This is a genomic window from Stappia sp. ABD4_338 (assembly GCF_056312175.1).
Genome location: NZ_CM149982.1, coordinates 4,101,349 through 4,212,063, shown reverse-complemented (window position 1 = coordinate 4,212,063; position 110,715 = coordinate 4,101,349). Strand labels below are relative to the sequence as shown.

Genomic DNA, 110,715 nt, shown 5'->3' with positions numbered 1-110,715 from the left:
CGGCGCTCGTGCACATGCTGGCCGAGCGTTTCAAGTGCACCCAGAAAGTGGGCCTGCTGAAGGCCCGACACCAGCTTCCGCCCGCCGATCCGGCGCGCGAGGAACGGCAGATCGAACGGCTGCGCGCGCTCGCCAGGGACGCCAACCTCGATCCCGACTTCGCGGAGAAGTTCCTGACCTTCATCGTCAAGGAAGTGATCCGCCACCATGAAGCCCTGCGTCGCTGAGCGACGTCATTCTACCGACAGGAGTACCCAGATGGCCCTCAAGATTCGTCTCGCCCGTGGCGGCGCCAAGAAGCGTCCGTTCTACCGTATCGTCATCGCCGACGTCCGCTCTCCGCGCGACGGCCGCTTCATTGAGAAGGTCGGCCTCTACAACCCGATGCTGCCGAAGGACGACGAGAACCGCGTCCAGCTCGACCTCGAGCGCATCCAGCACTGGATGAGCCATGGCGCCAAGCCGTCCGATCGCGTCCTTCGCTTCCTCGACGCCGCCGGCGTGTTGAAGCGCGATGCACGCAACAACCCGAAGAAGGCCGAGCCGGGCCAGAAGGCCAAGGAGCGCGAGGCTGCGCGCAAGCAGGCCGAGGAAGAGGCTGCAGCAGCGGCTGCCGAAGCCGCCGCCGGTGGCGAGGCCGAAGAGGCCGCGGCCGAGTAAGGTCGATTTTCGGAACCCCGCCGCCTGAGCGATCCGGCGGCGGGGCTTCCCTGCCGAAAATGGTCGGCTCTTTTTTCCGGGGCTGCCTGCGCGGCCCATCAAAGAACAGGACGGACCGGTGTCCAGCGACCGCATCCTGATCGCTCGCATCGGCGCGCCGCACGGCGTGCGCGGCGAGGTTCGCGTCAAGCCTTACGGCGACGATCCCCTTTCCTTCACGGACTACGGCCCCCTCGAGACCCTGGACGGCAAGCGCCGCTTCGAGGTTATTTCGGCGCGCGTGCAGAAGTCCGTGGTCGTGACCCGCTTCAAGGGCGTCGACGACCGCAACGCGGCCGAGGCCCTCAACGGGCTCGACCTCTATGTCGAGCGCGAGGCCCTGCCCGAGCTCGATGACGAAGACGAGTTCTACCACACCGACCTCCTCGGCCTCGAGGCGGCCGCTCCCTCGGGCGAGCGCCTCGGCGAGATCGTCGCCCTGCCCGATTTCGGCGCCGGAACGCTGGTCGAGATCAGGCCCGGGGCAGGCCCGACGTTCTATGTCGCCTTCACGCGCGAATGCGTTCCCGAGATCGATCTGGAAAACGGCCGGGTGGTCGTGATCCTGCCGGAGGAAACGGAAAGCCCGAAGGAGGGCGAGGCCGAGGCCGCCGGCGATCAGGCGGAGGGTGGCGCCGAGGGGTCCGAGCGCGCCTGAAGCGTGGTGTCCGGCTGCGCCTCGCACGGCGCGTCGGCGAGCGCGGCGCGGGTTTCGGACCGGACCAGCAGAATGGCCACCACGACGATGGAGACGCCCACCGAATTGGCGACGATATCGAGCAGGGATGCCTCATGGTTCGGCATGAAGCCCTGAACGACCTCGCCAAGCATGCCCATCGCCATGGCCGCGCCGGCCGAGATCCTCAGCCGGCAGCAGAAGAAGGCGTGAATGGCGAGCGTCAGGAGCCCGAAGAAAACAAGATGCTGCACCTTGTCCCAGGGATGGCTGATGCCGGTGTTGAACACCAGTCCGGCCAGCGTGCCATAGGCAAGCAGGACGACGAGCGGCAGCACCCGCGAGACCGACAGATCCATATAGTGCCGCTCGACGGCACGGCGAACGAGACCGATGAGCGTTGCAAGGGACGGCATGGCAGGCTCCACTGACGAGACCGCCGCACCCTAGCGCCCGCCGTCTTAACCATTCGTTGTCCTGAAACTCCGCATCCGGTGATCCCTGGAGACCGCCATGGCCTTCGACGCGACCGTCCTGACCCTCTACCCTGAAATGTTTCCCGGCCCCCTGGGGCTGTCATTGTCGGGGCGCGCGCTGGAGCGCGGCGACTGGTCGCTCGACGCCCGCCAGATCCGCAATCACGCCACCGACCGGCATCGTTCGGTCGATGACACGCCCGCCGGCGGCGGCGCCGGCATGGTTCTGCGCGCCGACATTCTCGCAAGAGCGATCGACGCGGCCGCGCCCGAAGGCGACCCGCGCCCGAGGCTGCTGATGAGCCCGCGCGGACGACCGCTCGACCAGGCTCGCGTCCGCGAGCTGGCCGCCGGGCCGGGCGCGCTCGTCGTCTGCGGCCGTTTCGAGGGCGTCGACCAGCGCGTCATCGACGCCCGCGGTCTGGAGGAGGTTTCCATCGGCGACTATATCCTCTCCGGCGGCGAGCTCGGCGCGATGGTGCTCCTGGACGCGGTGGTGCGGCTTCTCCCCGGCGTCATGGGCAATGCGGAAAGCGGAGAGACGGAGAGCTTCGAGACGGGGCTTCTCGAGCATCCCCACTACACCCGCCCGCGCGAGTTCGAGGGGCTCGGCATTCCGGAAATCCTCACCTCGGGCGATCACGCCCGCATCGATGCGTGGCGCAGACGCAAGGCCGAGGAGCTGACCCGCGAACGGCGCCCCGACCTTTGGGAGCGTCACGAGGAGCGCGACGACCGGCCTCGGCGCTAGGAACGGCACGTTCTGGCCGAAAATCGCCAGAAACCACATGACAAGCGCCGCGCATTGCGGTATGGAGCGCACCACTCGGGTGCCGAAATGGGGCCGCGAGCCGTCTTGGCTATGCGCGTCCCGCTGCGGAACCTGAATTCCCTTTCACCACCGGCCTCCGGCCGGATTGGCCAAAACGCGGTGAACCCGCCCCTGCGGCTCGATCGTCAGCGGGCGCTCTGACCGGCTCATAAGACAGAAGGCAGTGCCATGAACATCATCGAGCAGCTCAACGCCGAGGAAATGGCGAAGGTCGAGGCGGCCCGCAAGCTTCCCACCTTTTCCCCGGGCGACACGATCCGCGTCAACGTGCGCGTGACGGAGGGCAACCGCACCCGTACGCAGGCCTATGAGGGCGTCTGCATCTCGCGTTCGGGCGGCGGCATCAACGAGAACTTCACGGTCCGCAAGATCTCCTACGGCGAGGGCGTGGAGCGTGTGTTCCCGGTGTTCTCCCCGATGATCGAGGGCGTCGAGGTCGTGCGTCGCGGCAAGGTTCGCCGCGCGAAGCTCTATTACCTGCGCGGCCGTCGCGGCAAGTCGGCCCGTATCGTCGAGGCGACCAACACCCGCGCCCGTCGCCTGAACGACGAGATCAAGGCCGATCTCGCCGCCGCCAAGGCCGCCAAGGAGGCCGAGGCCGCCGCGGCGAAGGCGGCTGCCGCCGAGGCCGCTTCGGAGTAATCCGGCGCCCGGCGCCGCCACGGGCGGATGCAAGCGTTACAGGGTAACGAAAACGACAAAACCTCCGGCAGGATCTGCCGGAGGTTTTTTGCATTATTGCGCGAAAGTTTTTCCGTTTTGCCGCCCCTGCGGGACGCCTGTCAGTCGAGCCGGCCGAGATGGGCGCGCACCGCCACGCGCGACGTGGCCGCCGTCAGCACCGTCACCAGGAAGATGATCGCCAGCACGCCCAGGTATCCGGCGACGCCCACCGTCACATCCCCGAAGAGACCGACCGCCTCGGTAATCCCCGCCGCGCCGACCGGGCTGTCCGACAGCAATCCGATCACGATGAAGAGCACGCAGGCGGTCAGGCCGCCAGCGAGCCCGCCCTTGAGACCGAGCAGCAGGAAGTGGCGCTGGAACTCGCGGGCGATGAAATTGTCTTCCGCGCCGACGAAGTGAAGCACCTCGACCACATCCCGGTTGCCGGCCATCGCCGCACGGGTGGCAAAGACCACCGACAGCACCATCGAGGCCAGCACCAGGATCAGGATGGCGATGCCGCCGCCGACGAAGGCGCGGGCCATGGCCGCGAGCCGGTCGGTCCAGCGCGCGTGATCGTCGACGCTGGCGCCGCGCACGTCGGCGGCCACCGCCTCCCGCAGCGCCTGCAGGCTGAAGGCACGACTGTCGGTGATCTGGACCTGGATCAGGCGCGGAATCGGCAGGGTCTCGAGATCCAGCCCCGACCCGAGCCAGGGCTGGAGGAGATCGCGGGTCTGTTCGTCCGACAGCGCGTGCACGGCACCGACGCCGGCCTGCGCGCGGGCCGCCGCGATCGCCTTGTCGATCTCGCGCAGCATGTCGACCCCGTCCGCCGGGCGGATCTGGATCGTGACCTCGCGCAGCAGGTCGTTCGACCAGGATTCGGCGGCATCGTTGACGACGGTCACCGCGCCCACGGTCAGGCAGGCCAGAAAGCTCATGATGGCGACGACGAGCAGCAGCGCGCGACCGGCGACCGCCTGCGGCGGCACGATCTGCGCCGAGGGGCGCAACCCCTCGGAGTTGCCCCTTGCCCGGGCCTTGCGCTTGCGCGCGCCATCGGCCACCGCCTTCACCCGGCCCGGAAGCCTGCCGCGCCGCCCGGGACGGGGGGCCTGCGGTTCGCGCCGCTCTGGTGTGATCTTCTCAGTCATGGATCTGCAGCCGTCCGTCCGCGAGTTCCAGGCGCCGCGCGGAAACCTGCTCCATCAGGCCCAGGTCGTGGGTCGCGATGACCACCGAGGTGCCGAGCCGGTTGAGTTCGATGAACAGACGCAGCAGACGGCGCGCCAGCGGCGGGTCCACGTTGCCGGTCGGCTCGTCGGCAAGCAGTATCTCCGGGCGGGTGATGAGCGCGCGCGCGATCGCCGCGCGCTGCTTCTCGCCGCCCGACAGGACCGGGGGCAGCACATGCATGCGCTCGCCGAGCCCCACCCACTTGAGCAGTTCGACCACGTCGCCGCGATACTGGCTCTCTTCCTGACCGAGCACCCTGAGCGGCAGGGCGACATTCTCGTAGGTGGTCAGATGATCGAGCAGGCGGAAGTCCTGGAAGACGATGCCGATGCGCCGGCGCAGCGCAGGGATCTGGCCCTTCTGCAGCGACGACGTGTCCTTCCCGAACGCCGAGATCAGACCGCGCGTCGGGCGCAGGGACAGGAACAGGAGCCGCATCAGGCTCGTCTTGCCGGCGCCCGAGGGGCCGGTCAGGAACTGGAACGATTGCGGCCGGATTTCGAAGGTCAGGTCGCGCAGGACCTCCGGCCCCATGCCGTAGCGCAGCCCAACATTTTCGAATCGGATCACGGAGACCTCTTGATGACGGAACCTTGCGGGAGCCTATCGGACCCGCGCTTAACGCTTCATTAACGTTATCAGGGCGTGATGGCGGGACGGTGTCCGCGGAACCGCGCGCGCTCTCGCGTGTCGGGTGTCCGCCGCCGTTTGCCGCGTGTTTACGCTTCCGGTGCAGACTGTAGCCGATCCTGGGGTTCCTGGCAGGAGCCATCCCCGTTCCGCTTTGTGGATATGATGAGGCCCTTTCCACAATGAAGATCACCTGCCCGGAATGCTCGACGTCCTATCAGGTCAAGGATTCGCTCATCGGATCCGAGGGGCGGAGTGTGAAATGCGCCCGCTGCGGCGCCCGCTGGCAGGCCCACGCAGAGACTGACACAACCTCCATCGAGACCGAGCTTCCCAACCAGGCGGACAGTGCGGCCGAGGACGCGCGCGTGCCGGAGATGGCCGACGCGACCGCGATGGACGACGTGTCTAAGGACGCTTTTGCCGCGACCGGACCGGACGACATGGACTGGTCTGAGTCCCTGCCCGACGCCACCGACATCTCCGACGACGACAAGACGACCGACGACACCACCTTCGACTTCGACGCCTCCACCGACCTCATGTCCGCCGACGATCCTTTCGCAAGCCTGCAGGAGGGAAGCGGCGAAGAGGCGGAAGACGAGGACGAAGGCACCCAGCCCGTCGACATCGAGACGCTGGCCCGCCGCCCGAAGATCCAGGTGAAGGAGAAGTCGGAGGAGCCGGTCTACAAGCGCGTCGCGCGAGCGACCGCCCATCGCGTCCGCCAGGTGCGGCCACGGCGCGTCGTCGGCGCGGGCCTCTTCGTCTTTGCTCTGGCGCTTTTCGGTTTCGCATTCCTGTTTCGCACGCCAATCGTCGCGCGCGTCCCGGACCTCGCCGGCCTCTACGCCCTGGCCGGGTTCGAGGTGAACCTGCGCGGTCTCGAATTCAAGGACCTGCGGACCTTCCGGGAGCTCGAGGACGGGTCCATCGTTCTGGTGATCGAGGGAACCATCCGCAATGTCAGCGGCGAGCCGGCCTATGTGCCTGCCGTCCGTTTCGCGCTGCGCAGCGAGGACGCCCAGGAAATCTACGCCTGGATCGTCGAGCCCCGGGCCCGCCGCCTGGAAACCGCCGGCACCACACGTATCCGCACGCGCCTTGCATCCCCGCCGGATCTGGCCGCCGACATCCATGTGCGCTTCGTCGAGCGGGCGCGCGACAAGCAGGCGAGCATGAAATGACGTCCGATCCCGAAATCCTGCCTCTTTTCGACGAGGCGTCCATCGCCGATCGCGTGGCGGAGATGGCGCGCGACATCGCCGCCGACAGGCCCGAGCGCCTGCTCGTCGTCGCGGTCCTGAAGGGCAGCTTCATGTTCGCCGCGGACCTGGTTCGCGCCCTGCATCGCGCCGGTCTTGAACTGGAGATGGAGTTTATCCATTTGTCCAGTTACGGCGCGGGCACGGAGTCAAGGGAAATCCGGGTGTTGCGCGACGTGGAAAGCGACGTCGCCGGGAGAGATGTGATTCTCGTGGATGACATCCTGGAAAGTGGACGCACGTTAACCTTTGCGCGAGACCGACTCACCCAACGGGGCGCAAGATCTGTTCGTGTCGCGGCGCTACTGGACAAGCCGTCGCGCCGCAAATCCGCCATTTCTGCGGATTATGTGGGATTCGAGTGTCCGGACAGGTTTGTGGTCGGCTACGGGATGGACATGGGGCACAAGTGGCGCCAGTTGCCCTTCATCGGTCACGTCGTCCAGGAAACGGCCGCCGACGCGGACGCTTGAGAAGCGGAGAGGGACATGGCTCACATTCTTCTTGCCGAGGACGACGAGGCGGTACGCAGCTTCGTGAAGCGCGCGCTTGAACTGGACGGACATACCGTGACCGCCCAGGAGGACGGGGCCGCGGCCTCGGAAACCTTGGCGCGCGAGAACGGGCGTTTCGACCTGATCCTGTCGGACATCAAGATGCCGATCATGGATGGCATCGCCTTCGCGCTGATTGCCGCACGTGACTTTCCGCAGGTTCCGATCCTGCTGATGACGGGCTTCGCCGACCAGCGGGAACGCGCGAACGGGCTCGACGCCCTGATCCACGATGTGGTCACCAAGCCCTTCTCGCTGGCCGAGATCCGGCGTGCGGTGCATGACGCGCTCAACGGGATCCTGCGCGAGGAGCCCACGGTTCTGCGTCGTTACGCCTGACGCGACGGACCTGCCAACCCGATTTTGACCGGACCGGCCCGAGGGCCGCTCCGCCTGTCATGCGTGGCGCCTGTCCCGCACGCCCGCATGTGGGCGAACCGCGCACAGGCGAGCCTCCAAGAGGCGAGACCCCAAGCGCCACCGTCACCGCTGACGACCGACAGCCCCCTCTCTTTCCCTGATCTTCACCGGTCCCGGTTTTCGGCTCACGCCAGAGCGTTTTTCGGCTCGCGCCGGAGCAGACCATTGCGCGCGTGTCGGTTCAATACCGCCGCAGCAGCCGCTCGAGATAGTCGAGCTCGATCGACGGTCGGCCCGGTTCCGAGAAGCGGCGGCGCAGTTCCTCCAGAATACGCCGGGCCCGCTGCACATCGATCTCGTCCGGCACTTGGACACGCTCGCCGAAGTCGGGCCCTTCCGTCCGCCGCGGCCGGCCGAGCGGATCCTGATCGCGCGGCCCGCCCCGGCGGCCGGCCATGCCCGGCCCCTGGTTCTGACCCATCATCTGTTCGGCAAGCCCCTGGGCGCCCTGGCGCAGCGCGTCGAGCGCATTGCCCTGCCGGCCGACCGCCTGTCCGGTCTCGCCCTCGCCCAGACTGTCGCGCGCCTCGCCCATTTCCTCGCCGGCGCGGCCGAGGTTCTCGTTCCCCTCCATGCCGTCGCGCGCCATCTGGTCGAGAAGCTGCTGCAACTGGTCGCCAAGCTGGCCCTGCCCCTGCTGGAGCTGGCGCAAGGCCTCGGCCAGCTCTTCCGGCGACATCTGTCCGCCGCCGTTCTGCTGCTCCCGGCGCTGCTCGCCCCCCTGCCGCCGCTCGCCGTCCTGTTCGGAGCGCCGGTCCAGACGGTCGGTACGGTCCATGAGCTCCTGCTGGCGCTGGATCATTTCGCCGAGCTGGTTCAGCGCCTCCATCATCTCCTGCGTCATGCCCTGCGGCATCTGCTGCGGGCGGCCCGCCTGCAGGTTCTCGAGCATCCGCTGCATCTCGGCCAGAAGCTCGCGCGCGGCATCATTGGCCCCCGAGCGCGCCAGTTCCTCGATCCGCGACAGCATCTTTTCCAGATCCTGCGGGCTCAGCGTCTGTGCGTTGGGGTCCATCTGCTGCATCGCCTGCGGCGACTGCTCGCGCATCTGCTGCGCCAGCGCCTGCATGTAGTCCTGCAGCGCCTTGCGCAACTCGTCGGTCAGACGTGCGATTTCCTCTTCCGGCGCCCCGTCCTCGAGCGCCTTTCGCAGCGCCTCCTGCGCGTTGCGCAAGGCCCGCTCGGCCACCGAGAGATCGCCGTCCTCGATGGTCAGCGCAAGCTCCCACATCAGGTCCACGACCTCGCGCAGGGCGTCGTCGTCGGAAGCCCGCGAAAGCTCGCCCCGCACGAAACGCATGCCGAGATAGGTGCGCGCCTTCTCCTGAAACGCTTCCGGGGCGAGCATCAGCGCATCGAAGGCGTCGAGCACGCGCACGCGGGTGTTGGCGTCAAGCGCGAGATCGCGCCGCTGCTCCACGATCGCGCGCGCCAGCGGATTGGCGAAGCGGCGCTGGGGCAGGACAAAGCGATGCGCCGGGGATTCTCCCGTCTGGCCGGCATGGTCGTCGGCGCTCAGCACGAGATCGACCTCCGAGCCCGCATAAGGATGGCTGGTGAGATCGCGGATCGTCTCGCCCTTGCCCTGCCGCCCGCCACCGGCGGGGAGCGACAGGGGAAACACCGGATCCTCCAGAAGGGGACGGCGCGGCTTGTCACCGTCGAGCGCGACGATCCTCGCCGGCGTGATCCGCCCCTCGCCGGACACGATGCCGTAGTCGTCTTCCATCAGGTAGGTGAGCTTGACCGCGCCGCTGAGCTGCTCTTCCGGGTCCTGCAGAAGGCGGACCGTCGGAGCCTCGTCGGGCTCGACCTGGATCCGCCAGGCGTCGACGAGACGCTCGCCGTCGCGGATCTCGACCTCCCCGCTCGTCTCGAGCAGGCTGCTGAAGCGCACCGCTCCGGCGCGCTCGCCGGTCGCCGCGTCCACCGGAGCGGAGCCCGCCTCGCCGGACACCCGCACGGACGCCTCGGGCAGGCCAAGGGCGCGCACGGTAAGCTCGCTCCCCTGCGGAACGCTGAGCGCCTCGCTGCGATCTCGCAGGGCCGCCGTTGCACCGGTCAGAAACACCGGCGGGCGGCCGGTATAGTCCGGCGGCGTGATCCAGGCATCGATGCGAAGGGCGTCCGCCGCCGCATCGCCCGTGGGCGCGGCAAGCGGCGACAGGCGCTTCAGCCGTTCGCCGTCGGCGACGAAGAACCCGACGATCAGCAGCATCGCCGCGACGGCGCGAAGCCCCCAGGGGTCCTTGCGCCAGGCACGCGGATCGGGACCGCCGGAGCGCACCGAGGTCAGCGCGGCGCGCGCGCGCGCCAGATGCGCCTCCCACAACGCGTCCGTTCCCGGAGCCCGCGCGCCGGAAAACAGCCGGTCATCAAGGGCGGTCAGAGGGTGGTGCTTCAGGCCCGACGCGCGTTCGATGCGCGCCAGCGCCTCTCCGCGTCCCGGCAGTCGCAGGGACAGGAGCGGGCGGGCGAGCCAGAGCGCGGAAACAAGGAAGACCAGGCTTGCGGGAACCGAAATCCAGCCGGGCAGCAGCGTCCACAAGCCGACCCAGGACAGGCCCACATAGAGCCCGGCCACGATCAGGGGGCCCTGAACCACGGGCCAGACGCGTTCCCAAAGCAGGGCCGCGCGCGCAAGAAGGACGGCGCGACCGATGCGGCTGTCCGCCGCCGACGCGCCCGCCTGTGTCGTGCGGGTGCCGTTCGCCTCGTTCACCTTGTTTGCCTCCGCGGCCCGATCCGCCGGCCTGACGTCAGCCCCCTCCAGGGATCGCCGCACCCGGCACCGATCATGCCGGACGCCTTTCGCGATCCCGTGAAGGTAGGGTGGGGCGTTTCAGGTCGTTTGGCAAGGCTTCGCGCCCGCCCGACCCGCGAAAGCGGCCTCCCGGCTCAGCCCTCGTCGAGCCAGTCCGGCAGCCGGTCGGCCTCGATCATGTCCTCGTAGGACGGGCGCGGGCGCACCACGGCAAAGCGGTCGCCCTTGACCAGCACCTCGGGAACGAGACGGCGGGTGTTGTAGGTGGATGCCTGCACCGCGCCATAGGCACCGGCGGAGAAGACCGCGAGCAGGTCCCCGGCGGCGACCGCCTCCATCTCGCGGTCATGGCCGAGATAATCGCCCGTCTCGCAGACCGGGCCGACGATGTCCGCCTTGATCCGGCGCGTGCTCCCGGGCGCGCGCACCACGGGACGGATCTCGTGCCAGGCGTCGTAGAGCGTCGGGCGGATCAGGTCGTTCATGGCGCCGTCGACGATCACGAAGGTCTTCTCGGCCCCTTCCTTCACGTAGACGACCTGGCTGACGAGAATGCCGGCATTGCCCGCGATCATCCGGCCCGGCTCGAAGATCACCTTGCAGTCCAGCGGCTCGACATGCTTGCGCACGACCGCCGCATAGGCCTCGGGGTGCGGCGGCGGCTCGTTGTTGTCGCGGTAGGGAATGCCGAGCCCGCCGCCAAGGTCCACGTGATCGATCGCATGGCCGTCGGAGCGCAGGTCCGCGATCAGCCCGCCAAGCCGCGAGAAGGCCGCGTCGAAAGGCTCGAGATCGGTGATCTGCGAACCGATGTGCATGTCGATGCCCGACACCGCGATGCCGGGCAGGCCGGCCGCCTCGGCATAGACCTCGCGCGCGCGGCCCCATGGAATACCGAACTTGTTCTCCGCCTTGCCGGTCGCGATCTTGGCATGGGTGCGAGCGTCCACGTCCGGATTGATGCGGATCGAGACCCGCGCCGTCCTGCCCTTCTCGCTGGCGATGCGAGAGAGCTGCACCAGCTCCGGCTCGCTCTCGACGTTGAAGCACAGGATGTCCTGGTCGAGCGCATAGGCCTGTTCCGCCTCGGTCTTTCCGACGCCGGAGAACATGATGCGGTCACCGGGGACGCCGGCGGCGCGCGCGCGGCGCAGCTCGCCCTCCGACACCACGTCCATGCCCGCGCCCAGACGCGCCAGCGTGGTCAGGACCGCCTGGTTGGAGTTCGCCTTCATCGCGTAGCAGACCAGCGTCGGAATCCCGGCGAAGGCCTCGCTGAAGACCTTGAAATGACGCTCGAAGGTCGCGGTGGAATAGCAGTAGAACGGCGTGCCGACCTCGGCCGCGATCTTCTCTACCGGGACATCCTCCGCATGGAGGCGGTCGTTGACATAGGTGAAGTGATGCAAGGGACGTGTCCTGTCCGTATCGGTCCCGGGCCGAGCGGCCGGACCGGAAAAGCCTGTCCTGCGCCGTCAGGCTCAGATGATGGCGTCGAGGAGGAAATCGTTCCGCGGCCGGGGCGCGGCGGCGGGTGCCGTGCCGGTCGCCGGGTCGCCCGGAGCCGCGGACACGGCCGGATCGACGGCGCCCGGGGTTTCCAGAGAACCGCGCCGGCCGCAGGCGCCCACCGAGAGGGCCAGCACGGCCGCGATCACGATGCCGCGCCGCGCGAGAGGGGAAAGCGCACCAGTCGCCATGATCCGAAAATCTCCTTCACACGGGCCCCGATCGTCCGCCCCGGCCATCCGCGAGGCCGCCGGACCCGGTCGCGTTTTCCTCGCACGCGCCGGGTCGCTCCGCAAGCCCTTCGGGCCCCGTGCCGGGCTCAGCCCCGGTCCTTGTCCTGACGCGCTCCGGCCTTCGCCGCCTCGCGCTCCAGTGTCTTGAGCCAGCGCCGGGCCTGCTTGCGCACGTTGACCGGCGACGTCCCGCCATAGCTGGTGCGCGAGCGCACCGACTTGTCGACCGACAGCACCGAGAACACGTCGGCAGTGATGCGAGGCTCGATCTCCTGCAGCGTCTCGAGCGGCAGCTTGTGCAGCACGCAACCACGCTCCACGGCGGCCGCGACCGCCCGGCCCGTGACGTGATGCGCCTCGCGGAACGGCATACCCACCACACGCACCAGCCAGTCGGCGAGATCGGTCGCGGTCGAATACCCCGACCCGGCCGCCGCCTTCATGGCCTTCGTGTTGGGGGTCAGGTCGTGCACCATGCCGGTCATCGCGGCAAGCGCCAGCGACAGGCTCGCCAGCCCGTCAAACGCCTGCTCCTTGTCTTCCTGCATGTCCTTCGAATAGGCCAGCGGAAGCCCCTTCATCATCACCAGCAGGGCGTTGAGCGAACCGTAGATGCGGCCTGTCTTGGCGCGGACGAGCTCGGCGGCGTCCGGGTTCTTCTTCTGCGGCATGATCGAGGAGCCGGTCGAGAACTTGTCCGACAGCGTCACGAAGCCGAACTGCGCCGAACACCAGATCACGATTTCCTCGGCAAGACGCGACAGGTGCATCGCCGTGATCGAGGCCGCCGAAAGCGCCTCGATGACGAAATCGCGATCCGAAACCGCATCGAGCGAATTGGCCGTGGGCCGGTCGAAGCCGAGCGCGGCGGCCGTCATCTCCCGGTCGATGGGGAAGGACGTGCCGGCGAGCGCCGCCGAGCCGAGCGGGCATTCGTTCATGCGCGCGCGCGCGTCGCGCATCCGCGAGCGGTCGCGGGCGAACATCTCGACATAGGCAAGCAGATGATGGCCGAAGGTCACCGGCTGGGCCGACTGGAGATGGGTGAAGCCCGGCATCACGTCGCCGGCGTGCTCCTCGGCACGGGTCGCCAGCGCCTGGATCAGATCGCCGAGCTGCTGGTCGAGCGTGTCCAGCGTGTCGCGCACCCACATGCGGAAGTCGGTGGCGACCTGGTCATTGCGCGAGCGCGCCGTGTGCAGGCGTCCGGCCGCCGGGCCGATCAGCTCCGCAAGGCGCGATTCCACGTTCATGTGGATGTCCTCGAGCGCACGGGAGAAGGTGAACTCGCCCGCCTCGATCTCCGCGCGGATCGCGTCCAGACCGCCCGCGATCTTCTCCGCGTCCTCGCCAGCGACAATCTCACGCGCCGCCAACATGCGGACATGAGCCTTGGAACCCTCTATATCCTGCCGGTAGAGCTTGCGGTCGTAGTCGATGGAGGCGTTGATCTCCTCCATGATGGCGTCGGGTCCTTCGGCGAACCGGCCTCCCCACATGCGATTGCTCATAAGCGTGCCCCTCTGGCGCCTCAAACGGACGGATACGTGACTGATGACCAACGAAGAGAAACCGCGCACCACCCGACGTCTGGCATTTGCCGGCGTGGCCGCGGCCGCGCTGGCGGCCGGACTGGCCGGGATATACGTGATCGGCGGGGAGGATGGCAACACGCAGCAGGTCGCAGCCTGCGCCGCGAGTGCCGAAATCGCCGATGCGGTCGCCCCCTTTGCGACGGGAGAGCTCGCCGCCTTCCTCCCGGCACGGGAGCGCCGCTCCTTCGCGGACCTCGGATTCCAGGATGACACCGGCGCGGAAACGACGCTTGGCGCACTGCCGCCCAAGCTCCGCCTCGTCAATCTCTGGGCGACCTGGTGCGCGCCGTGCCGCAAGGAAATGCCGGCCCTCGACGCGCTTCAGGCGGAACTTGGCGGCGATGACTTCGAGGTCACCACGATCAGCGTCGACCAGGGCGGCACGGAAAAGCCGAAAGGCTTCCTGGACGAGATCGGCGTGAGCCACCTCGCCTTCCGCCAGGACCCGACCATGAAGATCTTCCATGACGTGCGGGCGATGGGGCGCGCGCCCGGCCTGCCCTCCACGCTGCTTCTCGATCGCAACGGCTGCGAGATCGGCGCGCTCATGGGGCCTGCGGAATGGGCTTCGGAAGATGCCAAGGCGCTGATCCGCGCCGCGCTCGAGGCCGCCGGCAAACAGACGCAGGAAAGCGGCAGCTAGCGCGCCAGGCGAGCGGACACGAAAAAGGCGCCGTCCTCGCGGGACCGGCGCCTTTTTTCATGACGGCGTGAAGGCCGGTCAGACGGTGACGTCGACCCTGCCGCCCATGCCCGCGCCGGCCGGCGGCTGCGCGGCAAGCGCCTCGGCATTCTGCGCATTCGCCTCCAGAAGCGCCGCGATGCCGGCCTCGGCATTCGCGTTCTGCTTCATGAAAGTGGTCTGGAGCGACATCTGGGTCTGCGCGGCGGAAGCTCCCGCCATCGCGGCAGCGACGCTGGACATGGCATCTCCCTGCGCCCTCGCGGGCACTTCGAATGGATCTTGCGCATGATCCTAGCCGCACGGCGTTAACGCCCGATTAAGACAACCGGAAGAGGTGGATCGCCCCCCACCTCACGGGCCTCGTGCGGAGTGACGTACCGGGGAGAAACCGTGCGGATCCGCAACAACGCGAAAGGGCGACCCGAGGGCCGCCCTTTTTCAAACCGTTCGGGCCGGGTCGCCGGCCTCAGCGGGTCGGGACCGGCGTCTCGCCGCGATAGTCGTAGAAGCCGCGCTGGGTCTTGCGGCCGAGCCAGCCCGCCTCGACATATTTCACCAGCAGCGGGCACGGGCGGTACTTGGTGTCCGCGAGCCCCTCGTAGAGCACCTGCATGATCGAAAGGCAGGTGTCGAGGCCGATAAAGTCGGCAAGCTGCAGCGGACCCATGGGATGGTTGGCACCGAGCCGCATGGCCGTGTCGATGGCCTCGACCGAGCCGACGCCCTCGTAGAGCGTGTAGATCGCCTCGTTGATCATCGGCAGCAGGATGCGGTTGACCATGAAGGCCGGGAAATCCTCGGCGACCGCGGTCGTCTTGCCGAGCTTGCGCGTGAACTCCTTGGACGCCTCGAAGGTCTCGTCCTCGGTCGCGATGCCGCGCACCAGTTCCACGAGTTCCATGATCGGCACGGGGTTCATGAAGTGGATGCCGATGAACCGCTCGGGCCGATCCGTCGAGGCGGCAAGCCGCGTGATGGAGATCGACGAGGTGTTGGTGGCGAGGATCGCCTCCGGCTTCAGCAGCGGGCAGAGCTGCGAGAAGATCTTGCGCTTGATCTGCTCGTTCTCGGTCGCGGACTCGATGACGAGATCCATGTTGCCGAGTTCTTCCATGCTCTCGGCGGCGACGATGCGCTCCAGCGCCGCGCTGCGCACGTCCTCCTCGAGCTGGCCCTTGGAGACCTGCCGCGCCATGTTGCCGTTGATGGACGCCAGACCGGACTGGATCCGGTCGCGGGAGATGTCGTGCAGCGCCACCCGAAATCCGGCGACCGCGCATACATGCGCGATGCCGCTGCCCATCTGGCCGGCACCGATAACGCCAACCGTCTTGATTTCGCTCACCATCTTGCGTTCCGATTTCGTTGGGCGGTCGCGGGCGGCGCCCGCGTCGCTGAGTGGGCTATTCATGGCAATTTCGGGCCGCCGCCGCAAGACGTCAGCCCGGGCCGTGCAGATAAAGAAGGCCCGCCGGGGACGACGGGCCTTCCAGATCGCGTGCCGTTGTGGCCGCCGGCTTCACCGGCGCGCGGCCGGTCAGCCCTTGGCGGCCTCGACGGCGGCCTTGAACTCCGGCAGGGCCTCGAAGAGATCGGCGACAAGGCCGTAGTCGGCGACCTGGAAGATCGGCGCCTCCTCGTCCTTGTTGATCGCGACGATCACCTTGGAATCCTTCATGCCGGCCAGATGCTGGATCGCACCGGAAATGCCGCAGGCGATGTAGAGGTCCGGCGCCACGACCTTGCCGGTCTGGCCGACCTGCCAGTCGTTGGGGGCGTAGCCCGCGTCGACCGCCGCGCGGCTGGCACCGACGGCAGCACCGAGCGCATCCGCCACCGGCAGGATGACTTCCTCGAACTTCTCCTTCGAGCCGAGCGCGCGACCGCCCGACACGATGATCTTGGCCGAGGCCAGTTCCGGACGGTCGGACTCCGAGAGCTCCTGACCGACGAAGCTGGACAGGTCCGACGAGGTCGCGGCCACATCCTCGATCGAGGCGGAACCGGTCTCCTCCGCCGCGGCGAAGCTGGCCGTGCGCACCGTCACGACCTTCTTCGGGTCGGACGACTTGACGGTCTGGATCGCGTTGCCGGCGTAGATCGGACGCTCGAAGGTCTCGCCGTCGATCACGGCGGTGATGTCGGAGATCTGCATCACGTCGAGCAGGGCGGCGACGCGCGGCAGCGTGTTCTTGCCGTTGGCGGTCGCGGCGGCAACGATGCCGTCGTACCCGTCGGCCAGCGACAGGATGAGCTCGGCCATCGGCTCGGCGAGCTGGGCGGACAGGCCCTCGCCGTCCGCGAGGAGCACCTTGGCGGCACCGGCAAGCTTCGCCGCCTGCTCGGCCACCGCGCGGCAGCCCGATCCCGCGACGAGAACATGGACGTCGCCGCCCATGGCCACGGCGGCGGTCATCGCCTTGTTGGTCGCCTCGTTCAGCGCCTCGTTGTCATGCTCGGCAACAAGAAGAATGGTCATGTCTTTCTCTCCTTCCCGTCTGCTTCAGAGCACGCCGGCTTCGGACTTGAGCTTGCCCACCAGCTCGGCGACGTCGGCAACCTTGACGCCGGCCGCGCGTGCCGGCGGCTCCGCCGTCTTCAGCACCTCGAGACGCGGCGAGACGTCGACACCGAAGTCGTCCGGCGACTTCTCGTCGATCGGCTTCTTCTTCGCCTTCATGATGTTGGGCAGGGACGCGTAACGCGGCTCGTTGAGGCGCAGGTCCGTGGTGACGATCGCGGGAAGCTTGACCTTCACGGTCTGCAGGCCGCCGTCGACCTCGCGGGTCACGTCGGCCGTGCCCTCGCCCAGGTCCACCTTCGAGGCGAAGGTGCCCTGCGACCAGCCCAGCAGCGCGGCGAGCATCTGGCCCGTCTGGTTGCAGTCGTCGTCGATCGCCTGCTTGCCCAGGATCACCAGGCCCGGCTCCTCGGCCTCGACGATCCCCTTGAGGATCTTGGCCACGGCGAGCGGCTCGGTCGTGGCGTCGGTCTTGACCAGGATGCCGCGGTCGGCGCCCATGGCGAGACCGGTACGCAGCGTCTCCTGAGCCTGCTGCGGACCGACGGAAACGACCACGATCTCGTCCGCCTTGCCGGCTTCGCGAAGGCGGATCGCCTCCTCGACGGCGATCTCGTCGAACGGGTTCATCGACATCTTGACGTTTGCAAGATCGACGCCCGACCCGTCCGCCTTGACCCGGACCTTGACGTTGTAGTCGATCACCCGCTTCACAGGCACAAGGATCTTCATCGGCTGTGCAACCTCCCGCTGGCGCGGCCGCTCGCTACGGCCGCCGGTCGTCATCGTGTCACATCATCGTGCCACATCCGCCCGTGGCTTCCGTCCGTCCCGTGCGGGCCGCCGGACATTCCCCAAGGGCACCCGAATTCGGCGCAAAACCGCCGGTCTGGTCTCTTTGGCGCGCGACCGTACTGGGGTGGCGGAAACCTGTCAATCTCGCGTCCCGCACCGCCGCAAACCCTGAATCGCCCGCCCGCGCCCGCGCTTACCCCTGCAGGCCGCGATCAAGAAGTGGCACGCCCCGCCGGCGCATGGGCACCACGAGAACGGCGCCCGCGATCGCGCCTGCGACATGCGCCCACCAGGCCACCTGCCGGTCGCCGCCGCCCAGCGCCATGAAGACCTGGAACGCGATCCATCCCGCCAGCAGAAGCCACGCGGGCAGGCGCAGCGGAACGCGCCCGAGCGCCAGCACCCAGACCCTCACCTTCGGATGCAGGACCAGATAGGCGCCGATGACGCCCGCCACCGCCCCCGACGCGCCGATCAGCGGCACGATGGACGACGGCTCCAGCAGCGCATGGGCAAACCCGGCGAACGCCGCGCACAGGAGGTAGAAGACCAGAAAGCGGACATGGCCCATCGCGTCCTCGACATTGTCGCCGAAGACCCAGAGGAACAGCATGTTGCCGCCCAGATGAACCCAGCTCCCGTGCAGGAAGGCATAGGAGACGAGCGAGACGCCGTCGGGCGCGATCGCCAGTTCGGGCGCGAGTTCACGCAGGTCGAACAGCACCGCCGGCACCAGCCCGAACGACAGGCTCGCCGCCTGCATGGCCGGTTCGCTGAGCCCGCCGCCCTGCACGAACACGAAGACGGCCACGTTGAGCGCGATCAGCCCCCATGTGACAAATTGTCGCCGCACGTGGCGCAGCGGATTGTGATCGTAAAGCGGCAGGAACATCGGATCTCGCTCTTGTCCGCACCCGCGGGCGCGGCCGCCTCAGCGGTTCTTGCCCGGCACCCAGAGAACGTCCGCCTGGCCCCGGTCGTTCGCATGGCGCGCGGCGACGAAGAAGAAGTCGGACAGCCGGTTCATGTAGACCAGCGCCTCGCGCGTGACCGGCTCCTGCTCGGCCAGCGCCGTAATGAGCCGTTCCGCACGCCGCGACACCGTGCGGGCGTGGTGAAGATGCGCCGCCGCCTGTGAACCGCCGGGCAGCACGAAGGAGCGCAGCGGCTCGAGACCGGAGTTGAGCCGGTCGATCTCCGCCTCGATCGCCTTCACCTGCGCCTCGACGACCCTGAGCGGCGGATAGGCCGGGTTCTCGCTCTCCGGCGTCGCCAGGTCCGCGCCGAGATCGAACAGGTCGTTCTGGATGCGCGCCAGCACCGCGTCGAGATCGGGATCGCTCTCCGCCACCGCGAGCCGGGCGAGCCCGACCACCGCGTTGGTTTCGTCGACGGTGCCATAGGCCTCGACCCGCAGGTCATGTTTGGGCCTGCGCTCGCCGGAGGCAAGGGCGGTCGTGCCGCCGTCGCCGGTCTTCGTGTAGATCTTGTTCAGGACAACCATACGGACCTCCTCTGGTTCACCTGTCAGGGACGGGAGCCGGTCAGGTAAAGCACCGTCATGACGATCAGGATCGCGAGAAACTGCAGGCCCACGCGCCAGCGCATGAGGGTCTGCGACCGCGAGGACGAGCCGCCGCGCATCATGTTCCACAGGCCCAGCAGCAGGACGACCGCCACCGCGCCAACCGCGAAGGGAATTGCCGCCCGCAGGATTTCAGCCATTTCCAGTCCTTCCAGTTCTGTCTCGCCGCCCGTTTCCGGGGCGCGTCGTCATCTGCCGGCGGGGCCGGCCTGTTCCTCTCCGCGCGCGGCGCGCGCCAGCACCCGGTCCATCATGCGCGTGCTCAGCACCCGCCGCGCCACGGCCATGACCCGCGTCGGCACCGTCGTGCGATAGCGCGGCCTCGGACGCGACGCCTCGAGCGCGTGGACGAGCTGGCGCACCACCGCCCGGGGCGGTCGCTTGAACGGCGAGGGCTCGCCGGCGGCCATGCGCGCGAGCCGTGCCTCGTAACTCGCACGATGCGGCGAGGCGGCAAGCCCTTCCTCGCCGATCACCTCGTGAAACTTCGCCATGGCGTTTTCGGTGAAGCGGGTGGCGATCGGCCCCGGCTCGATCAGCGACACGTGAATGCCGCTTCCCGCAAGCTCCAGCCGCAGGGTGTCGCTGTAGCCCTCCAGCGCGAACTTGGACGCGTTGTAGGCGCCGCGATACGGCATGCCGATGAACCCCAGGATCGACGAGCACTGCACGATCCGGCCGCCGCCCTGCGCCCTCATGGCGGGAAGGATCGCCCTCGTCAGCGTGTGCCAGCCGAAGAAATTGGCCTGGAAAAGGTCGCGAAGCGCGTCGGCGGGAAGATCCTCGATGGCCCCGGGGATCGCGAAGGCGCCGTTGTTGAACAGCGCGTCGAGGCGTCCGTCCGTTCTCTCCAGCACCTCGCGCGCACCGGCGACCAGGCTTGCTTCGTCGTGATAGTCGAGACGCAGGCTCTCGAAGCCCATGGCCTGCAGCCGGGAGACGTCCTCGTCCCGGCGCGCGGTCGCGAACACCCGCCAGTCGCGCCCGCGCAGGGTGTGCGCGGCCGCCTCGCCGATCCCCGACGAGCACCCGGTGATGAGCACGCTGCGCTGCCGCCGGTCCATCGGACGGTCCGGGCGCGGCGGGGCCGGAGCGGTGTCGGCCATGAAGCGGTTGTCCCTCCTCCGCCGGCGGAACGCGCCGGCGCGGTTTCCTACCTAGTCCGAAACGGCCGCCGGATGAAACGACTTTCGCACGAATAGCATGTTCAGATGGCCTGGCCCGCGAGCAGTCTGGGCGCCGGACCCTCCAGGCCGGCGGCCTGGCGAATGAACATCCGCTTCAGGCCCGGCATGCGGTCGACGAGGCCGAGCCCCATGTCGCGCACGGCACGCACCACGTCGAGATCGTTGGAGAACAGCCGGTTGAGCACGTCGGTCACGACCCCCATGCGCCAGGTGTCGAACCGCCGCCAGCGCTGGTAGCGCTCCAGCACGTGCTGCGCGCCGATGTCCTCGCCAAGGCGCCGTGCCTCGACAAGCACCTGCGCCAGGGCCGCCACGTCCTTGAAGCCCATGTTGAGGCCCTGCCCCGAGATCGGGTGAATGCCATGGGCGGAATCGCCGGCAAGCGCGAAGCGCGGGCGCACGAAATCGCGGGCCAGCGTGAGACCGAGCGGAAAGGCATGGCGCGGACCGGCCAGCTCGACCTTGCCGAGATGGTGGCCGAAACGGCGTTCCAGCTCGAGCTCGAAGGTGAAATCGTCGCCCTTGACCAGCTTGTCGGCATCCGCGCGCCGCTCCGACCACACAAGCGACGAACGATCGCCGATGAGCGGCAGGATGGCGAAAGGTCCCGCCGGCAGGAAGTGTTCCTCGGCGCGGCCGTTGTGCGGGCGCTCGTGCCGCACGGTGGTGACGATGCCCGACTGGTCGTAGTCCCAGCGCACCACGCCGATCCCGGCAAGATCGCGCAGTTTGGACCGCACGCCGTCCGCCGCCACCAGCAACCGCGCATGCCGGGCCGCGCCCGACCCGAGGCGAATGTCCACGCCGGAGCCGGTCATGGTGAAGCCGGTGACACTGTCGCTGGTGAAAAGGTCGACGCCAAGCGCCACCGCCCGGCGCGCCAGCGCACCCACCATGGTGCCGTTCGGCACCATGTGCGCGAAGGGCTCACCCGGCTCCACGTCGCCGTCGAAGGTCAGGAAAACCGGACGGACCGTGTCGCGCAACCTGGAATCCGTCACGATCATCTCGGTCATCGGCTGCGCCTGCGGGCGGATCTCCTCCCACACGCCAAGATGATCGAGCATCCGCGAGGCGGCGGCCACGATGGCCGAGGCGCGCGGGTCGCGCTCCATCTGTTCGATCTCGCGCAGGTCGACGACGGCGATTTCCATCGCCGGATCCGCCTGCTTCAATGCCACGGCGAGCGACAGTCCGACGTAGCCGCCGCCGGCGATCAGGACGTCGATCGGTGTGTCTTGCGCGCTCATCCGCTTCTCCTTGCGCTGTGCCGGGCTTTCGTGTCCGGCCGGGGCCTTCCCCTGCGACAGTCTTGACTTTGGGCCCGCCCGGCACTCAGGTTCGCCCACCGCCGGAGCCCGACGACCGGCCGCCCGTTTCCCCGAAGAGGTCCCCGAACATGCCTTCCGCCGTGGACGCCCTGCTCTCGATACTCGATCTCGAGCCCCTGGAACACAATCTCTTCCGCGGCATGAGCCCGCAGGTGGGATGGCAGCGCGTGTTCGGCGGCCAGGTCATCGGCCAGGCGCTGGTCGCCGCCTCGCGCACCGTGCCGGAAGAGCGGATGGTGCATTCGCTTCATGCCTACTTCCTGCGCCCCGGCGACCCGGCGGTTCCCATTATCTACGAGGTCGACCGTATCCGCGACGGCGGCAGCTTTACAACGCGGCGGGTCGTCGCCATCCAGCACGGACGGGCGATCTACTCCATGTCGGCCTCCTTCCAGAAAATGGAAGAGGGGCTGGAACATCAAACCGCGATGCCTGACGTTCCGGCGCCGGAAGACCTTCCCAGCGAGGCGGAGCTGAAGGAAAAGTTCCTCGCCCATGCCCCGGAAGCCGTGCGGCGCTACTGGGAGCGCGAACGCCCGATCGAGCTGCGCCCCGTCGACCTGACCCACTATTTCAGCCGCAAGAAGCTGGTGCCGTCCCAGAACGTCTGGGTGCGCGCCAGCGCGCCGCTTCCCGACGATCCGCGCATCCACACCTGCGTCCTGGCCTATGCCTCCGACATGACGTTGCTCGACACCTCGCTCTTCGCGCATGGCACCAGCGTGTTCGACACCGGGCTCCAGGTGGCCAGCCTCGACCACGCCATGTGGTTCCACCGCCCGTTTCGCGCCGACGAATGGCTGCTCTACGTCGAGGACAGCCCGTCTTCGTCCGGCGGTCGCGGCTTTACCCGGGGCAGCCTCTACACGCGCTCCGGCGAGCTCGTCGCCTCGGTCGCCCAGGAAGGCCTCATCCGGGTGCGGGACGGCAAGGGCGACTGAGGCACCGGCCGGCTGGCCCGTGTAGGCGTACGTTACCCGAAGCGGCCGCTGAAGCCGGTGATCGCGAGCGGATTTCCCGACAGCGCGGCCTCGTCCGGCGTGTCGGTCTGCACGTTGCCCACGAAGGCATCGAAGAGACGGCGCACGAAGCCTTCCGGCAAATCGCGGGTGATGAAGACCAGCCGCGTGGTGCGGTCGGCATCCGGCCACGCCTCGAGGCGCGTCGGCGGATGAAACACGTGCTGCACCCCATGCAGCACGACCGGATGCTCGGGGTCCTCGGCGATCCGCACGATGCCCTTCATGCGCAGGAGCTTCGGCCCGTGCGCCGAGCGCAAGAGGTCCAGGAACATCTCCAGTCCGGACGCGCTGATCGCCCTGTCGCTGGTCAGCGAGAAGGCACGAATGTCGTCGCCATGCCGGTTCGGATCATGGCCGTGATCATGCCCGTGGTGGTGGTGGTGGTGCTCATGGTCGTGGTCGTGATGATGGTGATGCCCGGCATCGCCCTCGTAGGCTTCCGCGTTGAGCCAGCGGCGCACGTCGGCGGTCTTCGTGTCGGGATCGTAGAGCCCGAGGCCGATGAGATCGCGCGCCGTCGCCTCGCCCGCCTGCGCAAGCAGCACCGGCGCCGCCGGGTTGAGCTCGCGGATGCGCCGGCGCAGGGGCGCGTCCTCGTCGAGCGCGGCCGCGCCTTCGGGCAGGTCGGTCTTGGTGAGCACGATCCGATCGGCAACCGCCACCTGCTTCACCGCCTCTTCCTGCGCGTCAAGCGTCCCAAGCCCGTTCGCCGCGTCGACCAGCGTCACCACGCCATCGAGGCGGTAGCGCATGACCAGATAGGGATGCTGCATCACCGTGTGCAGGACGGGGGCCGGATCGGCGAGACCCGTCGTCTCGATCACCACGCGCGCCAGATGCTCGGTGCGTCCGTTGTCGACCCGGCGCAGCAGATCCTCCAGCGTCGTGACGAGGTCGCCCCGGATCGTGCAGCACAGGCAGCCCGACGACAGCTCGATGATGCCCTCGTCACCGCCGGCGACGAACAGGTGGTCGAGGCCCACCTCGCCGAACTCGTTGATGATGACGGCGGTGTCGGACAGCGCCGGGTCGGCGAGAAGCGCGTTGAGCAGGGTCGTCTTGCCCGAGCCGAGAAAGCCGGTGATGACGGTCAGCGGGATCGGAGGCTTGGGCCCGCGCGCGGCGGGCGGGGAGGAAGCGGTCACGACAGGTCCTCAAGTAGGCGCGCGGACGGACGCGACGCCCGTCCGCGATCAGGCGGTTTGCATTGACGCGATCAGGGGCGCGGGGCCGCCAGCGGTCTCGGTACGATCACGAGCGGCTTGCCCCGGAAGATCGAGCCGGGTTTCGGGGCCGCATCCGCGGAAGAGGGGCTGGAGGGAACCAGGATCGCCCCCGCGGCCGGGCCGTCGTTTCCAGCCGCCACGGCGAAGGGCTTGGGCGTCGGCAGCGGAATGCCGGGCGCCGCGACCCCGCCGGAAACGGTCGCGATCGCGGACGCCGGAACACCGGCGACACGCGGCGGCGTGGCCCCCGCCGGCACGGCGACCGAAACGCGGATCGGGGCGTTGTCGCGCTGGCGCGGGCCGATGACCTCGTCCATCACCTTGGCCCAGTCAGTCTTGCCGTTCTCCTTGGTGGGCACGTCGTCATCGTCATCCCCCGCGACGGGCGCGGCAAGCCCCTGGAGCGCGGGCGGACGCGACACGCCAGCCGCCGCGAAGGACAGGACCGACCCGCCGGAACGGCTGCCGCCGCCGGCATAGGCCGCCATCAGGTCCTCGGCGCTGGGCCGCTCGTTGCGCTTGCAATATCCGTCCGCCGGAGGACGGCCGGAGACGCCCGTGAGCTGGTCGAGGCTGCGTCCCGAGCGGGAGCGGAAGCCATCCTCGAGAAGAACCCGCGCCTTCGCCGCCCGCTCCACGCCGGACGCGGCGCCGAGAATGACGGCCATCACCGTGCGCCCGCCACGCGTCGCCGTGACGACCACGTTGAGCCCGGAATTGCACACATAACCGGTCTTCATGCCATTGGCGCCGGGCACCCGGGCCAGAAACTCACGGTTGGCGGACTTCAGCAGCTTGTTGCCAAGCCGCAGCCCCGCGACCTGGAAGTAGTGCCGGTGTTCGGGAAACTCACGCCAGAGCGCGCGGGCAAGAACGGCGAGATCACGCGCCGAGGAAACCTGCCCGTTGTCGGGCAACCCGTGCGGATTGACGAAATGGGTGGCGCTCATGCCGAGCCGGCGCGCCTCCTCGTTCATCATGGCGATGAACCCCGGCTCGCTGCCGCCGATCGACTCCGCCACGGCCACCGCGATGTCGTTCGCCGACTTGACGATCAGCATCTTCAACGCCGTGTCGAGGGTAATCCGCGTGCCCGGCTTGAAGCCGATCTTGCTCGGCGGCATGGAATGCGCATTGGCGCTGACGGTCACGACCGAAGTCTTGTCGGCCCGGCCCTCGCGCATGGCCTTGAAGGTCAGATAGGCCGTCATGAGCTTCGTGATCGAAGCCGGATACCACTGGCGACGCGCGGCCTGCTGGTCGAGCACGGCCCCGGTCTCCATGTCGACGACGATCCACGCCCCGATGCCGGCCCGCGCCGGGGCGGATCCGGCCGCGAGCACGCCGGCGAACAGGACCATGGCCAGAACGAGGGACAGGACGCCCCTTCCGGCACCCATCGCCAAATGGATCACCGCATTGCTTGGCACTGATACACCTCCAGGCGACGACGAGCAGGGCGCGGGCAGCCTCTTGCGCGCCCGCGTGTCCCTTTTCTTTCTAGCCGATCCGGGCCCCGAATTGCAAAACTTCGCAAGCTCCGCGTCTCTTCGGCGGCCGCGAGGTTTCAGGATGCAAGCGCCGCCTTCGCCAGCGCGCTGGCCCGTCCCATGTCCATCGTGTCGGCATGGCGCGCGCGCAGCTCCGCCATGACACGGCCCATGTCCTTCGGCTCGCTGGCGCCGACCGCCGCGATCGCCTCGCGAACGGCCGCTTCCGTCTCCTCACCGCTCATCTGTCGGGGCAGGAAGCGCTCGATCACCGCGAGTTCGCCACGCTCCTTCTCCGCCAGGTCCTCGCGGCCGCCCTTCTCGTAGAGCGCGATGGAATCGCGGCGCTGCTTGATCATGCGCTTGAGCACCTCGATCACGATCGCGTCGTCGTCACCCGCCGCCGCCTCGCTGCCGCGCCGCTCGATGTCCTTGTCGTTGATGGCCGAGATCATCAGCCGCAGCGCGCCCAGTGCCGCCGTGTCCTTTGCCTTCATGGCGTCCTTCATGGCGCCCTTGATGTCGTCGCGGATCATTGCCGTCTCCTGGAGAGCCAGCGCGCCGGACCTGCCGCACGCGCGAAATCGGCGGCGATCATGACCGCGCGCGCCGCCAAATGCAAAACCCCTGACGACGCCTTCCGCTTGGGCAAATGCACAATATGTGGGCAAATCCGCACGCCCGGCCCGATCCGCGCGCCACGCGGCGGGAGCACCGCGACCGGCGCCCCACGGCAGCCGACGGCCACGCGGGCACACCTGGCCCTGCCGTTGCTCCACACTTGGCCCCGCTCTTGCTAACGGCATGATGGAGCGGGTGAGATACCGTTCTTCCAGAGCATAACAAAAGAGTCCGCACGATCATGCTGCCCGACCCGGCTTCCCCCAGAACGACCAGTCCGCCCGCCCTCCAGCGTGCCCGCGGGCGCGCAAGGGTGCGGTTTCTCTCCCGCGACGGCCAGACGCGGCTTGCCGACCTGGAGCAGAGCGGCTCGGCCAAGGCCCGCCTGCCGCGCACCCATGACACGATTCCGGTCGCCGTCCTGCTCAACACGGCCGGCGGCCTGACCGGCGGCGACCATCTCGAGTTCGACGCGGAGGTCGGCGAGGGCGCCCGCGCGGTCGTCACCACACAGGCGGCGGAACGCGTCTACCGCAGCGCGGAAGGCGCCGCCCATGTGGAGAACATCCTGCGGGTCGGCGACAACGCGTGCCTGGAATGGCTGCCGCAGGAAACGATCGTCTTCGACCGGGCCGAGCTGACCCGTTCCTTTTCCGCCGATCTCGCGCCCACCGCCTCCCTTCTGGCGCTGGAAAGCGTCGTCATGGGCCGCGAGGCCATGGGCGAGGTGGTGCATGGCCTGACCTTCCGCGATCGCTGGCGCATTCGCCGCGACGGACGCCTGGTCTTCGCCGACGAGACCCGCATCGCCGGCGACGCGGCGGACATTCTCGCCGGATCGGCGACCGCGGCCGGCGGGCGCGCCTTCGCGACGCTGGTCGACTGCCGCCCGGGCGCGGGCCAGGACCTGGAACGCGCGCGCGGCCTGCTCGAAAGCCTGCGCGCCCGCCTCACCGGGCTCAGGTGCGGTGTCAGTACGCTGCCCGACTGCCTCGTGCTACGCTTCGTCGCCGACACCGGCCAGGAGCTTCGCGACGGTCTCATCGGATTTCTGGAGACCTGGCGGGGCATGACCCTTCCCCGCACCTGGCATTGCTGAGCACGCATCGAGCGAAAAGGGACTTTCCATGAGGTTCGAGCCATGAAACTGACCCCGCGCGAGAAGGACAAGCTGCTCGTCGCCATGGCGGCGGAGGTCGCCCGCCGCCGCCTCGCCCGCGGCGTGAAGCTGAACTATCCCGAGGCCATCGCCCTGATCACCGACTTCGTGGTGGAAGGCGCGCGCGACGGACGCACCGTGGCCGACCTCATGAGCGCCGGCGCGACCGTTCTCACCCGCGACCAGGTGATGGACGGGATCCCGGAGATGGTTCACGACGTGCAGGTCGAGGCCACCTTTCCCGACGGCACCAAGCTCGTCACCGTCCACCATCCGATCCGCTGAGGTGCGCCATGATTCCAGGTGAGATCCTGCCCGCCGAGGGCGAAATCGAACTGAACGCCGGGCGCCGCACGCTCGAGATCGAGGTCGCCAACACCGGCGACCGGCCTGTGCAGGTCGGCAGCCACTATCATTTCGCGGAGACGAACCCGGCGCTCTCCTTCGACAGGGCGGCGGCACGGGGAATGCGTCTCGACATCCCGGCGGGAACGGCGATCCGTTTCGAGCCGGGACAGGCACGCAAAATCACGCTCGTCCCCTTTGTGGGGGATCGCGCGGTCTACGGGTTCAATGGCAAGGTGATGGGATCATTGTGACCCCGCCTGCAAAGGACATGCGACCCATGACACGCCTCGCCACCCTGTTCCTGCCCATAGCGTTCGCCGTCGCGCTCGCGGCCGCTCCCGCACGTGCCGAAACGCCCGAAGTCGATTGCGACGACCCGCAGGTGCAGATGGAAATGACCTACTGCGCGGAACAGGACTGGCAGGAAGCCGACAAGGCCCTCAACGAGGCCTACGGCGAGGCGATGGCCACCATGCGCCGCATCGATGCCGACCTGCCGGCGGATCAGGCGGGCGCCGCCGACATGCTGCGTGACGCCCAGCGCGCCTGGATCGCCTATCGGGACAAGGCCTGCGCCGCCTACGGCTACCTCGCCCATGGCGGCACGATGGAACCGATGCTCATCTACCAGTGCAATGCCGACCTGACCGCGCAGCGCACCGAGGAACTGGAACAACTCGCCGCCGGTCTCGGAAACTGAGAGACCGGCCGCCAGCGTTGCCGGAGGGGACATGGCTTACAAGCTGTCGCGTGCCGCCTATGCGGACATGTTCGGGCCGACCACGGGTGACCGGGTCAGGCTCGCGGACACGGATCTCGTCATCGAGGTGGAGCGCGACTTCACGCTCTACGGCGAGGAGGTGAAGTTCGGCGGCGGCAAGGTGATTCGCGACGGCATGGGCCAGTCCCAGCGCACCCGGGCGCGAGGGGCGGTCGACACCGTCATCACCAACGCGCTGATCGTCGATCACTCCGGCATCTACAAGGCCGACATCGGACTGAAGGACGGACGCATCGCGGCCATCGGCAAGGCCGGCAACCCGGACATCCAGCCCGGTGTCGACATCATCGTCGGGCCGGGCACCGAGGTGATCGCCGCCGAGGGCAAGATCGTCACCGCCGGCCTCATCGACGCCCACATCCACTTCATCTGCCCGCAGCAGATCGAGGAGGCGATGACCTCCGGCGTGACGACCATGATCGGCGGCGGCACCGGCCCGGCGACCGGCACCAACGCCACCACCTGCACCCCCGGCCCCTGGCACATGGAGCGCATGCTGCAGGCGGCGGAGGCCTTCCCCATGAACCTCGCCTTCGCCGGCAAGGGCAACGCGGCCCTGCCTGCGCCGCTCGAGGAACAGGTCCGTTCGGGCGCCATGGCGCTGAAGCTGCACGAGGACTGGGGCACCACGCCGGCCGCCATCGACTGCTGCCTGTCGGTTGCCGACGCCTACGACGTGCAGGTGATGATCCACACCGATACGCTCAACGAGAGCGGCTTCGTGGAAAACACGGTCGGCGCCTTCAAGGGACGCACGATCCATGCCTTCCACACCGAAGGCGCGGGAGGCGGTCACGCCCCGGACATCCTGAAGGTGGTCAGCTTCCCGAATGTCATTCCCTCGTCGACCAATCCGACCCGCCCCTACACGGTGAACACCATCGACGAGCATCTCGACATGCTCATGGTGTGCCACCACCTCGACCCGTCGATTCCCGAGGACGTGGCCTTCGCCGAGAGCCGCATCCGGCGCGAGACCATCGCGGCCGAGGACATCCTGCACGACATGGGGGCGCTTTCCATCATCGCCTCCGACAGCCAGGCCATGGGCAGGGTCGGCGAGGTGGGCATCCGCACCTTCCAGACCGCCCACAAGATGAAGGTCCAGCGCGGCCGTCTGGAGGGCGAGACGGGCGAAAACGACAATCTCCGCGTTCGCCGCTACATGGCCAAGATCACGATCAATCCCGCCATCGCCCATGGCCTTTCGGCCCATATCGGATCGGTGGAGACGGGCAAGCTCGCCGACCTGGTGCTCTGGGACCCCGCCTTCTTCGCCATCAAGCCGGACCTGGTTCTCAAGCTGGGAACGATCGCGGCCGCGCCCATGGGCGATCCCAACGCCTCGATCCCCACGCCCCAGCCCGTGCACTACCGTCCCATGTTCGGCTCCTACGGACGCGCCATGACGGCTTCCTCGGTGACGTTCGTGTCCCAGGTGGCCCATGAGGCCGGGATCGCGGAGAAGCTGAGCCTCGACCGGCTCATTCTGCCGGTCGAGAACACCCGCGAGGGCATTTCCAAGGCCTCCATGATCCTCAACGACGCGACGCCCCAGATCGAGGTCGACCCGGAAACCTACGAGGTGCGCGCGGACGGCGAACTCATCACCTGCGAGCCGGCGGAGAGCCTTCCCATGGCACAGCGCTATTTCCTCTTCTGAAGGAGCAGTCGCAACGCAGGCCGGAAACGCGCCGAAGAGCGCGCGGGACGACACGGGAGAAACGCACATGACCGCCACGCCCTACACCGTCATCGGACATCCGCAGTCGCGCGCCATGCGTGTCATCTGGATGCTGGAGGAACTCGGCGAGCCCTACGAACTGCAGCCCTTTCGTCCGCAGAGCGACGAGGTGCGCGCCCTCAATCCGCTGGGAAAGATACCCGTGCTGAAGGAGGGTGAGGCGTTGCTGACCGATTCCGTCGCGATCTGCACCTATCTCGCGGACAGGAACGGCAGGCTGACGGCTCAAGCCGGAACCCTGGCCCGCGCGCGCCAGGACGCGCTCACCCAGTTCGTCGTCGACGAGGTGGAGGGCGCGCTGTGGACCGCCGCCAAGAACAGCTTCATCCACCCCGAGGAGCTGCGCGTTCCCGAGATCAAACGGGTCTGCCGCGCGGAATTCGCCAAGGCCATGGAGCGTGCGACCCTGTTGCTTGGCGACCGCACCTGGCTGAGCGGAGACGACTTCACGCTTCCGGACCTGTTGCTCGGCCATTGCGCGGGCTGGGCGCGGGCGGCGAAATTCGATCTTCCCGCCGACGGGCCGCTTGCGGAGTATTTCGCGCGCGTGACCAGGCGCCCCGCGTTCCTGGCCGCCATGAAGCGCGCAGCCTCGGCACTGGAGAGCGCATGATTCCGGTCGCGGAAATCCTGCCCGCCGGCACCTGGGAAGGCGCGCCCGCCGACAGCGTCGTGCTGGACCGCGAGGACCGGCACCGCCGCCGCGCCGTGCTCGACTGCGCGGGCGGCACGAAGGTGCTTCTCGACATGCCGAAGGCCGTGCACCTGCACCATGGCGACGGACTGAGGCTCGGCGACGGGCGCATCGTCGCCGTTCTGGCGGCGGCCGAGGACCTTGTCGAGATCGAGGCCGCGACGCCGGACGAGCTGTTGCGCATCGCCTGGCATCTGGGCAACCGGCACCTGCCGACCCAGCTCGTCCCCGGCGCGCTGCGCATTCGCCGCGACCACGTGATCGAGGACATGGTCTCGCGCCTTGGCGGGAAGCTGACCCCGCTCGTCGCTCCCTTCGATCCCGAGGGCGGTGCCTACGGGCATGGCAGCGTGCAAGGGCACGATCACGGGCATGGCCATGCGCACGGACATGGTCACGGGCATCATCACCACGACACGGCAAGCGGATAGGCGCGTCTCATGAACGCCTCGCCCGACCTTCGCGCAGCCAGCCGCCCGGACGCGCTCTACCTGCTGCTCGCATGGCTCTCGCCGTCCTTTCCCGTGGGCGCCTACACCTACAGCCACGGGCTGGAGTGGGCCGTCGAGGAGGGAGCGGTCACGAGCGCGGACACGCTGCGGGACTGGCTGTCGGGCATCCTCGGCCACGGCGCCGGGCGCTCCGACGCAGTCCTGCTCGCCCGCGCCATGGACATGGCGCGAGGCGGCGACGAGACCGGCGTGCGCGCGCTTCTGGACCTGTCGCTCGCGCTCCAGCCGACCAGCGAGCGGCGGCTGGAGACAACGGCTCAGGGCGATGCCTTCATCACCGCGATCCGGGCCGCCTGGCCACCCGAGCAAAGGCATGACGCGCCGCCTGCGGTCAGCGTGTTCCATGGGCTTTGCGACGGTGACCGCGCCGTGCCGCGCGGCGGATGGAGCTACCCGCTCGCCCTGGCTGTTTCGGCCGCCGCCTGGGAGGTGGGCACACGCGAGACGGTAGAGGGCTTCCTTCATGCCCTGGCGGCGAACCTCGTCTCGGCCGCGATCCGTGCCGTTCCGCTCGGCCAGAGCGACGGACAGCGGGTCATGAACGCCCTGCGTCCCCTCGTCCTGACACTCGCCGACGAGGCCATGGCCGCACCGCTCGACGACATCGGCGGCTGCAGCTTCCTCGCCGACATCGCCTCCATGCACCACGAAACCCAGTACACGCGGCTGTTCCGGTCATGAGCCACTTGCCAATAATCGGCCTGCGCCAGACACGCGGCCAATGGATCGCAACCCCGACCGACGCGCGCTCGGCTCGGATCCTTGGCGTCCAGCACTGCGCGGTACTGCGCGACTTTCGCGACGGGAAATGGTCCTGGCGAGGGACGCCGACGCTCACCGACGAGGCCTTGACCTCGGGCGTTGGCGCCTGGTGGATGCTGCCACGCCACGAGGTGTGGCGTTTGCTGCTCAAGCCTGGCTTCGCCGTCGCCTTGCGCTGGGCCACAAACGCGACAGCGGACGCGCCGACCGGGTCGGTTGGAGCATGGATCGGACTGTTCCAGCTTGGATCGATCATGCTCGCCCCCCACCGAATGCATCTTACCCTGACGGATCGGATAGCGGAGATATCCCAATGACCTCACCGAACGGTCCCCTGCGCGTCGGCATCGGCGGCCCCGTCGGCTCGGGCAAGACGGCCCTGATGGACGCGCTGTGCAAGCGCCTGCGCGCGCACTACGACATCGCCGCCATCACCAACGACATCTACACCCGTGAGGACGCCGAGTTCCTGACACGCTCCGGCGCCCTGGAGGCGGCGCGCATTCGCGGCGTGGAGACGGGCGGCTGCCCGCATACGGCGATCCGCGAGGACGCCTCGATCAATCTCGCCGCCGTGGCCGAGCTCGAAGCCGCCTTCCCGAAGCTGGACCTGATCCTGATCGAGTCCGGCGGCGACAATCTGGCGGCCACCTTCTCGCCCGAGCTCGCCGATCTCACGATCTACGTCATCGACGTCTCCGCCGGTGACAAGATCCCCAGGAAGGGCGGCCCCGGCATCACCCGTTCCGACCTTCTGGTCATCAACAAGACCGACCTCGCCCCGCTCGTCGGCGCGTCGCTGGAGGTGATGGACAGGGATTCCCGCATCATGCGCAAGGAGCGCCCGTTCGTCTTCACCAACGTGAAGGCGGGAACGGGCGTGGACGAGGTTCTGGAGTTCATCGTCGCGCGCGGCGGTCTCGCCCGCGCCGCCTGAGGCGGAACGCGACCGGTTCAGGCGCCCGACAGCCGGTGCCCGAGCGCCTCGAGGCCCACATCGCGAATGCCGAGCTGGTGCAGGTGATTGACGGTGTTGATCACATAGTCGGGATTGGGGCCGGACTGGCCCGCCGCGCCGCGCACGATCTCCACCTGGCGCTCAAGCGACAGGACGCCGGCGTACTGCGGATGCTTGCGGTCGGCCACATAGGTCAGGGCGGTCACGGTCTCGCGGCTTCCGCCGGAAAGCCGCACCGGACGTTCCACCTCGCGATAGACCATGGTGGCCTGCTCACGCTCGCGCAGATAGGCGATCACCTCGTCGCGGTTCTTCTCCGCGACGCGAAACGCCATGCCCCGGCAGGCACCGCCCCTGTCGAGCCCGAGCACCAGGCCCGGCCGCGTCTCGGTGCCGCGATGGACCCAGGAATAGATGCAGAGCGAGCGATGGGACCCGCGCAGGAGACCCGGAACCGCCTCCTCGAACGCAAAGCCCGGCCGCCAGATCAGCGATCCGTAGCCGAACACCCACAAGTCGCGCATGCAAAGCCCTCTCCTGTTCGCGGGCAAGGCTTTAGCAACCGCCGCACCGCCACACAAGGTTTCCGCCTTGAAACCGCCGGCGTGACATGGTTGTGAAACGGCAACGGCGCGCCGGGCGCGCCCTCACCGAAGATCCATCGCGGAGCCAGACCCCACCATGACAGACCCCACGACCGAAGACGGCCCCGCCCCGGATTCCGGAAAGGCGCCTGCGCGCAAGTCCCGTTCGCCGCGCCGTCGCTATGTCTGGCTCGCCGTGATCGCGCTGGTCGTGATCGGCCTGTGGAGCACCTATTGGGCGATCGCCAGGGGCATGGCGCAGGATCTGCTGCACAACGCCGTCGCCGTTGCCCGCGCCAACGGCCAGGAGATCGCCTGCGGCCGCGAGTCGCTCTCCGGCTTCCCGTTTCATTTCGAGCTTTCGTGCGCGCCGCTGGGGCTGGATGACGGACAGGGCCGCACGCTGGAGGCCGAGGGGTTCCGTGCCGTGGCACTGGCCTATGACCCCCGCCACGTGATTCTGGAGGCCGATGCCCCGCTCACCGTTTCCGGCGTCTCGCCGGCGGGGCTGCCGGGACGCGACCTTCTCGCCACCTGGCAGAACGCCCGCGCCAGCGCGCATTTCGGCGACACCGGCATCGACCGTGCGGCCATGGAGCTGAGCGCGCCGCAGATACTCCTCGCCGAAGGCGCTGAAGACCCCGCACCGATCGCCCTGATTGCGGCCCAGGATGCACAGGTGCACCTGCGCGCCGCGCCGGACGGAAGCGGCGATGCCGATATCGCCGTCTCGGGCAGCGAGGTGGCGCTTCCCGCCTTCAACATGCCGCTGGAGATGGCCCTTGTCGCGCGGCTTGACGAGGGCACCCGCCTGCTCGACGGCTCGGGCGCTGATCTTGCCGCGCTGCTGTCGCGGCCCGACGCGCTGAAGGTCACCTCGATCGACGTGACGGGCGAGGGCTTCGCGCTCAGGGCGAGCGGCACCCTGTCGCTCGACGAGAAGCGCCGCCTGCAGGGCGAACTGCCGCTCACCGTCACCGGCGCCGACCGGCTTCCCGCGCTGCTCGCGCCGCTGTTCCCGGAAGGCTCCAACGCCTCGGTCGCGCTCGCCGGCGCGATCATGGCCTTCGGCCGGCCGGCGGAGCTCGACGGCGAGCAGGCGGTGACCGTGCCGCTCGCCTTCCGCGACGGGGTCGCCCGTGTCGGCCTGATCCCCATCGCCCCGCTCAGGCCGATGATGTAAGCCACGGCACCTGGAGCCGGAAACGGGAAAGGCGCCCCGAGGGGCGCCTTTTTGTCTTGTCAGGTCCAGGAGCCGGAAGCGCGGGCCTCAGCCCTGGGCGCCACGGTCCACCTGGATGATGTAGCCCTTCCAATCCGCCGGTTCGGCGATCTTGTCGTAAAGCGCGACGGCGGGCGCGTTCTTGCCCGGCACGATCCAGCGCAGTTGCGCCCAGCCGCGCCGCGAGCCTTCCGACACCAGCCATTCGATCATGTGCCGGCCGATGCCCTGGTTGCGGGCGTCGGGATGAACATAGATCTCGTCGAGCTGGCCGGTCCGCAGGCCCGTGATGATCTCCGGCAGGTCGAAGAAGATCGCGAAACCGACGAGCCCGCCGTCCGTCTCCGCGCCGATCACCTGGGCGGTACGGTCGCCCAGGATGCGCTCGGCATAGTACTGGTCAGGACGGCGGGGGGCGCCGCGCTTCAACGCCTGCGCGTATTCCGCGATCAGCGGAGCGAGGGCCGGCGCATCGTCCGGTCCGAGCGTCTTGATCGAAATCTTGCTCATGCAGTCTCCGACAATTTGGGCCGCTGCCGGACCGGATCCGCTGACGGCGGGTCCGGCAACCGGCGAATGGGCGCTCACAATGCCCCGAACGCGCAAGGCATTTCAACTGCGCATCTTTGCGGGCGGGCGCACCGAGCCGGGGAGAGGCGATTGACGCGGCCCGCGTGCATTTCGCATAGTCTGCACCCGCCTCCAGTCTGGACACCCTCCCGAATGACAGCAGATGCAAAGCGCCGCAACGCGACCCTGATCGGACTCACGGCGGTCGTCATGTGGTCGACGCTCGGCCTGTTCGGCGCGGCCTCGGGAGACGTTCCCCCGTTCCTGCTCAACGGGCTCTGCTTCGGCGTCTCGGGCCTTGCGGCAACGCTCTGGCTGGCGGCGCGCGGCCGGCTTCACATGCTGCGCCAACCCGTGGGCGTCCTGGCGTTCGGCACGCTCGGCCTGTTCGGCTTCCACTTCTTCTATTTCACCGCGATCCGCAACGCTCCGCCGGTCGACGCCAATCTCATCAACTACACGTGGCCACTTCTGATCGTGCTCTTCTCCGCCCTTCTGCCGGGCGAGAAGCTGCGTCTGCACCATGTGGCCGGCACGCTTGTCGGGCTCGCGGGCGCCGCGCTTCTGGTCGTCGGCGACCAGGGGCTCGAACTCGATCCCGCCCATCTGCCGGGCTATCTCGCCGCCGTTGCCTCGGCGCTGTTCTGGTCGAGCTACTCGGTGCTCTCGCGCCGTCTGGGCAAGGTGCCGACGGAGGCGGTCGCCGCCTTCTGCCTGGCGACCTCGGCGCTCTCCTTCGCCGCCCACGCCATGGTCGAGGAAACGGTCTGGCCGGCGGACGCCGGCGAGTGGAGCGCCGTGCTCGCGCTTGCCGCCTTCCCGGTCGGCCTTGCGTTCTTCGTCTGGGACCGCGGCGTGAAGCAGGGGGACATCCAGGTGCTGGGCGCCGGCGCCTATGCCGCCCCGGTGCTCTCCACGCTGCTTCTCATCGCCTTCGGCTTCGGCGATTTCTCCATGCGCGTGGCGCTTGCCTGCCTGCTGGTGACGTTCGGCGCGTTCATCGCCGCGAAGGACATGATCTTCCGCTCTCCGCCAAAGGGCGAGGTGGCGCCCACCCCGGGGAAGACGTAATCGGAAGGAAGGCCCGGCGCGCGATCCGCGCCGGCTCGCAGATGAAGGAGAGCGACCATGGTGACGAAGGCCCCGATCCGTCCGCGACGCAGCGTGCTCTACATGCCGGGTTCCAACGCCCGCGCTCTTGAAAAGGCGAGGACGCTCGACGTGGACGCGCTTATCCTCGACCTCGAGGATGCGGTCGCGCCCGACGCCAAGGGCACCGCCCGCGACCAGGTGCGCGAGGCCGTCGGCTCCGGCGGCTACGGCCATCGCGAGCTGGTGATTCGCGTCAACGGGTTCTCCACCCCCTGGGGCGCGGAGGATCTCGACATGGCGATCGCGGCCCGGCCCGACGCGATCCTTCTGCCCAAGGTGTCGAGCCCCGCCGACCTCGACCGGGTCGCCCACCGGCTGAACGCGGCCCGCGTGCCGGGCACGACCCGGATCTGGGCGATGATGGAAACGCCGCTCGCCATGCTGAACGCCGGCGCCATCGCGGCCGCCGCGGCCAATCCCGAAACCCGCCTCGACTGCTTCGTGATGGGCACCAACGATCTGGCCAAGGAAACCCGTGCCGCACTCGTCCCCGGACGCGCGCCCATGCGCGCATGGCTTGCCACCTGCGTCGCCGCCGCGCGGGCCTATGGCATCGACATCATCGACGGGGTTTGGAACCACCTGGACGATGACGAGGGCTTCGCCACCGAATGCCGCGAGGGCGTCGAGGCGGGCATGGACGGCAAGACGCTGATCCACCCGCGCCAGATCGCGCCCTGCAACGCGGCCTTCACACCGGCTGAGGACGACATCGCCTGGGCACGCAGGATCATCGCCGAGTTCGAGCGCCCGGAGAACGCGGCACGTGGCGCCATCCAGGTGGACGGACGAATGGTCGAGCGGCTTCACGCGGAGATGGGCGCGCGCCTCGTGGCCATTGCGGATGCCCTTGCCGCGCGCGATATGTGAGCTATCGGGGCCGCCAGTGGCGCCCCCTTGCCGAACGGAGACAGCCGCCTTGAAACTCTATCGCTTCATCACCGGACCGGACGACAGCGCGTTCTGCCACCGCGTCACCGCCGCTCTCAACAAGGGCTGGGAGCTGCATGGCTCGCCGCAGCTCAGCTTCGATGCCGTGAAGGGCGTCGTCACCTGCGGCCAGGCCGTGGTGAAGGAGGTCGAGGGCCACGAGTACACGCCGGACATCAAGCTTGGCGAATACTGAGCCCCGAGCACGGCCGGCCCGGATCGCGGCGCCGGCCGTTTCCGCCTCAGCGCGGAACCAGAACCCAGTAGTCAAAGTCGAGAACCACGGACGGGTCGTACGCCCCGTCCGCATCAGAACCGGGGAAATCCGTGCAGGGCCGGTCGCGCGTCGCGATGGTGCGCACCCGCAACGCGCCCACATCCTCGCGGCCGGAGATCGTGGCCGCTTCGAGGATTTCCGACCAGGCATGAACCGTGTCGCCGGCGAAGAGCGGCGCCACGTGGCGCCCGCCGTTGATGCCGGCCACATGGAACGCCGCGCCGAGCCCGTTGAAGCTGAGCGCGCGGGCCAGCGAAATCACGTGACCACCATAGACCAGCCGGCGTCCGAACCGACCCTGCCCCTCGCTGAGCTGGTTGAAGTGCACGCGCGCGGTGTTCTGGTAGAGTCGCGTCGCAAGCTGGTGCTCCGCCTCCTCGACCGTCATGCCGTCCACATGGTCGATGCGTTCACCCACCTTGTAGTCGTCGAAACGCCAGGGCGTGCCGGCAAGCGCCTCGTCCCAGCCGGAGGTGTCGAGGAACGGGCAGGCATCGCCCAGCCCGTCCGGCTCGATGGCCTCGGGCAGGTCCGGCACCACCGGCTCCGGCGCCGGGGAGGACGGATCGCGCTTGCGCACCATCACCCAGCGCACGTAATCGAGCACCTCGGTGCCATCCTGCCGGTAGCCCGTGGAGCGCACGTAGACGACACCGGTCTTGCCGTTGGAGTTGGCCTTGAGGCCGATCACCTCGGACACCGCGCTGAGCGTCTCTCCGGGATAGACCGGGCTGAGGAACCGTCCGCCGGCGTATCCGAGATTGGCGACCGCGTTGAGCGAGATGTCCGGCACGGTCTTGCCGAAGACGATGTGGAAGACGAGCATGTCGTCGACCGGCGCCTGCGGATAGCCCAGCGCGTGCGCGAAACGGTCGGAGGACTGGACTGCGAAACGGGAGCCGTAGAGCGCGGTGTAGAGCGCCACGTCACCGCTCGTCACCGTTCGCGGTGTTGCGTGCCGAAGCACCTGACCGATCTGGAAATCCTCGAAAAAATTGCCCGCATTGGTCTTGCTCACGACCTGCCCTTCCCTTCGCGCTTCGGTGCGCTGCAATACAATCGCGCATGGCCGGTCCGTGCAAGCCGTACCTTGGACCGAATCCGGCGTCCCGGCGAAGGGACGCAACGGAACACGCGCCGGAATCCGGAGTGGACCCTCGCCGGAGGCGCAACTAGGGTGTGCTCCACGAACGAGGCGTCTACGCGGAAGTGCGTAGTCAGCCGACGAAGGTTCCCTGGAGACACGCAATGACCAGCAACAATCAGACGTCGGGCGACAGGCCCGCCGCCAATGCCACGGCGGCGTCCGGCTTTCCCGACGCGCTTCTCAGGGGATACCTGGAGTATCGCGACCAGGCCCACCGCTCGCAACGTTCGGAGTTCGAGCGCCTTGCCGTCTACGGCCAGGAACCGAAGGTGATGGTCATTTCCTGCTGCGACAGCCGCGTGACCCCGGAGAGCATCTTCGGTGCCGGACCGGGCGAGCTTTTCGTCGTGCGCAATGTGGCCAACCTTGTGCCACCCTACGAGCCCGACATGCAGCATCATTCCACCAGCGCGGCGCTGGAGTTCGCCGTGCAGGCGCTGAAGGTGAAGCATATCGTGGTCATGGGTCACTGCCTGTGCGGCGGCGTGAAGGCGTTCCTCGACCAGGAATCCAAACCGCTCTCGCCGGGCGATTTCATCGGCAAGTGGATGACGCTCCTGGAGCCGGCGGCCAACTTCCGCTGCGATCCGGTCGAGCGCGCGCAGGACCCACAGCTTGCCATGGAATATGCCGGTGTGCGTCAGTCGCTCCTCAACCTGCGGACATTTCCCTGCGTGAGGATCCTGGAGGAAAAGGGGCGGCTGAGCCTGCACGGGGCCTGGTTCGACATCGGCTCCGGCGAGATGCGGCTGCTGGATACTGAAACGGGCGAATTCCACTCCGCCACGGATCTCGCCTGAGCCCCGCGCCGATCCCATCGCTCCCGAACGGCCCGTCGGGGCGGGGCCGCAGCCCTGCCCCGTCAGGCGTCAGTTGAAGAAGCGATAGCCGGCCGGTTTCCTCGGCCCCTCGTCATCGTCGTCCCCGTCGGGACCGGGATCGTCCGGCATGTGCTTCAGCGGGAATTCGATCGGCCGGGACAGGTCCTTCTCCCGCTTCGTCCCGCCCGGCTCCGCCGGTTTTGCGGCAGCAGCCGGAGCCTGCGGCTTGCCGACGTCCGGGCCCGTTCCGCTTGCGTCTTCGCCCGTTGCCGTGTCCGCCGCGGTGCCGGCGCTCGCCCTTGCCTCGTCCCCGGCCCCATTGTCGGACGCGCTGTCCTCGCCCGGGGCGGCCGGCCCGCTCTTCGCCGCCGTTTCAACAGGCTCGGGAGCCTGCGGAGACGTCTCCGCAGGTGCGGTCTCCGTCTTTTGCGACAAAGCCGGGTCGGGAGCCGCCGACGCGGCGTCCGTGCCGGACGCGTCCTCGGCCTGCGTCACGTCCCTGAGCGTCCCCTCGTCCGGATACGGGTGGCTGACCGTTGCATCGCTGAGAATCTCGAGCGCCTCGGCCGGACGCGCGGGCTGGGCGGGAAGGGCCTCCAGAAGACTGTCGTCGATGGCCTCGACCGCCTCGCCGTTTCCTTCGCTCGCCGGCGGCAGTGCCCAGACGAAGGCGTCCAGGCGTCCATCGACCGGCGACACCGGCGCCCAGGTCTCCGCGACCACGCCGTCCGCGATCCAGGTCGGGTCTGCCGGGGCACGCACGGCCCGCGACAGCCACTCGCGCACACGGCCACGGTCGCCGTTCTCCGCATCCTCCAGATCCGCCATGAGCAGAAACACGCGCCGGGTCGGCTCCAGCGTCAGCGCCGCCTTGAGCTTCTCGCGCGCAAGGGTATGGTCGCCCGCCTCGATGGCGACGCGCGCCAGCGCGACGGCGCCCTCCACATTGTGCGCGCGAAGGGCGGCGAGCGACTTCACCCGCTTCAGCCGGTCCTGCGCCGAATCGCCCGTGCGGGCGTTGGCATAGGCTTCGGCGAGATCTGGATGCGGCGACAGCTTCCAGGTCGCCTCGACCACCTTCATCGCCTTGCGCACATCGCCGCGCCGGGTCGCCAGACGCGCGGCCAGAACGCTTGCGGGCACCAGATCCGGCGCCAGCCCGTGCGCCTCGCCGGCAAGCGAACGCGCCGCATCCGGATCACGGTCCTCGAGTTCCAGCGCATGGGCAGTCAGCAGCACCGCCTTGTGGCGGCGGAAGGTCTTCTTGTCGACCAGCTTGGCGGCGTAGTTGCGCTCAAGCGACTTGACCGCATCGTCCCAGTCGCCGGCGACCGCCTCATAGGCCAGAACCGCATGGCCGGCCCAGGGCAGGCCCGGCACGAGGCGGGCGGCCTCGCTGGCGTAGTGACGGGCGGCCACCGGCTCGCCCAGCCGTTCCGCCTCGATGTAGAGCCCGTGCAGCCCGACCGGCTTGAGCTTGGGGTCTTCCAGCATGGCCTCGAAGCGCGCGCGCGCCTCGTCGTGACGCCCGGCGAGCTGGGCGCTCTGGGCAAGCACGAGATCGGAGGCCGGATCGTCGGCAAGCAGCTTGCCCGCCTCCTTGCCGTAACGACTCGCGGTCACCGCATCGCCCACGCCCAGCGCGATCATGGCGCGCGACAGCGCGTCATAGCCGCGATCCCGCCGCCGGCGGCGGAAGAACCGGCCGAGCAGGCCCGGTGAACGCAGGACGAAGAGAAGGAGGTTCCACAACGCGATGCAGACCGCAACGAGCAGCGCCAGAGCGACCGCTGCCGTCATCAGGCCGACCTCGATGCGATACCCCTGCCAGTCCAGCGTCACCAGTCCCGGACGATCGGCGATCCAGGCCGAACCGAGCGCCGCGACGAACAGCACGGCAATGAAGATCAAGAGGCGAATCATCCTGTCCTACTCCCCCCTCGGGCGCTGGCGTGAGCGCCGTTGCCCCGGGCTTTCCAAGCTCATTGTCCGCACGTCAGCCCGCAGTGGTGTCGCCCAGCGATTTCAGCACGTCGCGCGTGACCGCGTCCACAAGCGCATCGGCCGCGAGCCGGGCACGGGCATCGCCCGCCCAGTCCGCGCCGGCGGCCTTCGCCGCCTCCGGCAAGGTGTCATAGGCCTCGACCGCGCCGACAAGATCGTTCGCCTCGACCCGCGCCTCCATGCGCCCGAGCGCGGCGGACGGCGTCGACGCACCACTTTCGCCAGGCGTGCGGATGGAAACCAGCGAGCGGGCATTGGCAAGGAGGCTGTCCACCATGTCGCCGCCCTCGGGCTTGTCGAGCGTGGCGCTCATCGCGCGTGCCGCCGCGCCGAAGCGCGCACGCAGCTCGGCGCGTGTGGGAATGCCGCTCTCGGCACGGGCCTGCAGGGCGGAAAGGTCGGTCCCCTGAGGCAGAACACCCGCGACCGCCGCAAGTTCGGTCCGGTAGGGCGCGCCCCGGTCGATCGCCGCCTTGAGCTGGGACACGGCCACGGCCCGCGAGGCGATCTCGCGCGCGCCCGCATCGCCCATCTGCTGCTCGATCGGATCAAGCCGGGCGGCAAGCTCGGAAAGCCGGCTCTCGAGACCGGACCGCACCGTGCCGATCTCCTTTTCCATCGCGCCGATGCGCTCGCGAACATCGGCAACGGACCGGCGGATCTCGTCCACCGCGCCGTTCAGGCCCGCCAGGCTGTCGGGAACGCCGGACAGGGACTGGGCGGTGTCTTCTAGCGTCGCGATGCGCCCCTCGATGCCGGAAAGGTCCGGCGCCGCCTGCGGCTCGGGCAGGTTCGCGACCTTCTGTGAAAGCTCGGACAGCGAGGACTGCAGGCGCTCGACCGTTTCCTGCAGGCTGGCGAGGCCGGCTGTTTCCCCGGCTCCGCCGGAGGAGACGAAACGGCGCAGGTCGGCAAGACCGCTCTCCACCTCGCCAATGCGGGCCGCCGCCTCTTCCGAGATACCGGAAGCGGCCTGCGTCGACGCGGACCGCACGCTGCCCTCGAGCGTGTCGAGGCGATTGCGAAGGCCGTCGAGCGTCGCTGTCAGGCCCGAGGCCGCATCCTGCCGGTCGGCAAGGCCCGCGATCTTCTCCTCAAGCCCGGTAAGCCGGCTCTGCGCCGCCTGAAGGGTCGAGCTGACCTCCGGTGTCGTCTGGCCGGCCCCGATCAGTCCCGCCTGCTGGGCGCCATAGACGCCGCCAAGCGCCACGGCCGCACCGATCAGCGAGGCGGCGAACAGCCCGCCGAAGCCCGTGCCGGACCTGTCCTCCTCGCCGGTTGGCGCGGAAGCGGTCTTTTTTGCCGTGTCGGACACGTCCGCCTTCGAGGCGCTCGCGCCGCCGGCGGACGTCTTTTCGGAGCCCGGCCTGTCGGCAAGAATGCTCTCGCCCTTGCCGGGCTGGGCCGCGCCCGGTGTCGCGGAACCTTCCGTCTCACCCGCCTTGGAGGCGAGCGGTCCCGTCGCCCCGGAGGCGGCGAAGGCGGCCGACGACGGCTGGGGGGACGCCGGCTTCTCGCCGGAGGTCTTCGTATCACCGGAGGTCTTGGTATCGGACGTTTTGCCGTCGGACGGTTTTGTGTCGGCTGCCTTCCCGCCGGAAGCGGTCGCTCCGGCCGGTTTCGCATCGCCGGCCTTCGGCGTGTCGGTCTTCGGTCCGTCGGTCTTCGTCGTGGACGACACACCGGCCCCGCTCTTCGCGCCCGCCTGCGCCGAAGCCCCGGAAGAGGCCGTGGAGGCGGACGCTGCGGATGTCGCTCCCGTCCTGGATGTATCCGGCTTCGAGGACCCGCTCGCACCCTTTTCGGCTGCCGCCTTCACTTCCCTGGCCTCGAGATCGATCGTCACCGCCTTGCGGGAGGACGCGCCGGAGGGGCGAGTACCGCCCGCGCCGGCCTTGCCCTGCCCGGAGCCAGCCTGGGCCTTCGGGTCCGGCCGGCCACCCGGCTTTGCTCCGCCTTTCGCGCCCTCGGACGTCTTGTCGTCGGCAGCCATCGTCGCTCTCCCTTGCACGCGCCCGCCGCTTTCGCGGGCCACGGGCCGATCCGGCCCGGTGGTCAACCGTTTTTCCGGCACGCCTGCGCGCCCCGGTCCCTTCACCGGCGCGGCCCGGCCCGGTCATGTTGGCCGGTTTCGCGCCGCAACACAAATCGCGTATCGCTTAGCACGTCTTGGGCAAAAGCGCGACGAGAGCATCCTCGTCCGGCCGTTCCGCCACAAGACAACGTCCAAGTCCCGCAAGAGGTTCGCCGACCTGTTCCGACAGGACGAGAAAGGTTGCCGGCGGACGATCCGGCCAGTCGGAAAGCGCGCTCGCCAGCGCCTGTGCCGAGCGGCGCGAGTAGCACGGCGCGATCAGCTCCCCCGCGCCCGAAAGCGCGGCCCGCGCTCCGGCGTCGAGCACCGGCCGCGCGATCATGTCGTAGACCTCGACCATCTTCACGCGCACGCCGTGCGGCGCCAGAAGGCCGGCAAGGTCGCCCGAGCGCTCGCGGCCGGCAAGATACAGAACCTCGCCCGCCGGCGGCCGTGCCGCGATCAGGGCGACAAGGCTTTCAAGCGTCCCCTGCGCGACACGCACGTCGCGCGCACCGGCACGACGTGCCGCATCCGCCGTGCTCTCGCCGACGGCGTGGACGCACAGGTCGCGCAGGACCTGCCAGTGCCGCGCGAGCGCCGGCGTTCCGGTCATGGCCTCGACGGCCCGTGCGCTCGTGAGCGCGACGACCATGCCGGGCGCCGGGTCGGGAAAGCTGTCGGGCACCAGGGTGACCGGCTCCATCAGCGGCGCCACCACCACCTCATGGCCGAGCGCGGCGAAACGCCGCGCCGAACGCGAGGCCGCCGGTTCCGGCCGGGTAACGAGGATCATGGCCTACACCGTGAAGAAGCCCGGGCCGCCGCGCGCGCGCAGGTCCAGCCCGGCATCGCGTCCCATCTCGGCCGCGTCGGAGAGTGCGCCCGAGCGCCTCGTCTCGTGCACTGTCTGCCCGTCCGGGGTGAGGATGAGACCGCGAAAGTCCAGCCGGTCGCCGTCGATGGTCGCAAGGCCGCCGATGGGCGTACGGCACGAGCCGTCGAGAACGGTAAGGAACGCCCGTTCGGCGGCGAGACAGATTTCCGTCGCCCGGTCGTGGATCGGATCGAGCAGCGCGCGCGCCGCACTGTCGTCACCGCGCGCCTCGATGCAGATGGCCCCCTGGCCGACGGCGGGAAGAAAGTCCTCCGGCTCGATCACCGAGGTCACCACGTCGGCCATGTCGAGACGCCGCAGCCCCGCGTAGGCGAGCAGCGTCGCGTCGACGACGCCATCGGCCAGCTTCTTCAGCCTCGTCTGCACGTTGCCGCGATAGGTCACCACCTCGATGTCCGGGCGCATCCGCTTGATCATGGCCTGGCGGCGCAGGCTCGAGGAGCCGACCACCGCGCCGTGCGGCAGATCGGCGAGCGTCTTCGCCTTCGGAGAGATGAAGGCGTCCCGCACGTCCTCGCGCGGCAGGAAGGTGACGATCTCCAGGCCCTCGGGCAGGACGGTCGGCATGTCCTTGGAGGAATGCACGGCGATGTCGATCTCGCCGGCGACCATGGCCGCCTCGATTTCCTTGGTGAAAAGCCCCTTGCCGCCGACCTCGGACAGCGGCCGGTCCTGGATGCGGTCGCCGGAGGTCTTGATGACGATGACCTCGAAGGCCGCCTCGGGCAGGTCGTGCGCCGCCATCAGCCGCGCGCGGGTCTCGTGCGCCTGGGCGAGCGCCAGCGCGCTTCCGCGCGTGCCGATGCGAAGGATCGGGCGGGTTCCGTCGAATTCTGCGGCGTGTTTTGTTTGCAAGACGATCGGTCCTGGTGCTAGGCGAATGCGGGTTCGGAAGGTGCATCTTCCGGCCTCACGGGCAAGGCCCGTTGTCGAAACATGCGGCGAGACGAAGGAAAAGAGCGCCCGGCCCGGACGATCCGGCGTTGCGGGCGCGCTCGGCGAAGCGCGATGATAGACCCTGAAAGCGTCATGGCCAATGGCGGCGCACCGGCCCGAGGAACCGTCCACATGTCCAGCACCGCGTCGCCCTCCCCGGATCAGGCCCCGGTTCCCGCGCTGACCGTTCTCGGCATCGAGACGAGTTGCGACGAGACCGCCGCCGCCGTCGTCCGGCGCGAGCCCGACGGCACGACCACGATCCTGTCGGACGTGATCCGCTCCCAGGTCGCCGAGCACGAGGCCTTCGGCGGCGTGGTCCCGGAAATCGCGGCCCGCGCCCATATCGCCCTGCTCGACCGCCAGATCGAGCAGGCCCTCGACAAGGCGGGCCTGGCAATCGAGGACATCGACGCGGTCGCCGCCACAGCCGGGCCGGGGCTGATCGGCGGCGTGATCGTCGGCCTGATGACCGCCAAGGCCATCGCCATGGCCGCGGGCAAGCCGCTCGTCGCGGTCAACCACCTCGAAGGCCACGCGCTCACCGCCCGCCTGACCGATGCGCTGTCCTTTCCCTATCTCCTGCTGCTCGTGTCCGGCGGCCACACCCAGTTCCTGCTCGTGGAAGGCGTCGGGCGCTACCGCCGCCTCGGCTCCACCATCGACGACGCGCTCGGCGAAGCCTTCGACAAGACCGCCAAGCTGCTCCAGCTCGGATTTCCCGGTGGCCCCGCCGTGGAACGCGCGGCGGCATCGGGCGATCCCGCACGCTTTCGCCTGCCCCGCCCCATGCTCGACCGGCCGGGGCTCGAACTTTCCTTCGCCGGCCTCAAGACGGCGGTCCGCAACGCCGCCCATGGCGCGGCGCCGCTGCGGCCCCAGGACGTCTCGGACCTTTGCGCCGGGTTCCAGCAGGCGGTCGCGGACGTGATCGGCGAAAAGAGCCGGCGCGCGCTCGCGGCCTTCGCCGAAGCCCATCCGGAGGCCGAACCGGTGCTCGTCGTCGCCGGCGGCGTCGCCGCCAACGCCGCGATCCGGGAGAGGCTCGCCTGCGTGAGCGAGACGGCCAGCGCCAGGCTCGTCGCTCCCCCGCACCGCCTGTGCACGGACAATGCAGCCATGATCGCCTGGGCGGGCATCGAGCGCCTCGTGGAGGCCGCACATCGCGGCGAGAGTGTCGATGACGGCGCGGTGCCGCCGCGGCCCCGCTGGCCGCTCGACGACAGGGCGGAGCCGGTCTTCGGCTCCGGACGCAAGGGAGCCAAGGCATGAACGACGTCACGGGCGATCCGCGTTTCGAGGAAGGCGTGCTTTGCGCCGAGCGTCCGGCGCGTTTCGACAAGCTCAAGCACAAGGCCTATGTCTATCTGACGTCGGGACGCGAACTGCTTGTCTTCCGCCAGCCCGACCAGCCCTATGTGGGCCTGCAGGTGCCCGGCGGCACGGTCGATCCCGGCGAAAGCCACCTCACCGCCGCGCTGCGCGAGTTCGGCGAGGAAACCGGCCTCGCCCTGCCCCATGCGCTGGAACAGATCTGCGCGCAGGTGCTTCTCTTTGACAACGCGCTTGGCCGCGACGTGCACGACCGGCGCCTTTATCACGCGATCACCCCGGCGACCGGCCCCGCACGCCGGCGCCGGAGCTGGGAGCACTTCGAGATGAGCCCGTCGGGCGGAGGCGACCCGATCCGCTTCGAGCTGTTCTGGATCGACATCGACGAGGCGCTCGCCCTCGGCGAGGAGCGTTTCTTCACCGGCTTTCATGCCCCGCTTGCCGAAGTCGCGCGCCGCATCGACGCGAACGCGGGAGCACGCGCATGACCGTGCCGGTTCCCTTTTCCCGGCTGGCCGTCATCGGCGGCGGCGCCTGGGGAACCGCGCTCGCGCTTGCCGCCAGACGCGCGGGGCGCGACGTGCGGCAGTTCGCCCGCGACCCAAGTGTGGTCGAGGCCCTCGGCGCGCGGGGTGAAAACCCCGCCTATCTGCCCGGCATCTCGCCGGGCCTGCCGATCCGGGCGACAACGGATCTGGAAACCGCGCTTCAGGGCGCCGAGGCGGTGCTCCTCGTCACCCCGGCCCAGACCACCCGGCAGATGGCGGGCGAGATCGCGGCCCGAGTGCCCGCCGGCACGCCGATCGTTCTCTGCGCCAAGGGGCTGGAACGCGAAAGCGGGCTTCTCCTGTCGCAGGTGCTTGAGGAAGCCGCCCCCGGCTGCATCCCGGCGGCGCTGTCGGGACCGAGCTTCGCCGCCGACGTGGCGCGCGGCCTGCCCACGGCCGTCACCGTCGCCGCCGACGATGGGGATCTCGCCGATCGCCTGTCGCTGACACTGGCGAGCGCCCAGTTCCGCCCCTATGCGGCCACCGACCTTCCCGGCGTCCAGATCGGCGGCGCGCTCAAGAACGTGCTGGCAATCGCCTGCGGCGCGGTGGAGGGCAAGGGCTGGGGCGCCAGCGCCCTTGCCGCGCTGACGGCGCGCGGCTTCGCGGAGCTGTCGCGTCTCGGGCTCGCGCTCGGCGCCAGAACGGAAACACTGGCCGGCCTTTCCGGCCTCGGCGACCTGGTCCTGACCTGTTCCTCGCCCCAGTCGCGCAACTTCGCCTTCGGCATGGCCCTTGGCCGTGGCGAGGCGGCGCTTTCCGGCGGCAAGCTCGCCGAAGGCGTGCACACCGCAAGCGTCGCGGTCGCCATCGCCTCCCGCCACGGCGTGGAGGTTCCCGTCTCCGCAGCGGTCGCGGATGTGCTCTCGGGCGGCATCTCGGTGGACGGCGCGCTCGAGGCGCTCATGTCGCGGCCGCTGCGCCGGGAGGCGTGAACGCGTCCCGCCGCCTCTTGCCCGCCTCCGACAAGCCTGTATCTATGGGCAAATCCGAAAAGCCTTTCCAGATATCGAGGACCTTCATGCTCTATGCGCTGATCTGCACCGACAAGACCGGAGCCTCCCAGATCCGTCTCGACAATCGTCCCGATCACCTTGCCTGGCTGAAGGCCATGGGCGACCGGCTCAAGGCCGCCGGCCCCTTCCTCGACGACGACGGCGGCATGACCGGATCGCTTGTGGTGATTGAGGCGGGAAGCCGCGACGAGGCGCTCGCCGTCTCGCAGGAGGACCCCTACGCCCGCGCCGGCCTCTTCGAGAACGTCGAGATCCGGCCGTGGAACTGGGTCATCAAGAACCCCGAGGCCTGACCATGCGCTACTGGCTGTTCAAGTCCGAGCCGGACAAGTGGTCCTGGGACATGCAGAAGGCGAAGGGCGATGCCGGCGAGCAGTGGGACGGCATCCGCAACTATCTCGCGCGCAACAACATGCGCGAGATGAAGCTCGGCGACCTCGGCTTCTTCTATCATTCCAACATCGGCAAGGAGGTCGTGGGCGTCGTCGAGGTGTGCCAGGAGATCCACCCGGACACGACGACCGACGATCCGCGCTGGGAGTGCGTCGACGTCAAGGCCGTCTGCGACATGCCGAAGCCGGTGACACTGGCCGACGTCAAGGCCACCGAGAGCCTGTCGCAGATGTCGCTCGTCACCTCCATGCGCCTGTCGGTCCAGCCGGTGACGCCCGAGGAGTGGGAGATCGTCTGCCGCATGGGCGGGCTCGATCCGGCGGACCTGCCCGGACGATGAGGACCGGCGCGGAGCGGATCGCCTTCATCCGCGCCAACACGCGCGTCCATCCGGTGCCCCACGCTCCGGAGATCCGCCTGCATCTGGCCGACGAGGCCATGGAGCTCTGGCAGAAGACGGAAGCCGAGCTCGAGGAGATGAACCTGCCGCCGCCGTTCTGGGCCTTCGCCTGGGCCGGCGGCCAGGCGCTCGCGCGCTATCTTCTCGATCACCGTGAAACCGTTGCCGGGCGGCACGTTCTCGATTTCGCCACCGGCTCGGGGCTTGCCGCCATCGCCGCCGCGATCGCCGGCGCGGCGCGGGTCACCGCCTGCGACATCGATGCCCATGCCCAGAGCGCGACGGAACTGAATGCCGCCCTGAACCGGACAGAGCTGGAAATTCTCCACGACGACCTGCTGACGCAGGCGCCGCCGCCGGTCGATGTCATCATGTGCGGCGACGTCTTCTACGAGGAGCCCATGGCCGCGCGCGTGCTGCCCTGGCTTGAGCAGGCGTGCCGTTCGGGAACGCGCGTGCTCGTCGGCGACCCCGGCCGGACCTATCTTCCAAGGGAGCGGCTGCGCCTGCTTGCCACCTACGACGTGGAGGTCAACCGCTCGCTGGAGGACCTGTCGGTCAAGCGAACGAGCGTCTTTGACCTTCTCGTGCCTGACGCAACGTGAGATTCGCCCTCCCCGGCGCGGCCTCCCGAAACCGCTTGCGCCGGCCGGGCGTTCTGGAGTGAGATACGCGCCTCGCCTGGGTCGTGTCACCCGTTGCGACCGGCGCCGACCGGAGGGTCGCGCCGCGGACTTCGCCTGACACGACATTCCCGGACATGACAAGCCAGAAACCCACAAGACCGCATTTCCAGAGGACAATCATGCCGACGATCAATCGTTTCGCCGATCTTGCCGACGAGATCACCGAGTGGCGGCGCGACATTCATGCCCATCCGGAGCTTCTGTACGACACCCACCGCACCTCCGAGGTCGTGGCGACGAAGCTGAAGGAGTTCGGCGTCGACGACGTGGTGACCGGGCTCGGCAAAACCGGTGTCGTGGGCGTCATTCGCGGCAAGAACACCGGCTCCGGCAAGGTCATCGGCCTGCGCGCCGACATGGACGCGCTGCCGCTGGAGGAAATCACCGGCAAGCCCTACGCCTCCACGACGCCCGGCAAGATGCATGCCTGCGGCCATGACGGACATACCGCCATGCTGCTCGGCGCGGCCAAGTATCTTTCCGAGACCCGCAACTTCGACGGTACGGTCGTCGTGATCTTCCAGCCCGCCGAGGAGGGCGGCGCCGGAGCCAAGGCCATGATCGACGACGGCCTGATGGATCGCTTCGGCATCCAGGAAGTCTACGGCATGCACAACATGCCGGGGGCGCCGGTCGGCACCTTCCATCTCCGCAAGGGCGGCATGATGGCCGCCGCCGACCACATCCGCATCGAGATCGAAGGCGTCGGCGGTCATGCGGCGAAGCCCAACGAGGTCGTGGACACGATCCTCGTCGGCGCGAACATTCTCCAGGCCGTGCAGTCGATCGCCAGCCGCAACGTGGATCCGCTGAAGTCCGTGGTCGTGTCGATCACCGCCTTCAACGCGGGGTTCTCCGACAACGTCATTCCGCAGACGGCCGTTCTGCGCGGCACGGTGCGCACGCTCGATCCCGATGTGCGCGATCTCGCCGAGCGCCGTCTCAAGGAGATCGTCCCGACCATCGCCCAGGCCTATGGCGCCAAGGCCGTCGTGAACTACAGCCGTGACTACCCGATCACGAGCAATCATGCGGACCAGACCGACTTCGCCGCCTCCGTCGCGGCCTCGATCGTCGGCGCGGAAAACGTGGACACGGACGTGGCCCCGACCATGGGTGGCGAGGACTTCTCCTTCATGCTCGAGGAGCGTCCGGGCGCGTTCATCTTCACGGGCAACGGCGATTCGGCGAACCTTCACCACCCGGCCTACGACTTCAACGACGAGCTGATCCCGGTCGGTTGCTCGTACTGGGTGAAGCTGGTCGAGACGGCAATGCCGGCCGAGTAAGGACCATATCGGGAAGGCGGCCCGCCGCCTTCCCGTCCAACCGGGCCGCCGCACGGCCTTCGGGAATCCGCGATTGGACGCGCTCCTCGCCAGCCTTCCGCCACTCTTCGCGCCCGGTCTCGCTCCCTGGCTGCAGATCGGGCTTGTGCTGCTCAGCATCGTCACATCGGCGGTGTCGGCGGCCTTCGGGCTTGGCGGCGGCATCATGCTCATCACCGTGATGGCGCTGGTGATGCCCATCCCGGCGCTGGTTCCCGTCCATGGCGTGGTGCAGCTCGGCTCCAATGCCGGTCGCTCGCTGGTGCTCCTGCGTCACGTCAACTGGCCGGCCGCCCTGTGGTTCGCGTTCGGCGCGGTGTTCGGCGCACTCGCCGGCGGATCGCTCGCGGTGAACCTGCCGGCCCCACTGGTGCGCATCGGCCTCGGCCTGTTCGTGCTGTGGATGGTCTGGTCGCGCGCGCCGCGCTTCGCCCATGCTCCCAAGCGCGCCATGGCGGTCGCGGGCTTCGTCGCCACCGGCCTGAGCATGGTCTTCGGCGCAACTGGGCCGATCGGTGGCGCGGTGCTTTCCGCGCTCGGTCTCGACCGGCAGGCTTTCGTGGCGAGCCAGGCCGTCACCGCACTGACCATGCATGTGTTCAAGATCGCGGTCTTCGGACTGCTCGGCTTCGCCTTCGCGCCCTGGGCCGGACTGATCGTCATGATGGTGGTCTCGGGCTTTGCCGGCACGCTGATCGGCACCCACCTGCTGGCCCGGATGCCGGATACCGCCTTCAGAACCGGTTTCCGCGCCATCATGAGCGCCCTCGCCCTGATCCTCGTCTGGCGCGGCATCGCCGGCGCCTGATCCACCCCCGTTTTCGGAGTTTCCCATGACCGACCCCGTTTCACGCGACGACGTCGCAAACGCCGCACTCCGCATCAAGGACCATGTCCGCCGCACGCCCGTCATCGAGAGCGGCGCGGGAACCTTCGGCCTCGCGGCATCGCTGACGCTGAAACTGGAGGAGCTGCAGCATTCCGGCTCGTTCAAGGCGCGCGGCGCGTTCAACACGCTTCTGTCGAGCGACGTTCCGGCGGCCGGAGTCGCCGCCGCATCGGGCGGAAACCACGGCGCGGCGGTCGCCTATGCGGCCCGCGCGCTGGGATATCCGGCCGACATCTTCGTGCCCGAGACCTCCTCGCCCGCCAAGATCGAGCGCATCCGCTCCTACGGGGCCACCCTTCACGTGGGCGGCGCGCGTTACGCGGATGCGGCCGAGGCCTGCGCCCGTCATCGCGAAACGAGCGGCGCCATGGACATTCATGCCTATGACGCGCCGGGCACCATCGCCGGACAGGGCACGGTCGCGCTGGAATGGCTGGAGCAGTCGCCCGACCTCGACACGGTGCTCATCGCCGTTGGTGGCGGCGGCCTGATCTCGGGCTGCGCGCTGTGGCTCGCGGACAAGGTCAAGGTCGTGGCCGTCGAGCCGGAGGGCTCCTGCGCGCTGCATGCCGCCCTTGACGCCGGCGCCCCTGTCGATGTCCCGGTGGAAAGCGTCGCCGCCGACAGTCTCGGCGCGAAACGCTGCGGCGATCTCGTCCACCGGATCTGCGCGAGCCGCGTGTCCGAAAGCGTGCTTGTCGGCGACGACGCGATCCTGGAGGCCCAGGCCCGGCTCTGGAGCGAAATGCAGGTGGCCGCCGAACCCGGCGGCGCGACGGCGCTGGCCGCACTCGTGGGTGGCGCCTACCGCCCGGCCCCGGGCGAACGCGTCGGCGTGCTCGTGTGCGGCGGAAACGTCGATCCGCGCATGCTTGCCCGCGACGAGGCGTGAGCCGCGCTTGCCAAGCGCCGGCCAAGCCATTAGCAGGATTGGCGAGCCGCACGTGCCGTGCCGATCAAACCAAGCTCAGATCATGAAACCATCCGAGGAAACGCGTCCATGACCACCAACAAGCTCCTTCTCCTGCCCGGCGACGGCATCGGCCCGGAAATCATGGAAGAGGTGAAGAAGGTCGTCGCATGGTTCGACGCCCGCGGCACCGCGAAGTTCGAGACCGAGACCGATCTCGTGGGCGGCTCCGCCTATGACGCGCACGGCCAGGCCATTTCGGACGCCGCAATGGAAAAGGCCATGGCCTCCGACGCTGTCATCTTCGGCGCCGTCGGCGGCCCGAAGTGGGACGGCGTCCCCTATGAGGTGCGCCCCGAGGCGGGCCTTCTGCGCTTGCGCAAGGACATGGAACTCTTCGCCAACCTGCGCCCGGCGATCTGCTACCCGGCGCTGGCCGATGCCTCCTCGCTCAAGCGCGACGTGATCGAGGGTCTCGACATCCTGATCCTGCGCGAGCTGACCGGCGGCGTGTACTTCGGCGAACCCAAGGAGATCACCGACCTGGGCAACGGTCAGAAGCGTGCCGTCGATACGCAGCTCTACGAGACCTACGAGATCGACCGCATCGCCCGCGCCGCCTTCGAGCTGGCCCGCACCCGTCGCGGCAAGGTCACCTCGATGGAGAAGCGCAACGTCATGAAGTCGGGCGTGCTGTGGAACGAGGTCGTGACCCAGACCCATTCCGACGGCTACGAGGATGTCGAGCTGGAGCACATGCTGGCGGATGCCGGCGGCATGCAGCTCGTGCGCTGGCCGAAGCAGTTCGACGTCATCGTCACCGACAACCTGTTCGGCGACATGCTCTCCGACGTGGCCGCCATGCTGACCGGATCGCTGGGCATGCTGCCCTCGGCCTCGCTTGGCGCGCCGGACCCGACCACCGGCAAGCGCCGCGCGCTCTACGAGCCCGTGCACGGCTCCGCTCCGGACATCGCCGGCAAGGGCATCGCCAACCCGATCGCCATGATCGCGAGCTTCGGCATGTGCCTGCGCTACTCCTTCGGCCTCACGGCCGAGGCGGACATGCTGGACAAGGCGATCGCCAACGCCCTCGACAAGGGCCTTCGCACCGCCGACATCGCCCCCAAGGGCGCCGAGACCATCGGCACCACGGCCATGGGCGACGCGATCATCGCCGAGCTCGACGCTCTGTCGGCCTGACGCCCCGCAGGCAGCAGCCTGAACGAAAACGCCCCGCCGGAGACATCCGGCGGGGCGTTTTTCATTTTCCTCGATGACCGGACAGCGCCGCGTCTCAGTCGCGGTGCACTTCGGCCTCGTCGAGCTTGCGCGCCTCGTCCGGCAGCATGATCGGAATGCCGTCGCGGATCGGATAGGCGAGCCGGGCGACGCGCGAAATCAGCTCCTGCGCCTGGGCGTCATATTCCAGCGTCGTCTTGGTGAGCGGACAGACAAGCAGCTCGAGCAGCTTGCGATCCAGTTCATGCACCGGGCGGTCGGCTTCGCCGTCCATGTGAGTCTCCTTCGGCTGGGGAGGACGTGCCCGCGTTACTGCAGGACGACGCCGTCATCCCCCTGTTTGCGCGCCAGATCGACCTCCGTCAACGCCACCAGCGTCTCTGCCCGGGTGCGCAGGTCCGGTGCTTCCAGCAGCGCCTGCTTTTCCGCCGGTCCGTAGGGGCTCATCATCGACAGAGCGTTGACGAGAACCTGCGTCGAAGCGCGCTCGATGCTTTCCCAGTCCGCCTCGAGGTCGTTGGCGTCGAGATACTCGCGCAGGGTGCGCACGAGCCCCTCGCGGTCCACCTCGTCCTCTCCCTTGCCGAGCTCGAAGTCATCGGCAAAGGCCTCGCTCGAGACGCGGGCGATGCGAAACGGCGTGACGGTCTCCAGCTCTTCCTCGACGTGAAAGCGCGCGATCCCGGCGAGCGTCACGAGATAGCGGCCGTCTCCCGTCTCCTGGAGCGCGGTGATTCGTCCCGCGCAGCCGACCTTCACCAGCGGCGGCGTGTCCTCGTCGCTTTCACCGTCGTCCGCGAGGGTGAAGTCGGGCTGGATCATTCCGATCATCCGGTCCGACCGCAGCGCCGCGTCGATCATCGCCACATAGCGCGGCTCGAAGATGTTGAGCGGCATTTGCGCGGTCGGCAGCAGCACCGTTCCCTCGAGCGGGAACAGCGGCAGGGTCGCGGGGATGTCGGCCGGCGAGGAATAGATCATGTTGCCTGCGCGCATGGGCTCGCCCTCCGTTTCGCTCGTGCCCGGACATCGGGCCATGCTTCCGTCATATGGACACACGAGGCCCGATCGGCCAGTGGCACCGGCCGGCCGGGTCCGCTCGCGCGGGTCCCTGACAGGAGTATACGTTCAGCGGAACAGAACGGACGACAGCTTGCGCCGGCCGTATCCGGTCGCGGGCTCCTTCGGCCCCCAGGCCTCGAAGAACTGCAGGAGCTGCTTGCGCGCGCCGTCCTCGTTCCACTCCCGGTCCCGGCGCACGATCTCGATCAGGTGATCGACCGCCGCCTGCTTGTCGCGCGCGGCAAGCGCCACAGCCAGGTCGAAACGCGCCTGGTGGTCGCCCGGGTCATTCTCGATCCGCGCCTCGAGTTCGGCGAGATCCCCAAGCGCCGCCGCCTGCTCGGCCAGCTCGATGGCGGCCTGGGCCGCGGCGATCGCCGGATCGGCCCGCTTTTCCTCCGGCACCTGCTCGAGGATCTGGCGCGCCTTGTCGAGCGCATCGGCGGCCACATAGCACTGGGCAAGCCCGCCCATCGCGGTCGTGTTGTCCGGCTCCATGGAGAGCGCGGCGCCGAAGAGCTGCGCCGCCCGACCGATGTCGCCCGCCGCGCGCGCCGTTTCGGCCTCGGCCAGATAGGTCTCGGTCTCGCTCGGCCCGACGGGACCGGCGATGCGCTCAATGAAGGCCTTCACCTGGCTTTCCGACTGGGCTCCCATGAACCCGTCCACCGGCTGGCCGTTCTTGAAGGCGATGACGGCCGGAATCGACTGAATGCCGAGCTGGCCGGCAATCTCCGGGTGCTCGTCGATGTTCATCTTGGCAAGCACGACGGCGCCGCGCGCCTCCGTCACGGCCTTTTCAAGCGCCGGGGTGAGCTGGCGGCAGGGACCGCACCAGGGCGCCCAGAAGTCGACCAGAACCGGCCGCTCGCGCGAGGCCTCGAGGACATCGTCGCGGAAAGACTGGGTGGTCACATCGCGAATGTCGCCGCCGGCGGCCGCCGGAGCCCCGCCAAGAGACACCTCGGGCCCGTTGCCGCCACCCGAATTGCCGCCGCCCATGCCACCGCCGCCGAACGCGCCGCCAAAGCTGCCGCCGACCGAATACCCGCCATTGTTCGCCATGTGAGGCGTCTCCCGTTCGTCGCCAGGCCGGCAAGCGGCTCCGAAACACCGTGCTCCGGTCCCTTGCGCAACCCTTGTGTATTGCAGCCGCTTCCGGCTCTTCGCGTGGCCCCTAACATGGGCGCCGGCCGCGTGAAATTCAAATGATCCGCACCGGCCGTGCTCAGGCCTGGGCGCCGCTGACGGCGATGACCTGGGGATCGTGTCCGCAGGCGCGCGCGAAGACCAGAAGGTCGTCGCGGGCGATGCTCGTGGTCGCCGTGTTGCGAAGGGGATGGAAGTTGAGGGGATCAATCTCCATCATCGCCGCGTCGAAGACGGGCGTCACACGATGTGCCTCGCGGTCGTTGTAAAGCGCGAAAGGCGTGACGGAACCCGGCTCCACGCCGAGAACCTCCATGAGAAGGTCCGGCTTGCCGAAGGAAAGCCGCCCCTGCGCGCCGATCTTCTGATGCAGGGACTTCAGGTCGATCTCCGCGTCATGCAGCGCCACCACCAGAAAGATCCGCCCCTTCTTGTCCTTGAGGAAGAGGTTCTTCGTGTGGCCGCCCGGCATCCTTTCGTGCACTTCGGTCGATTCCGACACGGTGAACACGGCTTCATGGTCGTGTGTGGTCGAGGCGATCCCGAGATCGTCGAGAAAGGCGAGAAGCTCTGCCCGGGTTGCCGGCATGTGGATCCTCCAGAAAGGCTTGCCTCCGCACGGCGCTGGAAAGCCGTCGCGAAGCTTCGACGCACCATGGTTTTTGCGCCTTCGATGAGGGACTAAAGGAGCGCGCCACGCGACACAAGAGCAGATGCACCCCTGCGCGTATCGATGATCGGATGGCGAAAATCCGAGCGTGCGCCACCTTCCCCGGCTCACGAAATCCACTGGTCGTCCACAATCGGAACCGCCACGGGGCGGAGTGAAAAAACGCTGTTGCAATCCGTCGTGGCTTGGTTCATATACAGCCCACCTCAGGCGCCGGCCACGGTCTGGCGCCACCAACGGATGCGGGCGTAGCTCAGGGGTAGAGCACAACCTTGCCAAGGTTGGGGTCGTGGGTTCGAATCCCATCGCCCGCTCCAGTTTGACTTCCAGATCCTGCGAATGTCCGAAGCCCCGTGAGGGGCTTTTTTGCTTTTCGGAGGCCACCCCCTGGAAGCCGCACGCGTCAGCGTGCTTCGGCCGGCATGTCGAAAGCCTCCGGCGTTTTCCCCTCCACAAGGCCGGCAATCACGGCGAGCCTGCGCTTCAGTCGCGGCGCGGCGAAATCGATGAAGCGGCGCATCTTGAGCGGCATCTGCCCTCTCGGGAGATGCACAAGGTGGACCGGCGCCGGCTCCGGCTCGAACGCCTCGAGCACACTGACGAGACGCCCGCTCCGCAAGGCCTCGAACGCCTGATAGTGCAGAAGGCGCACGAAGCCCGTTCCGCGTTCGGCCGCATCGGCCGCCGCTTCCGAGGAGGTCGTCAGCCTGGGCCGGATGGGCGCCTCGATGGCCGCTCCCGTCTTCGGGTCGCGAAACCGCCAGTCGGGCCGCCACAGGGGCGCGTTGGTCGCGATCGAGGGCACATCCGCCAGATCCTCCGGCCTTTGCGGCACTCCGTGACCTGCGATCAGCGAGGGGCTTGCACACACGATCGCGCGCATGGCGCCGATCCGCGTCGCGATGAGCCCGCTGTCGGGCAGCGGTCCGATACGCACCGCCATGTCGATGTGATCCTCCACCAGGTCCGCATTGCCGTCGCCCAGCATCAGCTTGACATCGATCTCCGGAAACAGGGCGAGGAACGCGCAGACGACGGGCAACACGTGCAGGCGTCCGAACAGCACCGGCGCCGTGACCACCAGCGTGCCGCGCGGGGCCACGAACTCGCCCGCCGCCGCTCGCTCCGCCTCCTCGACCTGCTCCAGGATGCGCCTTGCCGCGCCCGCGTAGGCGTGGCCCGCATCGGTGAGGCTCAGCTTGCGGGTGGTCCGGGTGAGAAGCTGGGTGCCGAGCACCGCTTCCAGGTCCGCCACCTTGCGGCTGAGGGTCGGCACCGGAACCTTGAGCGCGCGCGCCGCCGCCGACAGGCTGCCGTGGTCGACGGCCGCGAGGAACATTGCCATGGCATCGAAACGGTCCATGTCACCTTCTCATTTCCCGGAAAACTGAATTACGAAAATGCCAGATTATCCTGAGGATCGAGAAGGCACATCTTCGTGACATCCGAGCCATGCCGGCTCGTCAACACAGGAGATGACACAATGTCCCGCCTTGCAATTCCCGATCTCGAAACCGCTCCCGAAGCCTCGCGCGGCACGCTGAACGCCGTGCACCAGCAGCTCGGCGTGGTGCCCAACATGTTCCGCCTGCTTTCCTCCAGCCCGGCGGCGCTCGGCGCGTTCATGGGGCTTTCCGGCGGCGCGGCGAAGCTGCTCGACGTCAAGACCCGCGAGCGCATCGCCCTTGCGGTGGCACAGGTGAACGGCTGCGACTACTGCCTGTCGGCACACACCTATCTCGGCCTGAACCTGGCCAGGATCAGCCCGGAGGAGATCGCCCTCAACCGCAAGGGCGGGTCGACCGACCCGAAGGCGGCCGCGGCGGTCCGCTTCGCAGTCCTGGTGGCGCGCGAGCGCGGCCATGTGGGCGACAAGGCAGTGGCCGAGGTGCGCGCGGCCGGCTACTCGGATGCGGAGATCGTCGAGATCGTTCTGGTGGTGGCGGAAAACATCCTCACCAACCTGATGAACATCGTTGCCGACACCGAGATCGACTTCCCGGTCGTACGCGCCGCCGAAGCCGCCTGACGGCACGCGGGCCGGATCCCTCCAGGGTCCGGCCCCGTCTCCGCGACGATGGTCGCAGAACATGCTTGTCGCGCCGGGTTCCGGGGGATAGAGCTATTTCGATGAAAATCGAAATAGCTGCCAGCCAACTTGCCGCCCTCGGCAATCCGACCCGTCTCGCCCTCTACCGTCTTCTGGTTCGCGCCGGACCAGGGGGGCTTGCCGTCGGAGAAATCCGGACGAGGCTCGGCATTCCGGGCTCCACCCTGTCGCATCACGTGAAGGCGCTGGCCGCCGCCGGCTTGCTGGACCAGCGACGCGACGGCACGACCCTGCTTTGCACGGCTGCCTATCCGGCGATGAATGCGCTGGTGGAGTTTCTGGTGGGCGAGTGCTGTGCGGACGCCGAACCGGACGCGCGGCCGTGACCACGATGGCCTCCCTCTCCCGGCACGCCGGCGCCTACCCGTCATGGGCGCTTGCGGCGCTCGGCGTGACGCAGATCATCGGATACGGGACCCTCTTCTACTCGTTCGCCACCCTCGCGCCGGACATGTCCCGGGATCTCGGCTGGAACGAGGAATGGATTTTCACCGCGCTGACGGTCGCGCTTGTCGCGGGCGGGCTTGCCGCACCCTACGCGGGGCGCCTCGCCGACCGCCACGGGGCAGCCAACGTCATGTCGCTCGGTTCGATCGCCGCCGCCCTCGCGCTCGCCGGATGCGCGATGGCCAGCGGCCCTCTGACCTTTGTCGCCGGCCTCGTGACCATGGAACTGGCCTCGGCCTTCGTGCTTTATGCCGCCGCCTTCGTCGCCATCGTCCAGGGATCGGGCGGCGAGGCGCGCGGGCGCATCACCCATCTGACGCTGATCGCCGGCTTCGCCTCGACCATCTTCTGGCCCCTGACCGGCTGGCTGGCCTCGTTTCTGGACTGGCGCGACGTGTACCTGGTCTTCGCGGCGCTCAATCTGCTGCTGTGCCTGCCGCTGCATCTCGCCATCCGCAACATACGCCCCGGCGGGAATGGCCGGACGTCTTCAGGCGACGCACCCGGTCGGGCGGAGCCCCTCGAACCCGCCCTGGTTCCCCCCGCCGAACGTCCGCGCCGCCTCCGTTTCCTGTTGCTGGCCATGGCGGTGGAGGGGTTCGTGCTCGGCTCGATCCTGGTGCACATGATCCCCCTGACCCGCCATCTGGGGCTTGGCGCGGATGCAGCCTGGCTCGTCAGCCTTTTCGGACCGGCACAGGTGGCAAGCCGGCTGGTCAACATGGTCTTCGGCAGCAGCCTGCGGCAAGCGACGCTTGCCGCGATCGCGGCGGCCCTCCCCGTCGCCGGGCTGGTGCTTCTTCTCATGACGGGCACGCTCATCGGCGCCACCGGTTTCGCCATCCTATTCGGCATGGGCTCCGGACTGATCAGCATCATCGCCGGAACCGTGCCGCTGGAACTGTTCGGCCGCGAGGGATACGGACGGGCCGTCGGCCTGCTCTCCGCCGCGCGCCAGCTCGCGACCGCGGTCGCGCCCGCGCTTCTCGCTCTCATGATCGCTCGTCTCGAGGCGGTGCCGGCACTGTGGATCGTCACGATCGCCGCGGGCCTCGGCTTTCTTCTCTTCGCTCTGCTTGCCGTCTCCGTGCAGCCGCACAAGGAGGTCGGCGCCTCGAGCGGTCCCGCCCCCTTGTAAATTCCGCGCGCCGGCGGACCGCCCGCTCGTGCTATGGCATGGGCGACACTTCCGGGAGGACCCGCCGCCCATGCAGCTTCAGGCGATCACCTATTTCAACGAACTCGTGCGCTGCCGCTCCATCCGCCGCGCCGCACAGGCGCTCGGCGTCTCGCCCACCGCGATCAGCCGCCAGCTCGAGAACCTGGAGTATCACTTCGGCGCACCGCTGGTGGAACGCAGCGCGCGCGGCATCGTGCTCACGGCGGCAGGCGAGCAGCTCGCCATCCACGCCCGCACCGCCATGCGCGAGTTCGAGCAGGCCCGCCAGTTCATCGACGACATGCGCGGCCTCAAGCGCGGCACCGTGTCCGTGCGCGTCAACGGCGCCACGGGCGGCGCGATCATGGCCGACTGCGTTGCCGAGTTCCACAAGCTCTATCCCGACGTGGAGGTGGCCATCGCCGAAGGCTCCGCGCCCGAGGCCCTCAATGCCGTCGCGCAGGGCGAGGCGGATCTCGCCCTGACCATCTTCTCGCCGGCAGACAGCCGCGTGACCGCCCGCTGCCGCCATCCCCTTTCCCACGCCGCCGTCATGGCCCCCGATCATCCGGCAACGAGGAAGCCCGTTTTCGAGCTGGAGGACCTCGTGCGCTATCCGCTTGCCATGCCGGACATGTCCTTCAGCGTCCGCCGGGTGATCGAGGAAACGCTGAAGCGCGCCGGTCACCCGCCGGCCCGCGTGTCCTTCGCCGTCTCATCCATCGCCATACAGAAGGAACTGGCGCGCCTGCGGGCCGCCGTCCTGGTGCTTCCGCCCCTGTCGATCGCCCGGGACATCGACGCCGGCCTGCTGGTCACCCGACCGCTCGCGCCCGGCCTCAAGATCGACACCCACCTGCAGCTAAGCCTGCGCAAGGGTGCGACGCTCACTTTCGCCGCCGACCGTCTCGCCACCCATGTCGAGGCACGCCTGCGCGCCTACCGTGAAAGCGGTGTCCTGGGATGACCGAGCTTTAGTGCAACAGTTTCGGCAACACCATGATCACAAAATTCGCATTGAATTGACACTCGCGACGGATGCAGGCTGAAGGCACCGGATGCAGTCCCGTCCCGCACGGCCGCATCGCCGTCTGCCCGGTCCCGCGACCGGCTAGCCCGAGTGGAACCCATGAGTGAATTGCTGAGCCTGACCGCCCGCCAGATCCTTGCCGCCTATGCGGACGGATCGCTGTCCCCGCGCGACTACATGCAGGCGATCATCGATCGCGTGGAGGCGGTCGAGCCGAAGGTCGCGGCGCTGTGGCTGTACCGCCCGGAGGAGGCGCTCGCCGAGGCGGAGGCTGCCACCGAACGCTGGGCGAAGGGCGCCCCGAAGGGTCCGCTGGACGGCCTGCCCGTCACCATCAAGGAAATGATCGCCACAAAGGGCGACCCGGTTCCCAACGGGACCGCGGCAAGCGACCTCACGCCGGCGGAAGACGACGCTCCGGCGGCCGCGCGCCTGCGCGAGGACGGCGCGATCTTCTTCGCCAAGACCACCGCGCCCGACTTCGGCATGCTGAGTTCGGGCCTGTCGAGCTTCCACAAGCTGTCGCGCAATCCCTGGGACCTGTCGCAGAATCCGGGCGGCTCCAGCGCCGGCGCCGGAGCCGCCGGAGCGGCCGGCTTCGGCCCCGTGCACATGGGCACAGACATCGGCGGCTCGATCCGCATCCCGGCCGGATGGTGCGGGCTGTTCGGTTTCAAGGCGACCCAGGGCCGCGTGCCGGTCTACCCCCATTTCCCCGGCCGGTGCCATGGTCCCATGACCCGCTGCGTGGACGACGCGCTGGTCGTGATGCCGAGCCTGGCGCGCCCGGACTGGCGCGATGCCACCTCGGTTCCTCCCGAGACGCTGGACTGGAACGTGCCGCCCGCCACCGTGCGCGGCAAGAAACTCGGACTGCTGCTTGATGCCGGCTGCGGCCTGCCCGTCGACAAGGACGTGCGCGCCGCGATCGTGGCGGCCGCCGAGCGTTTCGCCGCCGAGGGCGCCGAGATCGTGGAGATCAAACCCTTCATGACACAGGAGCTGCTGGAGAGTCTGGTCTCCTTCTGGCAGGCGCGCTTCTGGGCCAAGATCAGCGACATGACGCCGGAGCGGCGCACCCGCATCCTGCCCTTCATCCTGGAGTGGGCCGCCGGCGGCAAGGAGCTGGACGGCGCCGCCGTCGCGGTCGCCTTCGAGAACACGATCGCCATCCGCGATGCCGCCGCCCGGGCCCTGCACGGGTTCGACGCGATCCTCTCGCCGGTGAATCCGACCTCGAGCTTCCCGGCGGAACTGGCCATGCCCAACAACGACCCGCGCCATGCCATGGAGCACATCGGCTTCACCATGCCTTGGAACATGGGTGACCAGCCGGCCTGTTCGATCCACTGCGGGATGACCTCAACGGGCATTCCGGTGGGCCTGCAGATCGCCGCGAACCGGTTCGACGACCTGGGCGTCCTGGGCCTGGCACGCGCCTTCGAGGACTGGACCGGCGCCATCACGGAGTGGCCGGACCTGTGATCATGACCGCGCCCGCACGTGCTCCGGCCCCCGTGCGGGCGTCAGTTCTGGCCCAGATCGCCCGGTCCCAGATCGCGCAGGTTCTGGCTGACGACGGCGGCCGCCGCCATGACATGCGGGGCCACGTGCCGGGCGAAGGCGTCGGGCTCCCACTCCGAGAGCGAGCCGGCCACGTGGATCGCCGCGATCGGGCGTCCGTCGCGCCCGCGAATGGCGGCGCCGACCGCGACTTCCCCAAGCAGGATCTGCTCGCTGGCCAGCGCATAGCCCTGGCGCCGGACGGTGGCGAGCATGTCCCGGATCTCATCGGGGTCGGTAAGCGTGCGCGGCGTGACGGCCCGAAGCGGCGCGCGTGCCAGCACATCGTCCACCTCGTCGGGCGACAGGCCCGCCATGATCGCCCATCCGCCGGAGGTCGCATGCAGCGGCACCGACTGGCCGACGAGCGTGGACATCAGGATCTCGCGCTTGCTGAGCAGGCGCCGGGCGTAGACGAGGCGAAGATCGTCGCGCAGGCTGAGGTCCACGCGTTCCCGCACGGTGCGGCGGAGCTCCAGAAGCACCGGCGTTGCGCGCACGATCACCGGATCGAACCGCTGGAAGTCGCGCGAATGATCCAGGATGCGAAGACCCGGCACATAGCCGGTGTCGGCCGGATCCCGGTCGAGATAGCCCAGTTCGCGCAGCGTGTGGACGATCCGTTGCACCGCGCTGCGCCCGACACCGGAGATCTCGGACAGCTCGCCGAGCGACAGCGGATGCTCGGCCACGTGGAAGGCCGACAGGACGTCGAGCGCGCGCGCCACAGACTGGACGAAGAGCGGATGCTCCCGGTCCACGCCATCCGTACCCCGGCCCTTCTCGAAGTCCGGGTCGCTTTCGCTGCGCATCGCCATGTGCGTTCAACTCCCTGCTGGTCGTCTCTCCCGCGCCCCTTCGCTCTTGCCGCCCCCACCCTGCGTGGAAAGGCCATTGACGAAAGTGGCAGGGCCAGCCTAACCTAAAAAGCAATACAGGTATATCGCACAGTGATACACCTTTCGACCATATGCCGCCCTCAGGATGGACTGGCCAGGATGCTCCGCCGAGCCGCGGAAACGCGCGCAACCGGCACGGATGCACAGGCGCACTCCATCCACGTCCATGCCCGGAGGCTCCCATCGTGACCCGACGCGTCGCTCTTGCCGGTTTCCTGCATGAGACCAACACCTTCGCTCCGACCCGTGCGACGCTGGCGGAATTCGAGCATGGCGGCGGCCACATTCCGCTCAGCCGCGGGCAGGAAATTCTCGACCGCAGCCCGGGCGTGAACATCGGCGTGGCCGGTGCGCTCGAGGTCGCCTCCCGCGAGAACTGGGAGCTCGTTCCGCTGCTGTGGACGGTGGCGATCCCCTCCGCCCACGTGGAGCAGGACGCCTTCGAGGCGATCATGGGCGAGATCCTGGAGCGCCTTGCCGCCGCCGGCCCGCTCGACGGCGTTTATCTCGACCTGCATGGCGCCATGGTCTGCGCCCATGTGGACGACGGGGAAGGCGAGATCCTGGAGCGCGTGCGCGCCGCCGTCGGACCTGACGTGCCGATCGTCGCGAGCCTCGACCTGCACGGCAACACGACCCGCCGCATGGTCGAAAATGCCGATGTTCTCGTCGCCTACCGCACCTATCCGCATGTGGACATGGCCGAGACCGGACGGCGGACCGCCGAGCAGCTCGTGCGGCTGATGAACGGCGAGCGGTTCGCCAAGTCCATGCGCCGGGTGCCCTATCTCATCCCCATTCCCTGGCAGTGCACCTTCATCGAGCCGGCCGCCAGCCTCTACAGGCTTGTGGGCGAGCTCGAGGGTGGCGCCGTGTCCTCGACCTCGGCGCTGACGGGCTTTCCCGCCGCGGACTTTCCGGAGTGCTCGCCGGTGGTGCTCGCCTATGCGAGCGACCAGGCGTCGGCCGATGCCGCCGCCGACCGGCTGCTGCGCTTCTTCGAGGAAAACGAGAGTGCCTTCGCGGGCAAGGCCTGGTCGCCGGAAGAAGGCGTGCGCGAGGCCATGCGCCTGGCCGCCACCGCCTCGCGTCCCGTTGTCATCGCGGACACGCAGGACAACCCGGGCGCCGGCGGCGATTCCAACACCGCCGGAATGCTGCGTGCGCTCGTGTCCGAGGGCGCGACCCGCGCGGCACTGGGCCTGATGGTCGACCCGCAGGCGGCAGCCGCCGCTCATGCAGCCGGTGTCGGAAACGAGGTGAAGCTGACGCTTGGCGGACGCACCGGCGTTCCCGGCGACGAAGCCTTCACCGGCACGTTCCGCGTCGAAAGCCTTTCGGACGGACGCTTCCGCACGTCCGGACCGTTCTACGGCGACACCTGGATGGACCTGGGCCCCTCGGCCTGTCTCTCCATCGGAGGGGTCAAGGTGGTGCTGGCAAGCCGCAAGGTGCAGCTCGCCGACCAGGAGATGTACCGCTACGTCGGCATCGAACCGACCGAGCAGGCGATTCTCGTGAACAAGAGCTCGGTGCATTTCCGGGCTCATTTCCAGCCTATCGCGGAAACCATACTCGTGTGCACGGCTCCAGGTCCCATGGCGCTCAACGCCTACGACCTCCCGTTCCGCAACCTGCAGCCCGGGATCCGGCTTTCGCCGCTGGGTCCGGGCTTCGAGATACCTCCGGAGGCCGCCGCATCGAGCTGAGGCCGCCGGGAGGGAGCGCCACGCCAACAGGTCCAGAAACAAGGCCGGGGCGGGGTGCAGACTGGCAAGAACCGACCAGACATGAAGGGGAACACGCATGTTGGAAGTGAAAAAGAGGACGCGTTCGCGCACTGCGATGCGCCGGACCGTCGGTGGCATGCTCGCCGCCGCGATGCTGGCCTCGACCGGCGTCATGTCGCCCGCCTCGGCCGAGGAGAAAGTCGTCACCGCGGTGATGCACTCCGGTCTGCGCGTGCTCGATCCGGTGCTGACCACCGCCCATATCGTGCGCGATCATGCCTACATGATCTATGACGTGCTCATCGCGCAGGATCACGAGTTCAAGCCGCAGCCGCAGATGGCCTCCTGGACGGTGTCCGACGACAAGCTCGTCTACACCTTCACGCTGCGCGACGGCCTGAAGTTCCACGACGGGGCGCCGGTCACGGCCGCCGACGCCGTGGCATCGCTCGAGCGCTGGGGCAAGAAGGATTCCGGCGGACAGCTCATCTTCGACCGCACGGAGAGCCTGACGGCGCCGGACGACAAGACCATCGTCTGGACGCTCAAGGAGACCTTCCCGCCGTTCCTCGACACGCTGTCGAAGCAGTCGGCGCTGCCGCCCTTCATCATGCCCAAGCGCGTCGCCGAGACCCCGATCGACACGCAGATCACCGAGACCATCGGCTCGGGTCCGTTCAAGTTCGTGGCCGACGAGTACCAGCCCGGCGTGAGCGTCACCTACGAGAAGTTCGACGACTACGTCCCGCGCGACGAGCCGGCGGACTGGATGGCCGGCGGCAAGGTGGTCAAGGTCGACAAGGTCAAGTGGGTCACGCTCCCCGACGCGCAGACCGCGCTCAACGCGCTGATGTCGGGCGAGATCGACTACATCGAGCAGGTCCCTGTCGACCTTCTGCCGATCCTCTCCTCCTCGGACGAGGTCACGGCCGAGGTTCGCGATCCGCTCGGCTTCCAGACCATCGGTCGCATGAACTTCAAGTATCCGCCCTTCGACAACCAGAAGGTTCGCCAGGCGGCGATGATGGCGCTCAGCCAGGCCGACGTCCTCGGCACGCTGATCGGCAATCCGGACTACTTCAAGATCTGCGGCGCGATCTTCGGCTGCGGCACGCCGCTCGCCGACGACACCGGCTCCGAGACGCTGGTCAACGGCGGCGACATCGAGGGCGCCAAGAAGCTCCTGGCGGAGTCCGGCTATGACGGCACGCCGGTCGTGCTGATGCAGCCGACGGACGTGGTCACCCTGACCGCGCAGCCGGTCGTGGCCGCCCAGGCGCTGCGCAATGCCGGCTTCACCGTCGACATGCAGCCGATGGACTGGCAGACGCTCGTTACCCGTCGCGCCTCCATGTCCAAGCCCTCGGAAGGCGGCTGGAACATCTTCTTCACCAACTGGGGTGTTCCGGAGATCAACTCGCCGCTCATCAGCCCGATGCTGAACGGCCGTGGCGACGGCGCCTGGTTCGGCTGGCCCAAGGACGACAAGATCGAGGCCCTGCGCGACGAGTTCATCGCCGCCGAGACCCCGTTCGACCAGCTCGAGGTGGCCAAGAAGATCCAGGCCCACACGCTGGACAATGTCCTCTACATCCCGCTGGGCCAGTACCTGACCCCGCAGGCCCGCTCCAACAAGCTGGTGGACATGATCCAGTCGCCGGTGCCCGTCTTCTGGGGCATCGACAAGGAAGACTGATCCTTCAAGGCAATGCGTGGCCCGGCTCGTCCGGGCCACGTGTCTTGCGGCCACCCTCCGGCCGCGGCGAGACCGTCCTCCTCCCGGGCCGGCGCCGCGTGCGAGGGTGCCGTCTGACCGTCCGGGCCTGCCCGGCTCCGGTGACGGTTTCGGGACATGTCCCGGCGCCTGTTCCCGGACCCCGTTCTCCCGTGGCATCCTGCCCGAACCGATCGCCGCTTCCGGACCGATGCACCGGCCGGCGAACCTGACTGGAAGGGGGCTTCCTCCCGATGATCGGATACATCCTCCGCCGATGCCTCGCCGTCATCCCCGTGATGGCCATCGTCGCGATCTTCGTGTTCCTGCTCCTGCGCATGACGCCGGGCGACCCGGCGGCGATCCTCGCCGGCGACGCCGCGACGCCCGAGCAGCTGGAACGCATCCGCACCTCGCTCGGCCTGAACGATCCGCTCATCGTTCAGCTCGGCACCTGGGCACAGCAGCTCGCCCGGGGAGATCTCGGCATCTCCCTGATTTCCGGCACGCCGGTGGTCGAGATGATCGGACAGCGCATCTGGCCGACCATCAACATCGCCCTTTTGACCATCACCCTGTCGGTGCTGCTTGCCGTCCCCATGGGCGTCGTTGCCGCGTGGCGCCATCGCACCACCGTCGACTACATCGTGATGACCTTTTCCGTGCTCGGGTTTTCCGTGCCGGTCTTCGTCATCGGCTATCTCTTCATCCAGGCCTTCTCGATCGAGCTCCGATGGCTCCCGGTCCAGGGCTACACCTCCCCGTCGGAGGATTTCGCCAAGTTTCTCTCCAGGGCGATCCTGCCGAGCCTGACGCTTGCGACCATCTATGTGGCGCTGATCGCGCGCATGACCCGTGCAAGCATGCTGGAGGTTCTGGGCGAGGACTTCATCCGCACCGCCCGCGCCAAGGGTGTCGCGGAGCGCGGGGTCCTCTTCCGCCACGCGCTCAGGAACGCCGCCGTCCCGATCCTGACCATCATCGGCACCGGCTTCGCCCTGCTCGTGAGCGGCGTCGTGGTGACGGAGAGCGTGTTCAACATTCCCGGCATCGGCCGTCTCACCGTCGACGCGATCCTGGCCCGTGACTACCCGGTCATCCAGGCGATGATCCTGCTGACCAGCGGTCTCTACGTGCTCATCAATCTGCTCATCGACGTGTCCTACAGCCTCATCGATCCGAGGATCCGCTACTGATGTCCGGCCCACAGAATCCAGAGTCCGGAATGCAGCCGGCCCTCGGCCTGCTTTCCCTGCCCCGGTCCTGGCGCCTCGGCGTCGGCCCGACCATCGCGGCGATCGTGCTGCTGCTCATCGTCGTCGCCTGCGCCACGGCGCAGCTCTACATTCCCCACGACCCGCTCACCATCAACGCTCTGAACCGCCTCAAGGGACCGAGCGAGGCTCATCTCCTTGGCACGGACGCCTATGGCCGCGACATCTTCTCGCGCGTCATGGTGGGCGGCCAGATCTCGCTCGTCATCGGCATCACCGCCGCCTTCGTGTCGGTGGTTCTCGGCCTGCTGATCGGCCTCGTCTCCGGTTTCTTCCGCATGGCCGACGCGATCATCATGCGGATCATGGACAGCCTCATGGCCATCCCCTCGATCCTGCTCGCCATCGCGCTCGTCGCCCTCAACGGCCCGAGCCTGTGGTCGGTGATCTGCGCCATCACCATTCCCGAGGTTCCGCGCGTGGTGCGCCTGGTGCGCTCGGTGGTGCTGAGCGCCCGCGAGGAGCCCTACGTGGAAGCAGCCATCGCTCTCGGATCCTCGACACCGAAGATCCTGTGGCAGCACCTGATGCCCAACACGCTGGCCCCGCTCACCGTGCAGGGCACCTACATCTGCGCCTCGGCCATTCTCGTGGAAGCGATCCTGTCCTTCCTCGGCGCCGGCGTGAGCACCGAGATCCCGACGTGGGGCAACATCATGGCCGAGGGGCGGATCTACTTCCAGCTCAAGCCCATGTTGATCTTCTGGCCCGGCCTCATGCTGTCGCTGTGCATCCTGTCCATCAATCTGCTTGGCGACACGGCCCGCGACCTGCTCGATCCGCGCCTCAAGAAGCGGGAGGCCTGAGATGAAGTTCAAGACCCGTAACTTCGACGACGCTCCCGTCGTCCTGTCCATCGAGGATCTGGTCGTCCAGATCGCCAACCGGCCCGACCACCAGGTTCTCAAGGGCATCAGCCTCGAGATCCGCGCGGGCGAGACCGTCTGCCTCGTCGGCGAGAGTGGATCCGGCAAGTCGGTGACCTCGCTGGCGACCATGGGCCTGCTGCCCAGGGGCGCCCTTGAGGTCGGGGGCGGACGCATCCTGCTCGGCGACCGCAACCTGCTCGACCTCGGCGTCGGCGACATGCGCGAGATCCGTGGCCGCGACCTGTCGATGATCTTCCAGGAGCCGATGACGGCGCTCAATCCGGTGATGCGGGTGGGCGACCAGATCGGCGAGGTGCTGGACACCCACCTGCGCCTTCCGGCGCGCGAGCGGCGTCAGCGCATCCTCGACATCATGGACCAGGTGCACCTGCCGGACGTGGAGCGCATCTTCACCTCCTATCCGCACGAGCTCTCGGGCGGACAGCGCCAGCGCATCATGATCGCCATGGCGCTGATCCTGGAACCGAAGCTGCTCATCGCCGACGAGCCGACCACCGCGCTCGACGTCACCACCCAGCAGCAGATCCTCGGCCTGATCGCCGAACTCCAGGAGAAGCACGGCACCGCCGTTCTGTTCATCACCCACGACATGGGCGTCGTCGCCGAAATCGCCGACACCGTTCATGTCATGCGCTACGGCGAGATCGTCGAACGCGCCCCGGTGGAGACACTCCTGCGCACGCCCACCCACCCCTACTCGCGCGACCTGCTCGCGGCCGTGCCGAGCCTCATTCCCCGCCACGCGGGCAAGGTCGACACCGGCAAGGGCCGCGACGGCAGCCACGAGGAGGTGCTCCACGTCACCGACCTGGAAAAGGCCTACGGCAAGTCCGGCTGGTTCGTGAACCGCGAGCCGACCCGCGCCGCACGCGAGGTGTCCTTCGCCATCGGTCGCGGGCGCACGCTCGGGATCGTCGGGGAAAGCGGCTCGGGCAAGTCGACCGTGGCGCGCTGCATCATGCGCCTCATCGACCCGACCGGTGGAAGCATCAATGTCGCCGGGCGCGAGATCGCGACGTTGTCGCGGCGCGAGCTGCGTGACGTGCGCAAGCACGTCCAGATCGTGTTCCAGGACCCGTTCCGCTCGCTCAACCCGCGCTGGACCATCGGGCACAGCCTGATCGAGGGGCCGCTGAACTACGGCGGCTCGCGCAAGGAGGCACTGGCGCGCGCGGCGGAACTCCTGGAGATCGTCGGACTGCCCGCGGATGCGCTCGACCGCTATCCGCACCAGTTCTCGGGCGGGCAGCGCCAGCGCATCGCCATCGCCCGCGCCATTGCCATGGAGCCGGACGTGCTTGTCGCCGACGAGGCGGTCTCCGCCCTCGATGTCTCGGTCCAGGCACAGGTGCTGGAGCTGCTCGAGGACCTGCAGAAGAAGCTCGGCATCGCGATCCTCTTCATCACCCACGACCTGCGCGTGGCGGCCCAGATCTGCGACGACGTCGTCGTCATGCAGAAGGGGCGCATCGTCGAGCAGGGCACGGCGAGCGAGGTGCTCGCCCATCCGAAGCACAGCTACACCCGGTCGCTCATCGACGCGGCACCCGGTCGCGGCTGGGACTTCGCAAACTTCACCGAACTGGCCCCGGCAAGCGCCTGAGGTCGAAAGGGACGGAAAAATGGCAGTCATTCCCCGCATTTCCGAGTTCGCCGGCGATCTCGTCGAGATCCGCCACGACTTTCACATGCATCCCGAGATCGGTTTCACCGAGACGCGCACGTCCGCCAAGGTGGCCGAGCTGCTGACCGCCTGGGGGCTGGAGGTGCACACCGGCATCGGCAAGACCGGCGTCGTCGGCGTGCTCCAGGGAACGAAGGGCAAGGGCCGTTCGATCGGCCTGCGCGCCGACATGGACGCGCTGCCCATGGACGAGCACACCAATCTCTCCTTCCGCTCCAAGACGTCCGGCGTGTTCCACGGCTGCGGCCATGACGCCCATACGACCATGCTGCTCGGCGCGGCCCGCTACCTCGCCGAGCACCGTGACTTCACGGGCCGTGTTGTCTTTATCTTCCAGCCGGCCGAGGAGGGTCTCGGCGGGGCCCGCGCGATGATCGAGGACGGACTGTTCGACCGCTTCCCCTGCGACGAGATCTACGGGATGCACAACAACCCGCTCGCGGAGGAGAACGAGGTCGGCGTGAAGCCGGGCGCGGCCATGGCCGGCGCGAGCTTCTTCGACATCACCGTGCGCGGCGTCGGCAGCCACGGCGCCGCTCCGCATCACTCCAAGGATCCGATCGTCATCGCGACGGCGCTCGTCCAGCAGCTCCAGTCCATCGTCTCGCGCAACGTGCCGCCGACCAGCGCCGCCGTTTTGTCGGTGACGCAGATCCACTCCGGTTCGGCCTACAACGTTGTGCCCGACCAGGCTGTCGTTTCCGGCACCGTGCGGTACTTCGAGGACGAGGTCCGCGACATGATGCACGCGCGCATGGAGGCGCTCTGCGCCGGGCTTTCAACCGCCTATGGCGTCGAGATCGTGCCCGACATCCGGCCGATCTTCTCGGTGCTGAACAACGACCCCGCCCTGTCGGAAGCCTATATCGCCGCCGCGCGCGAGATCGTCGGCGAGCCGAAGGCCTCGCTCAAGACCGAACTGGTTTCCGCGAGCGAGGACTTCGCCGACATGCTCCAGATCGTGCCCGGCGCCTATTGCACCGTCGGACACAAGGGGTCGGTTCCGGTCCACAATCCCGAGTTCGTCATCGACGACGACATGCTGCCGGTGGGCGCCAGCATCTACGCGCGCATCGCCACGGACCGGCTTGCCGTCTGACCCTTCCTTTCTCTCCTTCCTCAATCCGGCCGCGGCCCCGCGCCGCGGCCCCATGACTTGACGGATCCGCCATGACCAGCTTCAAGGACCTTCCCTTCGACACCAACGAGATCCTCGCCGGGCTGAAGCCCTGGATCGAGTGCGAGAGCCCCACCTTCGACGCCGCCGCCGTCGACCGGATGATGGACCTCGCCGCCTACGACCTCGCGGTCGCCGGCGCGCATGTCGAGCGCATTCCCGGTCGCATGGGCTTCGGCGGCTCCGTGCGGGCCACCTTCCCGCACAAGGACGCGGGCAAGCCCGGCATTCTCGTCTCCGGCCACCTCGACACGGTCCATCCGGTCGGCACGCTGGAGAAGCTTCCCTTCCGCGTCGAGGAAAACCGCTGCTACGGCCCCGGCATCCTGGACATGAAGGGCGGCAACTATCTCACGGTCGAGGCACTGCGCCAGATCGGCCGCGCCGGCCTCGAGACGCCGCTGCCGGTCACCGTGCTGCTGACGCCGGACGAGGAGGTGGGAACGCCCTCCACCCGCGAGCTGATCGAACAGGAAGCGGCCAAGAACAAATACGTCATGGTGCCCGAGCCCGCGCACCGCGACGGCTCCGCCGTGACGGGACGCTATGCCATCGCGCGCTTCAACATCCGCACCACCGGACGGCCGAGCCATGCCGGCTGGGCGCTGGCCGACGGCCGGTCCGCGATCGCCGCCATGGCACGCAAGGTGCTGGAAATCGAGGCCATGACCACGGAGGACTGCACGTTCTCCGTCGGCGTGATCCATGCCGGACAGTGGGTCAACTGCGTCTCCTCCTTCTGCGACGCGGAGGTTCTGTCCATGGCCAAGCGTCAGGAGGATCTCGACCGGGGCGTGGAGCGGATGCTCTCGCTTTCCGGCGAGTACGACGACGTCATCGTGGAGGTGACACGTGGCGTCACCCGGCCCGTGTGGGAGCCGGACGCCGGCACGCTGGCGCTCTACGAGGTAACGCGTCAGGTCGCCTCGGAAATCGGCTTCGACCTCACCCACTGCTCAGCCGGCGGCGGCTCGGACGGCAATTTCACGGGCGCCATGGGCATCCCGACGATCGACTCCATCGGCGTTCGCGGCAAGGATCTGCACACCCTCAACGAGCACATCTACATCGACAGCCTCGTGGAACGCGCCCAGCTCATCGCCGGGCTCATGCTGCGCCTGAGCTGAGGGCGAAGATCTTGCGGCGCGGCTTTGGCGTTGATGCCCGCGCCCGGGGATGCTAGCTCAGAAGCTCAAGGTTTTCTGACCCAAGGGAGGTTGATGTGAAAACACGTCGTTTGGCATTCATCGGTGCCGTTATTGGTGGTGTGTTCGCGGCCGGCATGGCTCTCGCCCAGCAGCCGCAGTTCTTCCGCATCGGCACCGGCGGCACCGCCGGCACCTACTATCCGATCGGCGGCCTGATCGCGAACGCGATCTCCAATCCCCCGGGTTCGCGTCCCTGCGACCAGGGCGGGTCGTGCGGCGTTCCGGGCCTCATCGCCACGGCGCTGTCGGCCAACGGTTCGGTCGCCAACGTGAACGCCATCGCCGGCGGCACGCTGGAGTCCGGCTTCTCCCAGTCCGACGTGGCGACCTGGGCCCATTCCGGCACCGGCATCTGGGAAGACCGCCCGGCTGTCGAGAAGCTGCGCGCCATCGCCAACCTCTACCCGGAGACGATCCACCTGGTCGCCTCGGCGGACAGCGGCATCAAGGGCGTCGCGGACCTGGAAGGCAAGCGCGTCTCGCTGGACGAGCCGGGTTCGGGCACGCTGGTCGACGCCCGCATCATCCTCGAGGCCTACGGCCTGTCCGAGGACAAGGTCGATGCCCAGTACCTGAAGCCCGACCAGGCGGCCGAGCGCATGCGTGACGGCGCCATGGACGCCTTCTTCTTCGTCGGCGGCTTCCCGGCCGGCGCCATCGCCGAGCTGGCCAGCCAGCATGACATCACCCTCGTGCCGATTTCGGGCGGCGAGGCCGACGGCGTGCGCGGCGAGTACACCTTCTTCGCCAAGAACGTGGTCCCGGCCGGCACCTACGAGGGCGTCGAGGGCGACGTCGAGACCCTGTCCGTCGGTGCCCAGTGGATCACCAGCGCGGACCAGCCGGAAGAGCTCGTCTACGAGATCACCAAGGCGCTGTGGAACGACAACACCCGCAAGCTGCTGGATGCCGGTCACCAGAAGGGCCGCCAGATCACGCTCGAGACGGCAACCGACGGTGTCGGCATCCCGTTCCACGCGGGCGCGGAGAAGTTCTACCGCGAGGCCGGCGTCCTCAAGGACTGATTCCAAACCCATATTCGCGACAAGACAAGAAGCGACCCGGTTCCTCGTCGAGCCGGGTCGTTTTGTTTGCGGTGGCTTGACGCCGGCTCTAACCTTACGGCAAAGCAACGCCCGGCCCTGACCGGCCGGAATGGCGCAGACCGCCCTGAAGAGGCGGCGACCAGACGAGGGACTGACGAATGGGGGCAACACCCGACACCGAGCGCGCCGAAGCGCTGACCGAAGCGGAAATGAAGGAGCTCGAGAAGCGCTTCGACCCGGAGGTCCGCTTCCGGCCACTGCCGAGATTCCTGGCCGGCCTCGCCGGCGCGGCACTCTTCGTGCTGTCCTGCTATCACTACTACACGTCCGGCTTCGGCATCCCCCAGGCGACCACGCACCGGGGTCTGCATCTGGCCTTCACGCTCGGGCTGATCTTCCTGCTCTTCGCCGCCTGGGGCAGCGAGAAGGAGCCGCGCTCGGGCCTGCTGCGGCCGCTCGGGCTTCCCCTCTATGACTGGCTGCTCGCCATCGCGGGCGTGGTCTCGGCTTTCTACGTGCCCTGGATCTTCAACGAGCTCGCGTTCCGCGTAGGCGCTCCGCTGCCCATCGACGTGATCATGGGCACCATCCTCATCGTCACCCTGCTCGAGGCCACCCGGCGCGCCATGGGCTGGCCGCTGCCGGTGATCGCGCTGCTGTTCATGGGGTACGCCTACTTCGGCCAGTCCATGCCCGGCATTCTCGTCCATCCGGGCGCGAGCTGGACCAACATGGTCAATCACCTCTACCTCACCAGCCAGGGCATCTACGGCACTCCGCTGGGCGTGATCTCGACCTATGTGTTCCACTTCGTCCTGTTCGGTGTGCTCGCCACCCGCATCGGCCTGGGGCAACTCTTCATCGACCTCGCCTCGGCCCTTGCCGGCCGCTACTCGGGCGGTCCGGCCAAGGTCTCGGTGCTGTCCTCCGCGATGCTGGGCTCGATCTCCGGCTCGTCCATCGCCAACACGGTGACCACCGGCTCGCTGACCATTCCCGCGATGATCCGGATCGGCTACCCGCGCCACTTCGCGGCGGCCGTGGAAGCGGCAAGCTCCACCGGCGGCCAGATCACGCCGCCCGTCATGGGCGCCGTCGCCTTCCTCATGATCGAGTATCTCGGCGTGCCGCTGACCACGATCCTGACGGCGGCCCTGGTTCCCGCCTTCATGCACTTCTTCGGCGTGCTGGTGCAGGTGCACCTGGAGGCGAAGGCGCGCGGCCTGCGCGGCCTGACGAAGGAAGAGCTTCCCGTCGCCTGGACCGTGTTCAAGGCCGGCTGGCTGACCACGCTGCCGCTCTTCGTGCTGGTCGCGATCCTGCTTTCCGGCCGCACGCCCTATGCCGCAGCCTTCTGGGGCATCTCCGCCTGCATCCTGGTGCTGCTGATCCAGAACGTCATTCGCCACGATCTGTCCGACGCGCTGAAGCGCAGCGTGCACGACCTGTGGGACGGCTTCGTCGTCGGCGCCAAATACTCGCTGTCGGTGACGGCAGCGGCCGCCCTTGTCGGCATCGTCATCGGCGTCGTCACGCTGACCGGCGTCGGCTTCAAGATCGCCTACATGGTGACCTCGGTCGCCGCCGAATGGGCGCAGGACGTCAACGGCTGGCTCTCGGTGCTTCCGTTCCAGCTCACCAGCGTTGAATCCCTGACGCTTCTGTTCACGCTCATCATGACCGCCGTGGTCTGCATCCTCATGGGCTGCGGCATTCCCACGACGGCCAACTACCTGATCATGATCGCCGTCGCGGCGCCGATCCTGAGCATGCTGGGCGTGCAGCCGCTGGTGGCGCATTTCTTCGTGTTCTACTTCGGCGTTCTGGCGGACATCACGCCACCGGTTGCGCTCGCCGCCTATGCGGCCGCCGGCATCGCGGGCGCCAATGCGTTCAAGGCGGGCAACACGGCCTTCCGGCTCGGCATGGGCAAGGCGCTGGTGCCCTTCGTCTTCGCCTTCTCGCCGTCGATGCTGCTCGTGGTGGACAATTTCTCCTGGCAGGAGTTCTTCCTGGCCACCGCCGGCGCCATGGCCGGCATCTGGATGCTTTCCTCGGCCTTCGCCAACTGGCTTCTGGGACCGCTCCACGGCTACGAACGCGCCCTTCTCGTGGTGGCCGCCATGCTTCTCGTCGCGCCCAACCTGATCGCGACGCTGATCGGCATCGTTCTGGTCCTGCCGGTCTTCGCCCGCCAGATCATGGACCGCCGGCAACCAGCCTGAACCGGTACGTCTTCTCGGAAGACGGAAAAGGCCCCGCAACCGGATGGCTGCGGGGCCTTTTCATGTCCGTACTGACGTCGGGGTGGCCGGAGTGGTCACGCCCGTCAGAACCGGGCCGAGAGGCGCGCGGTCAGGGAATGCTCGCGGGCGTCTTCCGCGATCTGGCCGGTGTATCCGAGAGAGAGCCGCGCGCTCTCGCTCAGCGACAGCGACGCGCCCACCTCCACAAACGCCGCATCGCGCGAGATCGGCGCACCCGCGACCGTGAACGGCGTGCCGCCGGCAAAGCTGGCGGTGGTGAGCGGCGTCACGTCGCCAAAGGCATGACGCCAGCCGAGCGCACCCGTCAGCTCGAGCGGCAGCGTGCCGAGCCCGACGCTTGCGGATCCGCGTGCGCCCAGCGTCGTGAAGGCCGTCGACATGTCCTGCGACTGACCCGCAAGGGCCGCAGCACCCCCCGCTTCCGTGAAGCCGTCCGTGTCGAGCCCCACCCAGGCAAGACCCGCGAAGGGCTCCACCGTGCCCGGACCCATGTCGAAGGCCCAGCCGGCCTCGCCGAAGACCTGCGCCGTTCCGGCACGGTAGCCCGCCGTCGGCGCGCCGACGAGCGCGCCCACCGCCACCGTACGGTCGCTCTCGATATCGCTCCAGCTGTAGGACGCGCCACCACGCAGCGAGAGAAGCCCCGCCCCGGCGGCAAACGAACTGCCGCCATAGGCGCCAAGATGATAGCTGTCGGCCGACGCGCTCGAGCCCCGTCCCGCAACGTTGAGTTCCGTGCGGCTGTAGCCGGCGAACACGCCAAGACGCGTCGCCTCGAAGGCCGCCACGTCCGCACCGATCAGGAACCCGCCGGTGTTCTCGCTCACCGACGCCGCATTGCCGTTGCCGTCCTTGCGGGTCCAGGAGCCGAAGCCCTCTCCCCAGACCGCCCAGCGGTCCGCGGCCTCCGGCGCGGGCGCCGCAAGGACCCTGTCGGCGGGAGATCCCGTGCCGGACGCCCCCGCATAGCCCAGGATGGGAACCACCGGCGCGGCACCGCCCGTGCCCGAAGACCGCAGGCGGTTGTTCACCGTCGTGCGCAGCATCCGCGCGCCTTCAACAAGGCTCGACTGCAGGCTGGCATGCACCTCACCGGACAGGCTGTCGAAGGACGCGCCGAGAACGGACGCGTTGTCCGGCAGGGCGGCTGCCGCGTTGAACACGGCATTGCCGGGTCCCGCCGCCTCGGCCGCCGCCGCCGTGGCCCGCTGGTTGGCGGTGCTCACCTTGTCGGAGAAGCTGATGTCGTTGCGTGTGAGCGTCAGGTCGACGGTGTAGTTCACCCGGTCGTAGACCAGCGACGCATCCAGGAACGCATAGTCGGAGGCGACGCTGTCAAAGGAGCCCGTCAGGCCCGTGCCGCCTTCAAGGATGCGGTAGGTCGCGATCGGATTGTAGCTGCCGGAAAAGCCGATGTGCTGCACCGTGCCGCCGTTGATGACGATCGCGCCGGAGGCAATGGTCTTGTCGCTGGAGGTGCCCGCCGGATCCACCTCGACCTCGTAGATCGACCCGGCGTTGAAGGTCGCGTCGCCCGCCACATTGATCGTGCCGATGGAGTTGCCGGGGCTGAGAATGCCGCCGGCATTCACCGTGGTCTCGCCGACAGTGCCGGTGCCGCCAAGCCGCGCGCCGCCCGCGAGCGTCGTCTCGACCGGCGTCGAGAAGCTGCCGTTGACCACCAGCTTCGCCGTGTTGGCGATGCTGATGCTGCCGAAGTCGATGTCAGAGCCGGTCAGCGTCAGCACGCCCGAGGTCAGGTCGAGCGTGTCGGCCTGCACGCCGCCGGACAACGTCCAGGCGCTGCCCGCCATGGTCAGCGTGCCGAACCCCTTCAGGTCCTCGTCCTCGCTGCCCGTCCCCTTCAGCGTCAGCGTGTCCCCACTGTCCGCCTGAACCTTGCCGATCAGGTTCGAGCCCGTGTCCAGCGTGAGGTCGTAGCTGATCGTGCTCCCCTTCGCGATGGCGAATCCACCATTGCTTGTCGCCTCGATCGTTCCGGAGTTGAGGATGGTCGCATGGCCGGTCGAAGCAAGGGTGCTGTCGTTCGTCATATACAGCCCGTGGCCACCGCGAATGGTACCTGCGTTGGTGATTTCACCTTCCGTGAGGCCATAAAAAAGAACGCCGTTGTTGCTGCCCGACAACGTGCCCGTCGCCGTATTGGTCAGGCTCGCGTCGGAGACGTTGTAGAACAGGGCGCCATGGTACTTCGTGCCGGTGATCGAGCCGCTGTTGGTCAGAGTGGCCTTCACACTCGACATCTCATACCAGTTGCCGAGCCACACACCGGTGTCCGCCGACATTGTCCCTGTCTGCGCATTGATCACCGTGCCCGACTTGGTGAAAAAAACCGCGCTGGTGTCGAAATTCATCAAGTTGGTCGACGTGATCGAACCCGCGTTGTCCAGAAAGGCAGCGGAAGACTGGACATCGACCACAATGGAATCCGAGGAGATCGTCGCCCCGGCGCGATTGTATATGGTCGCGTCACCCTTGAAGTAGAGGACACTCAGATTGCCCGTGTTGTGTATGCTTCCCGAGTTGTCGATGAAGTTCGTGCCCGTTCCCGGATTCTGAATGGACCCCTCGATCGAGGCTCCGGCATTGTTGGTAAGCGAGACGCCGCCACTGGTGACGAGAAGGCCGTGGTCCTCGCCTTCGATACGTCCGGAGTTGCCGATGGTGATCCCGCCGGCGGAGAATACGGCGGTGCCGCCATCAAGGGCCTCGATGACACCTGTCGTTCCGACCGTGATCGTATCGTCCGCATGAGAGACGATGGCGGCGCTGCCCGACCCGTTCGAGCGGATCGCGCCATCGATCAGAATCGTCCAGGCAGAGGTGTCTGTCACCAGCGCGCGTTGCGAAGCCCCGCCGAGAACGATCGACCCGCTCCCGGTCACTTGAAGGGTTCCCCCGCCGGGATGCAGGGTGTCCATGATGATCGGGACCGTGACAGTGTTGTCGATCGTGACGTCCGGCGCCGCCCGTGCCGCCTCGCCCATCGGCACGACACATGCCAGCGAAAGCCCCGCCAGGGCCGTTCCCGTACGCAACCTGGAAAGATAGCAGCGCCGACGCCCGACCGCGCGACGCTCAAGCACCGCTTCTTGCAACAAATCGTACATGACGCCCCCCAGCGTACTCATGTCATCCGCCCCGCGCGGGCGGATGCTTCAAGCATTTCGACAAGGAAATTCCTTTGATTCCCAATCTCTAGGTCCCCTCGAGGAAAGCGGCAATCACAGGAATCTTTCATGCCGGCGACCGGCTGGGGCCGGAAACGGGCCCTCTATCGCACCGCAGCCAAAAAGTGACGTAGCGTCTTATTCAGAAAGTAACCTCTCGCCGAAAGGGCCCCTCCGTCATCGCGCCGGCGCCGCTGCGTCACACGCCTTGCAATCCTGCGCGTTTTGGCGCCGTCCGTTGCGCGAAGGTAACACTCCTCTCCGCCTCACCGGCTGCACGGGATCCATCCCGCATCCATCCTGTCCAGCGTGATATTGCTTTGAGTGCCGCTGCCCGAACAGTCCTCAGGGAAGACGAGATCGACATGAACAGGCGTATCTTCTGCTTCTGGACCGGCACAAACGAGATGCCGGAAAACCGCAGGCGCGGGCTGGAGAGCCTGCGTGCCAATTCGGGCTGCGACGTCGAGCTGATCACGGCCGGGGACGTGGCCGCCTTCGTGCCGGCGGCCGACCTGCATCCTGCCTATCCCTTTCTCAATCTCGCCCACAGGGCCGATTTCCTGCGCTGCCACGCCATGCTCCGGCACGGCGGCGGCTATGCGGACATCAAGCCGCACCACGCGAGCTGGCTGCCCGCCTTCGACCTTCTCGAGCGCGACGAATGGCTCATGGCCGTGGGATACGGCGAACCCGGCGACGGCGCCATTTCCAACATGTACAGCTCGAGCCGGGAGCTCGGCGAACCTCTCCACCGTCAGGCCGGAGCCTGGCTGCACCGCAAGTGGCTGCAGGCCCAGTATCCGCACCTGATCGGCTGCTGCGCCTTTGTCTTTCGCCCCGATACGCCCTTCGTCCGCGCCTGGTGGGCCGAGATGAACCGCCGCCTCGACGCCCTGCTGCCCGCCCTGCGCAAGAACCCGGCGCGATTGCCGAAGGAACGTCCTGGCGACATGATCGACGGCATGCCGTCGCGCTATCCCGTTCCCTGGACTCATGTCTTCGGCGACATCTTCCATCCGCTGACGGGGCGCTATCGGCGAAGGCTTTCGACGAGCCTGCCTCCGCCGGACTTTCACGACTACGAGTGAAACGCCGGTTCAGCTCGACCCGCGCACGACGAGTTGCACGGGCACCTCCAGGCTGAGCCCGTCCCCGGATCCCGGCCCCTCGCGGGGTGTTTCCAGGATGCGCACCACCGCCTGAACGAAGTCCGGTACCGACTGCGCCACCGTGGTCAGTGCATGGGACGGCCAGCCGGCTTCCGCGATGCCGTCGAACCCGATCACCGCCACGTCGTCCGGGACCGCCACGCCCAGTTCGTGGCGGGCGGTGTTGAGAAAGCCGAGCGCCGTGCGGTCGGTGACGCAGAAGGCCGCGTCCGCGAGCCCGTCCGGCAACAGCGCACGCGCGGCGGCGGCCCCGGCGGCATAGTCGTCCGCCCCGTCCGCGATCTCCCGGCAGGCGATGCCTGCCTCGTCCATGCGCGCAAGAAACCCCTGTGCGCGCCGCAGCCGGGTCGGCGTGCGCGCGGCGCTTCGGATCACCACCGGCCGCCTGCGCCCGCGTGCCAGGAAGTGCTCGGCGGCGATACGGCTACCGCCCAGATCCTGCGTGCGAATGCGATCCACAACCATTCCGCCGGCATCCCGGTTGACGAGGATCATGCGCTGGTTCCCGCGCTGGCACTGTTCCACGATCTCCGCCGGCGGCGCGCCCGAAAGAACGACCACCGCCCGCACCCGGTACTCGAGCACCAGCGTCATCAGCGCGCTCATGTCCCGCGCACCCGCATTGAGCAGAAGCGTGTGCAGGCCGCGCTCCATCAGCGCCGCGCTCAGCGCATCGAGCTGCGTCGCGATGAAGGGTTCACTGAGATTGGACACGACCAGCGCCACGAGATCCGACGGAGCCCCGTGCAGGCTGCGCGCCAGCCGGTTGACGCTGTAGCCGAGCTCTTCCGCCGCCGCCATGACCTTTCGCCTCACCGCTTCGGAGACGCTCGCTCCGGGCGTGAAGGTGCGCGACACGGCCGAACGCGAGACCCCCGCGCACCGCGCCACGTCGAGCGCCGTGACGAAACCGCCCCGCCTTGCCGGAATTCCCTCGCTCATATCCGTCCCGCCTTCCCATCACGCGAACAGCGATAAAAATAAGCCGGCAATAAAATCCCCGGATACCTTCGAGCGCCGTCATAAAACTGAAGCACATCCAGTCTAATTTGCACACGTGTGCAGTCAAGCTCAAACACGCTTCAGGGATAAATTTTTTCCTGAAAATACAATGTCTTGGGAAGTAAATCCGTGGTCGCCATCAGCCTCGACACCGTCTCCAAATCCTATGGCGGAAAGCCCGTCCTGTCCGACGTGTCACTCACCGTCGAGGACGGTGAATTCGTCGCCATTCTCGGCCCGTCCGGCTGCGGCAAGACCACGCTCCTGCGCCTGATCGCCGGCTTCGAGACGCTGGACGACGGCGCCATCCGCCTTGGCGGCGCCACCGTGTCCGATGCGCGCGCCACGCTGCCGCCGGAAAAGCGCAACGTGGGCATCGTGTTCCAGAACTACGCGCTGTGGCCGCACATGAGCGTCGCCGACAACGTGGGTTACGCGCTCAAGGTCGCCGGCCTCTCCCGTGGCGAGCGCGACACGCGCGTGGCGAGCGCGCTGGAGACCGTCGGCATGAGCGATCATCGCGACAAGGCGCCAACCGCGCTGTCGGGCGGTCAGCGCCAGCGCGTGGCCCTGGCACGCTGCCTTGCCGCCGGCCCCTCGGTGATGCTTCTCGACGAGCCGCTCGCCAATCTCGACGTGCACCTGCGCGCCTCCATGGAACGCGAGTTCGTCGACTTCCATGCCCGCACCGGCGCCAGCATGGTCTACATCACCCACGACCAGGCCGAGGCCATGGCGCTTGCCGACCGCATCGCGGTGATCGACCGGGGCCGGCTGATGCAATACGCGGCCCCCGAAACGCTCTATCGCGAGCCCGCGAACGACATGGTCGCCGCCTTCATCGGAAACGGCCTCGTGCTGCCGGCCGATGACATCGCCACGCTCGGTTCGGGCCGCGCCACGGCCAACATCTTCGGCATCCGCCAGACGCTGCGCTGCGCCCGCACCCAGGCGGCACGGGCCTCCGGCACGGTGAATGTCCATCCGGCCGACCTCGCGCTTGCCGAAACCACCGATGACGGCTTCACCGCCACCGTGGAACGCGTCATCTTTCGCGGCGGCCACAAGCAGATCGAGTTCCACGCCGATGCCAGCCCCGACCTGGCGCTGACCCTGAACGCCCCGACAGACCGATCGCTTGCGCCCGGAGACCGGATCTCCGTGCGCATCGAAGACGGCTGGGTGATCCCGGCCCGAGCCTGAGCCCTCCCGCTCCAACACCGAGGTACTTCCATGCGTCTTGCAGCATCCGCCCTCACCCTTCTGCTTCTGGCGGGCACCGCCCATGCCGAGAAGCTCGTTCTCTACACCTCCCAGTCGCCCGAGCAGGCGCAGCAGACGGTCGACGCCTTCCAGGCCGAGCATCCCGAAATCGAGGTCGAGTGGACCCGCAACGGCACCTCCCAGCTCATGAACGTGCTGCGCGCGGAAATCGCCGCCGGCGACCTGAAGCCGGACGTCCTTCTCGTCGCCGACACGATCAACCTCGGCCAGCTCAAGGCCGAAGGCCGCCTCATGGCCTATCCGGAAGCCAAGGTCGGCACCTACGACAAGGGCACCTACGACAAGGACATGACCTTCTTCGGCACCAAGGTCATCTCCACCGGCATCGCCTACAACACCCAGTCGGCCAAGCCCGTCGAGACCTGGGCCGACCTTCTCGTCGAGGAAAACCGCGGCCAGATCGCCGTGCCGTCGCCGCTCTACTCGGGCGCCGCGCTGAACCACCTGCACGCGCTCATCAACGCCCCCGAAATCGGCTGGGACTTCTACGAGAAGCTCGCCGACCTCGACATCGCACCGGAAGGCGGCAACGGCCCGGCCATCAAGGCGGTCGCCGGCGGCCTGGCGAAATACGCGATCGTCGTCGACGCCAACGCGCTGCGCGCCAAGGCCAAGGGCTCGCCCATCGACTTCGTGTTCCCCAAGGACGGCGTGAGCTTCATCACCGAGCCGGTGGCGATCCTGTCGACGGCGAAGGAACCCGAGGCCGCCAAGGTGTTTGTCGACTTCCTGCTCTCGCGCAAGGGCCAGGAACTGGTCGCCGAGCAGGGTAACCTGCCGCTCGACCCGGAAGTCGCCTCGCCGGAGGGCTTCCCGAAGCTGAGCGACATCACGCTGCTGCCGATCGACGCCGGCCAGGCGGTCGAGACCGACGCGGCCGTGCGCGAGAAGTTCACCGAGATCTTCGGCGGCTGAGGCGATGTCCGACATCGCAACGACCATGTCGCGGGGGGGCCGGCGTCTGCCGGCCCTTCTGCCGTCCTCGCAAGGGGCCGTGCTCGTCCTCCTGCTGCTGTTCGTCGCCGCCCTGTCGCTGGCGCCGCTGGTGCGCCTGGCGGTCACGGGGATCGCGCCCGCCGGCTTCATCGATCTCGACCGTCTCGCCGATCTCCTGCTGAAACGCCGCGTCGTCACCGCGACACTGAACTCGCTCGAGGTCGCAGCCCTCTCGACCGTGATCGCCGTCGCGCTCGGCACGCTTGCCGCGCTGCTGACCGCGCTCACCGACATGCGCGCCCGCACCGCCTGGGTGTTCGGCTTCGTGTTGCCGCTCATGATCCCGCCGCAGGTCACGGCCCTTGCCTGGGTGCAGGCCTTTTCGCCGACGAGCCCCGTGCTCGGCGCGCTCGGCCTCGCCCTGGAGCCCGGTGCCCGGCACCCGCTGTTTTCCGCCACGGGCATCATCGTGCTTCTCGGCCTGACCAACGCCCCGCTCGTGTTCCTGACCGTGCGCGCGAGCCTCGCGCGCCTGCCGGCAAGCCTTGCCGAGGCCGCCCGTGCCGCCGGCGCGGGAAACCTGCGCCTCGTTGCCACGATCGTGCTGCCGCTCGCCCGCGCGGGGCTTCTCGCCGGCGCCGGCCTCGCCTTCGTCTCCGCCATCGGCAACTTCGGCATCCAGGCGATGCTCGGCATCCCGGCACGCTTTCCGACCCTCGTCACGCTGATCTACCGCCAGATGAATGCCTACGGCCCCTCCGCCCTGTCGGACATGGCAACGCTCGCCCTGCTCCTGTCCACGGTCACGGTCGCAGCCCTTGCCTTCGCCGGCTGGGCCGGACGGCGCGGCAACCTTCAGGTCGACGGATCCGGCGGCACCATCCGCATTCCGCTCGGCCGCGCCCGCCCGCTGGTCGAGGCCGGCGCCTGGGCCTTCCTCCTCGCGACGCTCGCGCTTCCGCTCTCCGCGCTTGTCGCCACCTCGCTGGTCTCCGGCTACGGCCAGGGTCTCACCTTCGAGACGCTGACATTCGAGCACTACGTCAACGCCCTCTTCCGCCACAGCCAGATCCGCGAGGCCTTCGCCACCAGCTTCACGCTCACCGGCGCGGCGGTGGCGATCCTGCTCGTCGTGTCGCTGTTCCTCGGCTGGTTCCTGACCTTCCGCCGCGGACCGGAGGTTCGCGCGGCGCACATGGCGGCGGAACTCGCCTACGCGCTGCCCGGCGTCATCCTGGGCGTTGCCATGATCCTGTTCTTCCTGCGGCCGCTGCCGGTGCTCGGCTTCAGCCTCTACGGAACACCCTGGATCATTCTCGCCGCCTATCTGTCCAACTTCCTGGCGCTTGCCCTCAGGCCGATCCTTGGCGGATTCGCGCAGGTGGACCGCTCGCTCGAGGAGGCCGCCCGCGTCGCCGGTGCCGGCTTCCTGACGCGCATGCGCGACATCATCGCGCCACTGGTCGCGCCCTCGCTCTTCGCCAGCGGCATCCTCGTCTTCATGACGGTGCTGAACGAGATCCAGGTATCGATCCTGCTCGTGTCCTCCAGCACCCGCACCATCGGCCCGATGATCGTCTTCCTCGACGAGGCGGGGTCCTCCACGCTCGCGGCGGCCGTCGGCTGCCTCATGGTGCTGGTGGTCTTCGCCCTGATGCTGGCCGCCTCGCTGGCCTCCCGCCGGTTGCCGAAGGGAGCCCTGCCTTGGCAAGACTGACCTGCGTGAGCGGCATCAACGGCAAGCTCCCCGCCGCCTTCCTGCTGGAGACGGCAGGCGCCCGCCTGCTGCTCGACCTGGGCGAGGGCCCCGAACCCGGCGTGTTGCCGGACCTCACCGGCGTGGGTGAAGTGGACGCGATCCTGATCTCCCACGCCCATCAGGACCATTGCGGCGGGCTGGCCCTTGCGGCCCGGCTCGGCAATCCCCCGATCCACGCCACGGCGACGACCTTTCGCCTGATCGAGGCGGAGTACGGCGCCGGTTTCATTCCCGGGGACAGACGACGCCTGCTGCCGGAAAGCGGGCCCGCGACGGTCTGCGGCGTACCGCTCACGCTTGGCCGGTCAGGCCATGCGCCCGGCGGCGTCTGGATCCATGCGGATGCGGCCGGCGGCATCCTCTACACCGGCGACTGGAGCCGGGAATCGACGCTACTGCCCTTCGACGGCCCGCCCCCCGCGCGCGTTCTGGTCACCGACGCCTCCTATGGCGACCGGGACGAACCGCTGGCCGACCAGATCGAGCACATCGCCCGCGAGGCCTCCTCCGGCGCGGTGCTGCCGGTTCCCGCCGGCGGGCGCGGCCCCGAGGTGGCGCTCGCTCTCGAGGCCAGGGGGCTGGCGCCAAGACCCTGCCCGCGCCTTGTCGCCGAGCTTCGCGACATCGCCGACGGCCGGGTCGCGGGCGTTTCCGCCCGGATCGCGCGCGCCGCCGCACGGCTGGCGGACGCGACGGCGGGACGGACCGACGACTGGCATCCCTCGGACATCATCGTCGCGGCCGGCTCCAACGCGGAAACGGGCTTGCCCGCCGACCTTCTCGCGCGCATCGGCGAGGGGTTCCGCTTCATCTTCTCGAGTCATGTTCCGCAGGGAACGCCCGCGCATGACCTGCTGCGCACGGACCGCGCGAGGTGGTTCGCCTGGAACGTCCACCCGTGCCTCTCGGACACGCTGGCGCTGGCACGGGAAACCGGGGCGGAGCATGTCCTGCCCGTCTTCGCCGCCCGCGAGACCATGACCGGGCTCTGCACCGCCCTGGGGGAGCGCCTCGTGCTTGACCCCGTCCTCGATCTTGGCCCATCACGGCCTGCCGAACGCACCGGATCCCGCGCCTCATGACCGACCACGCTCCCCTTCTCGCCCCGCATCTGGAAGAAACGCAGGAAGACCGGCTGCCGGTGCTGCTTCCCGTCGCCGAAATGCCCGGCGCGACGCTCTACCTCGGCAACCGGATCGCCGCCGACGACGGAGCCCTGCTTCTGGAGCGCGGCATCACCTCGACCATGAACCTTGCCGTCAACATCGAGATGGCGCCGCTGACGCTTGCCGACGGCACCGCCGTGCGGCGCACCCATGTCGGGCTGATCGACGGCACGGGAAACACGCCGCCCCACCTTCTGGGCGCGGCACTCGTTCTCGCCGGCATCCTTGGCCAGGCAAGCCCGGGCAAGAGCCACTATCCGCCGCACCGCGCCGGCAACGTCCTGGTGCACTGCCGGGGCGGTCGCTCGCGTTCGGTCAGCGTCCTGGCGCTGTACCTCGTGCTTGCCCGGCCGGAACTGCATCCGGATCTCGAAACGGCGTTCCGTCACCTGCGGCACCTGCGCGGCCTGCCCGCGAGCCAGCCCAACGCGGACATGCTCGCCCTGACGGATGCCGCCCTCGCCCTTGCCGGCGGACCGGGACTGCTCGCCCGCTGACATCCCGCACAGCAAGGGCGACGCCGGTCAGTCGTCTCCGGATCCGGCCTGCCTGAACGCGGGCGCGGCATCGATCAGCGCCGCCTCCTCGCGGGCCATGTAGTCCCGCGTCACCGGCAGCGTGTGGTTCGTCTTCGCGATCTGGATCTGGAACACCATCAGGTCCTGCCAGCGGAAGGCGGCTTCCGATCCGGCGAGATAGAAGTCCCACATGCGGCAGAAACGTTCGTCGAAACGCTCCGCCGCCTCCTTCCAGCGCGCATGGAAGCGCTGCCGCCAGTGCTTCAGGGTCTCGGCGTAGTGCAGCCGCAGGATCTCGATGTCGGTGACGACGAGGCCCGTGCGCTCGATGACCGGCAGCACCTCCGACAGCGCCGGCATGTAGCCGCCGGGGAAGATGTACTTGCGAATGAAGGGGTTCGTCGCGCCGGGCACGCCGCTGCGGCCGATCGAATGCAGAAGCATCACGCCGTCGTCGTCCAGAAGCCGCGCGCAGGTCTCGAAGAACTGCCGGTAGTGGCTCACGCCCACGTGCTCGAACATGCCGACCGAGACGATACGGTCGTAGCGCTGCGACAGACTGCGATAGTCGCGCAGCTCGAACGACGCCCGCGCCGCCAGTCCCTCCGCCTCCGCGCGGGCGCGGGACACCTCGTGCTGGTCGCGCGACAGCGTCACGCCGGTCACCGAGGCGTCGAAGCCGCGCGCCAGATAGAGCCCCATGCCGCCCCAGCCCGAGCCGATGTCCAGGACCCGCAGGCCCGGACGCATGGCGAGCTTGGCGGCGATATGGCGCTTCTTGGCGAGTTGCGCCTCGTCGAGGCCCGCGTCGGGACTTGCGAAATAGGCGCAGGAATACTGCATGTCTTCATCGAGGAAGAGCCGGTAGAAGTCGGCGGACAGGTCGTAGTGATGCTGGATGTTGCGCGTAGCGCGACCCGCGGGGTTGTACTGGTGCAGTCGCCGGCCGAGCATCCGCAGCCGGTCGATGGTCCTCGCGGCCAGACTTGGCGCGCTCTCGTCCCCCATGTTGAGGAACACCACCTTCAGAAAGTCGAGCAGATCGCCCTGAACCACCTCGAGGTCGCCATCCATGTAGGCCTCGGGCGCGGCAAGCATCGGATCCAGCGCGATGGCAAGGGCGGCGCGCCGGGTTCTGATCGCGACATGAACCGGTGTTCCGGTTCCGTCGCCATAGGTTCTGGTCGTCCCGCCGGGTCCGCTGAAGGTCAGCGTGCCGGTTCGGATCAGGCGGGTCAGCAGGCGGTCGAGCGGTCGATCCATGGTCGTCCCTTTCGGCGGGTGACACGGCGGCTCATGGCCGTCCGGCCCGGCGGCGGGAAGAAGAAGCTGATTGCGCGTCGGACAGGACAGGGCACATGGACGCTGTTCCGGGTGCACCGGGGTGTGTCGTTTCGTCTCCGGTGCGCGGACCGTGAAAATCCGCGCGGCGGGCTGACGCGGCTTTCGCCGCGCCTCATGCAATGCAATCCACTTCAGGTAGTTTGACCCGATCCGCGCAACGGTCAAGCCCGCGACACGGCGCCCCCTTGCATGACGGCTCCACAACCGCATGGTGGAGGACATGACCATCCGGTGCGCGATACCGCCGAAAACGCCGGCCACCAAGAGCCGTGAGGCCCCATGACCGAGTTCCTTGCAAGCCTTGCCGCCTTTCTCGCGGCCCACGCGATCCCGCCGCATCCGCGCGTGCGGCCGCGCCTGATCGCCGCCTTCGGCCGGCGCACCTATCTCGCCGCCTATTCGCTCCTCTCGCTCGTGCTGCTTGTCTGGCTGATCTCGGCGGCCAGCCGCGCGCCCTATGTGATGCTGTGGGAGCCCGCCGCCTGGCAGGCGCATCTGGCGCTCACCTTCATGCCGCTCGCCGCCTGGCTGCTGATCGCCGGCCTGAGCGAGCCCACGCCGCTTTCAGTCTCGCTCATGGCCCCGCCGGACCCCGCCGACGACTGGCGTCCGGGACCGGCGGCGAGCGTTGTCCGCCACCCGGTTCTCGCGGGCTTCCTGCTCTGGGCACTGCTGCATCTCGTGGCCAACGGCCATCTCGTCGCGCTGATCCTGTTCGGAACCTTCGCCGCCCTCTCGCTCGGCGGCATGGCCCTGCTCGACCTCAGGGCGCGGCGCCGGCTCGGGCCGGATCTCTGGCGCCGGCTCGCCGGCCGGACCTCACGGATTCCGTTCGTGGCGCTCGTCTCGGGACGCGCGCGGCCGGCCTTCGGAAGGCGGGACCTCGCGATCCTCGCCCTCACGCTGGCGCTCTTCGCCTGGTTCCTGCTGCAGGGGCACCTCTGGCTGATCGGACGCGATCCGCTCGCGAGGTTCTAGGGTGTGGATCCATAAATGAGGGTGCGGACGCACACTGGGCGCTTCAGCCGTCCTTGTTCTCGCCCGTCTCAACGGTGTGGCGGGCGACAAGCGGCATCTGGGACAACGTGAACACGATGGTCAGCGGCATCACGCCGAAGACCTTGAACGACACCCAGAAATCCGTCGAGAAGCTGCGCCAGACAACCTCGTTGATGGCGGCCAGCACGAAGAAGAACACGCCCCAGCGGAAGGTGAGCTTGCGCCATCCCTCGTCGTCCAGGTGGAAGACGCTGTCGAAGACATAGCCGAGAAGGGACTTTCCGAACGCGAGCCCGCCAAGCAGGATCGAGCCGAACAGCACGTTCACGATGGTCGGCTTCAGCTTGATGAAGAGCTCGTCGTGCAGCCACAGGGTCAGCGCGCCGAAGACCAGCACGACCACACCGGAGACCACGGGCATCACCGGCAGGCGCCGGGTCAGCGCCCAGGACACGGCCAGGGAAAGCGAAATCGCCACCATGAAGACCGCGGTGGCAAGGAAGATCGGATCCCCCAGTTCCTTCAGCACCGGAAACTGGTCTGCGAGCGCCGCACCGCGCGAATTGGCGAAGAAGAACAACACCAGCGGCCCGAGCTCCAGCACGAGCTTGAGCAGGGGCGAAAGTTCCTTGCGGCCTGGTTCGTTCGGACCCTTCTCGAATTCCATCAGCTGCCGCTCTCCCGTCCCGCGATCGCGTCGGCGAAGTCCTCGGCCCGGAAGGGCTCCAGATCCTCCACACCCTCGCCCACGCCGATGAAATGCACCGGCAGGCCGTGCTTTGCGGCGATGGCGACGAGAATGCCGCCACGCGCCGTGCCGTCGAGCTTGGTCATGACCAGGCCGGTGACACCGGCCGTCCGGCCGAAGATCTCCACCTGATTCATGGCATTCTGCCCCGTCGTCGCATCCAGCGTCAGGATCACGTCATGAGGGGCGGCCTCGTCGTGCTTGCGGATCACGCGCACGACCTTTTCCAGCTCAGCCATCAGTTCGGCGCGGTTCTGCAGCCGCCCGGCCGTGTCGACGAGAAGCACGTCGACCCCCTTCTCGCGCGCCGCCTTCATGGCGTCGAAGACGAGGCCGGCCGCGTCCGCGCCCGTGTCGCGCGACACCACCTCGGCACCGGTGCGTTCGCCCCAGATCCTGAGCTGTTCGACCGCCGCCGCGCGGAACGTGTCGCCCGCCGCGAGCATCACCGACTTGCCCTCGGCGGCGAGCTTCGCCGACAACTTGCCGATCGTCGTGGTCTTGCCGGTGCCGTTGACGCCGACGAACAGGATCACCTGCGGGGTGTGATCGCCCCTGACCTCCAACGGCCGGGCGACCGGCTCCAGCACCTTCGTCACCTCCTCGGAGAGAATGCGGCGCACCTCCTCGGGAGAAATTTCCTTGTTGAAGCGTCCGTCGCCGATGCGGTCGGTGATCGCCATCGCCGTGTCGAGGCCGAGGTCGGCCTGCAGCAGCAGGTCCTCCAGCTCCTCCAGCGTCGTGGCGTCGAGCTTGCGCTTGGTGAAAAGCGAGGTGATGCCGCCGGTCAGCGACGCCGACGAGCGCGCCAGCCCGTCGCGCAGGCGGGTCAGCCAGGAGCGGCGCGGGGTGGCCTCGGCTGGGGCTTCGGGTTCGGCGGATGCCTCGGTCTCCACCTGCGGGGCGGGATCGACGGGAGGTTCGACCGGCTCGGCGCTGTCGGCAGCCGCCTCGTCTTCGCTCTCGCTGTCCGCTCCGGCGTCGGCGTCCGGTGCAGCGTCCATCGCCTCCGCGAGTTCGCGGGCGATTTCCTCGTTCGCCTCGGCTCCCGTGGCCGTTTCCGGCTCCGTCTCCGGCACGATCTCGACCCCGGCGTCGGGCGCCGGCGTCACGGACTCCGCCACCGGCTCTCCGGCCTGCTCGTCCCGGGTATCAGCCGTCGTGTCGGGAGAGCTGTCCTCATCGGGCGCGGACGCGGGCGCGCCTCCGTCCTCCGGGAGCTCCTCGCGAAGCGCCTCGGTTTCGGGCCGCTGCTCGTCTTCAGGCGTCGGCTTGCGTCCGCCGAAGAGGCGTCCGAGAAATCCGCGCTTGGTGTCGCTCATGCTGCCTGCTGCCTTGCCGGAGTTGCCAGGAGATGGCGCCCGGTATGCCCGGTGACGGTCAGCTTTACAAGGTCGCCGGCCTGAAGCGCGGTGTCCTCGAACTCGACCTGGGTGAACTGCTCCGAGCGGCCAAGCCCCTCACGCTCCACGAGAACCTCGCGCGTGCGCCCCACCTCGCCGTCCAGATGCGCGAGCAACGCCGCCTCGCCCTTCTCGCGCAGCCTCGCGGCGCGCTCCTTGACGATGGCACGGCCAAGCTGGGGCATCCGCGCCGCCGGCGTGCCCTTGCGCGGCGAGAACGGGAAGACATGCAGATGCGTCAGCCCGCAATCGTCGACGATGGCGAGCGAATTGGCGAACATCTCCTCCGTCTCGGTCGGGAAGCCGGCGATGATGTCGGCACCGAACACGACGTCGGGACGCAGGCGGCGCACCTCCTCGCAGAAGCGGATCGTGTCGTCGCGCAGGTGCCGGCGCTTCATCCGCTTGAGGATCATGTCGTCGCCCGCCTGAAGCGACAGGTGCAGATGCGGCATCAACCGTTCTTCCTCGGCGATCGCCCGCATCAGGGCCGGATCGGCCTCGATGGAGTCGATCGAGGACAGGCGCAGCCGCTTCAGGTCCGGCACCAGCTTGAGGATCTTCTGCACCAGGTCGCCGAGCTTCGGGGTTCCGGGCAGGTCCGCGCCGAAGCTGGTGATGTCGACACCGGTCAGCACCACCTCGCGATAGCCGTTTTCCACCAGGCGGCGGATCTGGTCGACGATGACACCGATGGGCACCGAACGCGAATTGCCGCGTCCGTAGGGAATGATGCAGAAGGTGCAGCGATGGTCGCAGCCGTTCTGGACCTGCACGAAGGCCCGGGCGCGCCCCTCCAGCCCGTCGATCAGGTGACCCGCCGTCTCGCGCACGCTCATGATGTCGTTGACGCGGACCTTCTCACTCTCCTCGATGCCGAACTGCGCCACGCGCCCGTAGGAGGCGCGCTCCAGCTTCTCGGTGTTGCCGAGCACCAGGTCGACCTCGTCCATGCCGGCGAACGTGTCCGCCTCGGTCTGGGCCGCGCAGCCGGTGACGATGATGCGCGCTTCCGGGTTCTCGCGGCGCGCCTTGCGGATCGACTGGCGGGCCTGACGCACCGCCTCCGCCGTCACCGCGCAGGTGTTGATTAGGATCGCGTCGCGAAGGCCGGCGGCCTCGGCCTCGCGCTTCATCACCTCGGACTCGTAGGAGTTGAGGCGGCAGCCGAAGGTGACGACGTCGATGCTCACTTGACCACCTCGAGGATCGGCCGGTCGCCGGGCCCGGTTCTGGAATAGGTGAGCGTCTCGCGCTCCAGCACACCCTCGAACTCGATTTCCGTGTCGCCGGTCATGAGGATGTGATCGTCCGCCTCGCGCCACTCGATGAGCAGCGGCCCGCCGGGCAGGTTGACCGTGACCCGTCGTCCCGTGCGGTTGTCGCGCGCCGCCGCGACCCCGACCGCACAGGCGGCGGTGCCGCAGGCCCGGGTCAGCCCGACCCCGCGCTCCCACACCTTCACGTCGATCTCGTGGTCGGACAGGACATGCGCCAGCGAGATGTTCGCGCGTTCCGGAAACATGGGATGGTTTTCAAGAAGCGGACCGACGCGCTCCAGATCGTAGGCGTCGATGTCCTTCACCCAGAAGATCGCGTGCGGATTGCCCACATTCACCACCGAAGGCGTATGCAGGATCGGCGCGTCGATGGGGCCGATCTGCAGTTCGATGGCGCGTGTGTCGTGAAACTCCTCGGCAAGCGGGATCTCGTTCCAGGCGAAGCGCGGCACGCCCATGTCGACGCTCACCCGGTGCGGATCGTCCGTCGCGAAGGCGCGGAGCAGGCCGGCGTTGGTCTCGATGGTGACCCGGTCGACCCCGCGCTCCTCCATCAGCAGGCGCCCGATGCAGCGTGTGGCGTTGCCGCAGGCGTCGACCTGGCTGCCGTCCCGGTTGTGAATGCGCATGAAGGCATCCACCCCGGCGGGGCTCGTCTCCACCGTGATCATCTGGTCGAAGCCGATGCCGCCGTCGCGCGCGCCGATCCTGCGGATCTCGTCGACATCGAGCCGCACGGGTTCGCCACGAGCGTCCCAGACAACGAAATCGTTGCCGAGCCCGTTCATCTTCAGGAAGGGTATGCTCTCGCCGCCCATGGTCGCGGAAATCCGTCACATGCCGGACATGCCGCTGATGCCTGCCCGGGAGGTTTCGACCTTGCCCGCGCCGCCCGGCACCGCCCGTTCCGCCTTCATGGCGGCGTCGGGGCCCGGGACAAGCGCCTCATGGCGGGTCCGCGCTCGATGCGGCCCGCCGGTCCGGTCTTCTGTTGCACGACTATATGGCGGAAAAGCGCGCGCGGTTCCAGTGCCCGCGCGCGCCATTCCCTCGTATCCGCGCCACGGAGCGCGTGTCAGAACCGCGCGCCCTCGCGAATGAAGGTGCCGTTCTGCAGGTCGTTCACCGCCTGGATCAATTCCTGGCGGGTGTTCATGACGATCGGTCCGTGCCAGGCCACCGGCTCGCGGATCGGCGCACCGGAGACCAGCAGGAAGCGTACACCGTGCTCGCCCGCCGTCACGGTCACCTCGTCTCCGGTGCCGAAACGCACCAGCGTGCGGTCGCCCGACATGTCGCGCACATGCACCTCCTCGCCGTCGACTTCCTTTTCAAGCAGCACGCCGAACGGACGCGAGGCATCGCGGAAGGACGCCGAGCCCTCGAACACATAGGCGAAGGCCTGCCTGTAGGTGTCGACCGGCAGCCGCTTGGTGCGCCCGGCCGGCACCGAGACGTCGAGATACTGCGGATCGGCGGCGATGCCGTCGACCGGACCGTTCCGGCCCCAGAACGATCCGCAGATGACGCGCACCACCGTGCCGTCGTCGTCGACGATCTCCGGGATCTCGCCGGAAGGGACGTCCTGATAGCGCGGGCTGGTCATCTTCAGCGAAGACGGCAGGTTCGCCCAGAGCTGGAAGCCGTGCATCCGCCCGTTCGGATCGCCCTTGGGCATCTCCTGGTGCATGATGCCGCTGCCGGCGGTCATCCACTGGATGTCGCCCGCCCCCAGCGAGCCGCGATTGCCGAGGCTGTCGCCATGGTCGACCGTGCCGGACAGTACATAGGTGATGGTCTCGATGCCCCGGTGCGGGTGCCAGGGGAAGCCCTTGCGATAATGTTCCGGGTCCTCGTTGCGAAAATCGTCGAACATCAGGAACGGATCGAACTGGGTCGGGTCCCCGAAGCCGAAGGCCCGGTGCAGATGCACGCCCGCGCCCTCGAGCGTGGGCTTCGCGGCGGTGGACTGGACAACTGGTCTGACGGACATGGCCTGTCTCCTCGTGTTCCGCGCGCCCGCGTCCTGCAGGGGCACGGGCCGCAATGCGGATCCTCAAGCACAAAGATAGGCGTCGGAGAGGCCCGCGTCAGCGGGTGCCATGCGGACGCAGTGTTCACGCCACGGTTGACAGTCTCCGGCCCTGAACCCGGCTCACACGCTGACCACGAGCGGCGTTTCGGGCCCGATCCTCTCCAGAAGCAGCAACATGTCGCGGCGGGACACCGCGATGCAGCCCTCCGTCGGCGTGTAGCCGGGCCGGGCAATATGGATGAACAATGCGCTGCCGCGCCCGGCAACCGGCGCAAGCACGTTCACGTCTGGCACCAGCACCACGTCGTAAAGCCCGTCGTCGCGCCACATGCGCTCGTGCGAGGCGTCAAAGGGCAGCGCGACGGGCCGGTTGTAGGCGGGGTGGCCCGGCGCATCGCACCAGCCCAGCTCCGGCGACAGCGGCACCATCGGCAACCGCGTGCGCGGGCGGACCATCCGGTCGGGGCGGTAGAAACCGAAAAGCACGGGAAACACGCCCGTCACCGTCTTGCCGTCACCCTCGCGCTTGGAGCGGGTCATGCCCGAACGGCCCAGCGCACACGCGAGCGTGATCGCCCCGACCGACAGCCGTCCTTTCGTGGCGCGCGCACCGCTTGCCCGCACCACGCAGGGCGTTTCCCCACCACAAGGGAGAGGGGCGCGGGCGAAACGGGCGGCCGCCAGGCGGGCGCGGGCGGCAAGCAGGGCTGGAACCATCACCGGACACTCAAGGTTGCGTGAACGAGATTTGTTGCGCGCCGGGCCGGGAAACGTCAATCCGGGCTCGCGTGATCGTGTTCGCTTGCCTAAGTGTTGCGAAGCGGATTTGAATGATCCGGCGGAGGGTTGGCGAAACGCGCCGGCCGGACGATCCACCGGAGTCAACGGAGGACCCACGATGAGCGCACGCAAGATCCTGATCGTCGACGACGACGACGACCTGCGCGAGGCTCTGGTCGAGCAGCTTTCGCTCTACGACGAGTTCGAGACCCGCGAGGCCCCCAACGCCGCGACAGGGCTCCAGCTCGCCGAGAACGGCCATGTGGACCTTCTGCTGATGGACGTCGGCCTTCCCGACATCGACGGGCGCGAGGCGGTCAAGCTGCTGCGCAAGAAGGGCTTCAAGGCGCCGATCATCATGCTGACGGGCCATGACACCGACAGCGACACGATCCTGGGGCTGGAGGCGGGCGCCAACGACTATGTGCCCAAGCCGTTTAAGTTTGCCGTGCTTCTGGCGCGCATCCGCGCCCATCTGCGCTCGCACGAACAGAGCGAGGACGCGGTGTTCACCATCGGGCGCTTCTCCTTCCGTCCGGCGCAGAAGCTCATGACCGACGAGAAGGGCTCCAAGATCCGCCTCACGGAGAAGGAAACCTCGATCCTGAAGTTCCTTTACCGGGCCGGCGAGAAGCCGGTCACCCGGGACGTGCTGCTCACCAAGGTCTGGGGCTACAATTCCGGCGTCACCACGCACACGCTGGAAACCCACATCTACCGCCTGCGCCAGAAGGTGGAGCGCGATCCGTCCAGCGCCGAGCTCCTCGTCACCGAGGGCGGCGGTTACAAGCTGGTTCCCTGAGGGCGCAATGCGCCGGCGGAATGAAGCGAACGGGATCCGCCCTCAGGCGGCGGCTTCCGCGCCCCGACCGACGATCTCCACCACCTCGCGCATGATGTCGGTGAGCTGGAAGTTCTTCGGCGTATAGACCGCCGCGACGCCCATGGCGCGCAGCCGTGCCGCGTCCTCGTCCGGGATGATGCCGCCGACGACAACGGGAATGTCGTCGATCCCCGCCGCCGCGAGCCGCTCCATCACGTCGCGCACCAGCGCCAGATGCGACCCGGAGAGGATCGACAGGCCGATGACATGCACGTCCTCCTCCAGCGCGGCATTGACGATCTGCGCCGGCGTCAGCCGGATGCCCTCGTAGACCACCTCCATGCCGCAGTCGCGGGCACGAACCGCGATCTGTTCCGCGCCGTTGGAGTGGCCGTCGAGACCGGGCTTGCCGACGAGGAACTTGAGCCGGCGCCCCAGCTTGCGCGACACCGTGTCGACGGCCTCGCGCACCGGGGCGAGCTCGCCCGCGTCGGCCCTGGCCGCCTTGCCGACCCCCGTCGGCGCGCGGTACTCGCCGAACACCTCGCGCAGCGCCGCCCCCCATTCGCCCGTGGTCACGCCGGCCTTCGCCGCGGCGATGGACGGCTCCATGATGTTGGAGCCCTCGCTGGCCGCGCGCTTCAGCACCTCCAGCGCCTCGGCCACGGCCGCGTCGTCGCGCGCCTCGCGCCAGGCCGTAAGGCTCGCCACCGCCTCGCCCTCCACATGCTCGGGCACGGTGAGGATACCGCCGTCCTCGCCGGCCGACAGCGGCGAGGGCTCGGTCTCGGTGAAACGGTTGACCCCGACCACCACCTGCTCGCCCGCCTCGATGGCGGCAAGCCGGTCCGCGTTGGAGGCGACCAGCGCCTGTTTCATGTAGCTGGTTTCCACCGCCGCGATGGCCCCGCCCATGGCCTCGATGCGCTGCAGTTCAGCGCGCGCGGCCGTCTTGAGATCCTCGACCTTCGCCGTGATCTCGTCCGACCCGTCGAAAATGTCGCCGAACTCGAGAAGGTCGGTCTCATAGGCCAGGATCTGCTGCATCCTGAGCGACCATTGCTGGTCGAAGGGACGCGGCAGGCCCAGCGCCTCGTTCCAGGCCGGAAGCTGCACGGCCCGGGCGCGGGCGTTCTTCGACAGCACCACGGCCAGCGCCTCGATGAGGATGCGGTAGACGTTGTTCTCCGGCTGCTGTTCGGTCAGCCCCAGCGAGTTCACCTGCACCCCGTAACGGAATCGGCGGAAGCGCTCGTCCTCCACATCGTAGCGGGTGAGGCAGATCTCGTCCCAAAGCTCGGTGAAGGCGCGCATCTTGCAGATTTCGGTGATGAAACGCATGCCCGCGTTGACGAAGAAGGAAATGCGTCCCACCGCCTCGGGAAAGTCGTCCGGCTCGATGGCGCCAGACGCCCGCACCTCGTCCAGGATCGCGATCGCGGTCGCCAGTGCGAAGGACAGCTCCTGCACCGGCGTCGCCCCCGCCTCCTGCAGATGATAGGAACACACGTTCATCGGGTTCCACTTCGGCATCGCCCGATAGGTCCAGGCGATGACGTCGCGGGTCAGCCTCAGCGAGGGCCCCGGCGGAAAGACGTAGGTTCCGCGCGAGAGATATTCCTTGATGACGTCGTTCTGGGTCGTGCCGGAGAGCTTCGTCCGGTCCGCGCCCTGTTCGTCCGCCGCCGCCACATAGAGCGCCAGCAGCCAGGGAGCCGTGGCGTTGATGGTCATGGACGTGTTCATCTGCTCGAGCGGGATGCCGTCGAACAGCGCCCGCATGTCGCCCAGATGCGCGACCGGCACGCCGACCTTGCCCACCTCGCCACGCGACAGCACGTGATCCGGGTCGTAGCCGGTCTGCGTCGGCAGGTCGAAGGCCACCGACAGTCCGGTCTGCCCCTTGGCGAGATTGCTCCGGTAGAGCGCGTTGGAGGCGGCGGCCGTGGAATGCCCCGCGTAGGTGCGGAAGATCCACGGGCGATCACGCCCGCCCGCTGTTGCACCCGTCCGCTTCCCGCCCGTCTCGCTCATCTTTTTCTCCCGCAACCGGGGCTCTTCGTGCCGTTGCCGGCGGCCCCTCCCGTCCTGTTCGCCAGCCCCCCGGGCAGCGGTCCGAAACCGCCCGTCCGGCGACCTGCCGCCCACGGTGGCGTGTCCCTCCCGGACACACAATCCTATTGCAATGCAAAAATCACTCTTGGGCAAACACGAAAATTAAGCAATAGTCGAATAGCGGAGCATCCGTTTTTCGAACGATAGTTTCGTGAAGCTGGCGAAACATCGCTTCCGCCCGTCAATTCGGGCTGAAATGATGATGCATCGCAACATGATGCGGCCACCCGTCATCCCCGCAAGGCGGGATCGGGTGGGGAGGACTGCCCGTTCCGGCCGGACTGGGGGCCGGGGCGGCGCCACGGAATACGGACGGGAGGACGACAGCAGAATGGCCACAGCGCAGCAAGCCAACGACAATCGGGAAGCGGGAGACCGTCCTGTGAAGGATCTCTATGAAATCGGCGAGATCCCGCCGCTCGGCCATGTTCCGAAGAACATGTACGCCTGGACCATCCGCCCGGACCGTCACGGTCCGCCGGAAGAGGCGATGAAGCTCGAGGTGGTTCCCACCTGGGAGCTCGACAGCCACGAGGTGCTGGTCCTGGTGATGGCGGCGGGTGTCAACTACAACGGCATCTGGGCCGGGCTCGGCGAGCCGATCTCGGTCTTCAAGGTGCACGACATGCCCTTCCACATCGCGGGATCGGACGCATCGGGCATCGTCTGGGCCGTCGGCTCCAAGGTGAAGCGCTGGAAGGTGGGCGACGAGGTCGTGATCCACTGCAACCAGGACGACGGCGACGACGAGGAATGCAACGGCGGCGATCCGATGTTCTCGCCCACCCAGCGCATCTGGGGCTACGAGACGCCGGACGGCTCCTTCTCCCAGTTCTGCCGGGTGCAGTCGCAGCAGCTCATGCCGCGCCCCAAGCACCTGACCTGGGAGGAGAGCGCCTGCTACACGCTGACGCTCGCCACCGCCTACCGCATGTTGTTCGGCCATGCGCCGCACCAGCTTCGCCCGGGCCAGAACGTTCTCGTGTGGGGCGCCTCGGGCGGTCTCGGCGTGTTCGGCATCCAGCTCGCGGCGGCGGCCGGCGCCAATGCGATCGGCGTGATCTCCGACGAGGACAAGCGCGACTACGTGCTCTCGCTCGGCGCCAGGGGCGTGATCAACCGCAAGGATTTCAACTGCTGGGGCCAGATGCCCAAGGTGAACTCACCCGAATACGCCGAGTGGCTCAAGGAGGCGCGGCGCTTCGGCAAGGCGATCTGGGAAATCACCGGCAAGGGCAACGACGTGGACATGGTGTTCGAACACCCCGGAGAGGCGACCTTCCCGGTCTCCACGCTGGTGGTGAAGCGCGGCGGCATGGTCGTTTTCTGCGCCGGCACGACGGGCTTCAACATCACCTTCGACGCCCGCTATGTCTGGATGCGCCAGAAGCGCATCCAGGGTTCCCACTTCGCCCACCTCAAGCAGGCGTCCGAAGCCAACAAGGCCGTCATCGACCGGCGCATCGACCCCTGCATGAGCGAGGTCTTCCCCTGGGACGACATTCCCGCCGCCCACACCAAGATGTGGAAGAACCAGCATGCTCCGGGCAACATGGCCGTGCTCGTGAACGCGCCGGTGACAGGGCTGCGCACGCTCGAGGATGTCCTTGCCGCGGGGCGCGAGTAAACGCGCCCCGGCGATTCCGACCCGGTCGCGGAGGCGGGATGCCGCCTGCCTCCGCGACACTCTTCCGGCACTCGACAGGAGCCGGCAAGCGTGAAAGGCTTTCTCAATCGCTGCCGTGTATACGCTCCGATCTTCACCGAACGCACGTGCCTGCCTTCAAAAGGCCTCCGGAGCGTTCGATGACACCCGGCGTGTGCCATGCCGCCCGTCCGGCGGCTTCTCCCCGAGCGAGGCCCCATGACCTTTCGCGCTTCCTTTCCCCTCATTTCCCTTGCCGTCGCCGGCGCTCTCGCCGCCACCCTGGGGGCCTGCACGCCCGACCGCGCGACCGTGCCGCCCTATTACGCCGATCTAGCCCGGGTCGATGCGCAGGTGGATGCCGCCACCGCGGCCCAGATGATCTCCAGCTATCGCCAGAACAACGGCAAGCCGCCCCTCACCGTCGATCCCGCGCTGATGCAGGCCGCCCGCAAGCAGGCCGTCGCCATGGCGGAGGCCGGTGACGTGCGCGCCTCGCTGCAGCCCGGCAACACGCTGAAGGCCCGCCTTGCCGCCGTCGGCGAGCCGAACACCCACGCCGTCGAGAACGTCAGCGCCGGCTACCGCACCCTTGCCGAGGCCTTCTCCGGCTGGCGGGAATCCCCCTCCCACAACGCCGTTCTGCTTGACGACAAGGCGACCCGGATGGGAATCGCGACGGCGCATTCCTCCGGGTCCAAGTACCGGGTGTTCTGGTCGCTGGTGCTTGCCGCACCGCCGACCGCCCGGTAAACCTCCCCGGTCGCCGCGCGGGACGGCGGCCGGCACAACCGAACGAGACCAGATGATCGACGGACTTCCCCCCGCGACGAGCCTCGAGGTGCTTTCGGACCGCTTCCGCTGGCAGCTCCCGGACAATTGCAACATGGCGTGGCTGGCCTGCGACCGGCACGCCGCCGTCACGCCCGACCGGCCGGCGCTCATCCACCTGGGACCGGGAGGCGAACGCCAGTCCTGGACCTACGGCCGACTTGCGGCCGCATCCAGCCGGCTCGCCAACGCGCTCGCCGCCAATGGCGTGGCGCGCGGCGACCGGGTCGCCCTGCTCTTGCCCCAGGCGCCCGAGACCCTGCTCACCCATCTGGCGGTCTACAAGCTCGGCGCCATCGCGGTGCCGCTCGCCAGCCTCTTCGGCGCCGATGCCCTGCGCTATCGCCTCACCCATTCAGGCGCCTCGGCAATCGTCACGGATGCCGCCGGCCTCGCCAAGATCGATGCGCTCGACGACGCCCTGCCCGACCTGCGCCTGCGCATTCTCACCGGGCCCGTCGCCGGCGCCTTGCCCGCGGGCACCGCATCCTTCGACGCGCTTCTCGCCCGGGCGAGCGAGCGCTTCGACGCCCGCGTGAGCGGGCCGGACGAACCGGCGCTGATGATCTACACCTCCGGCACCACGGGCCAGCCCAAGGGCGCGCTGCACGGGCACCGGGTGCTGCCCGGCCATTTGCCCGGCATCGCCATGTCGCAGGAGTTCATGCCGCGCGAGGGCGACCTTCTGTGGACGCCCGCCGACTGGGCCTGGGCGGGCGGTCTGCTCAATGCGCTGTTTCCCGCCCTTACCTTCGGCGTGCCGGTGATCTCGGGCGGGCTTGCCCGCTTCGACCCGGACGAGGCCTTCGCCTTGATGGCGCGCGAGAAGGTGCGCAACGCCTTCATTCCGCCGACGGCGCTGAAGATGATGCGCGCCGTTCCCGATCCGCGCGCGCGCCATCCGCTTGTCCTGCGCAGCCTGGGCTCGGCCGGGGAGGCGCTCGGACGCGAGACCTTCGACTGGGCCATCGCGGAGCTCGGCCTTCCGGTCAACGAGTTCTACGGCCAGACCGAGTGCAACGCTGTCATCGCCTCCTGCGCCGGTCTCGGCGTCAGCCGCTCCGGCACCATCGGGCGCGCGGTGCCCGGCCACGAGGTGGCGGTCGTCGACGAGGACGGCGGCAGGCTCGCCCCCGGCGAGCAGGGCCAGATCGTGGTGCGCGCTCCGGATCCGGTCATGTTCCTCGGCTACTGGAACGACCCCGACGCCACCCGGGCCAAGTTTCTCGGCGAGTGGATGCTCACCGGCGACCAGGGCATTGCCGACGAGGACGGTTACATCCGCTTCGTGGGGCGCGACGACGACCTCATCACCTCGGCCGGCTACCGCATCGGCCCGAGCGAGATCGAGGACTGCCTGCTGTCACACCCGGCCGTCAGCCTTGCGGCGGCGGTGGGAAAGCCCGACGCGCTGCGCACCGAGATCGTCACCGCCTTCATCGTTCCGTCAGAGGGGGTGACGCCCGACGCCGAGCTTGCGGATCGTATTCGCGACCATGTGCGCACGCAGCTCTCCGCGCACGAATATCCGCGCGAGATCCACTTCGTCGACGCACTGCCGCTGACCACGACCGGAAAGGTCATCCGCCGCCATTTACGCGAGCGGCTGTCGAAGGAAACGCTCGCCGCCGGATCGGCCTGATTATCGCGCCCCGCGCCTGCGTCTCAGCGCATCGCGCAACCGGCGGGCAAGGGCGCGCGCGCGCCCTTCAAGCGCGATGTCGCGGGCACCGAGCCACACCCGCCACCGGGCGCCCCGTGCCGTGGAACAGAGCCCCGTGCCGCAGGACACCTCCCCGCGCCACAGCGGCGCGATCATCGCGTGTCCCGGAATGGCGAGCGAATCCGCGTCCGTGATACCGGTCTCCTCCGCTCCGTCCAGGGTCGCGCGCATGGCCGCCCGTGCCACCTGGGCGCCGGGCGAATAGGCGTCGAACGCCTCGTCATGGGCGATCTTCCAGGCATGGAACCTTGCGCCGTCGCGAATCTGCACCAGCATGGCGACCGGCTTGTCTCCCAGTGCGATGCGGTCGATCACCAACCGCCCCCGTGCCGCAAGCGACAGAAGGAAGTCTCGCGCGAAACCGGCCCGCGCGGGCTCGACGGCAAGCGCGGTTCCCGCACGCCCCTTCCAGCCCGAGGCCTCCAGGTCCAGGAACGCGTCGATGGCCGCCGCATCCACCTCGCCGGCGCCGATCCGCGTGACCGTCAGTGGCCCCTGCTCGGCAAGACGACGCCCCAGCCGGCGCAATTCCTTGCGCCGGTGCGCCCGAACCCCGGCGAACTGCGCCTCGCCCTCGCGCCCGGTCGCATGTCCGGCGCGAACGCTCCGCCCGGCCACGCGAAAGGCGCCGTTCCCCTGTTGCACGGCCGCGCGAAGCATGTCCGCCACCGGTCCGTCCGTCCGCAGGAAGGGCAAGGCGACCAGCCGCGTTCCACACGCCCCGGCCGCCCCTTCAAGCAGAAATGCGAGCGCCGCCACGGCGGCGTCCCGGCCAAGGCGACCGTCCACCAGCGGCGTGCCGAGCGGCCCGTAGGCTCCGGCGAGCCCGCAGGCGGCGGGCATGAACAGTCCGGCGCGCGCCCGGCGAACGGGCAGCAACGCGAGACAGGCGCCGGCGCCATCGCGCACGGCCACCACATGCACGCGCCCGCCGTGATCGACGCCCTCCAGATAGGGCAGCAGAAATTCGGGCCGGAAGAAGGGGTTGGGCTCGAGCGCGGCATCCGCGAGCCGCGTCCAGGCAGGCAGATGCGGTTCCGCCTCGTGCGGCGCGAAGACGACAAGCGAAAGTCCGGCCGCGCCGCCAACGCCCGGCACGAGCGTCAGGTCGGGCCGTACGGGCGGCTGTCCTGCGGGCGTCTCCTCCACCATGCGCTCCACGTTTGCCACTGTCGGGTCCCCGCTTTCTCGTCGCGCATCTCGCGCAAAACGCGTGAACCCACTCTGCCACAGCCGGACATCCGGCGCGCGGACAGGCTTAACCCTTGGTTAACCGACGACCCGTCTCACACGGCCCCGCCATCGCCGCTGCCGCGCCACACCAGCGGGTCGACCCCGAGGCGTCTCCGCGCCTGGCAGGCGAGCGCGCCGGCCTCGAACACCATTGCGCTCGCGGTCGCCACCGCCGCGCCGAGGATGCCGAACAGCGGGATCAGCGCGAGGTTGAGCGCCACATTGAGCACGAAGGCCGCCATATAGACGCGCGCGCAGGCGGACTGCTGGTCGGCCATGGTCAGCAGCGCGTCCACGGGCCCCACGGCGGCGCGCGCCAGCACGCCGACGAGCAGCACCAGGATCACCGGGTAGCCGGACAGGAACCCGGGCCCGAACAGCGACAGCAGGAAGGGGCCGGCGAGCGCCAGGACACCGCAAAGGGCGAGCGTCGGCCAGAAGGTCCAGCGCGCGGCGGCATCGACCAGCCGGGCGAGCTCCTGTCCCTCGCCGGCATGATGCAGGCGCGAGAAGCGGTGCGCGGTCGCCGAGCGCACGGCGAAATAAACGAAATGGGCAAGCGCCGGTGTCTTGGAGGCCGCGAAATAGATCGCCACCTGGTCCGGCGGCAGGAAGAAGCTGACCATCACCACGTCGGCGCTGGTGATGAGCTGGAAGAACCCCTCGACGAAGAGAATGGGCAGCGACAACCGCAGCCAGATGCCGAAGGAAAACGACTCGCGCGCCGGCCGCCGCCTGGGCGCGTCTCCGCGCAGGCGCGCCAGCTTGCGGGCCACGACGAGCCCCTGCACGAGGGTCACGCCCCAGGTGGCGACGATGGTGACGAGACAGGCGGAGGTGGCGGTGGCCGGGGCACCCCACAGCACGGCGCCGATCATGCCGAGAAGGATCGCCAGCGGCCGCCAGATGAAGGTCGGCAGCATGGCGAGCAGCGTCCAGTCGTGGGCACGCGCGATGCCGTCCTGGATGCTGCCGATGGTGAACATGGGCAGGCAGACGGCGCCGAGCACCAGTGGCAGGACGTAGTAGGAGGCGATCAGGTCGCCGGAGAGATGCACGACGGCGATCCCGACGAGCGCCACCAGCGTCGCGGCCAGCCCGCCGGCCGCGCGGCTTCCCGCCAGAAGCGCCGTCAGCCGATCCTCGTCGCCGGTCGCGCGATACTCGGGAATGAGCCTGAGGACGGAGGAGGAAAAGCCGAGCGGCGTGAAGATGCCCAGCACCACCACGAAGGTCCACACCACCGCGTAGATGCCGTACTCGTGGCCGCCCATGAGCCGGGCAAGCAGCACCTGCATCACATAGGCGAGGGCGGCGCCGAAAATGCGCGTGGCGAAGACGACGAGCGCCATGCGCTGCGCGCGCGCCTCGTCGGCCTCGCCCGACAGAACGCCGCGCAGCCGCCGCCCGACGGGCGCAAGGCGCGTACGCAGCGGCGACGGCAGCACGCGAAGCGCCAGCCGTTCCAGCATGGCCTCGACGCGCGCACCCGCCCCCGGGGAAGCCCGCCTCGTCACGTGGCGCGCCCCGCCCGTGCCTGCCCAGAAAGATGAGGGGTCCTCGCCCGCGTCATCCCGTTCCTTCCCCTTCCACTGTCACGGCGAGCGGTTTTCACCGGCCGTGTCCCGGATCATCATGCATTCCGTACATTTAACATTCCTTGCGAGACCGGCCGAAGTCCCGCCTCGGGCAAGGCTCACGATTGCGTGAAGGGTTTTCGGGTCGCCGCGACCGCTGCTGGGGACGAGCCCGGACGCTTGCGCGAAATCTCGTCGTTTCCTCTTGCGCGGCGCGCCCGTGTCCGCTATCAAGCGGCCACCTCGGCACGGGTCCCGGTCAGGGCGGAACGGCTTATGCCACGACGTCCTCTCGCATGTCTGGTGGGAACGGGCCTCCTGATCCGGGGGACGGAAGCGAGCTTCCGTGCGGCGAAGCGCAAGAGCGTCTCGCAAGACAGACATGACATAGCGGGCGACCTTCGACCCGCGTTTGGTGCGCCGGTGTAGCTCAGTTGGTAGAGCACGTCATTCGTAATTAGCGGGTCCGCTAGAGAATGAGGTTCGAAGCCAGCGGGTTGGCGGGGAAATGAAGAATATAGTAGGGCGATAGTAGGTCGCTCTGCGTTTGGTAGGCCGCATTAGCTCAGTTGGTAGAGCACATCATTCGTAATGATGGGGTCAGGTGTTCGAGTCACCTATGCGGCACCACTTCCTCCAGAGATTTAGAAGTCAGGACGTTTGGCAGAGTCGTAGCCCACGTTCGCGGTGAGCGAAACACTTCTAGTCTGGCAGTTCGTTTAGAAGGTGCTCGGCCAGAGCGCGAGCGGCCATTGGCGGCGGCGAGAAGGCAAGGTGTCGTTGCCGGAATATGCCCACTAGAAGCGACGCTGCGAAGCACCAGAAATGATCGTCGTCCGACAAAGGCGTATTGTGCAGCAACGTCGTCAATCTGGTCTTGATCGAAAAGTAGTCGCAGTTCCCGCCATATTGCGGGGTGACCTCGTGGAGGATCAGCGCTGCAAGCGCAAGTCCCATCGAACGCTTCCTTAAGACCTCAAGATAGTTGTGGCCGTGACCCTTGGCGTATTCCGCCAGCTTTGCGGTCATAAACTCCCGAGCCCACACGTCCGCCTGCAATTCTTCCTCCTTCCTGTCATCGGGACGTTTGCCGTCGAAGTCGAGCATTACGTGCCTGAACTCATGAAAGAAGGTGAAAGCTGTGGCTAACACTGTGAGGTCGAACGTCGCTTGATACTGATTGTCAGCGATAGCGTTTCGATCTGTTGACGGACGGGGGATGTCGTCGGGCCACGGTGCAGCGTTAACGTCTCGCTCATTGATGAGGCGGAGAGCAGCGGCAAGCCTTTCTTTGTAGTTGCGCTCTACCTCCGGAAGGTCGCTATCGTCATCAAACAAATCCGTCAGGGTTTTTCCGCAAGGCTCCGACAGGACAACGTGAGGGCTGTAGCACTCTATCGCGCGCCAGCCGGAAAAGCCGATCAGCCAGAACACTTCCATCGTTTTCGGATTAAACTTGATCCGCTCTTTGGTGGCATCGAGGGTAATGCCCGGACCGTCATCCGCAACGACGACGTCTGGATGGTACTTAACCCAGAGGGCGTCGATTTCGTCGCTCCGCTCTGGCGTAGCACCTTTCATGAGCGCCTGTATGATGTCTTTCGGCTGCTGCAAATCCAATGTCTTCATGCTTCCGTCCAGCAACCCGCCATTCTGCGCAGCTATACACTCTCCGCAGCAAAAAGCGCTGCCACATCTACTCCCAGCGCGTCGGCAACCTGCTCAACAGTCTCTAGTGTGACATTCATTTGCCCGGCTTCAATGCGGCTGACATAAGCCTGATCGGCGCCAATCCGCATCGCAAGCTCCTCTTGCGATACATTCAATGTCTTTCGCTGTTCTCTAACGGCTAGGCCGAAACGCTTCTTGATCTCCATGACCAAGAAGGAGCCGATAACCTATACAACTATCCATGTATTTTGATACATATTCCTGCTAAGCTGCCAGTACGAGGTCAATTCGGGGCATCCGATGGAAAACTACAATTTCTGGCAGGACTTCTTCGACACCTATCAGTCGCTGTCGGACTGGATGAAGACGCTGTGGCTGATCGTTCCTCCGACGTTCGCGCTGGGCGCGCTTTGGCTCGGCCTCGATTACCGGCTCAAGAGCAGGTCTCCAAAAGCAACCGGGAACGGAATGCTCGCCTACACGGTGTTCGCCGATGAGACCGGGATCTGGCGAATCCATGCCCATCAGGACGCGGAAGCGGTGGCCGATGAGCGGCCCGAGGCAACCGTGCTGCCCCTGCCAGGCGCACACGCCCACACCCTGCCCAAACCGCCCGCCTCGGACGTCTGAGGCGGCTCTGAGGGCACACTAAAAGCCCGGCAGGTATAGCTGCTGCCGGGTTTTGTGGTTTTGAGGGGTTAGGCGGGTTTGCAGCGGTAGCGCGCGGTTGGCGCAAACCCGCAATACCCTGTCAAACCCGGCTATGGCTTCACGGTTGCCACTATCGTCAGAACGGGGATGGCCCGGCATCCTTTCCGTCCCGCGCCGTCGCGCTGACATCACGAACACGATAGGACTTCACACCCGAGCCATCAGATTCTGACAGCAGCACCAGACCGCCGACGATCCTGTCGACATGCTTGGCCAGAAACCGACCGACGCTGCGCGCGTTGAAGTGCTGGTATCGGGTGGTCGCGATCAACTCCGTGACAAGGTCCTGTGCCGGTCCCTTGCCTTGCTTATCCGCCATCGCCGCCAGTTCGGCGAGGGTCACGGGACGATCCTGCAGGGCCGACCGCCAGAGGCGAAGCAGATCGAGCAGCACCGCCTTGGCCGGGTCATCAGCAAGAATGCGCTCACGGGTATCGGCCGGATCGTCATGCCCGAGCCACAGAAGGGCTTCGCGCACAAGGTTCCAGGCTTCGAACGAACCGATTGTGTCGCGTGGCATCGGTCGTCCTGCCTCGATATAAGCGCGCAACACGGTCAGTCCCGCCATGACCAGTTCGGGGCGATTGGCCCGCGCCTCGACCCGTGGATCAAAGCTGAACTGTCGCTGGTCCGGTCGTTCCATGCCGGGGTCCATCCGACAGATCAGCGCGCGCCGCGTGACGTCGCCAGAGAGGGTCAGATTGTTCCCGGTCGCCATGACGAGGCAGCGTGTGGGTAACGTCCGCATCTCCGATTTGCCGAGAATGCGCGGGCGCACCCGTTCTTGCGTCAGCATGGAGCACAGGAAGTCGCCCTGAATGGGCCGGTCGCAATTGTCGATGATGATGACCTGATCGCCTGCCATGAGTACAGAGGACAGCCGCTTTTGATCCTCCTCTCCATTATAGCCCTGCGACAGCATCGCCGGCTTGTGCCCCGTGGCGATCACACCGATTGTCTCGGCGAGCAGCGATTTGCCCGTCCCCGCCGTTGGGGCATCGATGGCGAACAGCGGGGCGGCCGGAAACATCGGCCTGACCAGCGCCGTCAGCACTGCGACCAGCGTTACACTTCTGTCCGCCTCGCTGGCAAAGCAGAAATCGCGGAACGGCTTGGCGAGGACGGCGATGGCCTTTTCCGCGTCGGCCTTGGTCGGTGCTTCCGGGACCGCCGGAAACACCACATTCCCCGGATCGTAGAGTAGAGCGGTAGCAGGGTCGTATCCCGACTCCTGCAGCACCGTGCCGTCCGCCCGGAGCGTCGGGCTCTGGATCACGCCCTGAAGGAACGGAACCCGCCAATCGCCCACACGGGCCAGATAGGACACGGGCGCTTGCGCAGGCGGATCAACG

At 68.1% G+C, this 110,715-nt stretch carries 108 protein-coding genes and 2 tRNA genes (2 of these 110 cut by a window edge); 63 read left to right on the top strand and 47 right to left on the bottom strand.

The features are described 5' to 3' along the window. From ACYX4S_RS18895 to rimM, 3 genes are all read left to right on the top strand, one after another. Positions 1-227 carry the 3' portion of a chorismate mutase gene (locus tag ACYX4S_RS18895; RefSeq protein ID WP_293720794.1) on the top strand. The gene continues 91 nt to the left of window position 1, outside the view, so the window shows 227 of its 318 coding nt (coding positions 92-318); the start codon falls outside the window, past its left edge; its stop codon occupies positions 225-227. A 31-nt stretch (positions 228-258) separates the two neighbouring features. Continuing rightward, positions 259-660 carry a 30S ribosomal protein S16 gene (gene rpsP / locus ACYX4S_RS18890; RefSeq protein ID WP_293720793.1) on the top strand — a complete coding sequence of 134 codons (402 nt, stop codon included), beginning with the start codon at positions 259-261 and terminating at the stop codon, positions 658-660. A 118-nt stretch (positions 661-778) separates the two neighbouring features. Next, positions 779-1,357 (top strand): ribosome maturation factor RimM, encoded by a 579-nt coding sequence (rimM, locus tag ACYX4S_RS18885; protein WP_476361313.1) that lies wholly within the window; start codon positions 779-781, stop codon positions 1,355-1,357. Here rimM and ACYX4S_RS18880 read toward each other — a convergent pair. Beyond that, positions 1,318-1,791 (bottom strand): VanZ family protein, encoded by a 474-nt coding sequence (locus tag ACYX4S_RS18880; RefSeq protein WP_293720791.1) that lies wholly within the window; start codon positions 1,789-1,791, stop codon positions 1,318-1,320. The genes rimM and ACYX4S_RS18880 overlap by 40 nt on opposite strands. A 97-nt stretch (positions 1,792-1,888) precedes the next feature. Here ACYX4S_RS18880 and trmD point away from each other — a divergent pair, with 97 nt between their 5' ends. Continuing rightward, complete coding sequence (trmD, locus tag ACYX4S_RS18875) at positions 1,889-2,602, top strand: tRNA (guanosine(37)-N1)-methyltransferase TrmD (protein WP_476361312.1); 714 nt, start codon at positions 1,889-1,891, stop codon at positions 2,600-2,602. Positions 2,603-2,851: 249 nt separating this feature from the next. Next, positions 2,852-3,325, top strand: coding sequence for a 50S ribosomal protein L19 (rplS, locus tag ACYX4S_RS18870; protein WP_476361311.1), 474 nt, complete (start codon positions 2,852-2,854; stop codon positions 3,323-3,325). 140 nt (positions 3,326-3,465) lie between these two features. Here rplS and ACYX4S_RS18865 read toward each other — a convergent pair whose 3' ends face one another. Then, on the bottom strand, positions 3,466-4,506 hold the full coding sequence (locus ACYX4S_RS18865) for a cell division protein FtsX (protein WP_476361310.1): 1,041 nt from the start codon (positions 4,504-4,506) through the stop codon (positions 3,466-3,468). Beyond that, positions 4,499-5,158 (bottom strand): cell division ATP-binding protein FtsE, encoded by a 660-nt coding sequence (ftsE, locus tag ACYX4S_RS18860; protein WP_293720786.1) that lies wholly within the window; start codon positions 5,156-5,158, stop codon positions 4,499-4,501. The genes ACYX4S_RS18865 and ftsE overlap by 8 nt, the downstream gene beginning before the upstream one ends. 242 nt (positions 5,159-5,400) lie before the next feature. On the opposite strand from ftsE, the gene ACYX4S_RS18855 reads away from it, so the two are divergent. Genes ACYX4S_RS18855 through ACYX4S_RS18845 form a run of 3 tightly spaced genes read left to right on the top strand, consistent with a single transcriptional unit; the run spans position 5,401 to position 7,376 of the window. Then, the gene (locus tag ACYX4S_RS18855) at positions 5,401-6,405 is read left to right on the top strand and encodes an MJ0042-type zinc finger domain-containing protein (RefSeq protein ID WP_476361309.1); all 1,005 of its coding nucleotides are present in this window, start codon (positions 5,401-5,403) and stop codon (positions 6,403-6,405) included. Beyond that, a complete protein-coding gene (gene hpt, locus ACYX4S_RS18850; protein WP_476361308.1) occupies positions 6,402-6,956 on the top strand; it encodes a hypoxanthine phosphoribosyltransferase in 555 nt (184 codons plus the stop codon). Before ACYX4S_RS18855 ends, hpt begins: the two co-directional genes overlap by 4 nt. Positions 6,957-6,971: 15 nt before the next feature. After that, positions 6,972-7,376: a response regulator gene (locus tag ACYX4S_RS18845; protein ID WP_293720782.1), complete on the top strand. Its 405-nt coding sequence runs from the start codon at positions 6,972-6,974 to the stop codon at positions 7,374-7,376. 262 nt (positions 7,377-7,638) lie between these two features. Here ACYX4S_RS18845 and ACYX4S_RS18840 read toward each other — a convergent pair whose 3' ends face one another. The 4 genes from ACYX4S_RS18840 to argH form a co-directional block, all read right to left on the bottom strand. After that, on the bottom strand, positions 7,639-10,179 hold the full coding sequence (locus ACYX4S_RS18840; RefSeq protein ID WP_476361307.1) for a TIGR02302 family protein: 2,541 nt from the start codon (positions 10,177-10,179) through the stop codon (positions 7,639-7,641). A 176-nt stretch (positions 10,180-10,355) separates the two neighbouring features. Further along, positions 10,356-11,630 carry a diaminopimelate decarboxylase gene (gene lysA, locus ACYX4S_RS18835; RefSeq protein ID WP_476361306.1) on the bottom strand — a complete coding sequence of 425 codons (1,275 nt, stop codon included), beginning with the start codon at positions 11,628-11,630 and terminating at the stop codon, positions 10,356-10,358. Positions 11,631-11,702: 72 nt separating this feature from the next. After that, positions 11,703-11,921 carry a lipoprotein gene (locus ACYX4S_RS18830; RefSeq protein ID WP_422067339.1) on the bottom strand — a complete coding sequence of 73 codons (219 nt, stop codon included), beginning with the start codon at positions 11,919-11,921 and terminating at the stop codon, positions 11,703-11,705. A gap of 128 nt (positions 11,922-12,049) precedes the next feature. Further along, positions 12,050-13,474 carry an argininosuccinate lyase gene (gene argH, locus ACYX4S_RS18825; RefSeq protein ID WP_476361305.1) on the bottom strand — a complete coding sequence of 475 codons (1,425 nt, stop codon included), beginning with the start codon at positions 13,472-13,474 and terminating at the stop codon, positions 12,050-12,052. Positions 13,475-13,517: 43 nt separating this feature from the next. Here argH and tlpA point away from each other — a divergent pair, with 43 nt between their 5' ends. After that, positions 13,518-14,201, top strand: a complete 684-nt coding sequence (gene tlpA, locus ACYX4S_RS18820; protein WP_476361304.1) for a thiol:disulfide interchange protein TlpA — start codon at positions 13,518-13,520, stop codon at positions 14,199-14,201. 78 nt (positions 14,202-14,279) lie between these two features. On the opposite strand, the gene ACYX4S_RS18815 is transcribed toward tlpA, so the two are convergent. From ACYX4S_RS18815 to ACYX4S_RS18775, 9 genes are all read right to left on the bottom strand, one after another. Continuing rightward, the gene (locus tag ACYX4S_RS18815) at positions 14,280-14,483 is read right to left on the bottom strand and encodes a hypothetical protein (RefSeq protein WP_422067336.1); all 204 of its coding nucleotides are present in this window, start codon (positions 14,481-14,483) and stop codon (positions 14,280-14,282) included. Positions 14,484-14,709: 226 nt separating this feature from the next. After that, positions 14,710-15,591, bottom strand: coding sequence for a 3-hydroxybutyryl-CoA dehydrogenase (locus ACYX4S_RS18810; RefSeq protein ID WP_293720872.1), 882 nt, complete (start codon positions 15,589-15,591; stop codon positions 14,710-14,712). A 189-nt stretch (positions 15,592-15,780) separates the two neighbouring features. Continuing rightward, entirely contained in the window at positions 15,781-16,722 is a 942-nt protein-coding gene (locus ACYX4S_RS18805; protein WP_476361303.1) for an electron transfer flavoprotein subunit alpha/FixB family protein, read from the bottom strand. A gap of 24 nt (positions 16,723-16,746) precedes the next feature. After that, a complete protein-coding gene (locus ACYX4S_RS18800; protein WP_293720771.1) occupies positions 16,747-17,496 on the bottom strand; it encodes an electron transfer flavoprotein subunit beta/FixA family protein in 750 nt (249 codons plus the stop codon). A gap of 256 nt (positions 17,497-17,752) precedes the next feature. Beyond that, positions 17,753-18,451, bottom strand: a complete 699-nt coding sequence (locus ACYX4S_RS18795) for a rhomboid family intramembrane serine protease (RefSeq protein WP_293720770.1) — start codon at positions 18,449-18,451, stop codon at positions 17,753-17,755. Between the two features lie 39 nt (positions 18,452-18,490). Then, positions 18,491-19,063, bottom strand: coding sequence for a cob(I)yrinic acid a,c-diamide adenosyltransferase (locus tag ACYX4S_RS18790; RefSeq protein ID WP_476361302.1), 573 nt, complete (start codon positions 19,061-19,063; stop codon positions 18,491-18,493). A 23-nt stretch (positions 19,064-19,086) separates the two neighbouring features. Next, positions 19,087-19,284, bottom strand: a complete 198-nt coding sequence (locus tag ACYX4S_RS18785) for a twin transmembrane helix small protein (protein ID WP_293720768.1) — start codon at positions 19,282-19,284, stop codon at positions 19,087-19,089. Positions 19,285-19,332: 48 nt separating this feature from the next. Continuing rightward, entirely contained in the window at positions 19,333-20,250 is a 918-nt protein-coding gene (locus ACYX4S_RS18780; protein WP_476361301.1) for an SDR family NAD(P)-dependent oxidoreductase, read from the bottom strand. Between the two features lie 101 nt (positions 20,251-20,351). Beyond that, entirely contained in the window at positions 20,352-21,581 is a 1,230-nt protein-coding gene (locus ACYX4S_RS18775) for a ubiquinone biosynthesis hydroxylase (RefSeq protein WP_476361300.1), read from the bottom strand. A gap of 149 nt (positions 21,582-21,730) precedes the next feature. On the opposite strand from ACYX4S_RS18775, the gene tesB reads away from it, so the two are divergent. Beyond that, the gene (gene tesB / locus ACYX4S_RS18770; RefSeq protein ID WP_293720764.1) at positions 21,731-22,603 is read left to right on the top strand and encodes an acyl-CoA thioesterase II; all 873 of its coding nucleotides are present in this window, start codon (positions 21,731-21,733) and stop codon (positions 22,601-22,603) included. 32 nt (positions 22,604-22,635) lie between these two features. On the opposite strand, the gene ACYX4S_RS18765 is transcribed toward tesB, so the two are convergent. From ACYX4S_RS18765 to ACYX4S_RS18755, 3 genes are all read right to left on the bottom strand, one after another. Then, positions 22,636-23,829: a CobW family GTP-binding protein gene (locus tag ACYX4S_RS18765; protein ID WP_476361299.1), complete on the bottom strand. Its 1,194-nt coding sequence runs from the start codon at positions 23,827-23,829 to the stop codon at positions 22,636-22,638. A gap of 71 nt (positions 23,830-23,900) precedes the next feature. Continuing rightward, the gene (locus tag ACYX4S_RS18760; RefSeq protein ID WP_476361298.1) at positions 23,901-25,310 is read right to left on the bottom strand and encodes a D-alanyl-D-alanine carboxypeptidase family protein; all 1,410 of its coding nucleotides are present in this window, start codon (positions 25,308-25,310) and stop codon (positions 23,901-23,903) included. 167 nt (positions 25,311-25,477) lie between these two features. Beyond that, a complete protein-coding gene (locus ACYX4S_RS18755) occupies positions 25,478-25,936 on the bottom strand; it encodes a GatB/YqeY domain-containing protein (RefSeq protein WP_422067328.1) in 459 nt (152 codons plus the stop codon). A 398-nt stretch (positions 25,937-26,334) separates the two neighbouring features. Here ACYX4S_RS18755 and ACYX4S_RS18750 point away from each other — a divergent pair, with 398 nt between their 5' ends. From ACYX4S_RS18750 to ureG, 10 genes are all read left to right on the top strand, one after another. Beyond that, complete coding sequence (locus ACYX4S_RS18750; RefSeq protein WP_476361297.1) at positions 26,335-27,120, top strand: urease accessory protein UreD; 786 nt, start codon at positions 26,335-26,337, stop codon at positions 27,118-27,120. 42 nt (positions 27,121-27,162) lie between these two features. Continuing rightward, the gene (locus ACYX4S_RS18745; RefSeq protein WP_476361296.1) at positions 27,163-27,465 is read left to right on the top strand and encodes an urease subunit gamma; all 303 of its coding nucleotides are present in this window, start codon (positions 27,163-27,165) and stop codon (positions 27,463-27,465) included. Between the two features lie 8 nt (positions 27,466-27,473). Next, complete coding sequence (locus tag ACYX4S_RS18740) at positions 27,474-27,779, top strand: urease subunit beta (RefSeq protein WP_293720757.1); 306 nt, start codon at positions 27,474-27,476, stop codon at positions 27,777-27,779. 26 nt (positions 27,780-27,805) lie between these two features. After that, positions 27,806-28,228, top strand: a complete 423-nt coding sequence (locus ACYX4S_RS18735) for a lysozyme inhibitor LprI family protein (protein ID WP_476361295.1) — start codon at positions 27,806-27,808, stop codon at positions 28,226-28,228. A gap of 31 nt (positions 28,229-28,259) precedes the next feature. After that, positions 28,260-29,972, top strand: a complete 1,713-nt coding sequence (gene ureC, locus ACYX4S_RS18730; RefSeq protein ID WP_476361294.1) for an urease subunit alpha — start codon at positions 28,260-28,262, stop codon at positions 29,970-29,972. Between the two features lie 67 nt (positions 29,973-30,039). After that, on the top strand, positions 30,040-30,666 hold the full coding sequence (locus ACYX4S_RS18725; RefSeq protein ID WP_476361293.1) for a glutathione S-transferase family protein: 627 nt from the start codon (positions 30,040-30,042) through the stop codon (positions 30,664-30,666). Continuing rightward, positions 30,663-31,178 carry an urease accessory protein UreE gene (locus ACYX4S_RS18720; RefSeq protein WP_476361292.1) on the top strand — a complete coding sequence of 172 codons (516 nt, stop codon included), beginning with the start codon at positions 30,663-30,665 and terminating at the stop codon, positions 31,176-31,178. Before ACYX4S_RS18725 ends, ACYX4S_RS18720 begins: the two co-directional genes overlap by 4 nt. A 9-nt stretch (positions 31,179-31,187) precedes the next feature. Beyond that, positions 31,188-31,940, top strand: coding sequence for an urease accessory protein UreF (locus ACYX4S_RS18715; RefSeq protein WP_476361291.1), 753 nt, complete (start codon positions 31,188-31,190; stop codon positions 31,938-31,940). Continuing rightward, entirely contained in the window at positions 31,937-32,338 is a 402-nt protein-coding gene (locus tag ACYX4S_RS18710; RefSeq protein ID WP_476361290.1) for a hypothetical protein, read from the top strand. Before ACYX4S_RS18715 ends, ACYX4S_RS18710 begins: the two co-directional genes overlap by 4 nt. Continuing rightward, a complete protein-coding gene (gene ureG, locus ACYX4S_RS18705) occupies positions 32,335-32,958 on the top strand; it encodes an urease accessory protein UreG (RefSeq protein ID WP_476361289.1) in 624 nt (207 codons plus the stop codon). Before ACYX4S_RS18710 ends, ureG begins: the two co-directional genes overlap by 4 nt. 17 nt (positions 32,959-32,975) lie before the next feature. On the opposite strand, the gene ACYX4S_RS18700 is transcribed toward ureG, so the two are convergent. Continuing rightward, entirely contained in the window at positions 32,976-33,503 is a 528-nt protein-coding gene (locus tag ACYX4S_RS18700; protein ID WP_293720748.1) for a gamma-glutamylcyclotransferase, read from the bottom strand. 157 nt (positions 33,504-33,660) lie between these two features. Here ACYX4S_RS18700 and ACYX4S_RS18695 point away from each other — a divergent pair, with 157 nt between their 5' ends. Next, complete coding sequence (locus ACYX4S_RS18695) at positions 33,661-34,746, top strand: DUF2125 domain-containing protein (protein WP_476361288.1); 1,086 nt, start codon at positions 33,661-33,663, stop codon at positions 34,744-34,746. A gap of 87 nt (positions 34,747-34,833) precedes the next feature. Here ACYX4S_RS18695 and ACYX4S_RS18690 read toward each other — a convergent pair whose 3' ends face one another. Continuing rightward, positions 34,834-35,295, bottom strand: coding sequence for a GNAT family N-acetyltransferase (locus tag ACYX4S_RS18690; RefSeq protein ID WP_476361287.1), 462 nt, complete (start codon positions 35,293-35,295; stop codon positions 34,834-34,836). Between the two features lie 213 nt (positions 35,296-35,508). Here ACYX4S_RS18690 and yddG point away from each other — a divergent pair, with 213 nt between their 5' ends. Genes yddG through ACYX4S_RS18675 form a run of 3 tightly spaced genes read left to right on the top strand, consistent with a single transcriptional unit; the run spans position 35,509 to position 37,633 of the window. Next, positions 35,509-36,426, top strand: a complete 918-nt coding sequence (yddG, locus tag ACYX4S_RS18685; RefSeq protein ID WP_476361286.1) for an aromatic amino acid exporter YddG — start codon at positions 35,509-35,511, stop codon at positions 36,424-36,426. Between the two features lie 57 nt (positions 36,427-36,483). Further along, positions 36,484-37,377, top strand: a complete 894-nt coding sequence (locus tag ACYX4S_RS18680) for an HpcH/HpaI aldolase/citrate lyase family protein (protein ID WP_476361285.1) — start codon at positions 36,484-36,486, stop codon at positions 37,375-37,377. Positions 37,378-37,426: 49 nt separating this feature from the next. Continuing rightward, positions 37,427-37,633: a DUF1737 domain-containing protein gene (locus tag ACYX4S_RS18675; protein ID WP_293720743.1), complete on the top strand. Its 207-nt coding sequence runs from the start codon at positions 37,427-37,429 to the stop codon at positions 37,631-37,633. A gap of 46 nt (positions 37,634-37,679) precedes the next feature. Here ACYX4S_RS18675 and ACYX4S_RS18670 read toward each other — a convergent pair whose 3' ends face one another. After that, positions 37,680-38,732 (bottom strand): MaoC family dehydratase, encoded by a 1,053-nt coding sequence (locus ACYX4S_RS18670; RefSeq protein ID WP_293720742.1) that lies wholly within the window; start codon positions 38,730-38,732, stop codon positions 37,680-37,682. 230 nt (positions 38,733-38,962) lie between these two features. On the opposite strand from ACYX4S_RS18670, the gene ACYX4S_RS18665 reads away from it, so the two are divergent. Next, complete coding sequence (locus tag ACYX4S_RS18665) at positions 38,963-39,661, top strand: carbonic anhydrase (protein WP_476361284.1); 699 nt, start codon at positions 38,963-38,965, stop codon at positions 39,659-39,661. A 69-nt stretch (positions 39,662-39,730) separates the two neighbouring features. Here the strand turns inward: ACYX4S_RS18665 and ACYX4S_RS18660 are convergent, their stop codons facing one another. The 4 genes from ACYX4S_RS18660 to hemC all read right to left on the bottom strand — a co-directional run bounded on the left by ACYX4S_RS18660 (position 39,731) and on the right by hemC (position 45,513). Next, positions 39,731-41,605 (bottom strand): heme biosynthesis HemY N-terminal domain-containing protein, encoded by a 1,875-nt coding sequence (locus ACYX4S_RS18660; RefSeq protein WP_476361283.1) that lies wholly within the window; start codon positions 41,603-41,605, stop codon positions 39,731-39,733. A gap of 73 nt (positions 41,606-41,678) precedes the next feature. Further along, on the bottom strand, positions 41,679-43,679 hold the full coding sequence (locus tag ACYX4S_RS18655) for a COG4223 family protein (protein ID WP_476361282.1): 2,001 nt from the start codon (positions 43,677-43,679) through the stop codon (positions 41,679-41,681). 166 nt (positions 43,680-43,845) lie between these two features. Continuing rightward, positions 43,846-44,556 carry a uroporphyrinogen-III synthase gene (locus ACYX4S_RS18650; protein ID WP_476361281.1) on the bottom strand — a complete coding sequence of 237 codons (711 nt, stop codon included), beginning with the start codon at positions 44,554-44,556 and terminating at the stop codon, positions 43,846-43,848. Positions 44,557-44,559: 3 nt separating this feature from the next. After that, complete coding sequence (gene hemC, locus ACYX4S_RS18645) at positions 44,560-45,513, bottom strand: hydroxymethylbilane synthase (RefSeq protein WP_476361280.1); 954 nt, start codon at positions 45,511-45,513, stop codon at positions 44,560-44,562. 213 nt (positions 45,514-45,726) lie between these two features. On the opposite strand from hemC, the gene tsaD reads away from it, so the two are divergent. From tsaD to leuB, 10 genes are all read left to right on the top strand, one after another. Next, the gene (gene tsaD / locus ACYX4S_RS18640; RefSeq protein ID WP_476361279.1) at positions 45,727-46,866 is read left to right on the top strand and encodes a tRNA (adenosine(37)-N6)-threonylcarbamoyltransferase complex transferase subunit TsaD; all 1,140 of its coding nucleotides are present in this window, start codon (positions 45,727-45,729) and stop codon (positions 46,864-46,866) included. Then, a complete protein-coding gene (locus ACYX4S_RS18635) occupies positions 46,863-47,414 on the top strand; it encodes an NUDIX hydrolase (RefSeq protein WP_476361278.1) in 552 nt (183 codons plus the stop codon). Before tsaD ends, ACYX4S_RS18635 begins: the two co-directional genes overlap by 4 nt. Beyond that, entirely contained in the window at positions 47,411-48,409 is a 999-nt protein-coding gene (locus tag ACYX4S_RS18630; RefSeq protein WP_476361277.1) for an NAD(P)H-dependent glycerol-3-phosphate dehydrogenase, read from the top strand. The genes ACYX4S_RS18635 and ACYX4S_RS18630 overlap by 4 nt, the downstream gene beginning before the upstream one ends. Positions 48,410-48,495: 86 nt before the next feature. After that, a complete protein-coding gene (locus ACYX4S_RS18625) occupies positions 48,496-48,783 on the top strand; it encodes a YciI family protein (protein WP_293720729.1) in 288 nt (95 codons plus the stop codon). Between the two features lie 2 nt (positions 48,784-48,785). Further along, positions 48,786-49,223: an EVE domain-containing protein gene (locus ACYX4S_RS18620; RefSeq protein ID WP_293720727.1), complete on the top strand. Its 438-nt coding sequence runs from the start codon at positions 48,786-48,788 to the stop codon at positions 49,221-49,223. Beyond that, on the top strand, positions 49,220-49,888 hold the full coding sequence (locus ACYX4S_RS18615) for a class I SAM-dependent methyltransferase (protein WP_476361276.1): 669 nt from the start codon (positions 49,220-49,222) through the stop codon (positions 49,886-49,888). The genes ACYX4S_RS18620 and ACYX4S_RS18615 overlap by 4 nt, the downstream gene beginning before the upstream one ends. A 200-nt stretch (positions 49,889-50,088) precedes the next feature. After that, positions 50,089-51,258: a M20 aminoacylase family protein gene (locus tag ACYX4S_RS18610; RefSeq protein ID WP_476361275.1), complete on the top strand. Its 1,170-nt coding sequence runs from the start codon at positions 50,089-50,091 to the stop codon at positions 51,256-51,258. A 73-nt stretch (positions 51,259-51,331) separates the two neighbouring features. Further along, entirely contained in the window at positions 51,332-52,105 is a 774-nt protein-coding gene (locus tag ACYX4S_RS18605) for a sulfite exporter TauE/SafE family protein (protein WP_476361274.1), read from the top strand. A 25-nt stretch (positions 52,106-52,130) separates the two neighbouring features. Continuing rightward, complete coding sequence (locus ACYX4S_RS18600; protein WP_476361273.1) at positions 52,131-53,078, top strand: threonine/serine dehydratase; 948 nt, start codon at positions 52,131-52,133, stop codon at positions 53,076-53,078. A 108-nt stretch (positions 53,079-53,186) separates the two neighbouring features. Beyond that, complete coding sequence (gene leuB, locus ACYX4S_RS18595; protein ID WP_293720721.1) at positions 53,187-54,299, top strand: 3-isopropylmalate dehydrogenase; 1,113 nt, start codon at positions 53,187-53,189, stop codon at positions 54,297-54,299. 94 nt (positions 54,300-54,393) lie between these two features. Here leuB and ACYX4S_RS18590 read toward each other — a convergent pair whose 3' ends face one another. The 4 genes from ACYX4S_RS18590 to ACYX4S_RS18575 all read right to left on the bottom strand — a co-directional run bounded on the left by ACYX4S_RS18590 (position 54,394) and on the right by ACYX4S_RS18575 (position 57,138). Then, complete coding sequence (locus tag ACYX4S_RS18590) at positions 54,394-54,612, bottom strand: Trm112 family protein (RefSeq protein ID WP_293720720.1); 219 nt, start codon at positions 54,610-54,612, stop codon at positions 54,394-54,396. A 35-nt stretch (positions 54,613-54,647) separates the two neighbouring features. Then, positions 54,648-55,334 (bottom strand): LON peptidase substrate-binding domain-containing protein, encoded by a 687-nt coding sequence (locus ACYX4S_RS18585; protein WP_476361272.1) that lies wholly within the window; start codon positions 55,332-55,334, stop codon positions 54,648-54,650. 132 nt (positions 55,335-55,466) lie between these two features. Beyond that, positions 55,467-56,465, bottom strand: a complete 999-nt coding sequence (gene trxA / locus ACYX4S_RS18580) for a thioredoxin (protein ID WP_476361271.1) — start codon at positions 56,463-56,465, stop codon at positions 55,467-55,469. Between the two features lie 163 nt (positions 56,466-56,628). After that, the gene (locus tag ACYX4S_RS18575) at positions 56,629-57,138 is read right to left on the bottom strand and encodes a prolyl-tRNA synthetase associated domain-containing protein (protein ID WP_476361270.1); all 510 of its coding nucleotides are present in this window, start codon (positions 57,136-57,138) and stop codon (positions 56,629-56,631) included. Between the two features lie 323 nt (positions 57,139-57,461). Here ACYX4S_RS18575 and ACYX4S_RS18570 point away from each other — a divergent pair. Next, positions 57,462-57,536 (top strand) — tRNA-Gly (locus ACYX4S_RS18570). Positions 57,537-57,622: 86 nt separating this feature from the next. Here ACYX4S_RS18570 and ACYX4S_RS18565 read toward each other — a convergent pair. Continuing rightward, positions 57,623-58,582 (bottom strand): LysR family transcriptional regulator, encoded by a 960-nt coding sequence (locus tag ACYX4S_RS18565; RefSeq protein ID WP_476361269.1) that lies wholly within the window; start codon positions 58,580-58,582, stop codon positions 57,623-57,625. Between the two features lie 120 nt (positions 58,583-58,702). On the opposite strand from ACYX4S_RS18565, the gene ACYX4S_RS18560 reads away from it, so the two are divergent. The 5 genes from ACYX4S_RS18560 to ACYX4S_RS18540 all read left to right on the top strand — a co-directional run bounded on the left by ACYX4S_RS18560 (position 58,703) and on the right by ACYX4S_RS18540 (position 63,450). Next, the gene (locus ACYX4S_RS18560; protein ID WP_422070212.1) at positions 58,703-59,248 is read left to right on the top strand and encodes a carboxymuconolactone decarboxylase family protein; all 546 of its coding nucleotides are present in this window, start codon (positions 58,703-58,705) and stop codon (positions 59,246-59,248) included. A gap of 101 nt (positions 59,249-59,349) precedes the next feature. Beyond that, positions 59,350-59,655 carry an ArsR/SmtB family transcription factor gene (locus ACYX4S_RS18555; protein WP_476361268.1) on the top strand — a complete coding sequence of 102 codons (306 nt, stop codon included), beginning with the start codon at positions 59,350-59,352 and terminating at the stop codon, positions 59,653-59,655. A 5-nt stretch (positions 59,656-59,660) separates the two neighbouring features. Beyond that, positions 59,661-60,914: an arsenite efflux MFS transporter ArsK gene (gene arsK, locus ACYX4S_RS18550; protein WP_476362890.1), complete on the top strand. Its 1,254-nt coding sequence runs from the start codon at positions 59,661-59,663 to the stop codon at positions 60,912-60,914. 70 nt (positions 60,915-60,984) lie between these two features. Beyond that, positions 60,985-61,902: a LysR family transcriptional regulator gene (locus ACYX4S_RS18545; RefSeq protein ID WP_476361267.1), complete on the top strand. Its 918-nt coding sequence runs from the start codon at positions 60,985-60,987 to the stop codon at positions 61,900-61,902. 162 nt (positions 61,903-62,064) lie between these two features. Continuing rightward, positions 62,065-63,450: an amidase gene (locus ACYX4S_RS18540; RefSeq protein WP_476361266.1), complete on the top strand. Its 1,386-nt coding sequence runs from the start codon at positions 62,065-62,067 to the stop codon at positions 63,448-63,450. A 41-nt stretch (positions 63,451-63,491) separates the two neighbouring features. Here the strand turns inward: ACYX4S_RS18540 and ACYX4S_RS18535 are convergent, their stop codons facing one another. Continuing rightward, the gene (locus tag ACYX4S_RS18535) at positions 63,492-64,346 is read right to left on the bottom strand and encodes an IclR family transcriptional regulator (protein ID WP_293718801.1); all 855 of its coding nucleotides are present in this window, start codon (positions 64,344-64,346) and stop codon (positions 63,492-63,494) included. A gap of 266 nt (positions 64,347-64,612) precedes the next feature. Here ACYX4S_RS18535 and ACYX4S_RS18530 point away from each other — a divergent pair, with 266 nt between their 5' ends. The 9 genes from ACYX4S_RS18530 (at position 64,613) to ACYX4S_RS18490 (ending at position 77,375) form a co-directional block, all read left to right on the top strand. Next, positions 64,613-66,136 (top strand): M81 family metallopeptidase, encoded by a 1,524-nt coding sequence (locus ACYX4S_RS18530; RefSeq protein ID WP_476361265.1) that lies wholly within the window; start codon positions 64,613-64,615, stop codon positions 66,134-66,136. Between the two features lie 157 nt (positions 66,137-66,293). Beyond that, positions 66,294-67,853 carry an ABC transporter substrate-binding protein gene (locus ACYX4S_RS18525; RefSeq protein WP_293718797.1) on the top strand — a complete coding sequence of 520 codons (1,560 nt, stop codon included), beginning with the start codon at positions 66,294-66,296 and terminating at the stop codon, positions 67,851-67,853. A gap of 272 nt (positions 67,854-68,125) precedes the next feature. Continuing rightward, positions 68,126-69,067 (top strand): ABC transporter permease, encoded by a 942-nt coding sequence (locus tag ACYX4S_RS18520; protein WP_293718795.1) that lies wholly within the window; start codon positions 68,126-68,128, stop codon positions 69,065-69,067. Between the two features lie 29 nt (positions 69,068-69,096). Then, positions 69,097-69,951 carry an ABC transporter permease gene (locus ACYX4S_RS18515; protein ID WP_476361264.1) on the top strand — a complete coding sequence of 285 codons (855 nt, stop codon included), beginning with the start codon at positions 69,097-69,099 and terminating at the stop codon, positions 69,949-69,951. Between the two features lies 1 nt (position 69,952). Further along, a complete protein-coding gene (locus ACYX4S_RS18510; RefSeq protein ID WP_293718791.1) occupies positions 69,953-71,638 on the top strand; it encodes an ABC transporter ATP-binding protein in 1,686 nt (561 codons plus the stop codon). Positions 71,639-71,657: 19 nt separating this feature from the next. Beyond that, a complete protein-coding gene (locus ACYX4S_RS18505) occupies positions 71,658-72,818 on the top strand; it encodes a M20 aminoacylase family protein (RefSeq protein ID WP_293718789.1) in 1,161 nt (386 codons plus the stop codon). 71 nt (positions 72,819-72,889) lie between these two features. Continuing rightward, the gene (locus ACYX4S_RS18500; protein ID WP_476361263.1) at positions 72,890-74,023 is read left to right on the top strand and encodes a M20/M25/M40 family metallo-hydrolase; all 1,134 of its coding nucleotides are present in this window, start codon (positions 72,890-72,892) and stop codon (positions 74,021-74,023) included. 95 nt (positions 74,024-74,118) lie between these two features. After that, complete coding sequence (locus tag ACYX4S_RS18495) at positions 74,119-75,129, top strand: TAXI family TRAP transporter solute-binding subunit (protein ID WP_476361262.1); 1,011 nt, start codon at positions 74,119-74,121, stop codon at positions 75,127-75,129. A gap of 179 nt (positions 75,130-75,308) precedes the next feature. Continuing rightward, on the top strand, positions 75,309-77,375 hold the full coding sequence (locus ACYX4S_RS18490) for a TRAP transporter permease (RefSeq protein ID WP_476361261.1): 2,067 nt from the start codon (positions 75,309-75,311) through the stop codon (positions 77,373-77,375). 104 nt (positions 77,376-77,479) lie between these two features. Here ACYX4S_RS18490 and ACYX4S_RS18485 read toward each other — a convergent pair whose 3' ends face one another. Beyond that, positions 77,480-80,569: an autotransporter outer membrane beta-barrel domain-containing protein gene (locus ACYX4S_RS18485; protein WP_476361260.1), complete on the bottom strand. Its 3,090-nt coding sequence runs from the start codon at positions 80,567-80,569 to the stop codon at positions 77,480-77,482. 404 nt (positions 80,570-80,973) lie between these two features. On the opposite strand from ACYX4S_RS18485, the gene ACYX4S_RS18480 reads away from it, so the two are divergent. After that, positions 80,974-81,699, top strand: coding sequence for a glycosyltransferase family 32 protein (locus tag ACYX4S_RS18480; protein WP_476361259.1), 726 nt, complete (start codon positions 80,974-80,976; stop codon positions 81,697-81,699). A 9-nt stretch (positions 81,700-81,708) separates the two neighbouring features. On the opposite strand, the gene ACYX4S_RS18475 is transcribed toward ACYX4S_RS18480, so the two are convergent. Then, on the bottom strand, positions 81,709-82,722 hold the full coding sequence (locus ACYX4S_RS18475) for a LacI family DNA-binding transcriptional regulator (RefSeq protein ID WP_476361258.1): 1,014 nt from the start codon (positions 82,720-82,722) through the stop codon (positions 81,709-81,711). Between the two features lie 189 nt (positions 82,723-82,911). Here ACYX4S_RS18475 and ACYX4S_RS18470 point away from each other — a divergent pair, with 189 nt between their 5' ends. The 5 genes from ACYX4S_RS18470 to ACYX4S_RS18450 are packed head-to-tail and all read left to right on the top strand — an operon-like array spanning position 82,912 to position 88,424. Continuing rightward, on the top strand, positions 82,912-83,985 hold the full coding sequence (locus ACYX4S_RS18470; RefSeq protein ID WP_476361257.1) for an ABC transporter ATP-binding protein: 1,074 nt from the start codon (positions 82,912-82,914) through the stop codon (positions 83,983-83,985). Between the two features lie 30 nt (positions 83,986-84,015). Then, complete coding sequence (locus ACYX4S_RS18465) at positions 84,016-84,981, top strand: ABC transporter substrate-binding protein (protein WP_476361256.1); 966 nt, start codon at positions 84,016-84,018, stop codon at positions 84,979-84,981. Between the two features lie 4 nt (positions 84,982-84,985). Further along, entirely contained in the window at positions 84,986-86,719 is a 1,734-nt protein-coding gene (locus tag ACYX4S_RS18460; RefSeq protein WP_476361255.1) for an ABC transporter permease, read from the top strand. Beyond that, a complete protein-coding gene (locus ACYX4S_RS18455; RefSeq protein WP_476361254.1) occupies positions 86,707-87,843 on the top strand; it encodes an MBL fold metallo-hydrolase in 1,137 nt (378 codons plus the stop codon). The genes ACYX4S_RS18460 and ACYX4S_RS18455 overlap by 13 nt, the downstream gene beginning before the upstream one ends. After that, positions 87,840-88,424: a dual specificity protein phosphatase family protein gene (locus tag ACYX4S_RS18450; RefSeq protein WP_476361253.1), complete on the top strand. Its 585-nt coding sequence runs from the start codon at positions 87,840-87,842 to the stop codon at positions 88,422-88,424. The genes ACYX4S_RS18455 and ACYX4S_RS18450 overlap by 4 nt, the downstream gene beginning before the upstream one ends. Before the next feature lie 27 nt (positions 88,425-88,451). Here the strand turns inward: ACYX4S_RS18450 and ACYX4S_RS18445 are convergent, their stop codons facing one another. After that, complete coding sequence (locus ACYX4S_RS18445; RefSeq protein ID WP_476361252.1) at positions 88,452-89,708, bottom strand: class I SAM-dependent methyltransferase; 1,257 nt, start codon at positions 89,706-89,708, stop codon at positions 88,452-88,454. Between the two features lie 360 nt (positions 89,709-90,068). Here ACYX4S_RS18445 and ACYX4S_RS18440 point away from each other — a divergent pair, with 360 nt between their 5' ends. Beyond that, on the top strand, positions 90,069-90,767 hold the full coding sequence (locus tag ACYX4S_RS18440) for an NnrU family protein (RefSeq protein ID WP_476361251.1): 699 nt from the start codon (positions 90,069-90,071) through the stop codon (positions 90,765-90,767). A gap of 43 nt (positions 90,768-90,810) precedes the next feature. Here ACYX4S_RS18440 and ACYX4S_RS18435 read toward each other — a convergent pair whose 3' ends face one another. The 6 genes from ACYX4S_RS18435 to ACYX4S_RS18410 all read right to left on the bottom strand — a co-directional run bounded on the left by ACYX4S_RS18435 (position 90,811) and on the right by ACYX4S_RS18410 (position 96,971). Further along, positions 90,811-91,455, bottom strand: a complete 645-nt coding sequence (locus tag ACYX4S_RS18435) for a septation protein A (RefSeq protein ID WP_476361250.1) — start codon at positions 91,453-91,455, stop codon at positions 90,811-90,813. After that, on the bottom strand, positions 91,455-92,858 hold the full coding sequence (gene ftsY / locus ACYX4S_RS18430) for a signal recognition particle-docking protein FtsY (RefSeq protein ID WP_476361249.1): 1,404 nt from the start codon (positions 92,856-92,858) through the stop codon (positions 91,455-91,457). The genes ACYX4S_RS18435 and ftsY overlap by 1 nt, the downstream gene beginning before the upstream one ends. Next, entirely contained in the window at positions 92,855-94,132 is a 1,278-nt protein-coding gene (mtaB, locus tag ACYX4S_RS18425; protein ID WP_293718759.1) for a tRNA (N(6)-L-threonylcarbamoyladenosine(37)-C(2))-methylthiotransferase MtaB, read from the bottom strand. The genes ftsY and mtaB overlap by 4 nt, the downstream gene beginning before the upstream one ends. Then, positions 94,129-95,037 carry a diaminopimelate epimerase gene (dapF, locus tag ACYX4S_RS18420; RefSeq protein WP_476361248.1) on the bottom strand — a complete coding sequence of 303 codons (909 nt, stop codon included), beginning with the start codon at positions 95,035-95,037 and terminating at the stop codon, positions 94,129-94,131. The genes mtaB and dapF overlap by 4 nt, the downstream gene beginning before the upstream one ends. 257 nt (positions 95,038-95,294) lie before the next feature. Then, a complete protein-coding gene (locus ACYX4S_RS18415; protein WP_293720663.1) occupies positions 95,295-96,212 on the bottom strand; it encodes a pirin family protein in 918 nt (305 codons plus the stop codon). Positions 96,213-96,374: 162 nt separating this feature from the next. Further along, a complete protein-coding gene (locus ACYX4S_RS18410; RefSeq protein WP_476361247.1) occupies positions 96,375-96,971 on the bottom strand; it encodes a L,D-transpeptidase family protein in 597 nt (198 codons plus the stop codon). Between the two features lie 181 nt (positions 96,972-97,152). Here ACYX4S_RS18410 and ACYX4S_RS18405 point away from each other — a divergent pair, with 181 nt between their 5' ends. Further along, positions 97,153-97,836 carry a response regulator transcription factor gene (locus ACYX4S_RS18405; RefSeq protein WP_293720659.1) on the top strand — a complete coding sequence of 228 codons (684 nt, stop codon included), beginning with the start codon at positions 97,153-97,155 and terminating at the stop codon, positions 97,834-97,836. Between the two features lie 42 nt (positions 97,837-97,878). On the opposite strand, the gene ACYX4S_RS18400 is transcribed toward ACYX4S_RS18405, so the two are convergent. Beyond that, positions 97,879-99,891, bottom strand: a complete 2,013-nt coding sequence (locus ACYX4S_RS18400; RefSeq protein ID WP_476361246.1) for a methylmalonyl-CoA mutase family protein — start codon at positions 99,889-99,891, stop codon at positions 97,879-97,881. 412 nt (positions 99,892-100,303) lie between these two features. Between ACYX4S_RS18400 and ccrA the strand changes: the two genes are divergently transcribed. From ccrA to ACYX4S_RS18385, 3 genes are all read left to right on the top strand, one after another. Further along, positions 100,304-101,599 (top strand): crotonyl-CoA carboxylase/reductase, encoded by a 1,296-nt coding sequence (gene ccrA, locus ACYX4S_RS18395; RefSeq protein WP_476361245.1) that lies wholly within the window; start codon positions 100,304-100,306, stop codon positions 101,597-101,599. 237 nt (positions 101,600-101,836) lie between these two features. Beyond that, positions 101,837-102,370 carry a CAP domain-containing protein gene (locus ACYX4S_RS18390; protein ID WP_476361244.1) on the top strand — a complete coding sequence of 178 codons (534 nt, stop codon included), beginning with the start codon at positions 101,837-101,839 and terminating at the stop codon, positions 102,368-102,370. Between the two features lie 52 nt (positions 102,371-102,422). Continuing rightward, positions 102,423-104,090 (top strand): AMP-binding protein, encoded by a 1,668-nt coding sequence (locus tag ACYX4S_RS18385; RefSeq protein ID WP_476361243.1) that lies wholly within the window; start codon positions 102,423-102,425, stop codon positions 104,088-104,090. On the opposite strand, the gene ACYX4S_RS18380 is transcribed toward ACYX4S_RS18385, so the two are convergent. Both ACYX4S_RS18380 and ACYX4S_RS18375 read right to left on the bottom strand, forming a co-directional pair. Beyond that, on the bottom strand, positions 104,091-105,341 hold the full coding sequence (locus tag ACYX4S_RS18380; RefSeq protein ID WP_476361242.1) for a GNAT family N-acetyltransferase: 1,251 nt from the start codon (positions 105,339-105,341) through the stop codon (positions 104,091-104,093). 116 nt (positions 105,342-105,457) lie between these two features. After that, positions 105,458-106,921, bottom strand: coding sequence for an oligosaccharide flippase family protein (locus ACYX4S_RS18375; protein WP_476361241.1), 1,464 nt, complete (start codon positions 106,919-106,921; stop codon positions 105,458-105,460). 614 nt (positions 106,922-107,535) lie between these two features. Here ACYX4S_RS18375 and ACYX4S_RS18370 point away from each other — a divergent pair. Beyond that, a tRNA-Thr gene (locus ACYX4S_RS18370) sits at positions 107,536-107,611 on the top strand. 72 nt (positions 107,612-107,683) lie between these two features. Here the strand turns inward: ACYX4S_RS18370 and ACYX4S_RS18365 are convergent. Beyond that, positions 107,684-108,610 carry a phage exclusion protein Lit family protein gene (locus ACYX4S_RS18365; RefSeq protein ID WP_476361240.1) on the bottom strand — a complete coding sequence of 309 codons (927 nt, stop codon included), beginning with the start codon at positions 108,608-108,610 and terminating at the stop codon, positions 107,684-107,686. A 32-nt stretch (positions 108,611-108,642) separates the two neighbouring features. Further along, positions 108,643-108,858, bottom strand: a complete 216-nt coding sequence (locus ACYX4S_RS18360; protein WP_449121093.1) for a helix-turn-helix domain-containing protein — start codon at positions 108,856-108,858, stop codon at positions 108,643-108,645. Positions 108,859-108,952: 94 nt separating this feature from the next. Here ACYX4S_RS18360 and ACYX4S_RS18355 point away from each other — a divergent pair, with 94 nt between their 5' ends. Then, the gene (locus ACYX4S_RS18355; protein WP_476361239.1) at positions 108,953-109,282 is read left to right on the top strand and encodes a hypothetical protein; all 330 of its coding nucleotides are present in this window, start codon (positions 108,953-108,955) and stop codon (positions 109,280-109,282) included. Positions 109,283-109,439: 157 nt separating this feature from the next. On the opposite strand, the gene ACYX4S_RS18350 is transcribed toward ACYX4S_RS18355, so the two are convergent. After that, positions 109,440-110,715: the 3' portion of a bifunctional DNA primase/polymerase gene (locus ACYX4S_RS18350; protein ID WP_476361238.1), read on the bottom strand. It continues 1,139 nt past the right edge of the window; only the last 1,276 of its 2,415 coding nucleotides appear in the window; the start codon falls outside the window, past its right edge; the stop codon is at positions 109,440-109,442.

What these genes read in the sequence shown, in the direction of transcription:
- rpsP (WP_293720793.1), top strand. Translation starts at nt 259, where the DNA reads ATGGCCCTCAAGATTCGTCTCGCCCGTGGCGGCGCCAAGAAGCGTCCG.
- ACYX4S_RS18880 (WP_293720791.1), bottom strand. Translation starts at nt 1,791, where the DNA reads ATGCCGTCCCTTGCAACGCTCATCGGTCTCGTTCGCCGTGCCGTCGAG.
- trmD (WP_476361312.1), top strand. Translation starts at nt 1,889, where the DNA reads ATGGCCTTCGACGCGACCGTCCTGACCCTCTACCCTGAAATGTTTCCC.
- rplS (WP_476361311.1), top strand. Translation starts at nt 2,852, where the DNA reads ATGAACATCATCGAGCAGCTCAACGCCGAGGAAATGGCGAAGGTCGAG.
- ACYX4S_RS18865 (WP_476361310.1), bottom strand. Translation starts at nt 4,506, where the DNA reads ATGACTGAGAAGATCACACCAGAGCGGCGCGAACCGCAGGCCCCCCGT.
- ACYX4S_RS18855 (WP_476361309.1), top strand. Translation starts at nt 5,401, where the DNA reads ATGAAGATCACCTGCCCGGAATGCTCGACGTCCTATCAGGTCAAGGAT.
- hpt (WP_476361308.1), top strand. Translation starts at nt 6,402, where the DNA reads ATGACGTCCGATCCCGAAATCCTGCCTCTTTTCGACGAGGCGTCCATC.
- ACYX4S_RS18845 (WP_293720782.1), top strand. Translation starts at nt 6,972, where the DNA reads ATGGCTCACATTCTTCTTGCCGAGGACGACGAGGCGGTACGCAGCTTC.
- ACYX4S_RS18830 (WP_422067339.1), bottom strand. Translation starts at nt 11,921, where the DNA reads ATGGCGACTGGTGCGCTTTCCCCTCTCGCGCGGCGCGGCATCGTGATC.
- argH (WP_476361305.1), bottom strand. Translation starts at nt 13,474, where the DNA reads ATGAGCAATCGCATGTGGGGAGGCCGGTTCGCCGAAGGACCCGACGCC.
- tlpA (WP_476361304.1), top strand. Translation starts at nt 13,518, where the DNA reads ATGACCAACGAAGAGAAACCGCGCACCACCCGACGTCTGGCATTTGCC.
- ACYX4S_RS18815 (WP_422067336.1), bottom strand. Translation starts at nt 14,483, where the DNA reads ATGTCCAGCGTCGCTGCCGCGATGGCGGGAGCTTCCGCCGCGCAGACC.
- ACYX4S_RS18810 (WP_293720872.1), bottom strand. Translation starts at nt 15,591, where the DNA reads ATGGTGAGCGAAATCAAGACGGTTGGCGTTATCGGTGCCGGCCAGATG.
- ACYX4S_RS18805 (WP_476361303.1), bottom strand. Translation starts at nt 16,722, where the DNA reads ATGACCATTCTTCTTGTTGCCGAGCATGACAACGAGGCGCTGAACGAG.
- ACYX4S_RS18800 (WP_293720771.1), bottom strand. Translation starts at nt 17,496, where the DNA reads ATGAAGATCCTTGTGCCTGTGAAGCGGGTGATCGACTACAACGTCAAG.
- ACYX4S_RS18795 (WP_293720770.1), bottom strand. Translation starts at nt 18,451, where the DNA reads ATGTTCCTGCCGCTTTACGATCACAATCCGCTGCGCCACGTGCGGCGA.
- ACYX4S_RS18790 (WP_476361302.1), bottom strand. Translation starts at nt 19,063, where the DNA reads ATGGTTGTCCTGAACAAGATCTACACGAAGACCGGCGACGGCGGCACG.
- ACYX4S_RS18785 (WP_293720768.1), bottom strand. Translation starts at nt 19,284, where the DNA reads ATGGCTGAAATCCTGCGGGCGGCAATTCCCTTCGCGGTTGGCGCGGTG.
- ACYX4S_RS18780 (WP_476361301.1), bottom strand. Translation starts at nt 20,250, where the DNA reads ATGGCCGACACCGCTCCGGCCCCGCCGCGCCCGGACCGTCCGATGGAC.
- ACYX4S_RS18775 (WP_476361300.1), bottom strand. Translation starts at nt 21,581, where the DNA reads ATGAGCGCGCAAGACACACCGATCGACGTCCTGATCGCCGGCGGCGGC.
- tesB (WP_293720764.1), top strand. Translation starts at nt 21,731, where the DNA reads ATGCCTTCCGCCGTGGACGCCCTGCTCTCGATACTCGATCTCGAGCCC.
- ACYX4S_RS18760 (WP_476361298.1), bottom strand. Translation starts at nt 25,310, where the DNA reads ATGGGTGCCGGAAGGGGCGTCCTGTCCCTCGTTCTGGCCATGGTCCTG.
- ACYX4S_RS18755 (WP_422067328.1), bottom strand. Translation starts at nt 25,936, where the DNA reads ATGATCCGCGACGACATCAAGGGCGCCATGAAGGACGCCATGAAGGCA.
- ACYX4S_RS18745 (WP_476361296.1), top strand. Translation starts at nt 27,163, where the DNA reads ATGAAACTGACCCCGCGCGAGAAGGACAAGCTGCTCGTCGCCATGGCG.
- ACYX4S_RS18740 (WP_293720757.1), top strand. Translation starts at nt 27,474, where the DNA reads ATGATTCCAGGTGAGATCCTGCCCGCCGAGGGCGAAATCGAACTGAAC.
- ACYX4S_RS18735 (WP_476361295.1), top strand. Translation starts at nt 27,806, where the DNA reads ATGACACGCCTCGCCACCCTGTTCCTGCCCATAGCGTTCGCCGTCGCG.
- ureC (WP_476361294.1), top strand. Translation starts at nt 28,260, where the DNA reads ATGGCTTACAAGCTGTCGCGTGCCGCCTATGCGGACATGTTCGGGCCG.
- ACYX4S_RS18725 (WP_476361293.1), top strand. Translation starts at nt 30,040, where the DNA reads ATGACCGCCACGCCCTACACCGTCATCGGACATCCGCAGTCGCGCGCC.
- ACYX4S_RS18720 (WP_476361292.1), top strand. Translation starts at nt 30,663, where the DNA reads ATGATTCCGGTCGCGGAAATCCTGCCCGCCGGCACCTGGGAAGGCGCG.
- ACYX4S_RS18715 (WP_476361291.1), top strand. Translation starts at nt 31,188, where the DNA reads ATGAACGCCTCGCCCGACCTTCGCGCAGCCAGCCGCCCGGACGCGCTC.
- ACYX4S_RS18710 (WP_476361290.1), top strand. Translation starts at nt 31,937, where the DNA reads ATGAGCCACTTGCCAATAATCGGCCTGCGCCAGACACGCGGCCAATGG.
- ureG (WP_476361289.1), top strand. Translation starts at nt 32,335, where the DNA reads ATGACCTCACCGAACGGTCCCCTGCGCGTCGGCATCGGCGGCCCCGTC.
- ACYX4S_RS18700 (WP_293720748.1), bottom strand. Translation starts at nt 33,503, where the DNA reads ATGCGCGACTTGTGGGTGTTCGGCTACGGATCGCTGATCTGGCGGCCG.
- ACYX4S_RS18695 (WP_476361288.1), top strand. Translation starts at nt 33,661, where the DNA reads ATGACAGACCCCACGACCGAAGACGGCCCCGCCCCGGATTCCGGAAAG.
- ACYX4S_RS18690 (WP_476361287.1), bottom strand. Translation starts at nt 35,295, where the DNA reads ATGAGCAAGATTTCGATCAAGACGCTCGGACCGGACGATGCGCCGGCC.
- yddG (WP_476361286.1), top strand. Translation starts at nt 35,509, where the DNA reads ATGACAGCAGATGCAAAGCGCCGCAACGCGACCCTGATCGGACTCACG.
- ACYX4S_RS18680 (WP_476361285.1), top strand. Translation starts at nt 36,484, where the DNA reads ATGGTGACGAAGGCCCCGATCCGTCCGCGACGCAGCGTGCTCTACATG.
- ACYX4S_RS18665 (WP_476361284.1), top strand. Translation starts at nt 38,963, where the DNA reads ATGACCAGCAACAATCAGACGTCGGGCGACAGGCCCGCCGCCAATGCC.
- ACYX4S_RS18660 (WP_476361283.1), bottom strand. Translation starts at nt 41,605, where the DNA reads ATGATTCGCCTCTTGATCTTCATTGCCGTGCTGTTCGTCGCGGCGCTC.
- ACYX4S_RS18655 (WP_476361282.1), bottom strand. Translation starts at nt 43,679, where the DNA reads ATGGCTGCCGACGACAAGACGTCCGAGGGCGCGAAAGGCGGAGCAAAG.
- ACYX4S_RS18650 (WP_476361281.1), bottom strand. Translation starts at nt 44,556, where the DNA reads ATGATCCTCGTTACCCGGCCGGAACCGGCGGCCTCGCGTTCGGCGCGG.
- tsaD (WP_476361279.1), top strand. Translation starts at nt 45,727, where the DNA reads ATGTCCAGCACCGCGTCGCCCTCCCCGGATCAGGCCCCGGTTCCCGCG.
- ACYX4S_RS18635 (WP_476361278.1), top strand. Translation starts at nt 46,863, where the DNA reads ATGAACGACGTCACGGGCGATCCGCGTTTCGAGGAAGGCGTGCTTTGC.
- ACYX4S_RS18630 (WP_476361277.1), top strand. Translation starts at nt 47,411, where the DNA reads ATGACCGTGCCGGTTCCCTTTTCCCGGCTGGCCGTCATCGGCGGCGGC.
- ACYX4S_RS18625 (WP_293720729.1), top strand. Translation starts at nt 48,496, where the DNA reads ATGCTCTATGCGCTGATCTGCACCGACAAGACCGGAGCCTCCCAGATC.
- ACYX4S_RS18620 (WP_293720727.1), top strand. Translation starts at nt 48,786, where the DNA reads ATGCGCTACTGGCTGTTCAAGTCCGAGCCGGACAAGTGGTCCTGGGAC.
- ACYX4S_RS18615 (WP_476361276.1), top strand. Translation starts at nt 49,220, where the DNA reads ATGAGGACCGGCGCGGAGCGGATCGCCTTCATCCGCGCCAACACGCGC.
- ACYX4S_RS18610 (WP_476361275.1), top strand. Translation starts at nt 50,089, where the DNA reads ATGCCGACGATCAATCGTTTCGCCGATCTTGCCGACGAGATCACCGAG.
- ACYX4S_RS18600 (WP_476361273.1), top strand. Translation starts at nt 52,131, where the DNA reads ATGACCGACCCCGTTTCACGCGACGACGTCGCAAACGCCGCACTCCGC.
- leuB (WP_293720721.1), top strand. Translation starts at nt 53,187, where the DNA reads ATGACCACCAACAAGCTCCTTCTCCTGCCCGGCGACGGCATCGGCCCG.
- ACYX4S_RS18590 (WP_293720720.1), bottom strand. Translation starts at nt 54,612, where the DNA reads ATGGACGGCGAAGCCGACCGCCCGGTGCATGAACTGGATCGCAAGCTG.
- ACYX4S_RS18585 (WP_476361272.1), bottom strand. Translation starts at nt 55,334, where the DNA reads ATGCGCGCAGGCAACATGATCTATTCCTCGCCGGCCGACATCCCCGCG.
- trxA (WP_476361271.1), bottom strand. Translation starts at nt 56,465, where the DNA reads ATGGCGAACAATGGCGGGTATTCGGTCGGCGGCAGCTTTGGCGGCGCG.
- ACYX4S_RS18575 (WP_476361270.1), bottom strand. Translation starts at nt 57,138, where the DNA reads ATGCCGGCAACCCGGGCAGAGCTTCTCGCCTTTCTCGACGATCTCGGG.
- ACYX4S_RS18565 (WP_476361269.1), bottom strand. Translation starts at nt 58,582, where the DNA reads ATGGACCGTTTCGATGCCATGGCAATGTTCCTCGCGGCCGTCGACCAC.
- ACYX4S_RS18560 (WP_422070212.1), top strand. Translation starts at nt 58,703, where the DNA reads ATGTCCCGCCTTGCAATTCCCGATCTCGAAACCGCTCCCGAAGCCTCG.
- ACYX4S_RS18555 (WP_476361268.1), top strand. Translation starts at nt 59,350, where the DNA reads ATGAAAATCGAAATAGCTGCCAGCCAACTTGCCGCCCTCGGCAATCCG.
- arsK (WP_476362890.1), top strand. Translation starts at nt 59,661, where the DNA reads ATGGCCTCCCTCTCCCGGCACGCCGGCGCCTACCCGTCATGGGCGCTT.
- ACYX4S_RS18545 (WP_476361267.1), top strand. Translation starts at nt 60,985, where the DNA reads ATGCAGCTTCAGGCGATCACCTATTTCAACGAACTCGTGCGCTGCCGC.
- ACYX4S_RS18540 (WP_476361266.1), top strand. Translation starts at nt 62,065, where the DNA reads ATGAGTGAATTGCTGAGCCTGACCGCCCGCCAGATCCTTGCCGCCTAT.
- ACYX4S_RS18535 (WP_293718801.1), bottom strand. Translation starts at nt 64,346, where the DNA reads ATGGCGATGCGCAGCGAAAGCGACCCGGACTTCGAGAAGGGCCGGGGT.
- ACYX4S_RS18525 (WP_293718797.1), top strand. Translation starts at nt 66,294, where the DNA reads ATGCTCGCCGCCGCGATGCTGGCCTCGACCGGCGTCATGTCGCCCGCC.
- ACYX4S_RS18520 (WP_293718795.1), top strand. Translation starts at nt 68,126, where the DNA reads ATGATCGGATACATCCTCCGCCGATGCCTCGCCGTCATCCCCGTGATG.
- ACYX4S_RS18515 (WP_476361264.1), top strand. Translation starts at nt 69,097, where the DNA reads ATGCAGCCGGCCCTCGGCCTGCTTTCCCTGCCCCGGTCCTGGCGCCTC.
- ACYX4S_RS18510 (WP_293718791.1), top strand. Translation starts at nt 69,953, where the DNA reads ATGAAGTTCAAGACCCGTAACTTCGACGACGCTCCCGTCGTCCTGTCC.
- ACYX4S_RS18505 (WP_293718789.1), top strand. Translation starts at nt 71,658, where the DNA reads ATGGCAGTCATTCCCCGCATTTCCGAGTTCGCCGGCGATCTCGTCGAG.
- ACYX4S_RS18500 (WP_476361263.1), top strand. Translation starts at nt 72,890, where the DNA reads ATGACCAGCTTCAAGGACCTTCCCTTCGACACCAACGAGATCCTCGCC.
- ACYX4S_RS18490 (WP_476361261.1), top strand. Translation starts at nt 75,309, where the DNA reads ATGGGGGCAACACCCGACACCGAGCGCGCCGAAGCGCTGACCGAAGCG.
- ACYX4S_RS18485 (WP_476361260.1), bottom strand. Translation starts at nt 80,569, where the DNA reads ATGAGTACGCTGGGGGGCGTCATGTACGATTTGTTGCAAGAAGCGGTG.
- ACYX4S_RS18480 (WP_476361259.1), top strand. Translation starts at nt 80,974, where the DNA reads ATGAACAGGCGTATCTTCTGCTTCTGGACCGGCACAAACGAGATGCCG.
- ACYX4S_RS18475 (WP_476361258.1), bottom strand. Translation starts at nt 82,722, where the DNA reads ATGAGCGAGGGAATTCCGGCAAGGCGGGGCGGTTTCGTCACGGCGCTC.
- ACYX4S_RS18465 (WP_476361256.1), top strand. Translation starts at nt 84,016, where the DNA reads ATGCGTCTTGCAGCATCCGCCCTCACCCTTCTGCTTCTGGCGGGCACC.
- ACYX4S_RS18460 (WP_476361255.1), top strand. Translation starts at nt 84,986, where the DNA reads ATGTCCGACATCGCAACGACCATGTCGCGGGGGGGCCGGCGTCTGCCG.
- ACYX4S_RS18450 (WP_476361253.1), top strand. Translation starts at nt 87,840, where the DNA reads ATGACCGACCACGCTCCCCTTCTCGCCCCGCATCTGGAAGAAACGCAG.
- ACYX4S_RS18445 (WP_476361252.1), bottom strand. Translation starts at nt 89,708, where the DNA reads ATGGATCGACCGCTCGACCGCCTGCTGACCCGCCTGATCCGAACCGGC.
- ACYX4S_RS18440 (WP_476361251.1), top strand. Translation starts at nt 90,069, where the DNA reads ATGACCGAGTTCCTTGCAAGCCTTGCCGCCTTTCTCGCGGCCCACGCG.
- ACYX4S_RS18435 (WP_476361250.1), bottom strand. Translation starts at nt 91,455, where the DNA reads ATGGAATTCGAGAAGGGTCCGAACGAACCAGGCCGCAAGGAACTTTCG.
- ftsY (WP_476361249.1), bottom strand. Translation starts at nt 92,858, where the DNA reads ATGAGCGACACCAAGCGCGGATTTCTCGGACGCCTCTTCGGCGGACGC.
- dapF (WP_476361248.1), bottom strand. Translation starts at nt 95,037, where the DNA reads ATGGGCGGCGAGAGCATACCCTTCCTGAAGATGAACGGGCTCGGCAAC.
- ACYX4S_RS18415 (WP_293720663.1), bottom strand. Translation starts at nt 96,212, where the DNA reads ATGTCCGTCAGACCAGTTGTCCAGTCCACCGCCGCGAAGCCCACGCTC.
- ACYX4S_RS18410 (WP_476361247.1), bottom strand. Translation starts at nt 96,971, where the DNA reads ATGGTTCCAGCCCTGCTTGCCGCCCGCGCCCGCCTGGCGGCCGCCCGT.
- ACYX4S_RS18405 (WP_293720659.1), top strand. Translation starts at nt 97,153, where the DNA reads ATGAGCGCACGCAAGATCCTGATCGTCGACGACGACGACGACCTGCGC.
- ACYX4S_RS18400 (WP_476361246.1), bottom strand. Translation starts at nt 99,891, where the DNA reads ATGAGCGAGACGGGCGGGAAGCGGACGGGTGCAACAGCGGGCGGGCGT.
- ccrA (WP_476361245.1), top strand. Translation starts at nt 100,304, where the DNA reads ATGGCCACAGCGCAGCAAGCCAACGACAATCGGGAAGCGGGAGACCGT.
- ACYX4S_RS18390 (WP_476361244.1), top strand. Translation starts at nt 101,837, where the DNA reads ATGACCTTTCGCGCTTCCTTTCCCCTCATTTCCCTTGCCGTCGCCGGC.
- ACYX4S_RS18385 (WP_476361243.1), top strand. Translation starts at nt 102,423, where the DNA reads ATGATCGACGGACTTCCCCCCGCGACGAGCCTCGAGGTGCTTTCGGAC.
- ACYX4S_RS18365 (WP_476361240.1), bottom strand. Translation starts at nt 108,610, where the DNA reads ATGAAGACATTGGATTTGCAGCAGCCGAAAGACATCATACAGGCGCTC.
- ACYX4S_RS18360 (WP_449121093.1), bottom strand. Translation starts at nt 108,858, where the DNA reads ATGGAGATCAAGAAGCGTTTCGGCCTAGCCGTTAGAGAACAGCGAAAG.
- ACYX4S_RS18355 (WP_476361239.1), top strand. Translation starts at nt 108,953, where the DNA reads ATGGAAAACTACAATTTCTGGCAGGACTTCTTCGACACCTATCAGTCG.